We start from the raw sequence: 106,298 nt of genomic DNA on the forward strand, positions 1-106,298 counted from the left end.
CAAGAACTGACACATCACTGCCCGCTGTCAGCAGCCCCTTCGTCTGCTGACAGCGGGACACAGACCCCCGCAAGATCAATGCGGCGCTGCACTAGCACGCAACCTCACACGGCGACGGCCCGTCCTCTCCCCCGGGCGAGGACGGGCCGTCGCCGTCTGCCAGCCTGCTGCGCCGTGAAGGGCCTGTTCAACGGCCCGGGGCGCGCTGTGGCACGGAGGTGACCGTTCCGCCACGCCGGCGGCACGTGGGAACCAACGGCCGGCCGGCTTCGTCACCTGCTCAGACGAGCACAGAGCGGGAGGTGTGTGATGGGCGGCTGGCAGCCGCTGCCGGACGATCTGCCGGCGGAGGTGCGGCACTTCGTGGAGCAGTTGCGGCTCCTGAAGGACCGGACGGGGCTCAGCCTCGTCGCGCTCGGCGCCAAGACCGCGTACAGCAAGTCCTCCTGGCACCGCTACCTCAACGCCACCCAGCCGCCGCCGCGGCAGGCCGTGGCCGCGCTGTGCCGGATCGCCGGGCTCGCCGACACCGACGCCGAGCGCTTCGGGGTCCGCTGGGAACTGGCGGTCCAGGCGTGGCCGCGCCCGGCGAAACCGGCCGAGGGGGAGGCGGCGGCCGGGTATGAGGACGATCCCACGCTGCCCTGGTGGGACACGCCCGAGGACCACGGGAGGGAGCGCGTGCCCGGTGCGCGGCTGCTGCTGTCCGCCGTGCTGCTGCTGGTCCTCATGCTGCTGGTCGCGGTCGGCGGGGCGCTCGCTCTGGGGTGAGTTGCCCCTGGGTGGGGCGGATGTGTCCGGGACGGGTGGGGTTGTCCGTGTGCGGCTAAGGTGTCGATGTATTGACAAGTTTGCGGATTTGACACGGGGTTGTTCGACGGGAGGGCTAGCGTGGGCGCGTCCGACCGTGGATGCACCCGTGCGCCCCCGGTCGGGGAACTGAGAGCCCGGGCGGGCGGGGAAGACGCGAGGAAGACCAGCACCGGACCGGGGGGAAGTGGGGGGGTAGCAATGCCACGTTGGAGGGCCTTGCCGGATGAACTGGATCCGCAGGTCAGGGAGTTCGCGAGCCAGTTGCGGCGGCTCGTGGACCGCAGTGGCCTCAGTGTCGCGTCGGTGGCCGACCGCACGGGCTACAGCAAGACGTCCTGGGAGCGGTATCTGAACGGCCGGCTGCTCGCGCCGAAGGGCGCGATCGTCGCGCTGGCCGAGGTCACGGGCACCAACCCGATCCATCTGACGACGATGTGGGAGCTCGCCGAGCGTGCCTGGAGCCGTTCGGAGATGCGCCACGACATGACCATGGAGGCCATCCGCATCTCCCAGGCGCGCGCCGCCCTCGGGGAGTTCGGTGACTTCGGGACGCCTCCAGCGAACGCCAAGGGCGCCGCCAGGACGGCCAGGAAGAGCGGCAGCGCGACGGTGACGCCGGGGATCGCGGGACCGGCGGGGGTGGCGCCGACGGTGCCGCCGCAGCCGACGCCGTCGGATCCTCGGGAGTCGGCGGGCACGGTGCGTGACAGCGGTGCCGCCGGCGCCTCGGAGGCCTCCGCGGCCGCGTCCGCGGAGGGCTCGTCCGCGGTCAACTCCTGGCGGCTGGCCGGATACCAGGGGCCCCCGCAGAACGGCGGACGGTCGCCCGTGCTCGGCGCGGCCCCGCAGGGACCCGCGTCCGACGGCCCCGACCGGGCGCCGGGGCCGCGCGACGAGCCGCCGCGGGCCGACCGGCCCGGCGAGGGTTCCTCCTCGGGCGTCGGCCGGCGGCGGCTGACGATGTTCCTCGCGGGGCTGGTCGGCGTCCTGGTGGTCATGGCGGCGGTGTTCTTCCTGACCGACCACGGCGGCGGCAAGAAGGCGAGCGCCAAGGCCTCGCCGTCGCCCTCGGTCAGCTCCGCCGTCCTCCCGGCCGGCGTGAAGTGCGCCGGCGCCTCCTGCACCGGCAAGGACGCGGAGGTCATGGGCTGCACCAAGGACGCCGCCGAGGTGACGACCGCCAAGACCGCCACCGTCGGCACGGTCACCCTGGAGGTGCGCTACAGCAAGACCTGCGGCGCCGCCTGGGGCCGGGTCACCGCCGGCGCACCGGGCGACTCCGTCCAGGTCGTCGCGGGCAGGGCCAAGGAGAGCGACAGCATCACCCAGGCCGGCGACACCATCGCGTACACGCCGATGGTCGCCGTGAAGGACGCGACCGGGGCGAAGGCCTGCGCCACGCTGGCCTCCGGGGTGAAGGGGTGCACGCGGTAGGAGCGGCGGAAAGAGAGGGGACGGCCGCCCGTCCGGGAGAGGAGGGACGGGGCGGCCGCCGGTGGGGGGTACCGACTGTGCCGGACTCCCGTGGGGGTACGGTTCGCGTGCCCTGGATGCGGGTGGCTATTCCTGCCGGCCGCGTTTTTTCCGCGCGGATTCACTCTGTGGGCCGGGCCACACGGACCCGCGCGTCCGGGATCCCGGATGCGCGATAGCCTGACGGATGGATCTCTTGACACCAAGAGATCGATCATTTGTACGTCCCGTCCGTACCCCAGGGCAAGGACGCCCACCGCCAGCTGTCCTACGGAGAACGCCATGACCCGCACTCCCGTGAACGTCACCGTCACCGGCGCGGCCGGCCAGATCGGTTACGCCCTCCTCTTCCGCATCGCCTCAGGCCAGCTGCTCGGCGCGGACGTGCCGGTCAAGCTCCGCCTCCTCGAGATCACGCCCGCCCTGAAGGCAGCCGAGGGCACGGCCATGGAGCTGGACGACTGCGCGTTCCCGCTCCTGCAGGGCATCGACATCAGCGACGACCCGAACGTCGCCTTCGACGGCACCAACGTAGCCCTCCTCGTCGGCGCCCGCCCCCGCACCAAGGGCATGGAGCGCGGCGACCTGCTGGAGGCCAACGGCGGCATCTTCAAGCCGCAGGGCAAGGCCATCAACGACCACGCCGCGGACGACATCAAGGTCCTCGTCGTCGGCAACCCGGCCAACACCAACGCCCTGATCGCCCAGGCCGCCGCCCCGGACGTACCGGCCGAGCGCTTCACCGCGATGACCCGCCTGGACCACAACCGCGCGCTGACCCAGCTCGCGAAGAAGACGGGCTCCACGGTCGCCGACATCAAGCGTCTGACGATCTGGGGCAACCACTCCGCCACCCAGTACCCCGACATCTTCCACGCCACGGTCGCCGGCAAGAACGCCGCCGAGGTCGTGAACGACGAGAAGTGGCTGGCCGAGGACTTCATCCCGACCGTCGCCAAGCGCGGCGCCGCGATCATCGAGGCCCGTGGCGCCTCCTCCGCCGCGTCCGCCGCCAACGCCGCCATCGATCACGTGTACACCTGGGTCAACGGCACCGCCGACGGCGACTGGGTCTCCATGGGCATCCCGTCGGACGGCTCCTACGGCGTCCCGGAGGGCCTGATCTCCTCCTTCCCGGTCACCACCAAGGACGGCCAGTACGAGATCGTCCAGGGCCTGGACATCAACGAGTTCTCCCGCGCCCGCATCGACGCCTCCGTCAAGGAGCTCGAGGAGGAGCGCGAGGCGGTCCGCGGCCTCGGCCTCATCTGACGGCCGTTCGTTCCACGGTTTCGTCACGAGCCCGCACGGGCCCTGTTCCGGTTTCGGCCGGAACGGGGCCCGCGACCGTTTTCGCCGCTACCGTCGTAGGCGGCACCCACCAGGGGTGATTCGGGGGGGGGCGCGATGAGCGGATGGGACGAGTACGGCGCCGGGGCGGGCTCCGGACCAAAACGGGAACCGAGCGAGGACAGAGGCCGGGCCGCCTGGTCCGCGGGCGACACGTCGGCCGTGCCGCCCTGGGCGTCGGCCGAGACCCAGACCGGCGGCACCCTCCCGCCGCCCTGGGTACCGCCACCGCCGGGCGCGGTGTACCCGGGGCCTCCCGCGCCGCCGGGTCCCGCCTACACCGGCGCTCCCACACCGCCGTACACCCTGCCTCCCGCCTCCCCCTCGGCGCCCCGGCGCCGTGCCGGGAGGGTGCTCGGTGTGATCGCCCTCGTCGTGCTGGTCGGCGCGGGGACCGGGGCCGGGACCTGGTACCTCCTGCGGGAGCACCGCACCGGCACCGTGGCCGCTCCCGTTACCGCCACCTCCGCCGGCGCGCCGCCCTCGGCGCACCAGAGTTCCGAGCCGCAGGGCACCGCGTCGACCGCCGCGTCCGCGAGCCCGTCGGCCTCGCTCCTGACCTCGCCCGCCGCCGGCTACCGGCGCGTCCAGGACCCGCTCGGCTACGCCCTCGACGTACCGCAGGGCTGGACGCGCCGCCAGACGCCGGGCAAGCTCGCGCCGGTCGTCCACTACGACGGCACCGACGGGCGCCAGCTGCAGATCTTCAAGGTCACGGAGTCCACCCCCTACAAGTCCCTGACCCTCGCCGAGACCGACCCCGGCTACGGCTTCGACAAGCAGCCCGGCTACCGGGTCCTCCAGCGGGACCACGGCGACACCTGGGCGGAGCTGACGTACCGCTACACCGACGCGGACAAGGGCCCCCGGCAGGTCATCGACCACCGCTTCGAGGCCGCCGACGGCACGCTGTACGCGATCCGTTCCAGTGGACCGGCGGCCACGGACCCCGAACAGGTGCGGGAACCGCTGAAAGCGGCGGTGCGGCACTTCTGCCCGACGGGCGCACAGTGCACATAAGGGGAACTCCTCTGCATTCCGCTTTCCCCCCACCACCGGCCCCTCTATGCTGATGGCTTGTCAACTGAACGTCTGACAACGGTCTTTCCACGCATCGGGGGAGTAGCGTGAGTACCGCATACGTGCCTCAGCAACCGCAGCCCGTGGCGTCCGCCGCGGCGCCGCCGGCACCGTCCGTCCCACCGCACGCCAGCGAGGCGACCCGGCTGCTGTGCGCCGGCGCCTATCTGGATTCCGGTTACCGCGACCGGGTCATCGAGGAACTCCACCTCAACGAGCAGCGCATCGTCGCGCCCTCGCTCGGCTTCGACGCCGCGCGGGTCCTGGCCCACGCCCTGCGCGCCCGCCGCTTCGAACTGCTGTGGGCCGGCGGGATCCTCGGCCTGTGGGTGGTCGGGAGCATCCTGAGCGCGGGCCTGCTGGCCTTCTTCCTCTGGCCCAGCGTGCTGCTCGCCCTCGCGCCCTGGATCCGGGGACGCGGCGAGCAGGCGAAGACGTACCGCAGGGTCGCCGCGTTCTTCGTCCGCTGGTGGGGCCGCGTCAGCTTCGCTTTGCTGCTGGCCCTCCTCGTCGCCCTCGCGTTCGGCGTCGGCTCGGGGGGCAGCTCCTCCAGCGGCCCGTACGACCCCTACTACGGCTCGTCCTCCTCGTCGCCGAGCCTGACGGACGTGCTCACGCTGAGCGGCTCGGGAGCCCTGATCGCCCCCTGGCGGGCCTGGCTCGCGCTCGGTGTGCTCGCCGGCGTCGCCTGGTGCTCGCACGCCCAGCGCACCCAGTTCAGCCGTGCGCTGACCGCCGAGCTGTCCCCGCAGCGCTTCCCGGACGTCCTGCACGACCCCGCCGAGGACGCCGACAACGCGCGGTTCAAGCGGCTGAGGCGGCGCATCCGGCTCGAGCAGCACGCGCCGCTGATCATGTACCACGAGGCACGCCCGTTCTGCGGGGCGGGCGACGCGTACGACCCCTGGGTCCTCGCCGTCGAACTCCGCCCGGACGAGGGGGCGCAGCAGCAGCCGCTCAGCAACCGCGCGGTCCTGGAGCGGATCCGCCCGCTGCTCGAACAGCTGCGCGTCCCGGCCGAGTACGCGGGACCCGGGGTCCGGGACCGGCTGCGCTGGCTGGAGATCGACGAGTGCGTGTTCCTGCCGGCCGAGGGACTGCCCACCCGCGACCAGGCGCCGTACACCCCGCAGGCCTTCGAGGAGCACCGGGCCCGGGCGGTGGAGGAGGGCGCCGAGAAGCGGCGGCACTTCCTGCGCATCCGGGTCGGCGGCTGGGAGGAGGAGCTGGTCGTCACGGTGTTCGTGCGCATCCACACGCAGGGCCGGATGCTCATGCTGGAGATCGCCCCGCACGTGCTGACGCCGGTGCGCGAGGAGTTCAAGGACGCCGACCGTACGGCGCACCGGTTCCGCAACAACAACCTGCTCGGCAAGACGGCGAGCGCCCTCGTCATGGTGCCGGGTTCCGTGGGCCGCGCGCTCGGCCAGCTCGGCCGGGGCCTGGTGTACGCGTGGCGGCTGCTGACCGGCGGCTACGCGGGCGCGCTGCCGGACGGACCGGCGCTGTCCGTACGGGAGGTGGGGGCGAGCGCGACCGGGTCCACGTTCCAGGAGATGGACGTGGTGCGCTACCTCAAGAGCGTGCAGGACCGGGTGGCGAACGGGGTGCGGGCCGCGCTCGCCGAATCCGGTTACGAGACCGGCGAGTTCGTCCAGAAGGTCGTGAACATCAGCAACGGCGACGTCAACATCGGCCGGATCGAGGGGTCCACCTTCGCGGTGGGCAGTGGCTCGTCCGCCTCCTCCTCCAGCGTCTCGGGCGGCTCGGTGCCGCAGAAGGGAGCCGGCAGCCATGCCAAGTGAGCAGCCGAGCGTCAACATCGGGGACATCTCCGGGAACAACACGTTCTCCATCGGCAGCGGTTCACACGCCGAGAGCCACCACGTGCACCACGCCACGGGGGCGCAGCCCGACGAGGCGACGGAACAACTCCTCGCGGCGGTACGGGAGTTGCGCGCCGACCTGGGACGGGTGCGCGGCACCGGGCAGACGGCCGAGCTCGACGAGGCGCTGGCCGACACGGAGACGGAGATCACGACGACGGGACAGGCCGGCCCCACCCGCCGCGAACGCCTGCGCGAGCTGCTGTCCGACTCCCAGGCCCTGGTCACCTTCCTCGCCTCCGCCGGCACCCTGGCCGGCCTGCTGGGGATGTGAGCGGGACACGATGAGCGGGGGCGGACAGTACTGGAACGAGGACACCCAGCGCTGGGAGGACGGCACGGGCAGCCATCCGACGGTCGAACCACCGCCGGTTCCCCCTGCGCCGTCGACTCCACCCGGTGGCTGGCCCGGTGCCGGGGCGGGGAGCGTCTGGCACGGTCCTGATGCCGGGGGGACGGTCGTGGACGGGGGCGGCGGCCTCGCGCCCGAGTGGGCCACCGGGGCCTCCTGGCCGCCCGTGGAGCAACCGGCCCCGCCGCCTGCCACCGGCGGTGGGCTGAACCGGCGGTTCGTGTGGTCCGTGGTCGTCGGGGCCGCCGTGGTCGGGGTCGCCGTGAGCCTCGTGGTGACCCTGGTCGTCGGGAAGGGAGGCGGGGGACACAAGAAGCCCGTCGCCGCCCGGTCCTCCGCCACGGTGAGCGTGTCGCCCACCGGGTCGGGCTCGCCGTTCGCCCAGGACACCGGGACGCCCTCCGACTCCGCCTCCGCCTCGGCGTCCGCGTCGCCGCCAGCCGGATACGAGCTGCGCGACGATCCGGAGGGGTTCCGGATCGCCGTACCGCAGGGGTGGACGCGGTCCTCCTCGCCCTCGCAGTACGGGATCGCCGTGGTCAACTACCGCAGCGCGGACAGCCGGCACCGGCTGCAGGTGTACCAGGTGCGGGAGGCGACCCCGCAGGCCTCCTTCGACCTGTACCTGTCCGACCAGACCCCCAAGCCGGCCGGTTTCCAGAAGCTCGGCCTGCAGACCCTCAACGACGGGCAGTTCACCGGCGCCCGGCTGGAGTACCTGGCCACCACGATCAAGGGCGAGCCCGACGTCGGCACCTGGCACGTCTACGACGAGCGCTTCGTCGCCCAGGACAGCAACATCTACGCCATCGCCTCCTACGGCCCCGACTCCGACGGCCGTGACGACGAACTCGTCAAGCTGGCCACCGCGTTGCAGTGGTTCTGCCCGCCGAACACGACCTGCGGGACCAGCCCGAGCAGCAGCAACTGACTCAGGTGCTCTGCAGCCGCTGTTGCAGCTTGCCGACGTCGACCGACTGGTCCGGCGACGGCGTGGCGGACGGCACCGGCTTGTCGTAGTCGGAGAAGGTCAGCGTCGTGTCGGTGCCGCGCCCCTGCTGCGTGGCCTCGACCAGGCGGTACGGCGTGCTCGAAGAGACGTACAGGACCGCCCGCTTGCCGTTCTCGGTGCCCGTCAGGGGGATCACCTTCGTGCCGTCGACGGTCGTCTCGGCGCCCTTGGTGAGGGACTTGCCGGCCGAGGACGGCCCGGTGTCGACCTGCTTCTGGAAGGCGTTCAGGTCGCAGGTGCCGGACAGGCCCTTGAGCATGGAGTCGTTCGTGGTGCCATGGATGTAGCGGTCCTTGAAGAGCTGGGCGACGGCGCCACCCTGCGGGCCGGGCACCTGCGCCTTCCAGAACGCGGTGTCGGGCTTCATCCACACCTGCACGCCCTGCTTGATCAGTTCGACGCTGCCGCCGTTCCCGCCCATCCGCAGGGTGCCGGCACAGTTCCCCTTCCGGTCCAGGGTCAGATCCATGAAGGTCGGCGAGTTCTTGTTCGCGGCCGTCCCCGCGCTGTGGTCCGTCAGTTTCAGATGGACGGACGTGGCGGCGAGGAGGTTCTTCTTCGCCTCCTGGGCCAGCTGCTGGGCGGAGGGGCCGCCGCTGCTGTCGACCGCCACGGCGAGGGCGGACGGGGTGAGGGCGAGCACGACACTCGCCGCCGTACACGCCAGTGCTCTGCCGGACATGGCGTCACCTCCGTGGTGCGCGTCACCCCCAGCCTACGGTTCGCCCTATTTGCCCGCATGTTCAGTGACGCTGCGCACTTTCCGCCGTGGATTGCGCATGCAATGTGAGCCGGAGGGCATGTGCTCACGGTCCCGGTGGGTGACAACGCTGTGACTCACGGAGGCTGAACAGGAACGGAAGGCAGTACCCAGACATGGCGGACAGGGCAGAAGGCCTGGAGCTCGACGCGCAGGCGACCATCCACGTGGCGGGAGAATGGCGAGAAGCCGTCTCCGGAGCCACGCGCGAGATCCTCGACCCCGCGGACGGCCGGCCCTTCGCCCTGGTCGCGGACGGTGACGAAAAGGACACCGACCTGGCCGTCGCGGCCGCCCGGCACGCCTTCGACCACGGCGACTGGCCGCGCACCCCCGTCGCCGAGCGCGCCGCACTGCTGCGTCGCGTCGCCGATCTTCTCGTACGCGACCGCGAACGGCTGGGCCGGCTCGAGAGTCAGGACGCCGGCAAGACCGTCGAGGAGGGCCGGGTCGACATCGACTGCGTCGCCGACGCCTTCCGCTACTTCGCCGACCTGGTGGCCGGCGAGGCGCCGGGCCGGGTCGTCGACGCGGGCTCGCCCGACATCCACAGTGTCGTCGTCCACGAACCGGTCGGCGTCTGCGCGCTGATCACCCCCTGGAACTACCCCCTTCTCCAGGCCAGTTGGAAGATCGCCCCGGCTCTCGCGGCCGGCAACACCTTCGTCGTCAAGCCGAGCGAGATCACCCCGCTCACCACGGTCGCCCTCATCGACCTGCTCACCGAGGCCGGACTGCCCACCGGGGTCGCCGGAGTCGTCACCGGACCCGGACACTCCGTCGGCGCCCGCCTCGCCGAGCACCCCGACGTCGACCTGGTCTCCTTCACCGGCGGCCTGGTCAGCGGCACCAAGGTCGCGCAGGCCGCCGCGCCGAGCGTCAAGAAGGTCGCGCTGGAACTCGGCGGCAAGAACCCCAACGTCGTCTTCGCCGACGCCTGCGCCACCGAGGAGGGCTTCGACACAGCCGTCGACCAGGCCCTCAACGCGGCCTTCATCCACAGCGGCCAGGTCTGCTCGGCAGGCGCCCGCCTCATCGTCGAGGAGTCGCTGCGCGAGCGCTTCGTCGCCGAACTCGCCCGCCGGGCGAGCCGTATACGCCTCGGCCGGGGCACCGAGGACGGTGTCGAGTGCGGGCCCCTCGTCTCCGAGCAGCAGCGCGCCAAGGTCGAGGCGTACGTGGCCTCGGCGCTGGAGGAGGGCGCGGTGCTGCGCTGCGGCGGCAAGCGGCCCGACCCCGCGCCCGAGCGCCCCGCGACCGGCTACTTCTACGAGCCGACGGTCCTCGACCAGTGCCACCGCGAGATGAAGGTCGTCCGCGAGGAGGTCTTCGGGCCGGTACTGACCGTGGAGACCTTCCGCGCCGAGGACGAGGCGGTCGCCCTGGCCAACGACACCGAGTACGGCCTCGCCGGCGCCGTCTGGACCTCCGACGCCGGCCGCGCCCGACGGGTCGCCGCCCGGCTGCGGCACGGCACCGTCTGGATCAACGACTTCCACCCCTACCTCCCGCAGGCGGAGTGGGGCGGCTTCGGCAAGAGCGGCGTCGGCCGCGAGCTGGGGCCGGCCGGACTCGCCGAGTACCGGGAGACCAAGCACGTGTACCAGAACCTGGCGCCCAAGCCGGTGCGCTGGTTCGCTGGCTGACCCTCAACTCCTCCACCCCGCCCCCGACTTCCGTACGCCTCATCGACCTCCGTACGCCCCCACCCGTACGAAGCCACCCGACTCCCGTACGTTCCCCGCGCTTTGGAGCACTCCCCCCATGCCCGAGAACCCCCACACCTACGACTACGTCGTCATCGGCGGCGGCACGGCAGGCTCCGTCATAGCCTCCCGCCTCACCGAGAACCCCGACGTCACGGTCGCCGTCATCGAGGGCGGCCCCAGCGACGTCGGCAGAGAGGACGTCCTGACGCTGCGCCGTTGGATGGGCCTGCTCGGCGGTGAACTCGACTACGACTACCCCACCACCGAGCAGCCACGCGGCAACTCCCACATCCGGCACAGCCGGGCCCGCGTCCTCGGCGGCTGTTCCTCCCACAACACGCTGATCGCCTTCAAGCCGCTGCCCTCCGACTGGGACGAGTGGGAGGCGGCCGGCGCCAAGGGCTGGGGCGCGGTGCCGATGGAGGCCTACTTCGCCCGCCTGAAGAACAACATCGTCCCGGTCGACGAGAAGGACCGGAACGCCATCGCCCGCGACTTCGTCGACGCCGCCCAGAAGGCGCTCGACGTCCCCCGCGTCGAGGGCTTCAACAAGAAGCCGTTCGACGACGGCGTCGGCTTCTTCGACCTCGCCTACCACCCCGAGACCAACAAGCGCTCCAGCGCGTCGGTGGCCTACCTCCACCCGGTGATGGACGAGCGTCCCAACCTGACGATCCTGCTGGAGACCTGGGCGTACCGGCTGGAGCTGAACGGCACCCGCGCGGAAGGCGTGCACGTCCGCACGAAGGACGGCGAGGAGATCCCCGTACGCGCCCGGCGCGAGGTCGTCCTGTGCGCGGGCGCCGTCGACTCGCCCCGTCTGCTGCTGCACTCCGGCATCGGCCCGCGCGCCGACCTCGAAGCCCTCGGCATCCCGGTCGTCCACGACCTGCCCGGCGTCGGCGAGAACCTCCTCGACCACCCCGAGTCGGTGATCGTCTGGGAGACCGACGGCCCCATCCCGGAGAACTCCGCGATGGACAGCGACGCCGGCCTGTTCGTCCGCCGCGACCCCGACCACGCGGGCCCTGACCTGATGTTCCACTTCTACCAGGTCCCCTTCACGGACAACCCGGAACGTCTCGGTTACGAACGCCCCTCGCACGGGGTGTCGATGACCCCCAACATCCCCAAGCCGAGGAGCCGCGGCCGCCTCTACCTGACGAGCGCGGACCCGTCGGTCAAGCCCGCCCTCGACTTCCGGTACTTCACCGACGAGGACGACTACGACGGCCGCACCCTCGTCGACGGCATCCGCATCGCCCGCGAGATCGCACGGACCGAACCACTGGCCGGCTGGCTCAAGCGGGAGGTGTGCCCGGGGCCGGAGATCACCGGCGACGCGGAGCTGAGCGAGTACGCGCGCAAGGTCGCGCACACCGTCTACCACCCCGCCGGCACCTGCAAGATGGGCGCGACGGACGACGAACTCGCCGTCGTCGACCCCGAGTTGAGAATCCGCGGCCTGGAGGGCATCCGGATCGCCGACGCCTCGGTCTTCCCCACCATGACCGCCGTGAACCCGATGATCGGGGTCCTCATGGTCGGTGAGAAGGCCGTCGACCTGATCGGAGGTGGTGCGTGATGAGCACGGCCATCGAGAAGCCCGTCTTCTCCGTCGACGGTCTGTGGAAGGTGTTCGGCCCGAAGGCGGACAGCGTCCCCGCCGACGCCGAACTGTCCGCTCTCGCGCCCTCCGAACTCCGCTCCCGCACCGGCTGTACGGCCGCCGTCCGGGACGTCTCCTTCGACGTCCGCAAAGGCGAGGTCTTCGTGGTGATGGGCCTGTCGGGCTCCGGCAAGTCCACCCTCGTCCGCTGCCTGACCCGCCTCATCGAGCCGACGGCCGGCACGATCGCCATCGACGGCGAGGACGTCCGCGCCATGGACAAGGCCCGCCTGCGCGAACTGCGCCGGCACCGCGCCGCGATGGTCTTCCAGCACTTCGGCCTGCTCCCGCACCGAACGGTCCTCGACAACGTCGCCTACGGTCTGGAGATCCAGGGCGTCGGCAAGGCGGAGCGCCGGGCACGCGCCCAGCAGGTCGTCACCAAGGTCGGCCTGGAGGGCATGGAACAGCGCCGCCCCGGCCAGCTCTCCGGCGGCCAGCGCCAACGCGTCGGTCTGGCACGGGCGTTGGCGGCCGACCCGGAGGTCCTGCTCTTCGACGAGCCCTTCAGCGCCCTCGACCCCCTCATCCGGCGGGACATGCAGGAGGAGGTGATCCGCCTGCACCGCGAGGAGGGCCGCACGATGGTCTTCATCACGCACGACCTGAGCGAGGCCCTGAAGCTCGGTGACCGCATCGCGCTGATGCGCGACGGCCAGGTGGTGCAGCTGGGCACCCCGGAGGAGATCGTGGGCAGCCCGGCCGACGACTACGTCCGCGAGTTCGTCCGGGACGTCTCCCGCGAGCAGGTCATGACCGTCCGTACGGCGATGCGGCCCGGCGGCTGCGCGGGCCCGGAGCACCCGGGCGCGCTCGCGCCGGACGAGCTCGTCGCCGACGCGATCAAGGTCGTCGCCGAGAGCGGCGAACCCGCGTGTGTCGTGGAGAACGGCCGCTGCCTGGGTGTCGTCGACCACGAGCGGCTCCTCGGTGTCGTCGCCGGGACCCAGCCGCGGAAGGAGGCCGCCTGATGGCGACCATCACCGCCCCCGTCCCGCTGTCGGCCGGCTTCCTCAAACACCGGGCCGTCCAGAAGCTCCTGCTGCTGGCCCTGGCCGCCGCGATCCTCGTGCCCCTCGCCAACGCCCGGTGGGCGAGCGGTAGTTGGCCGGCCGCCCTGACCGTCGACCTCTCCAAGCCGCTCACCGGTGCCAGCAACTGGATCATCGACAACCGCGACAGCCACCCGCTGTTCCTCTACGGCTTCGGCTACGTCAGCAACGCGGTCGTCGTCTCCGTACGCGCCGTCTACCTGGTCCTGCTCGCCGCCGGATGGGCCGGGGTGACGGCGATCGGCGCCCTCGTCGCCTGGCGCGTCGCCGGGCTCAGGCTGGCCATCGGCACGGCGACAGCGTTTCTCGCCTGCGGACTGCTCGGCATGTGGCTGCCCACCATGCAGACGCTCGCGCTCATGGTGGTCGCCGTGCTGGCGTCGGTGATCGTCGGTGCGCTGCTGGGGCTCGCGGCCGGTCTCTCCGACCGCTTGGACCACGCCCTGCGCCCCGTCCTGGACACCATGCAGGTGCTGCCGGCCTTCGCCTACCTCCTCCCCGTCGTCCTGGTCTTCGGCATCGGCGTCCCCGCCGCCGTCCTGGCCACCGTCGTCTACGCCGCCCCGCCGATGGCCCGCCTCACCTCCCTCGGTCTGCGCGGCGCCGACAAGGAGGTCCTCGAAGCCGTCGACTCGCTCGGCGCCACCGCCCGCCAGCGCCTGCTGACCGCACGCATCCCGCTGGCCCGCAAGGAACTCCTCCTCGGCCTCAACCAGACGATCATGATGGCGCTGTCGATGGCGGTCATCGCGTCCGTCATCGGCGCCGCCGGCCTCGGCGACCGCGTCTACCAGGCCCTGGCCTCCGTCGACGTGGGCGCCGCCCTCGCGGCCGGCATCCCCATCGTGCTGCTCGCCGTCGTCCTGGACCGCGTCACCTGCGCGGCCGGCGAGAACACGGACGAGGAGCCCGCGAGCGGGCGCCTGTGGCTGTACGCGGCCGTCGCCGCCGTCGTCGTGGCGCTCGCCGGACGTCTCGCCGGCCGCCTCGACTGGCCCGGCACCTGGACCGTGAACATCGCCGACCCGGTCAACCGCGCCGTCGACTGGATGACCGCGCACCTCTACTCCGGAGTCCCCGTCGTCGGCGGCACCGCCGACTGGGCGGGGCACTTCACCACCTGGGTCCTGGACCCGATCCGCGGCGGCCTGCAGTGGCTGCCCTGGTGGTCGGTGCTGCTCCTGGTGGCTGCCCTGGCCTGGCTGATCGGCACCTGGCGCACCGCGCTCACCGCGGTCCTCGCCATGGCCGCGATCGGCGTGCTCGGCGTGTGGAAGCCGTCCCTCGACACGCTCTCCCAGGTCCTGGCGGCCGTCGCCGTCACCCTCGTCCTCGGCTTCGCGACCGGTGTCGCGGCGGCCCGCAGCGACCGCTTCGAGCGGCTGCTGCGTCCCGTCCTGGACGTCTTCCAGACGATGCCGCAGTTCGTGTACCTGATCCCGGTGGTGGCCCTGTTCGGCGTCGGCCGCGCACCCGCCGTCGCCGCGGCCGTGGTCTACGCGCTGCCCGCCGTCGTCCGCATCACCACGCAGGGGCTGCGCCAGGTCGACCCGGCCGCCCTGGAGTCGGCCCGCTCGCTCGGCGCGACCCCGGCCCAGCAGCTGCGGCAGGTCCAACTCCCGCTCGCGCGCCCCGCGTTGCTGCTGGCCGTCAACCAGGGCGTGGTCCTCGTCCTCGCCGTCGTCATCATCGGCGGCCTGGTCGGCGGGGGCGCGCTCGGCTACGACGTCGTGTTCGGGCTGGCGCAGGGCGATCTGGCGACGGGGCTGGTGGCGGGGGCGGCGATCGTGTGCCTGGGGCTGATGCTCGACCGGGTGACGCAGCCGACGCAGCGCCGCGCGAAGGGTGGTAGGTGACATGGTACTGAGCAGACGCACAGCGCTGATCGTTTCTTCAGCCGCCTCCCTGGCCCTCCTCACCGGCTGCGGCGCCGCCGACATGACCAAGCAGGCGTCCCCCTTCGCCAACGCCGGCGGCACCAAGAGCGTGACGCTCTCCGTGCAGTCCTGGGTCGGCGCGCAGGCCAACGTCGCCGTCGCCCAGTACCTGCTGGAGCACAAGCTCGGCTACCGCGTCGACACCGTGCAGGTCGACGAGGTCCCCGCCTGGGACGCGCTCAGCCAGGGCCGGGTCGACGCCATCCTGGAGGACTGGGGCCACCCCGACCAGGAGAAGCGGTACGTCGACGACAAGAAGACGATCGCCCGCGCCGGCGGCCTCGGGGTCACCGGCCACATCGGCTGGTTCGTGCCGACGTACCTGGCCAGGCAGCACCCGGACATCACCGACTGGAAGAACCTCAACAAGTACGCGTCCCTCTTCCGCACCGCGGAGAGCGGCGGCAAGGGCCAGCTGATGGACGGCTCACCGTCGTACGTCACCAACGACAAGGCGCTGGTGAGCAACCTGAAGCTGGACTACCAGGTGGTCTTCGCCGGTTCCGAGGCCGCGCAGATCACGCAGATGAAACAGTTCGCCAAGGAGAAGAAGCCCTTCCTGACGTACTGGTACGCGCCGCAGTGGCTGTTCAAGAAGGTCCCCATGACCGAGGTGAAGCTGCCGCCGTACAAGGAGGGCTGCGACACGGACCCGGCGAAGGTCGCCTGCGCCTACCCGCACACCCCGCTGCAGAAGTACCTCAACGCCGACTTCGCGAAGAAGGGCGGCCAGGCGGCCGCCTTCCTGAAGAAGTTCAGGTGGACGACCGAGGACCAGAACGAGGTCTCCCTGATGATCGCCGACCAGAAGCTGTCGCCCGAGCAGGCGGCGAAGAAGTGGGTGGACGGCCACGCGTCCACGTGGCACGCGTGGCTGTCCTGATCACCGGTGTTTCCTCAGCTCCGCGGTCATCCCCTGGAACGCCAGCGCCGCCCAGCGCTGCAGGGTCGGCCCGAACGTGACGCGGGTGGCCCCGAGTTCACCGAGTTCGGTGGGCGAGGGGCCGCCCTCGCCCAGCTTGGCGTACACGTTGATCGGGCCCTGGATCGCGGACCGCAGCAGCGGCAGGACGTCCGGCGGGGCGCCGATCGGATAGACGCAGTCGGCGCCCGCAGCGACGTACAACGCGGCCCGCTCGATGGCCCGTTCGGGATCGCCGTCGCCGTGGGAGAACGTGTCGACGCGGGCGTTGACGAACAGCTGGTCGCCGGCCGCGTACCGCACCTCGGCCAGCCAGTCCGCGTGCCGGCGCGCGTCCTTGAGGACGCCGTCCTGCGAGTCCTCCAGGTTGCACCCCACCGCCCCGGCCTCCAGCAGCCGCTCCACCAACTCCTTCGGTGCCAGCCCGTACCCGTCCTCGACGTCGGCCGACACGGGTACCTCCACGGCCCGGCAGACGCGCGCCACCGCGGCGAACATCTCGTCGGCCGGGGTCGCCCCGTCCTCGTACCCGAGGGAGGCCGCGATGCCCGCGCTGGGCGTGGCGAGCGCCGGGAACCCTGCCTCCTCGAGTGTCCGCGCGCTGACCGCGTCCCACGGGCCCGGCAGCACCAGGGGATCGTCCGGGAGGCGGCCCCGGTGCAGGGCGCGGAAGACCTCGACCTTGCTCATGGTGTGTACCCTCCCGGCGGGATCCGGCGGCTGACCCATCACCCGGTTCCAGTTGTTGATGGCGACGACCAGACCGATGAGATGGGCGAGCCGGCCCTCGTCGAAGTGCTCGGCAGCCCTGTCGTACACCGCGTCCGGTACGAAGCCCCCAGTCAACACCGTGATCGCCTCCGTCAGCGCCAGCGCGGCTCGCTCCCGCTGGTCGAAGACCTCGTCCCCGGCCTCCTCCCAGGTGGCCAGCAGGTCCAGCTGCTGCTCGCCCACCCCGTGCTCGCGGGCGATCGCGAGGTGCATGTCGAGGCAGAACGCGCAGTGGTTGAGCTGCGAGGCCCGGATGACGACCAGTTCGGCGAGGGCGGGGTCGCCGATCCCCTTCTTGGCGGCCGCGCTGAGCGCCGACATGGCCTGTCCGACGGCGCGGTCCAGGACCTGCGTCCGGCTCACCCGTGCTGCCCGGGCGTGTAGTGGCCGGGCGCCATCCGGGTGCTCACGCCGAACCGGTTCCACGCGTTGATCGCCGTGATCGCGGCGATCAGCTGCGCGAGCTCCGCCTCCTCGAAGTGCTTGGCGGCGTGGTCGTACACCTCGTCGGGCACGAAGCCGTCGGTCAGGACGGTGACCGCCTCGGTCAGCTCGATCGCCGCGAGCTCCTTCTCCGTGTAGAAGTGCTTCGACTCCTCCCAGGCGCTCAGCTGGACGATCCGCTCGACGCTCTCACCCGCCGCGAGCGCGTCCTTGGTGTGCATGTCCAGGCAGAACGCGCAGTGGTTGATCTGCGAGGCCCGGATCTTCACCAGCTCGTACAGCCGGGGGTCCAGGCCCTTCCTGGCGGCGGTCTCCAGGCGGAGCATCGCCCTGTAGACCTCGGGCGCGTGCTCCGCCCAGCGCAGGCGGGCGGGTCGCTCGGGGGCGTACTCCGTGGTGTCAGTGCTCGGTTCCGTGGTCATGTCCTCGAGCCTAGAAGCGAGGCAGCCCAGGAGTATGGTCCATTTCCATGGCGAAAACCTGGGCCACTCTGGGAGTCGACCTGCACCTGGAGCCGTCGGGGCCGGGCGTGCGGCGCGGACTGACCGACGCCCTGCGCGAGGCCGTCCGCACCGGCCGCCTCGCCCCCGGCACCCGCCTGCCCTCCTCCCGCAGCCTCGCCGCCGACCTCGGCATCGCCCGCAACACGGTCGCCGAGGCCTACGCCGACCTGGTCGCGGAGGGCTGGCTCACCGCACGCCAGGGTTCCGGCACCCGCGTGGCCGACCGCACGGTCAGCCCGCCGTCCGCGTCCCCGCCCCGGCCCCGCGTCCCGAGCAGCCCCTCCTACGACCTGGTCCCGGGCCTGCCCGACCTCGCCTCGTTCCCGCGCGCCGAGTGGCTGAGGGCCGCCCGCCGCGCCCTCGCCGCCGCCCCTAACCGGGCTCTCGACTACGGCGACCCGCGCGGCCGCACCGAACTGCGCACCGCCCTGGCCGGCTACCTCTCCCGGGCCCGGGGCGTCCGCGCCGACCCCGACCGCATCCTGATCTGCGCCGGCATCTCGCACGGCCTGCGCCTCCTCGCCGCCGTACTGCGGGCCCGCGGCGGCACCACGGTGGCCGTGGAGTCGTACGGCCTCTTCGTCCACTGGGACCTGCTGGCCGACGCCGGTCTGCGCACCGTGCCGCTGCCGTTCGACGAACGCGGCACGGACCCGGGGGAGTTGCGGGACCAGGACGCCGTCCTGCTCACCCCCGCCCACCAGTTCCCGATGGGCGGCACCCTGCACCGCGACCGCCGGGCCGCGGTCGTCGACTGGGCCCGCCGCACCGGCGGCGTGGTGATCGAGGACGACTACGACGGCGAGTTCCGCTACGACCGCCAGCCCGTCGGCGCGCTCCAGGGCCTCGACCCCGACCACGTGGTGTACATGGGCACCGCCAGCAAGTCCCTCGCCCCCGGCCTCCGGCTGGCCTGGCTGGTGCTGCCGCCCGGGCTGCTGCGGGAGGCGGCGCGCGCGAAGGGCGGGGTGGACACCTGCGGGGCGCTGGACCAGTTGACCCTCGCCGAGTTCATCACCTCCGGTGCCTACGACCGCCATGTGCGCGCCGTCCGGCTGCGCTACCGGCGCCGCCGCGACGCGCTGGTGGCCCAGGTCGCACGCAGCGCCCCGCAGGTCCGCGCCACGGGCATCGCGGCCGGCCTGCACGTCGTGCTGCGGCTGCCGCCGGGCACCGAGCAGGCGGTCCTGCGGGCCGCGGCCTGGCAGGGCCTCGCGGTGCACGGGCTGCAGCGCTTCCAGCACCCGGACGCGACCGTCGAACGGCGCGACGCGCTGGTCGTCGGGTACGGGACACCGCCGGACCACGCCTGGTCGGGCGCGCTGGACGCCCTGTGCGCGGCACTGCCCGAATAACGCCGTCGTCATTGACGTGTTTCCCGTTCATGAATACGGAGGCGCGGACACGCCGCCGCCGTTTTCGCGGCCCGGGAGGCCTAGGTGGAACCGGAACTACTGGAACTGATCCGGATCCGCGCCTCGCAGATCAACGGTTGCGCGTTCTGCCTCGACATGCACACCAACGACGCGCGCGCCGACGGCGGGACCGAGCAGCGGATCTACGCCCTGAACGCCTGGCGGGAGACCCCCTTCTTCACGGCACACGAGCGCGCGGCCCTGGCGTTGACCGAGGCCGTGACCCTGGTCCACGACGGCCGGGTGCCGGACGCCGTCTACGCGGAGGCCGCGGAGGTCTTCGACGAGAACCAGATCGCGGCCCTCATCTGGGCGGCCACGGTCACAACGCCTGCAACCGCATCGGCGCAGAAATAGCAGCGAGAATATCCGCACAAGAACAACACCGAATACGGGCATCGGCGATGGGCGTCGATGCCCGTATCCCTGTGGCTCTTATGCGGCTGAATTTTCCGGCAGCGGCTCCATGATGTCGTCCAGCCACTTCCGCCATTCAGGGGCGTGGGTCGCGGGGGCCGCGTGGATCGGGCCGCCGGTCCAGCCCGTCACCGGGCGGATTCCGTGCAGCGCGTTGACGAGCCACACCTCGCGGCCGTCCAGTTCCGCCACGGTCCGGCTGCGGTGGGCGACGCGGACGCCTTCGCGCCGGGCCCGTTCCTGGAGCAGGGCGACGGTGACGCCGGGCAGCACGGGCAGTTGGGGCGGGGGCAGGCACAGGGTGTCGTCCTCCCACCACAGCACGCTCGCGGTGGCCGCCTCCAGCACCACACCGGACGGTGCGACCAGCACCGTCTCGTCGGCGCCCGCCCCGGCGGCGCGTCGGCGCACCCGGGCCAGGGTGTCCAGGTCCGGTCCCTTGCGGCGGGGCACGATCCGCGGATCGGACTGGCCCGTGGCCCAGACCCGTACACCGCTCCCCAGGGCCGGCGCGTGCCGCAGGAGCAGCCGCAACTCCCTTCCGCCGGGGGCGAGTTCGACCCGCGGAAACCACTCGCCCGTACGCGGCAGCGCGTCGGTCACGTCCCGCCAGAACTCCAGCAGCCGTCTGAGCGGTGGCCCGCCGACCTCTCCGCAGGCCCGCAGGAACCGCTCCCGGTGCCGGTCGAAGCCGCGCACCCTGCCGTCCCGCACCAGCCAGGAGTCGGCGACGAGCAACCGTCCGCCGGGCTCGCCGGCCGGCGTCAGCCCACCCGCCGGCGTCCACGCCAACAGTCCCTCGGCGATGACCGGTTGGGTCACAGTCACCCCTTCCTCAGTACTTCCCGCCGGCGATCGCCGGCGCTTCGTTCCGCGGCCCGTACGGCGCGTGTTCCAGCCATGCCCCGCACCACGGCAGCACCGGCGCGAGGGCCGCCGCCGCGCGCTGCCTGGCGCGCACGATCCGGCGCCGGGGCCGCAGATGGTCCAGGGCCCGCTGGGCGGCGGCGCTGTTGAACAGCCCGGCGGCCCGCCGCACCTCGGCGAAGGCGGCGACCGCGTCCGCCGTACCCGCGGCGACCGCCTCCGCTGCCGCCGCCGCGTCCGCGATACCGCTGTTCATCCCGCGCGCCCCGAACGGCGGGAAGAGGTGCGCCGCCTCCCCGACGAGCAGCACCCGCCGGTGCGCGTCGGTGAAGGAGGCCGCCACCATCCGCAGGAAGCGGTACGTCGCAACCCACAGGATCCGCTCGGCGTACCCCGCGCCCACGACCGCCGGCAGCCACCGCCGTACCGCCTCCCGGGTCCCGAAGTCCTCCTGGGCGTCGTCGTCCCGGCACTGCAGGTCCACCTGGAAGCCCCCGGCGAACGGCACCCGCATCACACTGCGCCCGCCGACGCCCGGATGCTCGTAGTGGAAGACCCGCGCGGCCTCAGCGGCCTCGGCGTCCGCCACGTCGACGACCACATGGAAACCCTGGCCCCGCTCGCCCTCCATCGGGATGCCCAGCCCGCGCCGTACCGCCGAGCGGGCCCCGTCGGCGGCGACGACGTACCCGCAGTCCCACTCCCGCCCGTCCGCGCAGGTCAGCCGCGCGTCGGCGGGCGTCGTGGCGACGCCGATCACCCGCGCCCCCCACACGAACCGCACACCGGCCCGCTCGCACGCCGCACGCAGGAAGCGCTCGGTGTCCACCTGGCGCAGGCTGGTGAAGGGCGGCGGACCGGACGGGGGCGGAAAGGTGCGGGAGTACACCTCGCGCCCCCGGTACAGGGTCCGCTTCGTCTCCCAGGTGCGGCCGTACGCCGTGATCTCCCCGGCCAGTCCCGGCAGCATTCCGTCGAGCAGCGCGAGCGTCTCCCGGTGCACGAACAGGGCCCGGCTGCCCGGCCGTTCACGGTCCTCGGCGTCCGCCTCCAGCAGCACGACCGGCAGCCCGCGCGCCCGCAGTCCGAGCGCCGCCGACAGCCCCACCGGTCCGGCACCGACCACCACGACCGGATTCACGCGCGTGCGCCCTCGGTCAGCATCCGGCTGATCTCCCCGAAGGCGCGCAGCCGGCCGACGCCGGTGCCGTCGGTGACGGCCACGACGGCGACCTCCTGCACCGCCGGGTGGGTGCGCAGCACCGCTTCCACCTCCGGCGGGGAGACGGTGATCCCGCCGACCATCTCCATGTCGTCGGCGCGGCCCAGGTGCCGGTAGGCGCCGTCCGGTTCGCGTACGGCCCGGTCGTGCGTGGCGAGCCAGCCGCCCACCAGGGTGCGGGCCGTCTCCTCGGGCCGGTTGAGGTAGCCGGGGGTGACCGTCGGTCCGCGCACCCACAGTTCGCCCTCGGTGCCGTCCGGGACCGGCCGGCCCGCGCGGTCGCGCAGCTCCACCTCGAAGCCGGGCACGGGCCGCCCGGCGGTGCCCGGGTGGTTGTGCTCGAAGCCGTTGCCGCAGAAGGCGTGACCGGCCTCGGTGGAGCCGATCTGCTCAAGCACCGGCGCCCCGAGCAGCTCGGTGACCTGCCTGCCGAGTTCCTCCGGCAGCCCCTCGCCGGCCGACACCGCGGCCCGTACGGACGCGAAGCAGGCCCCGTGCCCGCTGCCGCGGTCGGACACCAGCGCGGCGAAGGCGGAGGGCCCCGAGTACAGCACTGTCACCCGGTGCCGGGCGACCAGTTCGTCGACGGCGGCCGGAGTCGGACGCCGGTCCACCAGCACCGCGGAGGAGCCGGAGAAGAGGGGGAAGACGAAGGCGTTGCCGAAGCCGTAGGCGAAGTACAGCTTCGACACCGACAGGGTGACGTCGTCCCGGGTGATCCGCAGCAAGCGCCGCCCCACGAGGTCGTGATACGTCTTCGGGTCGCCGTGCGTGTGCACCACGCCCTTGGGACGGCCCGTGGTGCCGGAGGTGTACTGCACGTACAGCGGCGCGTGCGCGTCGACCGGGTGGGCGGGGGCCGGGCCGGCGGTGGCGGCGAGCGCGAGGAGCTGGTCGGCGTCGAGCCGTGCCCGGCCGGTGAAGCGGTCCTCCAGACCCGGTCCCGTCACACACAGCACGGCCTCGGTGTCCGCGGTCATGAACGCGTGGTCGGCGGCGGGGAGTTCGGGGTTGACCAGGACGGCGACGGCGCCGAGGCGGGCGGTGGCGAGGAACGCCGTCACCCACGCGATCCCGTCGGGCAGCGCCAGCACCACCCGGTCCCCGGGCCGCACCCCGTGCCCGGCGAGCACCGTCGCCGCCTTCGCCGCCAGCGCGTGCACCTGGCCATGGGTCCAGGAGCGGTGCCCCTGGTGGAAGGCCGGCCGGTCGGTCCAGTCGCGCCAGTCGGCGAGCCCGGCGAGCGGTGCGGCAAGGTTGCCGGGTGCGTCGAAGTCGGCGGGCGTCAGCGTGCTCTGCGGAGTCGTCATCGCACCGGCTCCTCGCTCGCCGTGCGCTCCTGGCGGGCGTCGGCACGGGCCGTGGTGTGCTGCCGCTGCTCACGGATCCGGTCCGCGGTGTGCAGGTGCAGGGCCCGCATCGGGGCCGCGGTCTTCAGCAGCATCTCGTCGTACTCGGCGACCGGATCGGAGTCCAGCACGATCGCGCCCCCGGCGCCCAGTCGCATCATTCCGTCGGCGAGCACGGCCGTCCGGATGACGATGCTGAGATCGGCGCCCCCGCTGCACCCCAGATAGCCGAGGGCACCGGAGTACACGCCCCGGGCCTCCGTCTCCAGGGAGTCGGTGATCTCCAGCGTGCGCAGCTTGGGCGCGCCGGTCATCGAGCCGCCGGGGAAGCAGGCCCGCACGCAGTCCACCGCGTCCGTGCCCTCCCGCAGTCGTCCCTCGACGGTGGACACCAGCTGGTGCACGGTCGCGTACGTCTCCGTGGCCATCAGCCGCGTCACCCGTACCGAGCCGGTCCGGCACACCCGGCCGAGGTCGTTGCGGAGCAGGTCGACGATCATCAGGTTCTCGGCGCGGGTCTTGGCGTCAGCCGCCGGCGCGTCCCGCAGCCGGGCGTCGTCCTCCGGCCCCTCGCCCCGGGGCGCGGTGCCCTTGACGGGCCGGGCCTCGGCGACACCGTCCCGGGTGATCCGCAGGAACCGCTCCGGGGAGGAACCGGCCACGTCGACGTCCCCGAACCGCAGGAACGCCGCGTACGGCGCCGGGTTCACCCGCCGCAGCACCCGGTAGAAGTCGAACGCGTCCGGCGGAGCGGGTAACCGCGCCGCGTTCGTCAGGCATATCTCGTAGCTGGTGCCCTTGCGCAGCTCCCGCAGGCAGGCCTCGACGTCCGCGAGGTAGGTCGCCCGGTCCCGCACCAGCCAGGGCTCGGCGGCCCCGAGATCGGGCTCGGTGGGCGCGGGCAGCGGTGCCGGGCCGGGGTCGGCGGCGACGCAGCTCAGCTGCGCCAGCGCGCTCCCCAGCCAGTCCTCCGCCTCCCGGGCGGCTTGCGGGGTGTCCTCGGCCAGACAGACCGCGTAGGTGAACCGCTTGAGATGGTCCACGGCGACGATCCGGTCCGCGAACAGCCAGCAGGCGTCCGGCACGTCGGAGGCGTGCCGGTTCGGCGACCCGCAGTCGGCCTTCGTCTCGTAGCCGAAGTAGCCGACATAGCCGCCGGTGAAGTCGAACGGCAGCCCCGTCCCGTCCACCCGGCGGCTGGTCAACTGCCGCCTGAGGTAGTCGAAGACGCTCGCGGTGACCTTGCGCGTCGGCCGCCCGGCCCGCTCGATCTCACAGCGGCCGCTGCCGACGTCGTACCGGACGAACTCCGCCAGCGGCCCGCTGTCGTCCCCGAAGAACGAGAACCGCGACAGACCCTCCTCGACCAGGGAACTGTCCAGCCAGAAGGCCCGCGGCGACGCGCCGTACAGCCGCGTGAACGCCGCCTCCGCGTCGACCGCGCCGGAGATGCGCCGGGTGTGCAGCCGGTAGGCCGGCGTGGCGCGGCGCGGGCGGGGGATGGCGGTCATGGGCCGGGGGATCGCCGCCGCGTCCGGCGTGACGGCGGTGTTCTTCGTCCGCGGCTTGCGGGCCCGCTGCGCCGTGAGATTACGGAAGTTGACGAGCATGCGGTAGCCGTACTCGGTCAGCACGGACTCCGGGTGGAACTGCACCCCCCACAGGGGCCGGCTGCGGTGCCTGAGCCCCATCAGCACGCCGTCCTCGGCCCAGGCGGTGGCCTCCAGCGTCTCCGGGAGCGGCTCGTGAACCGCCAGCGAGTGGTAGCGCACGGCGGTGAACCCCTGCGGCAGCCCGCGGAACAGCTCCCGTCCGTCGTGCCGGACCTGGGACAGATGCCCGTGCCGGGGCTGCGGGGCGGGCGCCACGCGGCCCTGCTCCCCGAGCGCGACGCCCTGGTGGCCCAGACAGACGCCCAGCACGGGGATCGTGGACTCGGCGAGCACGGTGGCACTGAGCCCGAAGTCCCGGGGCTCGGCCGGGTGCCAGGGCCCCGGTGACACCACCACATTGTCGAATTCCGCGAGGTACCCCACAAGATCGGGAATTCTGTTCGCGACGTCGTTCACGGCCACGACCGGTTCCTCGCCGTTGACCTCGGCGATCAGCTGGAACAGGTTGTAGGTGTACGAGTCGTAATTGTCGATGAGCAGGGTCTTCACCCGCCCACCTCCCTTTTTCCGTGCCGGACCTACGCGGTCCGTCTTTTGTTCCGTCCGCGCAACGCCTGGAGCGCCGGATACAGCCATCTCTTGGAGAAACGCTGGAGCCGTTGCATGAGAATCCAGGTGACGAGGGCCGTCACACACAGGCACAACAGCAGTGTGCGGACGAGCGGATCGAGTCCGCCGAGATAGGGAATGACGAGCAAATTGAACAGGGGAACAGTGGAAAAACGGCACTCATGTTGATGAACCAGAGTTTCCCTTTCGGTGGCGCGGCAGGTGCCTTCGGCGCGGCGGTCTGAGAGTCGAACCACACCTCGCTGGCGAAGCGATAGACCACATGCCACTCCGCCTCTCGGTCGACAAGAACGCCACCCCCAGGAAGCCCGACTGCTGGGCGCCGACGGCCGGCAGCGCCCACCCCCACGAGTGGAAGTCGGCCTCACGGCCCGGCACCACGTGATAGGCCACGGTGACGGGATTGCTGCTCACGCCACATGGTACGCAGGATCTCCACACGGCGTTCAATTTTCAATGACGGTTTTTCGAGTGTCCGGAACGTGACTCTTTATCAGTCTTTCGGGCGCCTTGGGTGTGGTGGGGAACCGTACTTGGAGTAACTTCTCCGGAATTCCGTGAAGCGCTTGCCCATTCCGTGATCGAGTCCGCGGAAAGGAAGTCACCACGCACCCGATTTACCAGCGAATGAAAAGCTGCGAGGACCTCACCACTTTCATGGCGCACCATGTCTTCGCGGTGTGGGACCTCATGTCCCTGCAGATGGTCGCCGAAGCACTGGCGTGAGCGGCGGCCCTTGGCCCGTCACGCCCCCGTGGGCTTCTTCAGTGTGTCGTTCGACGGTGACGTGTCCGCTGCCGCCTCCGGGGCCTCTCCGAACCGTGCCAGGGCCAGTGCGCCCGCCACTGCGACGAGGAATCCCAGGACCGCGAGCCAGGCGAGCCCGTCGCGGGTGCGGTCGCCGAGCCAGACCACCCCCACCAGCGCAGGACCGATCGTCTCGCCGATCACCATCCCGGCCGTGGCCGTGGTCACCGAGCCGCGCTGCAACGCCGAGGTGAGCAGCAGGAACGCGGCGCCCCCGCCGAGCACCAGGGCGTACGTCGCCGGATTGCCCAGGAGCCTCACCGGTGCGAGCGAATCGATCAGCCGTACCGCCACCTCGACGACCCCGAACCCGAACCCGGCCCCCAGCCCGAGCGCCAGCGCCCGCCCTCGCCCGGACCACCGCCCGCCCAACAGCCCGAGGGCCAGCACGGCGAGCGCGATCGCGAGCATCGTCCACTTCAGGGCCGTGGGGCCCTGGCGGTTGCCCTCCGCTCCGGACGCGAGCCCCAGCATCGCGAGCCCGGCGCACACCACGCCGACCGCGGCCCACTCCACCCGGCTCAGCCGTACCTGCAGCAGCCGCGCCGCGACCACCCCCGTCACCGCCAGGCTGGACGCCAGGGCCGCCGCGACCGCGTAGATGGGGATCGAGCGCAGTGCCACGATCTGCAGCAGGAATCCCAACCCGTCCAGCGCGAGGCCGGCCAGATACCGCCACTGCCGCAGCGCCCGCAGCAGCAGTGCGGCCTCCCCACCGCCGCCGGTGGTGGCCGCCCGCGCGGCGACCGCCTGCAACACCGTCCCCGTACCGAAACAGACCGCCGCGCCGAGCGCGCACACCATGCCAAAGATCACAAAGGGACTGTAGGGGAGGGGGCTGACAACGGACCGCCCGGGTCCCCACTCTCACCGCTGTACGCCCGCTTCCTGCCCCACGCGGTCCGCTGATCGTCGCTCGCATGGTGGACGCGGGATCTCGGGTCCGCGGCGCGCCCGGTAGGCTGACCGGCGGGCCGTGACTGGCGCGCTGGGATGGGACCGACCATCGGGGAGCGGCCCGCAGTGAGCGATGGAGTGCCGTGCGCCTGGGCCGAACCGTGAACGCTGAACGCAACGTCCGGAGGTCCTCATGCCCGAGCAGCAGCCCCTCTCCACCGAGTCCACCGCCTTCCGCGCCGCCCTCGACGTGATCCGCGCCGTGGAGCCGCGGGTGGCCGACGCCATCGGCCAGGAGGTCGCCGACCAGCGCGAGATGCTCAAGCTGATCGCCTCCGAGAACTACGCCTCGCCGGCCACGCTCCTCGCGATGGGCAACTGGTTCAGCGACAAGTACGCCGAGGGCACCGTCGGCCGCCGCTTCTACGCCGGCTGTCGCAACGTCGACACCGTCGAGTCCCTCGCCGCCGAGCACGCCAGGGAACTCTTCGGCGCCCGCCACGCCTACGTCCAGCCACACTCCGGCATCGACGCCAACCTCGTCGCCTTCTGGTCCGTCCTCGCCCAGCGCGTCGAGGCGCCCGCCCTGGAGAAGGCCGGCGTGCGCCAGGTCAACGACCTCACCGAGGCGGACTGGGCCGAACTGCGCAGCGCCTTCGGCAACCAGCGGATGCTCGGCATGTCCCTGGACGCCGGCGGCCACCTCACCCACGGCTTCCGCCCGAACATCTCCGGCAAGATGTTCGACCAGCGTTCCTACGGCACCGACCCGGCGACCGGCCTGATCGACTACGAGGCGCTGCGGGTGTCCGCCCGCGAGTTCAAGCCGCTCATCATCGTCGCCGGCTACTCCGCCTACCCCCGGCTGGTGAACTTCCGGATCATGCGGGAGATCGCCGACGAGGTCGGGGCGACCCTCATGGTCGACATGGCGCACTTCGCCGGCCTGGTCGCGGGCAAGGTGCTGACCGGCGACTTCGACCCGGTCCCGCACGCCCAGATCGTCACCACCACCACCCACAAGTCGCTGCGCGGTCCGCGCGGCGGCATGGTCCTGTGCGACGACTCCCTCAAGGACCAGGTCGACCGCGGCTGCCCGATGGTCCTCGGCGGCCCGCTCCCGCACGTCATGGCCGCCAAGGCCGTCGCCCTCGCCGAGGCACGGCAGCCCGCCTTCCAGGACTACGCCCAGCGCATCGTCGACAACTCCCGGGCGCTGGCGGAAGGCCTGATGCGGCGCGGCGCCACCCTCGTCACCGGGGGCACCGACAACCACCTCAACCTGATCGACGTCGCCTCCTCCTACGGCCTCACCGGCCGCCAGGCCGAGGCCGCGCTCCTCGAGTCCGGCATCGTCACCAACCGCAACGCCATCCCCGCCGACCCGAACGGTGCCTGGTACACCTCCGGTATCCGCATCGGTACGCCGGCGCTGACCACGCGCGGTCTGGGCACCGCCGAGATGGACGAGGTCGCGGGCCTCATCGATCGGGTCCTGACCACCACGGAGTCCGGCACGACCAAGTCGGGCGCCCCCTCCAAGGCCCAGCACGTGCTCGACCCGAAGATCGCGGACGAGATCTCCCGCCGCGCCACCGACCTCGTGGCCGGCTTCCCGCTGTACCCGGAGATCGACCTGGGCTGACCGCTGCCCACTCTTGAGTCGTCAAGGATCCACGGCTCCCGAAGATCGGCTCTCAGAGGTCGATGAGCTCCTGTCGTGGCCCCTCCCGCGGCGGTCCGGCTCCGTGCCGGCCCGCCGCGCGGCGTATCAGCAGCGTCCCGCCTGCCCCGATCGCGCACCCCAGGGCCATCCCCGGCACCGCCCACCAGACGCCGTCCCGGCCGCCTCTCCCCTGATCGGCGCCGGCCATCCCGTCACCCCGTCCGCTCAGCACCTTCGCCTGCTCAAGCTGCGTGAACACGGAGCGTGGCGCCCGGTGCCAGCGGATGTCGTCGTCCAGCACGGCCGGTGCGGGATCGCTGCGTATCCAGGGGGTGCCGTCCGGTCCGACGAGCAGTTGGTCCTGTCGCTCCACGGCCACGTCCGCCCCTGGCGCCCGGTCGGTCTGCGGCCAGCCCCCCACCCCCGAGAGCCCCCAGACCACCGTGAAGACCACCGGCGGATACCGCCCCTCGGCCCAGGCCTCCGGTACACGCTCGCTCCTCTGGTAGGTCGGCTGCAGCAATGCCGAGAGGCGGGCGAAGGACGGCTGACCGGACCGCAGCACCGTCGTCCGTCCTGTGCCACCCGCGACGATCATCGCCACGTCCGGAGCCTGCACGGCTGCCGCCGGCTCCGCCTCCACCACGGTGAGCGACACCGCTACCGCCAACGCCCCTGCCAGAACCGCCAGTTCACGAGCCCCGCCGGTCCACCCGCGCATCCGTCCTCCCACCGTCGGATCCTCCGCGGCCCGACCCGAGCCGCCCGTCACTTCTGGTACACCGCCCGAGCCACTCCCACCCTTCGCGAACTACGTGGCGGAGGGCCCGTGCGGCCCGGACAGCCCGGCCTGCCCCGACGCACCGGACACCTGTGACGACCGCCCCTCGATCGACTTCCCCGACGGTCGCACCTCGCGGGTGAAGCGGTTGCCCTCCGCCGTGGGCCCGCACCAGCTCCGCGTACGCCTCCGGCTCTCCGGCGCGCACCCGCGCGATCATCGCGGCCTCATCGACGATGCGGCCCCACCCTCCCGCGTTCTCACACCCTTGTCACACCGCCAAGGACGGATCGGTTCCCACCTGTTTCCCGCCGGTTCCGGATCGGCTCGACAGACCTGAGAGAATGGTGGACATGGCCTCTGATCGACCCCGCGTGCTCTCCGGAATCCAGCCCACCGCAGGCTCGTTCCACCTCGGCAACTACCTCGGCGCCGTCCGTCAGTGGGTGGCGCTGCAGGAGACCCACGACGCGTTCTACACGGTCGTCGACCTGCACGCGATCACGATCCCGCAGGACCCCGCCGACCTGCGGGCCAACACCCGGCTCGCCGCCGCCCAGCTCCTCGCGGCCGGCCTCGACCCCGATCGCTGCACGCTCTTCGTCCAGAGCCACGTCCCCGAGCACGCCCAGCTGGCCTGGGTCATGAACTGCCTCACCGGCTTCGGCGAGGCGAGCCGCATGACCCAGTTCAAGGACAAGTCCGCCAAGCAGGGCGCCGACCGCGCCTCCGTCGGCCTGTTCACCTACCCCATCCTGCAGGTCGCCGACATCCTGCTGTACCAGGCGCACGAGGTGCCGGTCGGCGAGGACCAGCGTCAGCACGTCGAGCTGACCCGTGACCTCGCCACGCGGTTCAACGGCCGCTTCGGCGAGACCTTCACGGTCCCGAAGCCGTACATCCTCAAGGAGACGGCGAAGATCTACGACCTGCAGGACCCGACGGTCAAGATGAGCAAGTCGGCGTCCACGCCGAAGGGCCTCATCAACCTCCTCGACGACCCCAAGGCCACCGCCAAGAAGGTCAAGAGCGCGGTCACCGACACCGACACCGTCATCCGCTACGACGCCGAGAAGAAGCCGGGCGTCAGCAACCTGCTCACCATCTACTCCACCCTCACCGGCCAGCCGATCGCCGAGCTGGAGCAGGCGTACGAGGGCAAGATGTACGGCGCGCTCAAGACGGACCTCGCCGAGGTCATGGTCGAGTTCGTGACGCCCTTCAAGGAGCGCACCCAGCAGTACCTGGACGATCCGGAGACCCTGGACGCGATCCTCGCCAAGGGCGCCGAGAAGGCGCGCGCCGTCGCCGCGGAGACCCTTGCGCAGACGTACGACAAGGTGGGCTTCCTGCCCGCCAAGCACTGACGGGCACCGCCGCACCGACAGACCACCGGGCAGAGCGCCGCACATCACTACCCTTGCGCCTGCCCACAACTCAGCCGTGGCCGTACAGTCGATAGCCGGACGGCTGAGAACAAATCCGTCACGACGACAGGAGACGACGTGGGGACCGTAACGATCGGCGTGTCGATCGCGGTCCCGGAGCCACACGGCAGCCAGCTCCAGCAGCTGCGCGCGGGCTTCGGCGACGCCGCTGCTCACGGCATCCCCACGCACGTCACCCTGCTGCCGCCGACCGAGATCGACGGCGACGCGCTGCCGGCCGTCGAGGCGCATCTGACCCAGGTCGCCGCGGCCGGCCGGCCGTTCCCGATGCGGCTGTCCGGCACCGGGACCTTCCGGCCCCTGTCGCCGGTCGTGTACGTGCGCGTGGCCGAGGGCGCCGAGGCGTGCACCTGGCTGCAGAAGCAGGTCCGCGACGCCTCCGGCCCCGTCCCGCGCGAACTGCAGTTCCCCTACCACCCGCACGTCACCGTCGCGCACGGCATCGACGAGGCGGCCATGGACCGCGCCTTCGAGGAACTCGCCGACTACGACGCCGACTGGCCCTGCACCGGCTTCGCCCTCTACGAGCAGGGCGCGGACGGCATATGGCGCAAGATCCGCGAGTTCGCCTTCGGCGGATCCGTGGTGCCCCCGCAGGCGGGACACATGGAGCGGGGCACCATCAGCAGCCGCTAGGGCCCCAGGTCGCCCAGGCGTCACACCGGCAGTCGGCGGAACACCGCGCGCGGGACGTGCCGCAGTGCCGCCATCACCACCCGCAGGGTGCCGGGCACCCAGACCGTCTCCGAGCGGCGGCGCAGGCCCAGTTCCACGGCCGTCGCGACCGCCTGAGGGGTCGTCGCCCCGGGGCGTACGACCATCACGTGCACGCCCGTGCCGTGCAGTGCGTCGCCCAGGCCCTGGGCGAAGGCGTCCAGGCCGGCCTTGCTGGAGCCGTAGATGAAGTCGCGGCGGCGCGCCCGTTCCCCGGCGACGGAGGACAGCACGACCAGCGAGCCGTGGCCCTGCGCCTGCAACGCGCGGGCGGTGACCAGACCCGCCGACACCGCGCCCGTGTAGTTGGTCTGCGCGATTCGCACCGCGGCCGCCGGGTCGCGCTCGTCGCGCGCCTGGTCACCGTGGAGGCCGAAGGCGAGCAGCACCATGTCGACGTCGCTCTCGGCGAACACCTTGCCCAGGGCCGCCTCGTGGGAGTCGGTGTCCAGCGCGTCGAAGGCGACGGTGTGCACGTCCGCGCCGAGCCCCCGCAGGTCCTCCGCGGCCCGCTCCAGGGCGGGCGAGGGGCGTCCCGCGAGCCACACCGTGCGCGTGCGGCGGGCGATCAGCCGGCGGGCGGTGGCGAGGGCGATCTCGGACGTACCGCCGAGGACGAGCAGGGACTGGGGCAGGCCGGGGGTGTCCTTCACGACAGCAGCTCCTAGGTGAGGCATGCCGGTGACCGTATCGCGCTTATATGGGCGATTCGTTACTAAACGTCAGCCCGCATCCCTGGAACGGGTGACACGCCACGAACCCGCCCTTTCGGGGTACTCGCACATGGGGCTTGTCACCTGGGGGAGAGTCGGATCATGGACTGGCTGAAAAGGCTTCCCGTCGTCGGGCCGCTCGTGGTGCGGCTGATGGCCACGCACGCGTGGCGGTCGTTCGAGCGCCTGGACCGGGTGAAGTGGGCCAGGCTGGCCGCGGCGATGACGTTCACCAGCTTCGTCGCGCTGTTCCCGCTGCTCACCGTGGCCGCCTCGATCGCCGCCGCGCTGCTCAGCAAGCAGCAGCAGGCCGATCTGCAGCACAAGATCGCCCAGCAGGTCCCCGGCATCTCCAACCAGCTCGACATCAACACCCTGGTGCAGAACGCGGGCACCGTGGGCCTCATCGCCGGCGCCGCGCTGGTCTTCACCGGCGTGGGCTGGGCGGGCTCGACGCGCGAGTGCCTGCGCGCGGTGTGGGAGCTGCCCGACGAGGAGGAGAACCCCCTCCTGCGCAAGGCCAAGGACCTCGGCATCCTCGTCGGCCTCGGCGGCGCCGTCCTCGTCACGATCGCCGTCTCCACCGTCGCCTCCGCGATGGTCGGCTGGATCACCCAGCGGGTCGGCATCGAGAAGGGCGGCTGGGGCGGGCTCCTGCTGTACGTCGCCGCGTTCGCCGTCGCCGTCCTGGCCGACTTCCTGCTGCTCCTGTACGTCCTCACCCTGCTGCCCGGGGTCGAGCCGCCGCGCCGCCGTCTGGTCGTCGCGGCGCTGACCGGCGCGGTCGGCTTCGAGCTGTTGAAGACGCTGCTCAGCGGCTATATGCAGGGGGTCGCCGCGAAGAGCATGTACGGCGCCTTCGGGGTCCCCGTCGCCCTGCTGCTGTGGATCAACTTCACCTCGAAGCTCGTCCTGTTCTGCGCCGCCTGGACGGCGACGCAGAGCAAGCAGCAGGAACTGCGCGAGGAGGAGCGCGAGGAACGGGCGGGCGTGGTGCGCAAGGTCAGGGACGAGGACGACGACGTACCAGGTCGGGCAGCGGCCAGCGGCGGTTGACCAGGAACGCGCCGCCCGCGAGCAGCACCAGCACCCCACCGGTGATCGCGAACGCGACCCCCATGCCACCCGAGCGGCGCGCGGCCGAGGCCTTCGCCACGGGCGTGCCCGAGGGGGCGCCCGCGCCGCCGGCCTGTCCCTCCGAGGTGCCCGCCCCTTGCTGTGCGCTGGCCTGGGCGCTCCTGGGCGGCACCAGCTCGCCCACCGAGCGGGCCTTTCCGGCCGCCTGGAAGCCCCAGTCGAAGAGCTTGGCGGTCTCCTTGTAGACCTCGTTGTGCTCGTTCTTCTCCGGGTGCATCACCGTCACCAGCAGCACCCGGCCGTTGCGCTCGGCGACTCCGGTGAAGGTCGCGCCCGCGTTCGTCGTGTTGCCGTTCTTGACGCCCGCGATGCCCTGGTAGACGGAGACGTCGAAGTCGCCGGCCAGCAGACGGTTGGTGTTCTGGATCTCGAAGGACTTGCGGACCGTCTTGCCCTTCTCCTTCTTCGTCTCGCCGGGGAACTGGGTGCGCACCGTCGAGCAGTACTCGCGGAAGTCCTTCTTCTGCAGACCGGAGCGCGCGAACAGCGTCAGGTCGTACGCCGAGGAGACCTGCTCCGGGGCGTCGTAGCCGTCGGGCGTCACCACATGCGTGTCGAGGGCCTGGAGCTCCTCGGCGTGCTGGTTCATCTCCTTGACGGTGTTGTCCACGCCGCCGTTCATCGCCGACAGCACGTGCACGGCGTCGTTGCCGGAGCGCAGGAAGACGCCGAGCCACAGGTCGTGGACGGTGTACGTCTCGCCCTCCTTTATGCCGACCATGCTGGAGCCGGCGCCCATCCCGGCCAGGTCGGCGGGCACCACCTTGTGCGTCTGGCTGCTCGGGAACTTCGGCAGCACGGTGTCCGCGAACAGCATCTTCATGGTGCTCGCCGGAGGCAGCCGCCAGTGCGCGTTGTGCGCGGCGAGCACCTCACCGGACTCGGCGTCGGCGACGATCCAGGAGCGCGCGGTGATGCCCTTCGGCAGCACCGGGGCGCCGCTGCCCAGGTCGACCTGCGTCCCCGGCTGCCCGAGGCGGGCGCCGCCCACGCGCGACATGTTCGCCGGGGGACTGGCCGACGGGCTGGGGGACGGACTCGGGGCCGCGAGGGCGACGGGCGCGGTCAGCGCGAGCGACGACAGGGCGGCGGAGGTGACCAGCAGGGATCGCCTGGCGGTCTTCTTGGGTGCGGGCACGGACGAGAACGTACAGGGCACGGGACGCGAAGTCCCACCTCCCACCCCACCCCGGGCACGGGACCACCGGGGCGCCGGAGATACTGGACCCATGAAGCTCAGCCGCCCGGTCTCCTGGTTCCTGCTCGTCTTCGGAGTGTGGAGCTGGGTCATCTGGGTCACTTTCGTCAAGAACCTTGTCAAGGACAGCAGCGGGCTCGCGTTCGACAACGGGCACCCGACGGCGTACTTCTGGGTGCACCTGACGCTCGCCGTCGTCTCCTTCGTATTGGGGACGGTCATCGGCGGCATCGGGTTGCGTGGACTGCGCGCTTTGCGCCGCACTTCATAACCGGAAGAAAGCCACCAAACCGACACCAGCGTTCCGCGACACGACCCGCACGCCTGCCGGGCACGAGGAACCGTTTGCCGCAGACCTTGTGGACGCGCTGTGAAACATGGCTGAAACCCCTTGCGGTAACTTCTTTCTCAACTCGACAAATCCCTCTTCCCCCGGTTGAAACCTCTGTGATTAGGTGAGCCGCGCCACCAGGGGAGTGGCATGTGTGGGGTGGGGCCCGCTGAGGCCCGGAGAGAGGCAAACCGATGCGTTCGGTGCGCATGCGGATTCTCGCGACGCTGCTCGTACTGGCGGGTGTGGGAGTCGGCGGCTGGCAGCTGATGCCGTCGCAACAGAGCACGGACAAGACCATCAGGGTCGGAAGCACGGACGCCGTCACGGCGCTCGACCCGGCCGGAGCCTACGACGCGGGGTCCTGGGCGCTGTTCAGCAACGTCTTCCAGTCGCTGCTGACCTTCGAGCCGGGCGGCACGGTGCCGGTCCCGGACGCGGCCCAGAGCTGCGACTTCGTGGGCGGCCAACTGACCACGTACCGCTGCACGTTGCGCGCGGGCCTCACGTTCCCGAGCGGTCGCGGCATGACCGCCGACGACGTCAAGTACTCCTTCGACCGGGTCAAGGCGATCAAGTCCGACGTCGGTCCGGCCTCCCTGCTGAGCACGCTGCGTTCGGTGGACGCGAACGGCCTGACGGTCACCTTCCACCTGTCCTCGCCGGACGCCACCTTCCCGTTCAAGGTGGCCACCGGGGCCGGCTCGATCGTCGACAGCCAGAAGTACCCGAGGAACGGCCTGCGCACGGACAGCGGCGCCGACGGCACCGGACCGTACGAGCTGACCTCGTACACCAAGGGCAAGAAGGCGGTCCTCACCCCCAACGGCCACTACAAGGGGGCCCTGAAGAACACCGGCCGGCCCGTCGACCTCGTCTACTACACCAACGCGGACGCCCTGGAGAAGGCCTGGCAGGGGAAGGACGTCGACGTCGCCACCCGCCAGCTGCCCCCCAAGGTGCTGTCCGGGCTGTCGCCGAGCGACCCGAAGCAGCGGGTCTCCGAGTCCGACAGCTCCGAGACCCGCAACCTCTACCTCAACATCCGCGCGAGCTCGCCCCTGCACAACGTCCTGGTCCGCCGCGCCATGGCCTGGCTGATCAACCGCGAGCGACTGGCCGCGACCGTGTACCAGGGCACCGTCGACCCGCTGTACTCGCTGATCCCGACCGGCATCACCGGCCACACCACGTCCTTCTTCGACGCCTACCCCAAGCCGGACGCCAAGGCGGCGCAGGCCCTGCTCAGCTCGGCCGGCGTGAAGGTGCCCGTACGTTTCACCTACGGCTACGCCCTCAACCGCGGCTCCTCCCAGCAGGAGGCCGAGGCGATCAAGCAGCAGCTCGAGGGGAGCGGCCTGTTCAAGGTCACCCTCAAGGGCTACGAGTGGACCTCCTTCCAGCAGCACTGGGCGACCGGCAAGCTCGACGCGTACGCCGTCGGCTGGGTGGCCGACTACCCCGACCCGGACACCTTCGGCGCCCCGCTCGTCGGCAGCCAGGGCACCATGAACACCGGCTACAGCAGCCGGGCCGTCGACCAGTTGATCCAGAGCAGCCAGCAGTACGCCGACCGCGGCGACGCCACCTCCGACTTCAGCGCGCTGCAGCAGGACGTCGCCCGGGACGTGCCGGTGATCCCGCTGTGGCAGGGCAAGGAGTACGTGCTCAGCAGCGAGGACGTCGGCGGCAGCCAGTACGTGGACGACGGAACGGGCGTGTTCCGGCTGTGGAGCCTCAACTGGATCTGACGCGATCTCGCGCTGGTGACATTCGCCCCCGGGAAGCAGGGCATCCTACCGACGCAGGACGATGTGGCGGAGGTGTGCGCGGGGTGAGGAGCAACCGTGTTGAGACGCAACTCCTTCCGGCTGCCCCGGCACCCGGCCTCCGTCGGCCTGGCCCGGCGCCGGGTGCGGGACCATCTCGCCGACTGGGGACACGGACCGGACGATCCGGCGCTGGCCGACGCGATGCTGCTGGTGTCCGAGCTGGCCACCAACGTCGTACGCCACGGGCCGCTGCTGGAGCGTGAGTTCGAGGTCGCGGTGACCGCGCTCGCCGACGGGTCCTGCCTCATCGAGGTGTCCGACGAGGGCCAACTCGAGCCCCGGCTACGGGTCGTGGGGCAGGGCGCGGAGACCGGCCGCGGACTGCACCTGGTCGAACACGTCGCGGCGGCCTGGGGCGTGTGGAGCGGAGGACGGCACGGCAAGACGGTGTGGGCGCTGGTCCTGGCCAGCACCTGACGACGGTACGGCGCCGGCACCTGCGGCCGCTCAGGACGCCCCGGCCGGCGCCCGGGCCGGCAGCGTGACCGTCACCGCGAGCCCCTCGCCCGGCGCCGTACACACCGCCACCTCCCCGCCGTGCGCCCGTACGACACCCTGCACGATCGCCAGCCCCAGCCCGCTGCCCGCGCCCCCGCCGGCCCGGAAGAACCGGTCGAAGACCCGCGCCGCGTCCTCCTCACCGAGCCCCGGCCCCTCGTCCGCGACACACAGCCGTACGACCCCGTCCGCCCGCTCCACCCCGAGCCGCACCGGCACCTCGGCCGGCGTGTGGGTGCGGACGTTGCCCAGCAGGTTGCCCAGCACCTGTCTCAGGCCCGACTCGTCCGCGCGCACCAGCAGCGAGCCCTGAGCCACCACCTCGATGGGCCGGTCCGGCTGCTGCACCCGCAGGTCCTCGGCCGCGTCCCGCACCAGACGGCTCACGTCGACGTTGCGCAGGCGCAGCTCGGGCTGCTGGTCCAGGCGGGCCAGCATGAGCAGCTCGTCGACCAGGCGCCCCATGCGGTCGGTCTCCGCCAGCACCCGCTCCCAGGCCCGCTTGCGCTCGTCCGGATCGCTCAGCATGCCCTTGTCGTACAGCTGGAGATAGCCGCGTATCGCGGACAGCGGGGTGCGCAGCTCGTGCGAGGCGTCGGCGACGAACCGGCGCAGCTGGGCCGAGCTGTGCTCGCGCGTGCGGTGCGCCGACTCGACCTGGTGCAGCATGGAGTTGAGGGCGAGGCGCAGCTGCTCGACCTCCTGCGTCGGATGTTCGCTGGAGGGCACGCGCCGGGTCAGGTCGCCCTCGGCGATCGCCGACGACGTCTCCACCATGTCCTCCAGCGGCCGCATCCGGCGCCGGACGCTGAACATCGTCAGACAGCACAGCAGCGCCAGCAGCAGTGTCCCGACCGCCAGGTCGAGCTTGAGGGCCTTGCCGATGCCCCGGTGCAGGGCCTCCGTCGAGGTGGCGAGCAGTACGTAGGTGCCGTCGGCGAGACGGGTGGCCGTGGCCCGGTAGGTGGCGCCGTTCACGGTGATCTGGTGCGGTGCGGAGTCCTTCACCAGGGCCCGCGGATCGGGTACGGCGGCGGCCAGGGCGCGCTGGGCGGTGGTGGGGTGGACGCCGAAGACGCTCAGGGGCCGGGAGCGGGCGTCGACCGCGGTGTAGATGGAGTCCGGTCGCGGCTGCTCGTCGGTGCCGACGAGCCGGTCCCGGGCGAAGGCGAGGGCGCCCAGCGAGTCCACCTGCCGCATGGTGAGCTGCGAACTGCCCAGCGAGTCGCGCATCTTGGTCAGCCCGGTGTCGATCTGGCCGATCAGATAGTGCCGCATGCCCACCAGGCTGACCGCGGTCGCCGCGACGATCCCGATCGCCAGCAGCGCGACGTTGGCCAGCGTCAGCTTGCCGCGCAGCGAGTGGATGCCGTGATGGTGGCGCAGGGGCCTTTTGACCTTCATGCCAGCCCGTATCCGACGCCACGCCGGGTGGTGATCACCGGCGGTCCCAACGCGTCCAGTTTGCGCCGCAGATAGCTGATGTAGGTCTCCACCACGGTCGACTCGGCGGGGGCGTGCTCGTACTGCCAGACGTGGCGCAGCAGTTGCTCCTTGGGCACGATCCGGCCGCCGTTGCGCACCAGGAAGCGCAGCAGCGCGTACTCGGTGGGGGTGAGCTCGACCGTGCGGCCCGCGCGGTGGACGCTGTAGGTCGCCTCGTCCAGTTCCAGGTCGCCGTAGCGCAGCGGCGGGCGCTGCGGCAGGACGTCCGCCGGGCGGGTGCGGCGCAGGACCGCCGTGACCCGGGCGATGACCTCGTCGATGTTGAACGGCTTGGTGATGTAGTCGTCGCCGAAGCCCAGCGCGCCGACGATCTCGGCGGGCGAGTCCCGCGCGGTGAGGAAGACGAGCGCCAGGTCGGGCCGCTCGGCGCGCAGTTCGCGGCCCAGCACACGGCCGTCCCCGTCCGGGAGCATCACGTCGAGCAGCGCCGCGTCCGGCCGGGTGCGCTGGACGAGCGCACGGGCCTCGCGGACGGTGCCCGCGGTCATCACCTCGAAGCGGTGGTAACGCAGGGCGATGGCGAGAACGTCCGCGATGCTCGGCTCGTCCTCCACCACCAGCACGGTGCCTTCAGCCGTCGTCATGCCCCCAGTATCGGGCGGGCCACCGACAGTCGGGCCGGATCCTGTCCTTGGAGTTCCTTGAGAGTCATGGCGCGTTCGCACCACGCGCGCGTGGTGGCGCCAATCCTGTTCCCAGGACCTGGGGGGACCAACCGACGACCGACTAAGGAGCGTTGATCGTGGCGGCATTGGCACGCTGGTGCTACCGGCACCGGCTGGTGGTCCTGTTGCTGTGGGTGGGGGCACTGTTCGGCCTGGGCTTCTCGGCCTCGGCGGCGGGGACGAACTACGCGAACGTCTTCTCCCTCCCCGACACGGACTCCAAGAGCGCGTACGACCTCATGCAGAAGGCCTTCCCGGCCACCTCGGGCGACACGGACACCGTCGTGTGGAAGGTCGACGGCGGCTCGGTGCGGGACCAGGCGGTCCAGGACCGGATCCGGCCCGCCCTCGACAGGATCGCCGCCATGGACGGCGTGGGCGCGGTCACCAGCCCCTACGCCGGCCCGCGCGGGGCGGCCCAGATCAGCCGCGACGGCACCGTCGCGTACGCCCAGCTGACCTTCACCAAGCGGGCCAACGAGGTGCCCAAGAACCTCGTCCAGAACGTCGTCGACACCGCGCAGGGCGCACGCGGGGCGGGAGTGCACGTCGAGTTGGGCGGCCAGGCCATCCAGCGCATCCAGTCGCCGCCGCAGGGTCTGTCGGAGATGGTCGGCATCGTCGCCGCGGCCGTGGTGCTCTTCCTGGCCTTCGGCTCGTTCTTCGCGATGATGCTGCCGATCGCCATCGCGGTCTTCGGCGTCGGCATGGGCCTGTTCTCCACCCAGTTGCTGAGCCACGCCACCGACATCCCCGACATCGCCCCGCTGCTCGCCTCCCTGATCGGCCTCGGCGTGGGCATCGACTACGCCCTGTTCATCGTCACCCGGCACCGACGCGGCATCCTGCGGGGCATGGCGCCCGAGGAGTCGGCGGTCACCGCCCTCAACACCTCCGGCCGGGCGGTGCTGTTCGCGGGCGGCACGGTCTGCATCGCGCTCGCCGGCATGCTCGTGACCCGGCTGCGCTTCCTGGACGGCGTGGTCGTCGGCACGTCCCTGACGGTGGTGCTCAGCGTGCTGGCCGCCACGACCCTCCTGCCGGCCCTGCTCGGCTTCCTGGGCCCGCGGGTACTCAGCCGGCGCCAGCGCCGCAGGCTCGCCGCCGAGGGACCCGAGCCGGAGCGGGCGAGCGGTCTCGCCGCGCGCTGGTCGGCGAACGTGCAGCGGCGTCCCCGGCGGATCGCCGCACTCGCCCTGGTCGTCATGGCCGTCCTCGCCGTCCCGGTGCTGTCGCTGCGTCTCGGCGCCACCGACCAGGGCAACGACGACGCGTCCACGACCACCCGCAAGGCGTACGACCTGCTCGCCGAGGGCTTCGGCCCCGGCTTCAACGGCCCCCTCCAGGTGGTCACCCAGAGCGGCGACACCGCCACCCTGGTCAAGGGCATCGAGTCGACGCCCGGTGTCGCCCGCGTGGCCGCCCTCCCGCCCGCGAAGGGCGTGACGGTCATCCAGGTCGTACCGACGACGTCGCCGCAGTCGAAGCAGACCGACGACCTCATCGACACCCTGCGCGACAAGGTGATCCCGCGCGCGGGCGCCACGGCACACGTGGGCGGGGTGACGGCGGTGTCCAAGGACTTCGCCTCGGTGACCGGCAACCGCCTGCCCCTCTTCATCGCGACGATCATCGGCCTCGGTTTCCTGCTGCTCCTGGTGGCCTTCCGCTCCCTGGTCGTCCCGCTGACGGCGGCCCTGATGAACCTGATCGCCGCGGCGGCCTCCTTCGGCGTGCTGGTCGCGATCTTCCAGTGGGGCTGGGGCCTGAGCCTGCTCGGCCTCGGCAAGGAGGGCCCGATCAACGCGTTCCTGCCGGTCATCATGCTGTCGCTGCTCTTCGGGCTCTCGATGGACTACCAGGTGTTCCTGGTGAGCCGCATGCACGAGGAGTGGGTCCACACCCGCGACAACGCGCGCGCCGTGCGGGTCGGCCTGGCGGAGACCAGCCGGGTGATCAACTCGGCCGCGCTCATCATGGTCTGCGTCTTCATGGCGTTCGTCCTGAGCGGCGACTCGGGCGCGGCGATGGCGGGCGTGGGCCTGGCCGCCGCCGTGGCGCTGGACGCGTTCATCCTGCGGACGGCACTGGTGCCGGCGGCGATGCATCTGCTCGGGAAGTCCAACTGGTGGCTCCCGGGCTGGCTGGAGAAGCGGCTGCCGCATCTCGCGGTCGAGCCGAAGGAGGAGGCGCCGGAGTCACCGGCGACCGGGGAGGGCCCCGCCTCGGTGATCCACGGCTTCATCCGCACGGCCGACGGCGACCCCGTGGAGGGCGCCTCGGTGACGCTGCTGTCGAAGGGCGGTCGTCAACTGGACCGGGTGACGTCCCTGGCGGACGGCTCGTACATCGTGTCGGTACCGGCGCCGGGCGCCTATCTGCTGGCGACGACGGCTCCGTCGTACGGGTCACGGGCGGCGCACGTCGTGGTGACGGAGGGGCCGCTGCTGTACGACGTGGAGCTGGCGGAGGGGCAGGTGGACGCGGTCAACTAGTTCAGGCCAGTCCGGCTTTGAGGAGGCGCTCGACGTCCAGCACGACCTTGCCACCCACGGACTCGGGGAGCGTGACCAGCTCCCCGGGAATGTGGATCCCGTGTTTGACGTAGCCGCGGGCCGTCGGCTCGGCCAGCACGTGGAGGCGCTGGTGCTTGCGGTCGACGATCACGTAGACAGGGATCCGGGCCTCGGCGTAGTAGTTGACCTTGGTCTGCAGGTCTGTTTTCCAGTTGCTGGAGGTGACCTCCATGACCAGGCGGAAGCACGTCGGGTCGTAACAGCTGTTCTCGACCAAGTGATCACGGTAGTCGTCGTCGATCACCGACAGATCTGGGATCGCGTAGTCCTCCGCACCGCTGGGCAGTCAGAGACCGATGCCCGGGAGCGCACGCACGAGACCCAGGCCCAGGAACGGGGTTGCGAACAGCATCAGTGCTTCGGAGTGAGGGCCGTCCGGCGGTGGGCTGACGAGGATCTGGTCTCCGATGATCTCGACGCGGAGGCCCGGAACGCTCTCCATGATGTGGTTCGCCTCGGCGATCTGCGACCATTCCTCGTGCGGCCGCTCGACAGCTGCTGCGGACATCAGGTGCCTCCCATGGGCTGGTGTCCCGAGCATCATCGTAGGCCCGCGGGACGGCAGGTGTCCCGTTCGATCCGCTTCACCCGAAAGTGGATCACCTCGCGTGCCCCTTGCCCCCCGGCTCCGGCAGCACCTTCGTCATCCCCGGCAGGAAGTCCGTGAACAGCTCGTGCACCTCCCGCACCAGCGGCCGGAGCACCCGGAAGCGGGCCAGCGACACGCCACGAGCCGTCAACCGGGCCCCCCTCTCGGCAAGCCGGTAGCTGCGCTCCCGCCCCTGAGTGCGGTCGAAGATCCAGTACAGGACCAGGCCCATCTGGGCGAGCCACATCAACTCGGGCAGGACGTCCCGGAGTTCGTCCGGCACCTTGGTCCCCGTCGCGCCCGCCAGCACCTCGCGGTGGACGGAGATCGCCTCCCCGCGCGCGTGCTCCGACTCCTCGGAGAAGGGGCTGAGCGGACTGTCCGGGTCGGCGGCGTTCTTGAAGAACTGGATCGCGAACTCGTGGTACGGCGCCGCGATGTCCAGCCACGCCTTCAGCACGCCCGCGAGCCGCGCCTCCAGTTCGGTCTCCCGGCCCAGCACCTCCCGGACCGCCACCTGGTGCTCGGCGGCGATGCGGTCGTAGAAGCCCTGGATCAGGTGTTCCTTGCCGGCGAAGTAGTAGTACGCGTTGCCGACCGAGACCCCGGCCTCCTGGGCGATGGCCCGCATGGTCGTCCGGTCGTAGCCCCGCTCCTGGAACAGCCGCATCGCGGTCTCGAGGATCAGCGCACGGGTCTGCTCGGACTTGCTGGGCGCGCCCTCGTCGTGCGGCGGGCTGTCGTTCTTCGCTGACACGCACGAGAGCCTACGGGGTGACCCGCCGGACCCCTCAGGCCTTGAGGCCCGCTCAGGGGCGGCGGCCCAGTTCCGGGCGCTTGGTGTAGTCCGTGAAGCCGATGACGTTGCCCCACGGGTCGGCGATCTCCACGGTCCAGCCGGTGGCCACCGGGAAGGGGGCGTCGAGGGGGACGATGCCCGCCGCGGAGAGGGCGTCGGCCGCCTTCCGGGCGTCGGCCACCTCGATCCACACGCGGGGCGCGGGCCACGGCGGCGGCCGGTGCCCCAGCTCGTCCTCCTGCCGCAGCAGGATCCCGGGCGTCTCCGCCCCGACCTTCAGCAGCGCGATCCCGGCCTCGTCGAGGCGGAAGCCCACGGCGAACCCGGCGCGCTCGTAGAAGTCGACCGCCGCGCCGAGGTCGCCGACGGGCAGCAGGACGTTGTCGAATCCGAGCAGTTCGTACGACTGGTCATCTGACATACCGTCAGAATAGGTGGGAAGGCGGCCGGGACCCGTGATTGGCCGGCCGTGGGCTTCACATGCTGCTGAGCGAGCGGGCGTAGTTGATCTGGCCCATGACCGCCGGGAAGGTGTGCGGACCGAGGGCCGGGATCATCGTCGAGTGGTGCCGGCCCGCGCTGGTCACCGTGACCTGGATGAAGCCGGTGGTCCGCTTCTCCTTCATCAGGAGGAAGAACAACCCGAGGAGGCAGAAGATGAAGAAGATGATCGCGAGCACGATCGCGACCGTCGGGATCTTCTCCTCGGTGTGCGACATGTCGGTGGCGTTCCACACCGCGCCGCGCAGCGGGAGGGTGCCGGCGGGCGTGATGATCTGGTCGCCCATCACCGTGATGTCCCCGATGGCCAGCAGCGGGGCCCCGCCCACGGGGCCAGGAGCGCCCGGCGGGGGGAAGCCGTAGGCCGGCGTGGCGGGCTGCTGCGGGTAGCCGTACGCCGGCTGCTCCGGGCCGGGGTAGCCGTACCCGGGCGGCGGTGTCGTGGGCGGCATGGCGGGCGGCGGTCCGGCCGGCTGGGCGGGCGGCTGCTGCGGGCCCCACTCGCCCGCTCCGCTCTGGTACGGATTCGGCTCGCTCATGCTCTCGTCCCCCGTTTCCCGGCCCGCTCCGATCGGACTGCCGGATCAGCGCCTCATATTGCCAGCCGGGCCTCTCCCGCCGCCACCTGGTCACACACACCGCGGGGCCCTGTTTCCGAAGTGGCGGAAACAGGGCCCCGGATGACGGCGGAAGGTCAGAAACGGCGCGTGATGAGCGCCCGCTTGACTTCCTGGATCGCCTTGGTGACCTCGATGCCACGGGGGCAGGCGTCCGTGCAGTTGAAGGTGGTGCGGCAGCGCCAGACGCCGTCGCGGTCGTTGAGGATCTCCAGGCGCTGCTCGCCCGCCTCGTCACGCGAGTCGAAGATGAAGCGGTGCGCGTTGACGATGGCGGCCGGACCGAAGTACTGGCCGTCGTTCCAGAAGACCGGGCACGACGACGTGCACGCGGCGCACAGGATGCACTTCGTGGTGTCGTCGAAGCGCTCGCGGTCCTGAGCCGACTGCAGCCGCTCGCGCGTGGGCTCGTTCGTGTCCTTCGTGATGAGGAAGGGCATGACGTCCCGGTACGCCTGGAAGAACGGCTCCATGTCGACCACGAGGTCCTTGAGCACCGTCAGGCCCTTGATGGCCTCGACCGTGATCGGCTTCTCGGGGTTGATGTCCTTGATCAGCGTCTTGCAGGCGAGACGGTTCTTGCCGTTGATCCGCATCGCGTCCGAGCCGCAGATGCCGTGGGCGCACGAGCGACGGAAGGTCAGCGTGCCGTCGAGGTCCCACTTGATCTTGTGGAGGGCGTCGAGGACGCGCTCCTTCGGGTCGATCTCCAGCTGGAAGTCTTCCCAGGTCGCCTCGGCCGAGACCTCCGGGTTGAACCGGCGGACGCGCAGCGTGACGGTGATGTACGGGGAGTCGGCGAAGCCGGGCTCGGGGGCCGCGTCCGCCTTCTCCAGGGTCGGAGTTGCCATCAGTACTTACGCTCCATCGGCTGGTAGCGGGTCTGGACGACCGGCTTGTAGTCCAGGCGCACGGTCTCGGTGCCGTCGTCGCCCACCTCGCGGTACGCCATGGTGTGGCGCATGAAGTTGACGTCGTCGCGGTTCGGGTAGTCCTCGCGGTAGTGACCGCCGCGGGACTCCTTGCGGGCCAGCGCGGAGACCGCCATGACCTCGGCCAGCTCCAGCAGGTTACCCAGCTCGACGGCCTCCAGCAGGTCCGTGTTGAACCGCTTGCCCTTGTCCTGGATCGCGACGTTCTTGTAGCGCTCGCGCAGCTCGGCGATCTTCTCGACGGCCGTCTTGATCGTCTGCTCGGTGCGGAACACCATGACGTTGGCGTCCATGGTCTCCTGCAGCTCGCGGCGCAGCACGGACACGCGCTCGGTGCCCGTCGACGACCGCAGCCGCTCGATCTGCGAGACGACGAACTCGGCGGGGTTCTCCGGCAGCTCGACGAAGTCGGCCTTCTGGCTGTACTCCGCCGCCGCGATGCCGGCCCTGCGGCCGAACACGTTGATGTCCAGGAGGGAGTTCGTGCCCAGACGGTTGGCGCCGTGCACCGACACGCAGGCGACCTCACCGGCGGCGTACAGACCCGGGACCACGGTCGTGTTGTCGGAGAGCACCTCGCCCTCGACGTTCGTCGGGATGCCGCCCATCGCGTAGTGCGCGGTGGGCTGGATCGGGATCGGGTCCGTGTACGGCTCGATGCCCAGGTAGGTGCGGGCGAACTCGGTGATGTCGGGCAGCTTGGCGTCCAGCTGCTCCGGCGGGAGGTGCGTGAGGTCCAGGTAGACGTGGTCGCCCTCGGGACCGCAGCCGCGGCCCTCACGGATCTCCGTGTAGATGGAGCGGGAGACGACGTCACGGGACGCGAGGTCCTTCATGACCGGCGCGTACTTCTCCATGAAGCGCTCGCCGTCCTTGTTGCGCAGGATGCCGCCCTCACCGCGGGCGCCCTCCGTCAGCAGGATGCCCATGCGCCAGATGCCGGTCGGGTGGAACTGGAAGAACTCCATGTCCTCCAGCGGCAGCCCGCGCCGGTAGACGGCGGCCTGGCCGTCACCGGTCAGGGTGTGCGCGTTGGACGTCACCTTGAAGAACTTGCCGCAGCCACCGGACGCGTAGATCACGGCCTTCGCCTGGAAGATGTGGATCTCACCCGTCGCCAGCTCGTACGCCACCACACCGGCCGACCGCTTCACACCGTCGACCTCGGTGATCAACTGGTCCAGGACGTAGAACTCGTTGAAGAACTCCACGCCCTCCTTCACACAGTTCTGGTAGAGCGTCTGGAGGATCATGTGGCCGGTGCGGTCGGCCGCGTAGCAGGAGCGGCGGACCGGGGCCTCGCCGTGGTTGCGGGAGTGACCGCCGAAGCGCCTCTGGTCGATCGTGCCGTTCGGGGTGCGGTTGAACGGCAGGCCCATCTTCTCCAGGTCGAGGACCGAGTCGATGGCCTCCTTCGCCAGGATCTCGGCGGCGTCCTGGTCGACCAGGTAGTCACCGCCCTTGACCGTGTCGAAGGTGTGCCACTCCCAGTTGTCCTCTTCCACGTTGGCCAGCGCGGCGGCCATGCCGCCCTGCGCGGCGCCCGTGTGGGAGCGGGTGGGGTAGAGCTTGGTCAGCACGGCGGTGCGGCTGCGCTTCGTCGACTCGATGGCGGCGCGCATACCGGCGCCACCGGCGCCGACGATGACGGTGTCGTACTTGTGGATCTTCATGATTCTCGCAGCCCCGTGCCTAGCGGATGTTCGGGTCGAAGGTGAAGATCACCAGCGTGCCCAGCAGGATGGTGAACACCGTGGCGGTGTAGAGCAGGCCCTTGAGCCACAGCCGGGTGTTCGCGCGCTCCGCGTAGTCGTTGATGACCGTGCGCAGGCCGTTGGCGCCGTGCAGCATCGCGAGCCACAGCATGAGCAGGTCCCAGACCTGCCAGAACGGGCTCGCCCAGCGGCCGGCCACGAAGGCGAAGCCGATCTTCGACACGCCGCCGTCCAGCACGAGCTGGATCAGCAGGTGGCCGAGGACCAGGACGACCAGCACGATGCCGGACAGGCGCATGAACAGCCAGCCGTACATCTCGAAGTTGCCCCGGGTGGACTTCGGGGACTTCTTGGTGCGCTTGCGCGGGGCCTCGATGAGGGGTGCCGGGTTGTCGACGTTGTAGAGGGACCCGCCCTCGACGGGGCCGACGCCGGAAGCGGTGGATTCGGTGGTGGCCATCGGTGTCAGCTCCCGAACAGTTCACGAGCGGCGTGGCCGAGGACGGGGTAGATCGCCCCGAGCATCAGCACGACCCACAGGCCCACGACGGACCAGAGCATCTGCTTCTGGTAGCGCGGGCCCTTCGACCAGAAGTCGACGGCGATGACGCGCAGGCCGTTCAGTGCGTGGAAGAGGATCGCGGCGACGAGGCCGTACTCCAGCACGGCGACGACCGGCGTCTTGTAGGTGGCTACGACCTTGTCGTAGTCCTCGGGGGAGACACGGACGAGAGCGGTGTCCAGCACGTGAACGAACAGGAAGAAGAAGATGAGGACGCCGGTGACTCGGTGAGCCACCCAGGACCACATTCCTTCCCGGCCGCGGTACAGCGTTCCAGCCGGCACGGAAGTCCCTCCGGGAGCGGGGATTGGGGCCGCGCCGGCTTTGCCTGTCGGTCGGGCCCGGCCGGGTACGGTCCACCGGCCCCCAGCATGGTAGCCAGCCGCTGGCTTGATGCTTACGGGGGGCCTACCGGTGTGATCAATGTGGCACGCGTTTGGGTGAGCGTTTGCGGCTTATGGGTGGGGGGTCCTGTTATCGGCCGGGTGCCGGTTCGTTGTGGCTGGTCGCGCTCGCGCGGCGGTAGCCGCACATCGTCACAGCCCCGCGCCCCTCAGTAGGTCCACGAGCCGTTCCTTTGCGAGGCGGCGGAGTTCCTCTGCGGCCACCAGGCGTTCCTCTTCCGGATCGTTTGTCAAACGTGACCGGATGGCTGCCAAGACGTGGTCCAGGACCTCGACCGGGGGGACTCCGTCGACGCAGATCACGAAGGCGTGGCCGAATTTTGTCTCGTATGCGGCTTGTGCGGCTCTCATGGCGGTATGGGCTGCGGTGTACGTACCGTCGGGTAGCGTGGGGAGAGCCTCGGCGGCCAGGGCCTCCGTGAGGTCCGCGGGGCCGAGGTCGTAGGCCGCCTCGTCGGAGGCCGCCAGGAGCGCGGCGAGGTCCGGGTAGGGGCGGTGGTCCGCCACCCGGTGGGCCCAGCGGAGGCAGCGGAGGCAGTCCAGGAGGAGCTTGCGGGCCTCGTCGGCGGGCGCGGTGTTGAAGGCGTCCAGGACGGTGGGCGGCTTGGGTATGGCCGTGCGGCCGGGAAGGTGTGTGGGCGTCACGTGGGTTTCGGCAGGGGAAGCTGTGAGAGGTGTGACGTCACGTTATCGATAGTGGGCGTGACGTGTCCGACGGATGCCCGACTTTCACCCTCAGGGGAGAGTTTCGGAACGCGTGGTGGACCCGTTCGCCCGCCCGAGGATCGTAGGTTGGCGGAGTGAGTCAGCACAGGCGGCGTCGGCGGCCGGCGCGGAACGTGAAGCCAGGGGTCGTGATCGCGGCGGCGGTCGCCGTGACGGTCGGGGCCGGAGTGGGCCTCGGGCTGTGGGCCTCCGGGGGCGACGGCGGCGCCGCCGGCTCCGCGCAGGCGCAGGCGTCCGGCGGCTCGGGCGACTCGTCCACGGCACCGGGCGCCCCCGCGCCGAGTCCCACCCGCTCGTACCCCCTCTCGCAGGCCCCGCGGACGATCCCCGCCGTGCGGTCGCACACCGCGGCGCACGGGCCCGGCTGGCGTCCGGCGCGCGGCGAGCGGGTGGTCGTGGGCGATCCGCGGCTGGCCGACGACGGGAAGCTGATCGCCTCGGAGCTGGGGCTGACGTACGCCGGCCAGAAGAACGACGTGCGGGCCGGGGACCTGCGGCTGACGTTGGGGGGCGGCGCGGGCGCGAACCCGGAGTCGTACACCATGACCGTGAGCGGTGGACGGGTGAGCATCAGCGGGCCCGCCGACTCCGGGGTGTTCTACGGCACGCGCACGCTGAAGCAGGAGGTGCACGGCGGGGGCACGGCGCCCGAAGGGGTCGTACGGGACGAGCCGGCCAAGCCCGTGCGCGGATTCATGCTGGACATCGCGCGCAAGAACTTCACGGCGCGGTGGATCGAGGACCGGGTGAAGGAGCTCGGGGACCTCAAGTTCAACGAGCTGGGGCTGCACTTCTCGGACGACCAGGGGTTCCGGATCGAGTCGAGCACCCATCCCGAGATCGTCTCGGCACAGCACCTGACGAAGGCCGAGGTGCGGCAGATCGTCGCGCTCGCCGCCAGCCGGCACATCACCGTCGTGCCCGAGATCGACTCGCCGGGGCACCTGGGAGCCGTCATCGCAGCCCACCCCGATCTCCAGCTGCGCAACGCGCAGGGAAGCGCCACGCGCGGTGCCGTCGACATCTCCAAGCCCGCCGCCGGGAAGCTCGTCGACGATCTGCTCAACGAGTACGCCGGTCTCTTCCCCGGCGGCCAGTGGAACCTCGGTGGTGACGAGTACCAGGCGCTCACCGTGTCCGACCCGCAGACGTCCTTCCCACAACTGGCCGCCGCCGCGCGGCAGAAGTACGGCTCCGGCGCCACGGTCGCCGACCTGACCACCGGCTGGCTGAACGACCGCGCCAACACCGTCCGCGCCCACAACCGGACGATGCGCGTCTGGAACGACGGCTTCTTCCGGGGCACGTCCGTGCAGCCCGCCAAGGACCTCCAGGTCGGGTACTGGACCGGCAAGGAGTTCGGGGCGCGGCAGCCGGTGGACTATCTGAGCGCGGGCCGGAAGCTGATCAACTACAACGACGAGTACCTGTACTACGTGCTCGGGGAGCCCAACAACTTCGTCTATCCGACCGGGCAGCGCATCTACGAGCAGTGGACCCCGCTCGTCGTGCGCGGCACCACGGCGGTCCCGGCGCGCTACGACGGGCAGATCCTCGGCGGCAGCTTCGCCGTGTGGTGCGACCTCTCGAACTCCCAGACGCAGGACCAGGTCGCGGCCGGCATCCGGATGCCGCTGAGGGCCACGGTCCAGAAGCTGTGGGATCCGGGGCGGCCGGCATTGTCGTGGGCGCAGTTCAAGGCCCTGGCCGACCGGTTGGGGTGACGCTCGTTGGCCGAAAACCTGGCCCTGTGACACTCCCGGGGCGTCGCACGCAGTAAGGGGAAGTGTGGGCTCCGTTAAGGTCGGCGCCCGTGGAGGCGTGCAGAGGGAGGCGTGGATGAGCCTGGTGGAGCTGATCGCTCAGGCCGACGAACGCGGACTGGCCGCCAGTGGGTTGGCTTGTTTGGATCGGTGCCTGCCGTTGCTCGGCGGTGACGACGAGGCGCTGCGGCCCCTGTGGGGGAGCCTCTCGGACGCCGGGGACGCCCGCGAGTGGGGCGAGCTGCTGGAGCAGGTACGGGGCAAACTGACCGGGGCGGACGAGTGTGACGCCTCCGCCGAGGACGAGGCGGCGCTGCTGGCGCGGCGGATGCTGAGTGCCGCGCCGGTGGAGCGGTCGGGCGCGGCGCTGCGGGTGTGGGCCGACGGGTGTTCGGTGGCCGCGCTGCGGATACACCGGCTGCTCGACCCGCTCGCCGACCGGGACTCCTCGGTCGACTCCCGGCGCGAGGGGCTGACGGAGGGGATGTCGCCGTTGGTGGCGGCGGAGCTGCGGCGGCAGGTGACCGTTCTGGAACTGCTGGCCGGGCACGGTCCGGCCGGGCTGCGGCGCGCGCTGGACGTGTCGGTCGAGGGGCGGCGCGTGCTGCGGGCCGTCGTCTCGCGCAGGGCGCGGACGCGGCAAAGGTAGGGCCGGCCCGGGCGCCTCAGTGCAGCAGGCACTTGACGACCGCGTCGCCGTACTCCGTCGTACGGGCGTAGAAGGCGGTGAGATCCTTGTGGGTCGCCGCGAAGAGGGCCCGTAGTTCCGGTTCCACTTCGGGGCCGCCGTAGTCGCTCAGCAGTCGGGCTCTCGCCTGCTGCCACAGCGTCTCGAAGTCCGCCGACGCCAGGAAGGCGTGGACCCGGGCCACCTGCGCCGCCGTGAGCAGCAGGAACGGGGGTACGGCGGTGCCGCCGAGGACCACGTCGGCCGACGGGCCGTAGAGGGCCTGCTGGTCCCGGTAGGTGGCGTCCAGGACCTCCTCGCGGTGCCGGTCCATGCGGACGCGCACGGTGTCCCAGTCGTCCTCGAACAGCCGTTGCAACCAGTTCGCGCTGTTGCGCAGGGCCGGGGGCGGCACCGCGCGGAGATGGAAGTACACGCTCATCAGTGAGAGGAGCGCACGGAACGGGCGAAGCGTCACTCTCGGGCAAACGTCCCAGCTGAGGGCTTCCTGTGAGCGTGCCGGGGTGGAGCTGGGGCGGTCCTGCGCCGGTCCCGGGGAAGCCCGGGATTTCGCGTGACACAGGACACGCCGGCCCCGCTCCTGTGTATGTGACTACCTTCCAGGAGACCAGGCCGAGCGCGGCGGCGAAGCCCGTGCGGTGGGCGGCGGACGCGGTGGCGGTGATGCGGGAGGGCGCGCGGCTGCGCCTCGACTACTCGGCGCAGAGCCTGTGGCGCGTCGACCGGGTGATCGACGAGATGCGCCGGGACGAGGTGCCGTACGCCGCCGTGGAGAAGGCGCTGCGCGGGTTCGGGGCCTACGCGGGCGAGGTGATCGTCCGTCAGGCCGGAGGCGAGTGGTGGGCCAGTGGGGGCGAGCACTGGCTGCGCACCCCGGACGGCCGGCTGTGGGACCCGGTGGACGAGGCCCGGCGCTGCTTCCTCGGGGACGGGTCGCTGCGGTTGCTGTGCCGGGAGGCCATGGCTGCGGCGGCAAAATCGACGCAATAAGAGACGCGAGCGTTCCCAAATGGTGGGACGCGGAGCACGATGGGGGTATGGCTGACAACCGTCGTTGGTGGGCCCTCGTCGTCATCGCGCTCGCCCAGTTGATGGTCGTCCTCGACATGACCATCGTCAACATCGCCCTGCCTTCCGCGCAGACCGCCCTGCACATGTCGGACGGGAACCGGCAGTGGGTCATCACCGCCTACACGCTGGCCTTCGGCGGGCTGCTGCTGCTCGGCGGCCGGGTCTCCGACCTGGTCGGCCGGAAGACCACGTTCGTCATCGGGCTGCTCGGCTTCGCCGCCGCCTCCGCGCTCGGCGGTGCCGCGGCCAACTCCGCGATGCTGTTCGGGGCACGCGCCCTGCAGGGCGTCTTCGCCGCGCTGCTCGCCCCCTCCGCGCTGTCGCTGCTGGCCACGACCTTCACCGACCCGAAGGACCGGGGCAAGGCGTTCGGCATCTTCGGCGCGATCATCGGGGCCGGTGCCGCCGTCGGCCTGCTCGCGGGCGGGTTCCTGACGCAGTACCTGAACTGGCGCTGGTGCCTCTACGTCAACGTCCCCATCGCCCTGGTCGCCTTCTTCGGCGCCCTCGCCCTGCTCGCGCCCGGGGAGCGCCACCCCGACGCCCGCCTGGACGTGCCGGGCGCGCTGCTCGGCTCGGCCGGGATGCTCTCGCTGGTGTACGGCTTCTCCGAGGCGGAGTCGCGGAGTTGGGGCGACGGCCTGGTGCTGACGCTGCTCGGCGCCGGGGTCGTCCTGCTCGCTCTGTTCGGGCTGTGGCAGACGCGGGCGCGGGTGCCGTTGCTGCCGATGTCGGTGGTGAAGGACCGCCAGCGGGTCGGGGCGTTCCTGACCGTGCTGCTGACCACCATCGGCATGTTCGGCGTCTTCCTCTTCCTCACCTACTACATGCAAGGCGTCCTCGGGTACTCGCCGGTCAAGACGGGCGTCGCCTACCTCCCCATCACCGTCGGCATGATCACCGGCTCCACCCAGGTCGCCGCCCGGCTGCTGAACCGGGTGCCGCCGCGGGCCCTGCTGGTGCCCGGGCTGCTGCTCGCGGCGGGCGCGCTGGCGATCATCGCGCAGGTGGGCGTGGAGCCCGCGTACGCCTCGCACATCCTGCCCGCCATGCTGATGCTCGGCCTCGGCATGGGCACGGCGATGATGACGTCCGTGTCGCTGGCCACCGGGGGCGTTGCGCCGCGCGACTCCGGCGCGGCCTCCGCCACCTTCAACACCGCGCAGCAGGTGGGCGGTTCGATCGGTACGGCCCTGCTGAACACCATCGCCGCGACCGTGACCGCCCGCTATCTGACCGCGCACGCGGCACCCGGCGTGAACCGGCGGCTGCTCGCGGCGCGGGCCACCGTGCACGGCTTCAACATCGCCACCTGGTGGGCGATGGGGGCGCTGCTGCTGGCCGCCCTGATCGCCGGCGTGGTCGTGAACGCGGACCGGGCGCCCACCCCGCAGGCCGCGCGGGAGAGGACGCCCGAACCGGTGGACTCGGCCACCTGACGTACGTGATCACTTGATGTAGACGAGGCCGTCCGTCGTGACCGTCGGACGGCCGCTCGTCCCCACCACCACGATCTTCACCGTGTGCTTGGCGCTGCCGGACCAGGTCCTGGTCCAGATCGCCTGGCGGTACTGGGTCGTCGAGGACCTCAGGTCGACCGTTCCCACCTGCACGCCGTCGACGTACACGTACGCCTGGCCCGACGTGGACGCCCGCGACACCACCCAGGCGGCCGAGCGGCCCGTGAAGGTCCAGGTCAGGCTCGCGCCCTGGGAGCCGCTGGAGTACGACGTGCCACCGAGGTAGCCGCTGGACGAACGGGCCGTCCAACTGCCGGACTTCACGGCCGAGGTCTCCTGCAGGATCAACGGCGTGTAGGACGCCGACGCGGTGCGGGTGTTGCCCGCGTAGTCGTACGCCGTCATCGACCAGGTGCTCGCGCTGCCCGAGTTGGCCGTGCGGCTGGAACTGGTCGTGGTCGGGCCGAACGTGGCCGTCGTCGGGGACAGCAGGCTCACCGACTTCAGGGCCGCGTTGTCGGTCGCCTTCCAGGCGAGGGTGACCGGGACGGCGGTGGTGTTGACGGTGCCGGTGCGCAGGGAGATCTTCGGCGCGGTCGAGAAGGCGGGCGCCGTGGTGTCGGCGACGACCGTCAGCGCGGCGCTCGTCGCGGTCTTCCCGGACTGGTGCACGGCCCGTACGGCGACGCTGTGGGTGCCCGCGGCGAGCGCGGCGCCGACCGAGGCGGCCGTACCGGAGGCGGTGGCCGCGACCTTGCCGTCCACCAGCAGCTCGAACCGCGAGATCAGCGAACCCGGCGTGGTCGTCGACCACTTCGCCGTGATCGCGCCCTTGGTGTAGTACGTCGAGCCGGACAGCGCCGCGCCGGAGAGCGAGGTGAGCCTCAGGCCCTGTACCGGCCCGGACGCCCAGGCCCGGACGGTCGGCAGCTGGGCGTACAGGGAGTCGCCCGGGCACTGGGTGTTGTAGCCGTCGCGGTGACCGGAGATCCGGTTGAAGGCGTACGAGCTGCCCGCGGTGAAGCTGGTGCCGAAGGCGTTGGTCTGCGTGGCGCCCGCCTTGAGCTGCACGGTCGTCGCCGGGTCGGCGTCGTACTGGCCGAGCTTCCAGGCGGCGATCCGGGCGACCGACTCCAGCGCGGCGTTCGATGCGCCGGTGGCGGTGTACTCGCCGAGCACCGCGATGCCCGCCGCCTCACGGTTCCAGCCGTAGGTGTGTGCGCCGAGCACCGGGAGGTCGACGCCGCCCTTGCGGCCCTCGAAGATCGTGCCGCACTTGTCGACCAGGAAGTTGTAGCCGATGTCGTTCCAGCCGTTGGTCTGCGTGTGGTACGCGTAGATGCCGCGCACGATCGCCGCGGAGTCGGCGCACGAGTAGTCGTTCGTGCCGTCCGTGTGGTGCACGAACACGGCCTTCACGTCGGCGTTGTACTCCGAGGGATCGGGGCTCAGCGACTCGTCGGCGCCCCAGCCGGCGCGGGAGACGATCGGCGGCTCGGGGACGGTGGACGGCGGCGCGGGCGGGACGCTGACGGACGCGCTCGCCGACGGGGACGAACTCGCGGACGGGGAGGCCGAGTCGCTCGCCGGTGCCGACGCGGAGGTGCTGTCGGTGGGGGAGGCGGTGTCGGACGGCGGGACGGAGTCCGTGGGCGGGGCGGCGGAGTCGCCGGGGGCCGCACCGTCCGTCGGGGACGTGCTGTCGGTCGGGGAGGCGCTGTCCGTCGGGCTCGCCTCGGCCACGTACGCGGCCGGTTCGGTGGCCTTCGTCTCGGCGGCCGTCGCCACGCCGGGGTCGACGAGGTCGACCTGGAGGCCCTTGGGCAGTCCCGCGCTGGTGGATCCGCTCCTGCGGACCACCTGGACCTGGACGCCGTCCGAGGGGCCGACCCACAGCGGCTCGGACGCGCCGCGGGCACGGGCCCCGGCCTCGGGGTCCTCCAGCGGGTCGACGTTCGTCTCGAGGTCGCGCCAGGCGGACCACGCGCCGGTCCGCAGGCTGCGGGTACGCACCTGGGCCGTGCCGTGCAGCCGCTTGGCCGGACCCGTCCAGGAGACACCCAGCAGCGAGAACTGTCTGGTCGCGGTGCGCGGCAGCTCCCGCTCGCCGCTCGCCGTGCCCTTCAGCGCCAGGTCGTAGACCTTCACCGGCCGCTTGGCCCGGCGCCCGGGACCGTGGTCGGCGGACGGGCCGGCGGCGGCGTAGGTCGCCACACCTCCACCGCCCAGCACCACCGCACCGAGCGTCAGCCAGGCCCGGCGCCTGAAACCCACTGGTCTGTATGCACGCGTCCCGCGTGGACTCACTTGTCCCACCCCTAGAAAAAGCCAAGGCAGCCACACCTGTCACACAGGCGGCACCTACACACAGCGTCCAGCCATGGCCAAACGTCACAGGAGTGGCTGTACGCGCCCAGTGACACTTCCGTGACGGGCGGCGCTGAGGACCGTGGAGGCGTGCGCACGGACGGAGGTGGCGCACGGGGCGGGCCCGGCAGGGCCACCTTCGCACGTACGAACGAGGACAGTCGTTGGGCCAGGGACGGGAACCCCGCCGCGCGCAGGCATCCGACGGGGAGCTGGGCGCGGCCGTCGCGCGGGCCCAGGAGGGCGACGAGGCCGCGTTCGCGGTGGCCTACCGGATCGTGCAGCCCGGGCTGCTCGGCTATCTGCGCGGGATCGTCGGCGACGACGCCGAGGACGTGGCGTCCGACGCCTGGCTGGAGATAGCCCGCGACCTCGGGCGGTTCCGGGGTGACGGCGCCGGCTTCCGCGGCTGGACGGCGACCATAGCCCGGCACCGCGCACTGGACCATCTGCGCCGCCAGAAGGTACGGCCCCGGTCGGCGGCGCTCGAACAGGACGTCCTGGACCTGCCCGGGGCGTACAGCACCCACGACCAGGCCCTGGAGGCGCTGTCCACCGAGCACGCCCTGGAGCTGGTGCGCAGCCTGCCCCGCGACCAGGCCGAGGCCGTGCTGCTGCGCGTGGTCGTCGGCCTCGACGGCCCCGCCGCGGCCCGTGTCCTCGGCAAACGCCCCGGAGCGGTCCGCACGGCCGCCCACCGGGGCCTCAAGCGCCTGGCGGCCCTGCTGGCCGGCCCCGGTGTGACGAATGAGGAGCCCCGGACGCTGGGGGAGTCGACATGAACGCCGACGACCGAACGGACGTCTACCACGGCGTGGACGTCGGCGCGGACGCGGTCGGCGGTGGCAACGGCATGGGCGACGGCGGAAGGCCGTCGGACACGGATGGATGCGGACATGGGTGAACGACAGGGCGAGGGCGGTGGCCCCGGTCGTCGGCGCGTGCACCATGGCGGCACCGTGTCCGGGCCGGGACCCCGGCCGGACGGCCCGGACCTGCACGTTTTGCTGGCCGATGCCCTGCGGCCCGGCGCCGTCGACAGCGAGGGCGAGCGGCGGGCCGTGGCCGCCTTCCGTGACGCCCGGGACGCCGGAACGTACCGGGCGCGGACCCGGCGCCGTGACGACTGGCGCCCGCGCGCGCACGCCCGTGTGCGCCGCTCCCTGAAGGCCACGCTCACCCTGTCCCTGGCCGGCCTCACCCTGGGGGGCGTCGCCTTCGCGGCGATCGGCACCGTCGGCTCCTCCCACCACGCCGACAGCCCCCGGACCCGGCCCTCGGCGTCCGTCACCCGGACCCCCTCCACCCGGCCCTCCGTCACCGCCTCCGCGGCCAAGGACCGCCCCGCCACGGCCAAGGACACCGAGGCCCACTGCAGGGCGTACGAGAAGGTCAAGGGCAACGGCAAGGCACTGGAGTCGACGGCCTGGCAGCGACTGATCTCGGCCGCGGGCGGCGAGACGAAGGTCGCGGCTTACTGCGCCGGTCAACTGGGCGGGCAGACCACACCGACCACCGGCACACCCAACGGCAAGGACAAGGAAACCGGCGGTCCCGCCAAGTCCGGCAAGGCCAAGAACGCCGGCAAGGGCCACGGGAAGAACGGCTAGGGTCGGCCTCCCCCGACGGCGCCTTGCTCACGCATTCCACGCCCGTCGCAGGTCACAGCCCGCCAACCGAAGCAACGGCCGGGGCCGCCACCCCCCACAGGAGAGGCCCCGGCCGTCGCGCGGTCGGGCCGCGCGGCGGCCCGTACTTCCTACAGCGCCGTGGGTGCGGTTTCTGTCACACCCCGGGAGCGGCCGGTCTCGTAACGGAGTGGTTGAGAATTGTAAGGACATGGACGAGCAGCGGTTTCAGGTCGTAACGTGCCTTTCGCGCCGGGCGCGGCTGTCCCATCCTCGCCGTGACCACCGGCCGACCTTCGACTGAGGAATTACGGGTGCTGGGGGACGACGCGGAGCTGACCGCCGCGGTGCTTGCGGCACAGGACGGCGACGAGACCGCGTTCCGTGCTGTGTACCGGACCGTGCACCCACGGCTGCTCGGATACGTCCGCACCCTGGTCGGCGACCCGGACGCCGAGGACGTCGCCTCCGAGGCCTGGCTGCAGATCGCCCGCGACCTGGACCGGTTCAGCGGCGACGCGGACCGCTTCCGCGGCTGGGCCGCCCGCATCGCCCGCAACCGCGCCCTCGACCACATACGGATGCGCGGCCGCCGCCCCGCGATCGGCGGTGACGAGACGGAGCTGACCGGCAAGCCCGCCGAGTCCGACACGGCGGGCGAGGCCATGGAGGCCCTGGCCACCGACCACACCCTCTCCCTGATCGCCCGGCTGCCGCAGGACCAGGCCGAGGCCGTCGTGCTGCGCGTGGTCGTGGGCCTCGACGCCAAGACCGCGGCCGAGACGCTCGGCAAGCGCCCGGGTGCCGTACGGACCGCCGCGCACCGTGGCCTCAAGCGCCTGGCCGAACTTCTCGGCGAGGATCCGGAATCGAACGGCGGCCTCGACGCGCTGCCCCTCCAGCGAGAACCGCACGGCCGTGCGGTGACGTCCGCGAGTGTGACGCATATGCGCGCGCGGACGCAGAAGGACATGTGATGGCCGACGAGCAGTACAGGTGGCTGGACCGCGAAACAGCGGAGCTCTTGCTGCGCGGTGAGTCACTGGAAGCCGTCGACGCCGCCGCCCGCGACCAGGCCGAACGGCTCGCGAAGACCCTGGAATCGCTCACCCCGGAGCAACCGGCCGACGCCGAACTCCCCGGTGAGGCCACCGCCTTGGCCGCCTTCCGTGCGGCCCGCGCGGGCGCGGACCGTCACCTTGATGGTCGGACCTCCGATCTCGACGGGGACGACCGCCCGGTGCGGGGGCATGACGCCGGGGTCGTCGCCCTCGGGGTTCTCGACGGCGGCGCCCGACGGACCCGCTGGGGTCGGCCCGCGCGGTACGGGCTGGTCTCCGCGCTCGCCGCCTGCATGGTCGGCGGAGTGGCGTTCGCGGCGACAAGCGGAATCCTGCCGACGCCGTTCGGCGGGCACGGACCCGGCCCGGCCGCCTCGGTCTCGGCCGCGTCCCCCGGCCGCCCACTGACCTCGCCCACCCCGAACGGCGTGCTCGGCGCACCCACGCCCGACGACTCCACCGGCGGTTCCCCCGCGGCGGGCACGCCGAGCGGCACGCCCAGCGACACCCCGTCCGCCACACCCGGCGCCGAGGCGGGTGCCTGGTGGCTGCGGCAGGCCCCCTCGGCCTGCCGCGACGTCCTCGGCGGAAAGGACCTGGACGCCCACCGCCGACAGGCCCTGGAGAACGCGGCCGGCGGTGCCACGCCCGACCGCGTCCGCAGGTACTGCGCGAACGTCCTCGGCAACAGGGGCACCGCCCGCGACGGCCAGGACAACGGCCACGGCAGGGGCCACGAGGGCGACGGCGGGGGCAACGGCGGGAACGGCCAGGGCAACGGTGCGAACGGTCAGGGCGACCAGGGTGGCCGGGGCGGTGGTGAGGGCGACGGCAACCACATAGGCCCCGGCGGCGCCCAGACCTCCTTCGCCCCCCAACTGCCGGGCCGGCTGCTGACCACCCGCAACCCGGCCCCGAGCTCGGCCCCGACTCCGAGCCCGACGTACAGCACCCTCTGACCTGCGCCGATGCCCGCCACTGATTTTTCTTGGCCCCGCCCGTAACGTTTTCGGCCGTCCCGGCGCAGTACTGAGTGAGCCGACTGGTCATCGGCCGTCGCACAGAGCCGGGGTTCCCCCCGTACCCACGGCTCGTGCACATCGGCGCGGGCGGGACACGTTCCCCCGGTCCCGCCCGCGCCCCACACGTCACCAGTACACGACGACCTTGTCGCCGTCCCGCACCTGCGCGTACAGGCTCGCGATCGCCGTCTCGTCCCGGACGTTGACACACCCGTGCGAGCCGCCCTCGTAGCCGCGCGCCGCGAAGTCGTACGAGTAGTGCACCGCCTGCCCACCGCTGAAGAACATCGCGTACGGCATCGGGGAGTCGTACAGCGTCGACCAGTGGTTCCGGGACTTCCAGTACACGTGGAACACCCCGTCCCGGGTGGGCGTGCCGACGGCGCCGAAGCGGACGGACATCTCCGAGACCGTCCGCCCGTCGACCATCCAGCGCAGGGTGCGGGTCGTCTTGTCGATGCACAGCACCCGCCCCGTCATGCAGCGCGGATCCGGCGCGCCGGCGGGCTGCCCGCCCATCAGGTACAGCTCCCACTTCCCCGGCTCGTGGGTCATCCTCTTCAGCCGCTGCCAGGTCACGCCGTCGGTCTCGCCGGTCCTCGGCAGCCCGCGCTTGCCCTGGAATCCCCTGACCGCGTTCTCGGTCAGGTCGTCGTACGTCCCCGTCGGACCGTCGAAGAGCCAGTCGACCTGCCGCAGCCGGGCCTGGAGTTCACGGACGCCGGGCCCCGAGTCGCCTCGGGACCACAGGACGGGGGAGCCGCCCGCGGACGGGACCGCGCCCTGCTTGTCGTCCGACCCGGGCGTGGCTGACGCGCTGCCGGGCCGTTCGCCATGCACGGACCCGCCGCCCGGCCCCTGCACGGTGCAGCCGCACACGGCGACCAGCGCGGCGAGTACCGCGCCGACGGCGGCCGTCCGGCCCTTGCCCGTAGTACGCACCGCGACCCCCGCCGTCTCCCCGATGAGCACGTCCGTCACCTGACATGCTGCCCGCGGGTGACGGCTCGCGAACGGCGGTGCATGGTTGTGACGGAGGCCGCAAAACCCCTGTGAGCAAGGTCCCAGGCCGGTCCCCTGCACGGGGCCGCGCGGGCACCGCTACAGTCCGCAGGAGGGTTGGTCTGTACTGGCCAGTAGCTCAGCGGGAGGCATCACACCATGGCGCGCGAGTCGGAGTCCGGACTGCCCATCGAGCCGGTCTACGGGCCTGAGAGCCTGGCGGGCTGGGACCCGGCCGAGAAGCTGGGCGAGCCGGGCAGGTTCCCGTTCACGCGGGGCGTGTACCCCTCCATGTACACGGGCCGCCCGTGGACCATGCGCCAGTACGCCGGCTTCGGTACGGCGACCGAGTCCAACGCCCGCTACAAGCAGCTGATCGCCAACGGCACGATGGGTCTGTCGGTCGCCTTCGACCTGCCCACCCAGATGGGCCACGACTCGGACGCGCCGATCGCGCACGGCGAGGTCGGCAAGGTGGGCGTCGCCATCGACTCGATCGACGACATGCGGGTCCTGTTCGGCGGCATCCCGCTGGACAAGGTCTCCACGTCGATGACGATCAACGCCCCGGCCTCCCTGCTGCTGCTCCTGTACCAACTGGTCGCCGAGGAACAGGGCGTCAGCGCCGACCAGTTGACCGGCACGATCCAGAACGACGTGCTCAAGGAGTACATCGCGCGCGGGACGTACATCTTCCCGCCCAAGCCCTCCCTCCGTCTGATCGCCGACATCTTCAAGTACTGCAAGGCCGAGATCCCGAAGTGGAACACCATCTCGATCTCCGGCTACCACATGGCGGAGGCGGGCGCCTCTCCCGCGCAGGAGATCGCGTTCACGCTGGCCGACGGCATCGAGTACGTCCGCACGGCGGTCGCGGCCGGCATGGACGTAGACGACTTCGCACCCCGCCTGTCCTTCTTCTTCGTGGCCCGTACGACGGTCCTCGAGGAGGTCGCCAAGTTCCGTGCCGCGCGCCGGATCTGGGCGCGGGTGATGCGTGAGGAGTTCGGCGCGAAGAACCCCAAGTCGCTGATGCTGCGCTTCCACACCCAGACGGCGGGCGTGCAGCTGACCGCCCAGCAGCCCGAGGTGAACCTGGTCCGGGTCGCCGTTCAGGGCCTGGCCGCGGTGCTCGGCGGTACGCAGTCCCTGCACACCAACTCCTTCGACGAGGCCATCGCCCTGCCGACGGACAAGTCCGCGCGGCTGGCCCTGCGCACCCAGCAGGTCCTCGCCTACGAGACGGACGTGACCGCGACGGTCGACCCGTTCGCGGGCTCGTACGTCATCGAGAAGATGACCGACGACGTGGAGGCCGCCGCCGTCGAACTCATGGCCAAGGTCGAGGAGTTGGGCGGCGCGGTGGCCGCGATCGAGCATGGCTTCCAGAAGTCCGAGATCGAGCGCAGCGCCTATCGCATCGCCCAGGAGACCGACTCCGGCGAGCGGGTCGTCGTCGGCGTCAACCGCTTCCAGCTGGACGAGGAGGAGCCCTACGAGCCCCTCCGGGTGGACCCGGCGATCGAGGCCCAGCAGGCGGAGCGGCTCGCCAAGCTGCGCGCCGAGCGCGACCAGCAGGCGGTGGACGCGGCACTGGTGGCTTTGAAGAAGGCGGCCGAGGGCGAGGACAACGTCCTGTACCCGATGAAGGACGCGCTGCGGGCCCGCGCCACCGTGGGCGAGGTGTGCAACGCGTTGCGGGAGATCTGGGGGACGTACGTGCCCTCCGACGCGTTCTGACCTGAGCCGCAGGCGGCGCCGGATCCTCTTGCCCGGCGCCGCTCCCGCCAGACCCGCCCGGCACCGCCCGCCCGGGGTCAGCCCTTGACGGCCTTCTTCAGCGCCCGCGCCCGCCGTACCACCCGGCGGGCGGTGGCGTTGTGGGGGAGGAAGGCGAGGCGGTCGGGGATGCCTCCCGGCAGGCCCAGCGCGGTGAGGCGGCGGCGCCTGAAGTAGCGCTTGGTGCGTCGGCCGAAGTGCTGGGAGAGGTAGCGTTCCGCCTCCGGGCGCAGCGACGGGTAGATCTGCGGCTGCATGGCGAAGCCGACCGCCTTGACCAGGCCGTCCAGCGTCCGAGCGGGGATCGTGGCCTCGCCCTTGCCGCCCTCCAGGTCCGGGATCAGCGCGTCGGCCAGCACCGCCGGGACCCGGTTGCTGTTCTGGTACGGCGTCAGCCGCTCCAGCAGCGGCTCGGTGCCGATGCGGGCGACCGGCAGACCGTAGAACGCCGACGCCGTGAACAGCGCCGTGGAGAAGCAGCCGACGACCAGAGCGGGCGGCGACTTCTCGAACAGCACCTCGGCGAGGACCGGCAGGTCGAGAACGGCGAGGTCGACGCCCAGCGCTGCGGCCTCGTTCTCCAGGGCGCGGCTGTAGCGGGCCGGCGCGGAGGGGTGCGGCTTGAACACGATCGACCGGTGCCCGCGCTCGACCGCCCCGCGCATCATCCGCACATGCAGGTTCTCCTCCTCCTCGGGGGAGAGGATGTCCAGCGCGGAGAGGTACTGGCCGAGCAGCAGCGCCGCGTTGTCCGGCAGCGGCGGCACCTCCGGTACGGCGGCGGTGAGTTCGGCCATGACCTTGCGGAAGGTCTCGGTCGGCAGGAGCTGCGCGGGCACGTCGAACTCGGTCAGCAGCAGGGGTGTGAGGCCAGGCACCAGGTCCAGGTGAAGCAGCCGCCGCACCCGGGTGCCGACCAGCGGGTCGAGCTTGTTGCGGGTGGGGCCGTAGCTCATCAGGCCGTCGGCGTAGACATGGATCGGGGCGTCCGTGAACAGCTGGGCCACGCTCAGCGCCGGGGCGACCTGGAGGGACTCCAGGACCAGCTCCAGCCGGTCCTCGCCCAGCTCCCACAGCATCCGCAGATAACGCTCGAACAGCGGGACGTCGTCGAGGCGCGGCGTCCAGGCACCGGGGTGGAAGGGGTGGATCGCCTCGTTCCAGGAAAGTATGCCGTCGAAGTGGTCGCGCAACGGCTCGAAGCCCGGCATCTCGTCGACCGGCGAGGACACCTCCGGCGTCGTGGAGTTGTTGAACACCAGCAGCAGCCGCCGGTCCCCCTCCACCTCCGGGAAGCAGTCCGATTCGAGCGCGGCGGCCAGGGTCGCGGCGCCGTACAGCGTGGAGACGCAGAAGATCCGCGTGGTACGGGGCATCAGGCGGCCGCCTTCTGGGTGGTGGCCCGGCGGCGCAGCCGCCGCAGCCTGGTGGAGCGGTGGAAGTCCATGGTCTCCAGGACGTCACCGAGCATGTCCTGCGGCAGCCGCTTGATCGCCGCCGCGCTCATCGCCCGCAGTTGCCGGTGCACGGACGGCTCCCACTTCTCCTCGTCGGACAGGTGGTGCGCGATGATCGCGCAGTACGTGCGCACCGCCTTCGGCAGCAGCTGGTCGGCGTCCGGGTCCTGCGCCGTCTCCTCGACCACCTGGTCGAAGGCGCGGATGAAGTCCAACTGGCGGGCGTCGCCGATCTGGGTCAGCGAGGAGGCGACCCCGCGCCGGTAGAACACGCCGAGCAGACTCACCACGGCGAACGACTCCGCCTCGCGGTGCAGCTTCCAGATCCACGGCCGGTCCTCGGCCGTGCGCAGCCCGTCGGTGAAGTGCAGCAGGCCCTTGTCGAGCAGCCGGCGGTGATAGCAGCCGGCCCACGCGAACGCGTAGTCGACGGAGGTGGAGCGGTCGGCGGGCAGGATCGCCGCACGCGGCTCGAACACCTCCCAGCGCCGCCCGATCGGCACCCGCTGCACCGTACGCGCGCGGGCGGTCGCCTGCACGTGGTCGGTCCGCACGAAGTCGCAGCCCAGCCCCTCGATGGCCGCCACCAGATCGGCGAGGTAGCCGGGGGCCAGCCAGTCGTCGCCGTCCAGGAAGGTGAGGTACTCGCCGCGCGCCGCGTCCAGGCCGGTGTTGCGCGCGGTGGCGAGTCCGCCGTTCTTCTCATGGCGGATATGACGCACCTGCGCGACATCGGAAAGGTCCTCGGCAGCGCGTTCGAGAATCGCCGGAGTTTCGTCCTTCGAATGGTCGTCGACCAGCACGAACTCGAAATCCTCACGGGCGTTCAACCGAAGGCTTCTGAGGGTGTCCGGGGCATATTGCTGCACGTTGTAGAACGGCACGATGACGGAGAGCTTTGGCACGTCCGCGAGCCTAGGAGGCGGCCCAGCTGGGTAACTTTCCAGTGCTCGTACAGGGGGTGAACTCCATGTGTCGGAACGGTGCACCCGCTCTACGCACGGCGAATTGACGGCCCAGTTCCGCTCTCGGCGCGGTGCTGTTAACTTTTTGGACAGATGCGGTTGGGCCATACCTAGGAATTGCTTCCTAGCGTCCTCCACGTGCCACCAAGTTCACCGAAGCCCACGCGAATCGCCGTGCTCGCGGACTCCGACACCCGATGGAAATGGGGTGCGTTGACCGCGGCCCGGATCGCCCCGGGCCCTTCCATGGAAACCGCACCGCACGACGACGCGCAAGCGGGTCTCGAGCTGAGCGGATTCCTGCTGCGTGGCCGCGCCACCCCGACCGCCCGCCAACTGGCCGAGGTGGGCGTGCGCGCCGACTCCCTCACCGAGGTCACCGCCGTCGAGTTCCTGCGCGCCATGGGCGAGCGGGACTACGACGTGGTCGTGCTCGCGCTCGTCGGCGGCGGGGTGCAGGCGATGCTGCACGGACTGGCGCGGGTGTGGGAGGGCCGTGGTTCGCGTCCCGTCGTCGTCACCGGCTACGTCGGCGTCGTCTACGAGAAGCTCGCGGACGGCCTGCTCCTGCGGCACGGCGCGGACCTCGTCCTCGCCAACTCCCGCCAGGACGCGGAGCGTTTCCGCGCGGTGTACGAGGGAGTGGGCGCCGACGCCTCGTCGGTGACGGAGGTGGCGCTGCCGTTCCTCGGCGGGGCGGCCTACGCGGGTGAACACGACCCGTACACGGTGGTGTTCGCGGTCCAGCCGTCCGTCCCGGACAATCGCCGGGACCGCGTCTACCTGCTCGACCGGCTGATCCGGCACGCCCGGCTGCACCCCGAGCGTGAGGTGCTGCTGAAGCTGCGCTCCCGGCCCGGTGAACACACCACGCACATCGAGGAGTTGCCCTACCAGAAGCTGGTCCAGCGGCTCGGTCCGCCGGCCAACTTCCGCCTGGTGTACGGGAACATGGGCGAGGTCCTCGACCGCACCGACCTGCTGGTCACCATCAGTTCGACGGCCGCGCTGGAGTCCCTGCACCGGCGCGTCCCTACGGTGATCCTCACCGACCTCGGCGTCCGCGAGACGCTGGGCAACCACCACTTCGTCGGCTCCGGGTGCCTCGCCTCCTGGGACCAGTTGGACGCGGGGTACCTGCCGGTGGCGGACGAGGGGTGGGTGGCTCGGCAGGGGGTGGCGGCGGACGGGTCGTATGCCGGTGCCTTTGACGCGGCGCGCGAACGGATCGCCGAACTCCTTGCCAAGCGGGAGGGGTTGGCGCCCCTGGCGCCGTACTACACACAGGTGACTGCTCCCGGCTACCTGCCCGGCATCCTGGCCCGCCACCACCTTGGCCCCGACGGCAGTCCGCTCCCCGGTGCTCCGGCCGCCGACAAGGAACCGGGGGCCGTTCGGCAGATCGTGCGGCGGGCCGCCCGCGGGGCGTATCGGCACGGGGTGCAGCGGGTGGCGCCTGTTATTCGGCGGATGGGGGAGTTGTGAGCGCCATCCGGGGTGCCGAGTCGGGTCGTCCGGCGGGTGCGGCGTCGTGGGGGTCGTTCGCGCCCCGCGGCGGAGCCGCTGATCGATACAGCCCCGCGCCCCTACAGGGCGGCTCCGCCGCCCTCCAGACCTCAGCGAACCCCGCACAAGGAGTGCAACTCATGTCCGACTTGCCGGCCCGTCCCGGGGCCTCTGTCCGCCGCGTGCTTGCCGTCATTCCCGCGCGCGGTGGGTCCAAGGGCGTGCCCGCGAAGAATCTCGCGCCCGTCGGGGGCGTGCCCCTCGTCTCGCGGGCCGTGCGGGAGTGTCTGGCCTCGCGGCTGGTGACCGATGTCGTGGTCTCCACCGATGACCAGGCCATCGCGGCCGCCGCGCGCGAGGCCGGTGCCGAGGTCGTGTTGCGGCCGGCTGCCATCGCGGGTGACACCGCCACCTCCGAGGCCGCCGTGCTGCACGCCATGGACGCGCACGAGGCGTTGCACGGGGCGGCCGTCGACGTGGTGCTGCTCGTGCAGTGCACCAGCCCGTTCGTCGTCCGTCAGGACATCGACGGGGTGGCCGGCGCGGTCGTCGAGAACGGTGCCGACACCGCCGTGACCGTCGCCGCCTTCCACGGGTTCGTCTGGCGCGAGGCGGAGGCCGAGGACGGGGTCGGTGGCGGCTACGGCGTCAACCACGACAAGGCGTACCGGCCGCGCCGTCAGGACCGCCCCCAGGACCTCCTGGAGACCGGCGCCGCCTACGCGATGGACGCCCCCGGCTTCCGCAAGCACCAGCACCGCTTCTTCGGCCGTACGGAGCTCGTCCGTACCGACCCCGCGCGCGTGCTGGAGATCGACGACCCGCACGACCTCGCGCGGGCCCGCGCGCTGGCCCCGCTGTTCGACGCGGACCGGCCCGGCGCCCTGCCGACCGCCGACGACGTCGACGCGGTCGTACTGGACTTCGACGGCACCCAGACGGACGACCGGGTGCTGGTCGACGCCGATGGAAAGGAGTTCGTCTCCGTGCACCGCGGGGACGGGCTCGGCATCGCGGCCCTGCGCAACAGCGGGCTCAAGATGCTGACCCTCTCCACGGAGCAGAACCCGGTCGTCGCCGCACGGGCCCGGAAGCTCAAGATCCCGGTCCTGCACGGCATCGACCGGAAGGACCTCGCGCTCAAGCAGTGGTGCGAGGAGCAGGGCATCGCGCCCGAGCGCGTGCTCTACGTCGGCAACGACGTCAACGACCTCCCGTGCTTCGCCCTCGTGGGCTGGCCCGTGGCGGTCGCGAGCGCCCACGACGTGGTACGCGGCGCCGCCCGTGCGGTCACCACCGTCCCCGGTGGCGACGGCGCGATCCGAGAGATCGCCAGCTGGATCCTCGGCCCCTCTCTCGACTCCCTCAACAGGTAAGGACAGTTCACCGTCATGAGCAGCATCAACTCCCGTCTGCGCAAGTTCGGCCCCCAGCGCCTCGCCGGGCCCGGCCAGCCCGTCTACATCTGCGGCGAGATCGGCATCAACCACAACGGCGAGCTGGAGAACGCCTTCAAGCTCATCGACGTGGCCGCCGAGGCCGGCTGTGACGCCGTGAAGTTCCAGAAGCGCACCCCGGAGATCTGCACCCCGCGCGACCAGTGGGACATCGAGCGCGACACCCCCTGGGGCCGGATGACGTACATCGACTACCGCCACCGCGTGGAGTTCGGCGAGGACGAGTACCGCCAGATCGACGCCTACTGCAAGGAGAAGGGCATCGCCTGGTTCGCCTCCCCGTGGGACACCGAGGCCGTCGCCTTCCTGGAGAAGTTCGACGTCCCCGCCCACAAGGTGGCCTCCGCCTCCCTCACGGACGACGAGCTGCTGCGCGCCCTGCGCGCGACGAACCGCACGGTCATCCTGTCCTCCGGCATGTCGACGCCGAAGCAGATCCGCCACGCGGTCGAGGTGCTCGGCAGCGACAACATCCTGCTCTGCCACGCCACTTCGACCTACCCGGCGAAGGCCGAGGAGCTCAACCTGCGCGTGATCAACACCCTGCAGGAGGAGTACCCGAACGTCCCGATCGGCTACTCCGGCCACGAGACGGGCCTGCAGACCACCCTCGCCGCGGTCGCGCTCGGGGCGACCTTCGTCGAGCGTCACATCACCCTCGACCGCGCCATGTGGGGCTCCGACCAGGCCGCCTCCGTCGAGCCGCAGGGCCTCACGCGCCTGGTCCGCGACATCCGCACCATCGAGGCCTCCCTCGGCGACGGCGTCAAGAAGGTCTACGACTCCGAGCTCGGCCCGATGAAGAAGCTGCGCCGGGTCGCGGGCGTCGTCGCCGAGGCCGAGATCGCCGCCGCCGCGGGCGAGCCGATCGCGGTCTGAGACCGAGCGCCCCCACCAGGACGCACCGGGCCCGACCGCGTCGGGCCCGGGGCCTCCTGAGCGCGCCTCTTGCTGACGAGCGCCTCATCAGCGCCCTACGACGGGACGGTCGTACGTCGATGTGCCCCCGCGCCGGGAACGCCGGCCCCCCCACCCTCGCTTTCGTCGAGAGTCCGGTACAGCTCCTGAACGTGCTGGAGTGGGCGCACGCCCATGCCCCCGGCGAGGGGCTCACCCTCGTCGTGCTCGCCCCGACCGACCCCATGACCCGCGGCCAGCTGCGCCGGATGGCGGAACTGGCCCGCGAGGAGGGGCACGAGGTCCGCTGGGAGGAGGCCCGGGGCGGCCCCGCTGCTCCCTTCCAGACCATCGGCGGCCTCACCTCGAGGCTCCGCCGGGCGCGACGGATCCTGCTGGGCGACCCCTTCTCCCGCTATGTGCAGCTGCTGCTGACCATCACCACGGCGCGTGACCTGGTCGTCGTCGACGACGGCACGGCGACCATGGAGTTCGTCGCCCAGCTGGCCCGCGGCGAACGCCTGGTGCGCTGGCACCGGAAGGGCGGCCGGCCGGGGGCCCGGGACCTGGTCTTCGCGCCGGTGTCCGCCAGGGCCCGCCGCCGGCTCACCCCGGGCGCCAAGCGCCGGGTGACGATCTTCTCGTCCATGCCGATGGAGGAGACACCGCCCGGCGTCACCGTCCACGCCAACGACTTCTCCTGGACCCGCTTCCGCTTCGGGCCGCCCCGCATCACCAAGGGCGCCGACATGGTGGGCACCTCGCTGGTGGAGACCGGCGTCGTGGACGGCGAGCACTACCTGGAGGCGGTCCGTACCCTCGCCAAGACCCACGGCGCCACCCGCTACTTCGCCCACCGGCGTGAGAACACCGCGAAACTGCACCGCCTTGCCGTGGAGACGGGCCTGGAGATCGTCCGGCCCGACCTGCCGCTGGAGCTGATAGCCCGGCGTGGCCCGGTGGGCCGCACGATCCTCAGCTTCCCCTCCACGGTCGTGCACACCCTGCCGCTGGCCCTGGCCGGCACCCCGGTCCGGGTCGCCGTCTGCGACATCGACCCCAGCTGGCTGACGGAGAAGGCCTCACCGCGAGCCCAGGGCTTCCTGTCGGGGGTGACGGGAACGGCCCGGGACGTGACGCGCCTGCAGGCGGTCAGCGCCGTCAGCTGACCTTCTTCGCCAGCACGTACGCCCGCGGCCGCTTCTCGTCGTCCGCCGGTTCGCGCAGCACACGCGCCTGCACCCGCAGCCCCGCCTTGACCAACTGCTCGGCCACCGCCTCCGGGGTCCGCCAGTAGTAGTCGAGCGAGATCTCCCGCCCGAAGCGTTCGGCGAGATGCAGATGACCCTCCTCGTCGCCGCTCTGGAAGCCGAGGAGGACATGGCCGCCGGGGGCCAGCACGCGGTGGAACTCGGCGAAGGCGGTGGGGAGATGGTCGTCCGGCACATGGATGATCGAGTACAGGGCGAGGATCCCGCCCAGCGTCCCGTCCGGCAGGTCGAGCGCGGTCATCGACCCGACGTGGAACCGCAGCCCCGGATACGCCTGACGCGCCAGCGCCACCATCCCCGGCGAGACGTCCACTCCGAACACCGGCACCCCGAGCCCGTCCAGCCGGGCCGTGACGTGCCCGGGCCCGCTGCCGACGTCGGCCACCGGCGCCGCACCCGCGGCACGGACCAGCTCCGCGAAGGCGGTGACCAGGGCCAGGTCGAGGGGTCTGTCCCCGAGCCAGTCGGAGAACTGCTCGGTGTAGGGGCGGGCGATCGCGTCGTACGACGTCCTGGTGGCATGCAGGAAAGCCGGGTCACCCGGTATGACGGAGCTCACGGCCCCGCACCCTACTAGCCATCGGCGTCCGAAAGGTGAACAGAACCGTCTTGAGTGTGCGAGGCGTGGTATCCGTAGAGAAAGAAGAGGTCTACCCATCTCAACTCACACCCATGCGTCGAGCGGCCAGGTTTTCTCCCCCCGAGGGGTTGAATTTTGTTGATCGAAGGCCGGTCGGCCAACCCGGCGTCATAGCCTCTAGAGGGTGAAGCAACCGATGTCACTGGAGTCCGAAGCCGTCGTTTCCGGGGAAGCCGAGCTGCCCGGCACGCTGCCCGAGTCGCTGCGCGCCGAGCTCGTCGCCTTCCGGCGCGACCTGCACATGCACCCGGAGCTCGGCAACCAGGAGTTCCGTACCACCGCTGCGATCAAGGCGCGCCTGGAGAAGGCCGGTCTGAAGCCGCGCGTCCTCGCCGTGGGCACGGGGCTCATCTGTGACATCGGGGAGTGGGACGGCGGCCGCCCCATGCTCGCCCTGCGGGCGGACATCGACGGTCTGCCGATCCCGGACATGAAGACGGAGTGCTCCTACCGCTCCACCGTCCCCGACCGGGCGCACGCCTGCGGTCACGACGTGCACACGGCCGTCGTGCTCGGCGCCGGCCTCGTGCTGGCGCAGCTGCACCGCGAGGGCCGGCTGCCGCGGCCCGTGCGGCTGCTGTTCCAGCCCGCCGAGGAGGTCCTGCCCGGGGGCGCCGCCGACGCGATCGAGGGCGGCGCGCTGGACGGGGTGGGCCGGATCATCGCCGTGCACTGCGACCCGCGGGTCGACGCCGGCCGGATCGGCCTGAGCGACGGTGCCATCACCTCCGCCTGCGACCGTCTCGAGGTCTCGCTCGACGGCCCCGGCGGCCACACCGCCCGCCCGCACCTGACCACGGACCTGGTCACCGCCGCCGCCCGTGTCGTCACCGACGTGCCCGCGCTGGTGGGCCGCCGCGTGGACACCCGGGCCGGCCTCGCCATCACCTGGGGCCGCATCGAGTCCGGCCACGCCCCGAACGTGATCCCGCAGCACGCCGAGCTCTCTGGCACCGTCCGCTGCCTCGACCTCGGTGCCTGGCGGGAGGCGCCGGACCTGGTCGTCGCCGCCATCGACGAGGTCGCCAATCTGCACGGGGCCAAGTCGGAGATCAACTACGTGCGCGGCGTCCCGCCCGTCGTCAACGACCCGGACGTCACGGAGCTGCTGCGCGGCGCCATGACCGCCCGCCGCGGCGCGCTGTCCGTCGAGGGCACCGAGCAGAGCCTGGGCGGCGAGGACTTCTCCTGGTACCTGGAGCAGGTGCCGGGCGCCATGGCCCGCCTGGGCGTGCGCACCCCCGGCGAGCGCACGGTGCGCGACCTGCACCAGGGCGACTTCGACGCCGACGAGTCGGCGATCACCGTCGGTGTGGAGCTCTTCACGGCGGCGGCCCTGCTGGACGCGGGGGAGTAGCACCGGCTGGACCGGCGGCCCCCTCAGGGGCCGCTGCGCCGCCTGGCGCAACATGGTTGTAAGCCAATCGTGCACTCTTCGAGATCAGCGTGTGTGACGCGCGAAGACCCTGAGTTCAGACGCCGTTTGCCTCGAATCGATAACGGCTTCGGAAGAGGTCTTTTTCTGACATCTACGCGCGTTACGATGCCGCGAAGCCGACGCCGCAGGGGCGTCCGGGCCCGAGCACTGGCATGGTGCTCACATGAAGCGCCGACAAGGCGCTCAGGTCAGGTGAAGGAGCCTTCCCGTGCGCCGGGTAGCCAAGCTTTCCGCTGCGTGTATCGCGACCGCAGCTCTCGCACTGACTGCCACAGCCTGTGGCAGCACCTCGTCCGACAACAGCAGCAGCTCGTCCTCCGCCTCCGCCTCGGGCGGCGGTGGCGGCAAGGGCGTCAAGATCGGCCTCGCCTACGACGTCGGCGGCCGCGGTGACCGCTCCTTCAACGACTCCGCCGCGCGCGGCGCCGACAAGGCCGTGAAGGACTTCGGCGGTTCCATCAAGGAGCTGACCGCGAAGACCTCCGACACCGAGGCCGACCGCGAGCAGCGCCTGACCGACCTGGCCAGCGCCGGCTACAACCCCATCGTCGCCGTCGGCTTCTCCTACGCCACTTCGGTCGACAAGGTCGCCAAGCAGTTCCCGAAGGTCAACTTCGGCCTCATCGACTCGGTCGCGACCTCCCCGAACGTCGACAGCATCACCTTCACCGAGGAGCAGGGTTCCTACCTGGCCGGTGTCGCCGCGGCGCTGAAGACCAAGAAGAACCACGTCGGCTTCATCGGCGGTGTCGACACCCCGCTGATCAAGAAGTTCGAGGCGGGTTACGTCCAGGGCGTCCACGACACCAACGCCAAGGTCAAGGTCGACGTGCAGTACCTGACCCACGGCTCGGACCTGTCCGGCTTCTCCAGCCCCGACAAGGGCAAGGCGGCCGCACAGGGCATGCTCGACAACGGCGCCGACGTGATCTACTCCGCGGCGGGCTCCTCCGGCAACGGCTCGATCGAGGCGGTCCACGGCGTCAAGGGCGCCTGGGCCATCGGCGTGGACTCGGACCAGTACAACATCCCGGGCCTGGCCACGTACAAGAGCTCGATCCTGACCTCGATGGTCAAGAACGTGGACGTCGGTGTGTACGACTTCATCAAGTCCGCGCACGACGGCAAGCCGCTGACCGGCAACCAGGTCTACTCCCTCGCCAAGGGCGGTGTCTCGCTGGCCACCAGCGGTGGCTTCATCGACGACATCAAGGCCCAGCTGGACGCCGCGAAGAAGAAGATCGTCGACGGCACCGTCAAGGTCAAGACCGCCCCGTGACCTGACGGTTCCCGCCGAACCTGGGCTCGGGGAAGGGCCGTTCGTCAAGCCCCTCCCCGAGCCATAACAATGTGTCAACTCTACGCGTGTAGCATGGAGTTGCCGCGCTAGCGTCGCCGACGCCTGCCCTCCCCCTCAGCCCCCTTTGTCCCCGAGGAGAGTGCGCCATCAACGCGTCCAGCCCTCCCGCTGCCGTCGAACTGCGCGGCATCACCAAGCGATTCCCCGGCGTCGTCGCCAACAAGGACATCGACATCACCGTCCGCACGGGCACCGTCCATGCCCTGTGCGGTGAGAACGGCGCCGGCAAGTCCACCCTGATGAAGATCCTCTACGGCATGCAGCAGCCGGACGAGGGCACCATCACCGTGAACGGCGAGACGGTCGTCCTGCACAACCCCGCCGACGCCATCGCCCGCGGCATCGGCATGGTGCACCAGCACTTCATGCTCGCCGACAACCTCACCGTCCTGGAGAACGTCGTCCTGGGCGCGGAGAAGCTGTACGGCATCGGTGCCAAGGCCCGCGCGAAGATCAGGGAACTCTCCGACGCGTACGGGCTGAACGTGCGCCCGGACGTCCTGCTGGAGGAGCTCGGCGTCGCCGACCGCCAGCGCGTGGAGATCCTCAAGGTCCTCTACCGCGGTGCCAAGACCCTCATCCTCGACGAGCCCACCGCCGTCCTCGTGCCGCAGGAGGTCGACGCCCTCTTCGACAACCTGCGCGAACTCAAGGCCGAGGGCCTCACCGTCATCTTCATCTCCCACAAGCTGGGCGAGGTGCTCTCCGTCGCCGACGAGATCACCGTCATCCGCCGCGGCACCACCGTCGGCACCGTCAAACCGGCCGGCACCACCCCCAAGCAGCTCGCCGAGCTGATGGTCGGCAGCGAACTGCCCACCCCGGAGACCGAGGAGTCCACGGTCACCGACGTGCCGCTGCTCAAGGTGGACGGCCTGCGCCTGGCCCAGACCGACCTCGACGGCGTCGAGCGGATCATCCTCGACGACATCTCCCTCACCATCCACAAGGGCGAGGTCCTCGGCATCGCCGGCGTCGAGGGCAACGGCCAGTCCGAACTGGTCGAGGCCATCATGGGCATCCGCGCCCTGGACGCGGGCGTCATCGCCCTCGACGGCACCGACATCTCCCGCGTCCCCACCCGCCGCCGCCGCGAGGCCGGCGTCGGCTACATCCCCGAGGACCGCCACCGGCACGGCCTGCTCCTCGAGGCACCGCTGTGGGAGAACCGCATCCTCGGCCACGTCACCGAGAAGCCCAACTCCCGCGGCCAGCTCCTCGACATCAAGGCCGCCCGCAGCGACACCGAGCGCATCATCGAGGCGTACGACGTCCGCACCCCCGGCATCGACGTCACCGCCGCCTCCCTCTCCGGCGGCAACCAGCAGAAGCTGATCGTCGGCCGCGAGATGAGCCACGCGCCCAAGCTGCTCATCGCCGCCCACCCCACCCGAGGCGTGGACGTCGGCGCGCAGGCCGCGATCTGGGACCACATCCGCGAGGCCCGCCGCGAGGGCCTGGCCGTGCTGCTGATCTCCGCCGACCTGGACGAGCTCATCGGCCTGTCCGACACCCTGCGGGTGATGTACCGCGGCCGACTGGTCGCCGACGCCGACCCCGCCACCATCACCCCCGAGGAGCTGGGCTCCGCCATGACGGGTGCGGCCACCGGCCACCTGGAGCACACAGAGGACGACGCCCGATGAACAAGCTGACCCAACGCATCGACAAGGAGCGGCTGCTCCTCGCCATCGCGGCCCCGCTGCTCGCGATCGTCGCCGCGCTCGTCGTCACCACCCTGGTGATCCTCGCCACCGGCAAGAACCCCGGGTCGGCCTTCAGCGACATGGTGACCTACGGCTCCGCCAGCGACAGCCAGGTCTACATCCTGAACAAGGCGACGACGTACTACCTCGCCGGAGTCGCGGTGGCCATCGGCTTCCGCATGAACCTGTTCAACATCGGCGTCGACGGCCAGTACCGGATCGCCGCGTTCTTCGCGGCCGTCCTCGGCGGCGCGCTGACCACGCCCGGCTGGATCTCCATCCCGCTGATCATCCTGTGCGCCATGGGCACCGGCGCCGTGTGGGCGGGCATCGCGGGTGTCCTGAAGGTGACCCGCGGCGTCAGCGAGGTCATCTCGACGATCATGCTCAACGCGATCGCCACCGCGATCATCGCCTACCTGCTCCAGCCCGGGAAGCTCGCCGAGCTCCAGAACGGCGGCACGGTCGTCTCCACCAAGCCGCTGCCCTCGTCCTCGTACTTCTTCCAGATCGACACCGGCCCCTCGGGCGAGCTGTGGGGCTTCATCTTCATCGCCGTGGCAGTCGGCATCGCCTACTGGTTCGTCCTCGGCCGTACTCGGTTCGGCTTCGACCTGCGCACCGTCGGCCAGTCCGAGAGCGCCGCCGCCGCGAGCGGTGTGTCCGTCAAGAAGATGGTCGCCACCAGCATGCTCATCTCCGGCGCCATCGCCGGCCTGATCGGCATGCCGACCCTGCTCAACGACAGCCACCAGTTCAGCAACGACTTCCCGACCGGCATCGGCTTCACCGGCATCGCCATCGCCCTGCTCGGCCGCAACAACCCCGTCGGCATCGCGCTCGGCGCCCTGCTGTGGGGCTTCCTGGAACGCACCACCAACCACCTGGAGTTCCAGGGCTACGACAAGGAGATCCTCGGCGTCATCCAGGGCGTGATCGTCCTGTGCGTCGTGATCGCCTACGAGGTCGTACGACGCTACGGCCTCAAGCGCCAGCAGCAGCGGGTCGGCGCCGAACTCGCCGCCCAGGCCGCCGCCCCGACCGAGAAGCAGGAGGTGGCGTGATGACTGCCACGACGACCGAAACGCCGCCGCCCGCGGCCCCCAAGGCCGACACCGAGCGCACCCGCTCGGGCCGTCCGCTCGGCCAGATCCTCATGATCGTCGCCGGCGCGCTGCTGCTCGTGGCCGCGGTCCGCGTCATCACCGGCGCCAACCAGCTCACCTCCGACGGACAGGTCAGCGCCGCGCTGAGCCTCGCCGTGCCGATCGGCCTCGCCGGCCTCGCCGGCCTGTGGTCCGAGCGCTCCGGCGTCGTCAACATCGGCCTCGAGGGCATGATGATCCTCGGCACCTTCGGCGCCGGCTGGATCGGCTGGCAGTCCAGCCCCTGGCTCGGCCTGCTGTGCGGCGTCGGCTTCGGCGTCCTCGGCGGCCTGCTCCACGCCGTCGCCACCGTCACCTTCGGTGTGGACCACATCGTCTCCGGTGTCGCGATCAACCTGCTCGCGCTCGGCACCACCCAGTACCTCGCCAAGCTGTTCTTCACCAACGGCAAGGCCGCGAACGCCGGCGGCAACCCGAAGCAGTCCCCGCCGGTCAGCTCCCTGCCCAACTTCGACATCCCGGGACTGTCCGACGGTCTGAGGTCCCTGGAGAACCACCACTGGTTCCTGATCTCCGACATCGCCGGCATCCTCGGCGGTCTGGTCACCAACCTGTCCGTGATCACGATCCTGGCCTTCGTGCTGTTCATCGGCAGCTGGTGGTTGCTGTGGCGCACCCCGTTCGGACTGCGCCTGCGCTCCTGCGGCGAGAACCCGGTCGCCGCGGAGTCCCTCGGCGTCAACGTCTACAAGTACAAGTACGCCGCCGTCGCCGTCTCCGGCGGCCTGGCCGGCCTGGGCGGCGCCTTCCTCGCGCTGGTCACCTCGCACATCTACCTCGAGGGCCAGACCGGCGGACGCGGCTACATCGGCCTCGCGGCCATGATCTTCGGCAACTGGCGGCCCGGCGGCCTCGCCATGGGCGCAGGCCTGTTCGGCTACTCCGACGCGCTGCAGCTGCGCAACGGCGGCCAGACCGTGCACGCCCTGCTGCTCCTGCTGGTCGTGCTGCTCGCGGCGATGGCCGGCTGGAAGATGTACAAGAAGGCGCACTGGCAGGGCGGCATCAGCCTCATGGTGGCCGCGCTCGTGCTGCTCTGGTACCTGTTCACCAACGCGGTCCCCAGCGACTTCGTGGGCGCCACCCCGTACGTCGTCACCCTCCTCGTCCTGTCGCTGTCCGCGCAGCGCCTGAGGATGCCCAAGGCCGACGGCATGCGCTACCGCAAGGGCCAGGGCAAGTGACCCGCCCGGCCGCCGTCGACTGGGAGGCGCTGCGCGAGCTGGCCCGCGAGGCCATGACGCACGCGTACGCCCCCTACTCCGGCTACCCGGTCGGCGTCGCCGCCCAGGTCGACGACGGCCGCACGGTCTCCGGCTGCAACGTCGAGAACGCCAGCTACGGCCTCGGCCTGTGCGCCGAGTGCGGTCTTGTCTCGGAGCTGCAGCGCACCGGCGGCGGCCGGCTGACGCACTTCACCTGCGTCGACGGGCGGGGCGAGATCCTCGTCCCGTGCGGCCGCTGCCGCCAGCTGCTGTACGAGTTCGGGGGCCCCGACCTGCTCCTGGAGACCCCGGCGGGCATCCTCCCGCTCTCCGCGATGCTGCCCCAGGCCTTCGGCCCGGACCACCTCACCAAGTGACTCTTGTACGGCCCCTTCGACGTGAACCCTTCGGGCGGAGGGGCCGCACACTTCCATGAACCCCGGGAAGGACCGCACGCCATGACTGTCCTGTTGGCGGACGCCATCTCCGTCATCCGCACCAAGCGGGACCGCGGCGAACTCAGCGACGAGCAGATCGACTGGGTCATCGACGCGTACACCCGCGGGGAGGTGGCCGACGAGCAGATGTCCGCGCTCGCCATGGCGATCCTCCTCAACGGCATGAACCGCCGAGAGATCGCCCGCTGGACGGCCGCGATGATCAACTCCGGCGAGCGGATGGACTTCTCGTCCCTGTCCCGCCCCACGGCCGACAAGCACTCCACGGGCGGCGTCGGCGACAAGATCACCCTCCCGCTGGCCCCCCTGGTCGCCGCCTGCGGCGCGGCCGTCCCCCAGCTCTCGGGCCGGGGCCTCGGCCACACCGGCGGCACCCTGGACAAGCTGGAGTCCATCCCCGGCTGGCGCGCCCTGCTCTCCAACGAGGAGATGCTGTCGGTGCTCGACGGCACCGGCGCGGTGATCTGCGCCGCGGGCGACGGCCTCGCGCCCGCCGACAAGAAGCTCTACGCCCTCCGGGACGTCACCGGCACGGTCGAGGCGATCCCGCTGATCGCCTCCTCCATCATGTCCAAGAAGATCGCCGAGGGCACCGGCTCCCTGGTCCTGGACGTGAAGGTGGGCACGGGCGCCTTCATGAAGACGATCGAGGACGCGAGGGAGCTTGCGTCCACGATGGTGGGCCTCGGCACCGACCACGGCGTGAAGACGGTCGCCCTCCTCACGGACATGTCCACCCCCCTCGGCCTGACGGCGGGCAACGCCCTCGAAGTCCGCGAGTCGGTCGAGGTCCTGGCCGGCGGCGGCCCCGCGGACGTCGTGGAACTGACCCTCGCCCTGGCCCGCGAGATGCTCGACGCGGCCGGCGTCAAGGACGCCGACCCGGCGAAGGCCCTGGCCGACGGCTCGGCGATGGACGTCTGGCGCCGCATGATCGCGGCGCAGGGCGGCGACCCGGACGCGCCGCTGCCGGTGGCCCGCGAGCAGCACGTCGTCACGGCCCCGTCCTCGGGCGTCCTGACCCGCCTCGACGCCTACGACATCGGCGTCGCCGCCTGGCGCCTCGGCGCGGGCCGCGCCCGCAAGGAGGACCCGGTCCAGGCGGGCGCGGGCGTGGAACTGCACGCCAAGCCCGGCGACCCGGTCACCGAGGGCCAGCCCCTCCTGACCCTCCACACCGACACACCCGAACGCTTCGAGTACGCCCTCCAGGCGGTGCAGGGCTCGTACGACATCGGGGCGCCGGGCACGGAGTTCACGGCGCCGCCGGTGGTGCTGGAACGCATTGCCTGACCAGGCCCGCGGCCGGAGGCCGCTGATGGGTACGGCCCCTTTCGGGTGAACGGGATCGGTGGACCCCCGCCGGTCCCGTTCGGCATGCTGGGATCGGTGACGCAGCCGAAGGAGACCGCCATGAGCGCACTCACCGTGGGCCACGACCCCGAGCAGAGCTGGGACGACCTCGTCCGGTTCTGGGAGGAGATGGACTGGCCCGAGGGCAGCAAGGTGGAGATCACGAGGGGATCGTCACCGTGTCACCTGCTCCCGCACCCCGTCGCAACGTGATCGCGGCCCGCATCCAGCGCCGTCTGTACTCTGTGATCCCCGAGGACTGGGAGATCTTCCAGACACAGGCCATCGCTGTCCCCTCGCGGCTGGGCATGTTCATCCCGGACATCCTGGTCGCCCCGGTCCAGGAGTGCACCGAGGCGGACACCTATCTGCCGGGCGCCGTGGCCGAACTCGTCGTGGAGGTCACCTCCAGGAAGAACGCCCGCCACGACCGTGTGAGCAAGCCGGCCGCCTACGCCTCCGCGGGCATCCCGCTCTACCTCCTGGTCGACCGCTGGGCTCCCGAGGGCCCCGCCGCGACGCTCTACGGAGAGCCGCACGGAGATGTCCACCGCCCGCTCGCCGTCGCCAAGTTCGGCGAACTGCTCACTCTCCCCGCGCCCTTCGACCTCGTCATCGACACCAGCGAGTTCCCCGAGACCTGAGTCACCCCAACAACGCGGCGACAACGACCAGCACCGGCACCGACAACACCGTCGACAGCAGGATCGAGTCCCGCGCCAAGCCCTCCGCCACCCGGTACCGGCTCGCGTACGTGTACAGGTTCTGTGCCGCCGGGAGGGCCGACGTCACCACCACGTCCAGGAGTTGGTGGCCCCGGAGTCCGAAGACGGCTGTCGCCAACGTCCAGGCCGCCGCCGGCTGCCCCACGGCCTTCAGGGCGACGGACAGCAGCACCGGCCCCCGTTCCGCACCCCGGCCCGGCATCGTGCTGCCGCACAGGGAGATGCCGAAGGCCAGCAGGACCGCGGGGACCGACATGTTGCCGATCAGGGTGAGCGGGTCCATCACCGGGGCCGGGACCCTCACGCCGAGTGCAGACACCGCGACGCCCGCCAGTGAGCCCACCGCGATCGGATTGCGCAGCGGCGTCAGCAGCCGCAGCCACAGCGGGCCCTTCTCGCCCTTGCCGGACAGGTCGAGGATCGTCAGGGCGACGGGCGTGACCCCGATGAGCTGGAAGAGCAGCACCGGAGCCACCAGCGAGGCGTCGCCGAGCACGTACACCGCGATCGGGATGCCGAGGTTGCCCGAGTTGACGTAACTGGAGCACAGGGCGCCGATGGTGGTGCGGCCCACGCCCCAGTTCCGTACGGTACCCACCGCGACGAAGACACCCGCCGCCGCGGCCGTGCTCATCGCCGTCACCAGCAGTCGGCTGGAGAAGACCACCGACAGGTCGGCCCGGGCGAGCGTGGTGAAGAGCAGGGCCGGTGAGGCCACGTGGAAGGCGAGCTTGGTCAGGACCTCACGGCCGTGTTCGCCGAGGTGGCCCTGCCGGCCGATGACGTAACCCACCCCGATGACGACCGCGATGACCGCGAAGCCCGTCAACACGCCCTGCACGGCGCCCCCTCGGCAGGGAGGAGGCCGTCGGGTGTCCCGGGCGGTGCTGATCTGTGGGGCATACACCAAACCCTCCGGGCGAGGAGGGCGGTGGGTCAATGTGATCCCGGTCCGCGGACACGCCTCGTACGCGGTGCGACGCGATGAGTTCCGCCCGCCCGTCCGGTCTACCGCTCGTGGACGCCATGACACCCGCCGTACTCGTGCTGCCCGGACCCGTCACCCGTGACGAGGTGGCGGGCCTGTGCGAGGACGTGCGGCGCCTGCTGGAGGCCGGTGAAGCGGGGGTGGTCGTGGTCGACGTCGCCGGCATCGGGCCGCCGGGCCTGGCCGCCGTGGACCTGCTGGCGCGGCTGCAGCTGGCCGCCCGGCGGGCCGGCGGCCGGATCCGGCTGCGGGACCCGGCGCCCTCCCTACGCGCCCTCCTTGACCTGGTCGGGCTCCGCTTCGAGGTGGAGGGGCAGGTCGAACAACGGGAACCACCGCTTGGTGTCCAGGAAGAAGTGGAACCCGGTGAGCCTGCCGTCTGATATCTCCAGCACCTGCACCGCCCAGGGCGCGTAGCCGCCCTGCTCCGGGTCCGGCTTGTACTGGGCGAAGCCGGGCAGGCCGTTGACCTGGACCGGCACCAGCCGGGAGCCCTCGCAGGCGGAGCCGAGCGTGGTCATGAAGCCGGTGATGTCGTCGTGGCCGGTCAGCCACAGGTCGAACGGCGGCATCGTCATGACGGCGTCCTCGTGCAGCAGGGCCGTCAGGGCGGTCATGTCGTAGCCCTCGAAGGCGGCGACGTAGCGCTCGAGGAGTTTCTGCTGCTGCTCGTCCAGCGGGTCGGAGACGGCCGCCGAGGCCGCCTTGTCGCCCTGCTCGCGCTCGGCGAGGGTGGCCCGGGCCCGCTGCAGCGCGCTGTTGACCGACGCGACCGAGGTGTCGAGCAGCTCGGCGACCTCGCTCGCCTTCCAGGCCAGCACCTCGCGCAGGATCAGCACCGCGCGCTGCTTGGCGGGCAGCTGCTGCAGCGCGGCCATGAACGCCAGCCGCACCGACTCCTTGGCGACCGCCGCCTCCGCCGGGTCGTCGGTCGTGGGCAGCACGCGGTTGTCCGGCATCGGCTCGAGCCAGGTGTTGTCCGGGCGGGGGGAGAGGGCGGCCTGGGCGAGCGGGGTCGACTCGCTGAGGTCCATCGGGCGGGCGCGCTTGTTGCCGGCGGTCAGCATGTCCAGGCAGACGTTGGTCGCGATGCGGTAGAGCCAGGAACGCAGGCTGGAGCGGCCCTCGAACCTCTCGTAGCTGCGCCAGGCTCGGACCATCGTGTCCTGCACCGCGTCCTCGGCCTCGAAGGAGGAGCCGAGCATGCGGTAGCAGTACCCGGTCAGCTCGACGCGGTGCTTCTCGAGCCTGATGTCCAGGTCCGCCGGCGTGGTCGCCGTCGTACTGTCACTCATCGTCCACCCACCCCTGTGGCCGTTCTGTGTCGCGCCTTTGCGCCCAGCACGTCCGAAGCTAGCGCAGGGCACTGACAATGGCGTGCCGAGCGGAGGAACGTGCAGGCCAGGGGGGTATCGCCCCGAGGGGCTGACGTTCGCCGGCGGGGGCTTGATCTTTTCAGCCGGTCCGGCGTCCTCAGTGCACCGGTACCGGACTGCGCCGCGCTGCGACCCGGGCCGCCCGCGTCCCGAGCACCGTGATCGTCACGACGCCCAGGATCGCCAGCAGTCCCACGCCGACCGTCCCGGCCCAGCCGCTCGCGTGGAAGGCCACCGCTCCCACCGTGCTGCCCGCGCTGGAGCCGATGTAGTACGCCGACTGGTACAGCGCCGACGCCTGCGCGCGGCCGGTGGTCGCCGTCTTGCTCACCGCCGACGACGCGACCGCGTGCCCGGCGAAGAAGCCCGCGGTGATCAGGACCAGGCCCAGCAGGACCAGCGGCAGCGAGGGTGTCAGGGAGACGAGCAGGCCCGTGGCCGTCGTACCGCCCGCCAGGTACAGGGCGCCGCGGCGGCCGACGCGGCCCACCAGACGGCCGGCGGTGGACGCGGAGACCGTGCCCACCAGGTACACCAGGAAGATCGAACCGATGAAGCCCTGGGGAAGGGAGAAGGGTGCCTCGGTCAGGCGGTAGCCGATCACCGTGTAGACGCCGCCGAACACCGTCATGAACAGCGCCCCGATCGCGTACAGGCGGCGCAGCAGCGGGTCGGAGAGGTGGTCGCGGACCGTGCGGGCCAGTACCCGCGGCCGCAGCGACCCGGCGACGAAGTGCCGCGGCGCGGGCAGCAGCAGCCGGAAGGCCACCGCGCAGAGCACGGCGATGACGCCGATGACGCCCACCGCGGCCCGCCAGCCCCACGCCTGGGCGACCCACCCGGTGATGACCCGGCCGCTCATGCCGCCGACGCTGTTGCCCGCCACGAACAGCCCGATCGCCGTGACCAGCGCCTTCGGCCGGACCTCCTCGGCGAGGTACGCCGTCGCGGACGCCGGGAGCCCGGCCAGCGCGGCGCCCTGCAGGCCCCGGAGCACCACCAGGACGCCCAGCGAGGGGGCGAACGGCACCAGCAGTCCCACGGTCACCGCCACCGCGAGCGAGGCGGTCATCACCGTACGGCGCCCGAACCGCTCCGACAGGGCGCTCATCGGCAGCACGAACAGCGCGAGACCGCCGGTCGCCGCCGCCACCGTCCAGCTCGCCTCGCTCGCCGCCACCCCGAACTCGCCGGAGATGAGCGGCAGCAGGGCCTGCGTGGAGTACAGCAGCGCGAAGGTCGCGACCCCCGCGAGGAACAGTGCGAAGCTCATCCGGCGGTAGCCGGGCCCACCGGGGGCCATACGGGAGTCGACGGAAGGGACGGACGGGCGGGCGCCCACGGCGGTGGACGCCCCGGTACTGGCGGGAGACATGCCTCGAAGCTACGTACGGCCCCGTTCATCCGTCCAATGCACGGAATCCCCATAATCGTTCCCATGGTGCATCAACCCAGCTCACGGCCCCGACTGTCACCGTCCGGTGACACAGAAGACACGACCGACATGTCGATGCTGCTCGCCCCGCGCCTCGCCTACTTCGCCGGCGTCGCCCGTACCGAGCACGTCACCCGCGCCGCGCAGGAGCTCCAGGTCCCCCAGTCGACCCTCTCCCGCGCCATGGTCCGCCTCGAACAGGACCTCGGCGTCGACCTGTTCGCCCGCCACGGCCGGACCGTCTCCCTCACCCCGGCCGGCCGCACCTTCCTCGCCTCCGTCGAGCGCGCCCTCGGCGAGATCGAACGCGCCGCCGACGAGGTCCGCGCGGACGCCGACCCCGCCACCGGCAAGGTCGCCTTCGGCTTCCTCCACACCATGGGCGCCGAGACGGTCCCCGGCCTCCTGCACGCCTTCCGCGCCGACCACCCCCGCGTCCGCTTCAGCCTCGTCCAGAACTACGGCGAGGCCATGCTGGAGAAGCTGCGGGCGGGCGAGCTGGACCTGTGCCTGACGTCCCCCGTGCCGGACGCCCCCGACCTCGTCGCCCGCCGTCTGGACGAGCAGAAGCTCCGCCTCGTCGTCCCCGCCGACCACCGCCTGGCCGCCCGTAGACGCGTCCGCCTCGCGGAAGCGGCCGACGAGACCTTCGTGACCCTGGAGCCGGGGTACGGTCTGCGCCGGATCACCGACGACCTGTGCGCGCAGGCCGGCTTCCGCCCGAGGATCGCCTTCGAGGGCGAGGAGGCGGAGACGCTGCGCGGCCTGGTGGCGGCCGGCCTGGGCGTCGCCCTGCTGCCGCCGCCGGCCTTTCCCCGTCCCGGAGTCGTGGAACTGACGGTCACCTCGCCGAGGGCGGCACGGGAGATCGGGGTCGCCTGGCTCGACGGCCACCCGGACACACCCCCGGTGGCGGCCTTCAAGAAGTTCCTCCTGTCGAGAAGGGGAACCCTGTTGCCCTGAAGGCCCGGGCCAGGGTAGTAGGGCGTGTCTGACAATTCCCGCCTGCTCCGCGGCGTCTGGCACGCACGCTCGCCGCGTTGCCGAATCGCCCACGTGGCTCCTCCCCCACGCTCGAACAGACTCGCGCGGGGGGACCCCCATCGAGGGCGCTCCGGCGCCTTGCGATCGCACGCTCCCCCACGCTCGAACAACCTCGCGCGGGGGCACCCCCATGACGCCGCGGAGCCCGCCCTGCGGGCGGACGACAGGAATTGTCAGACACGCCCTACCGCCGCAACGACTTGCCGAAGCCCACCGCGAGCGGCATCCGCAGCCCCAGCGGCGGCGGAGCGGCGAGCGCGTCCTGCACGGGGCGGGAGACCGCTCGCCCGAACAGCGCCCCCATCACGAAGTCCTCGGCGAGCGCGTGCACTTCCGCCCGGTACTGGTGCAACCCGTGTCCGTCGGAGTGCACTTCGAACCGGCACACCTCCCGGTTCGCCTTCTTCGCCCGGGCCGCCAGCCGGAAGGACAGCTCGGGGTCGCAGACCTCGTCCTTCGTGCCGTGCACGATCAGCACCTGCCGCCCCACGAGCTGCTTCACCGGTTCGGGCGAAGCGGCCATGTCGTCCTCGGGCAGCCAAGGCGCGACCGCAACCACGGAGTTGACCGCTTCGTGGCCGCCCGCCCGCAGCGCCGCCCGCCCGCCCATGTCGACCCCGACGAGGCAGACGGAGACGTCGCCGTAGCGGCGCACGACCTCGTCGGCGGCCCACGACGCGTCCTGGGCGAGGTGCGCCGCGCTGCCGTTCCAGCCGCGGTAGCGGTAGTGGACGACATGCGTCGCCAGCCCTTCCTCACGGCCCGCGCGGGCCAGTCGGCGGCCGAGCGCCCGTACGGACGCGGTCGCGAGCATGGGGGAGGGTCTGCGGTCGGACTCCTCGTGGCCTCCGGGGAGCAGCAGTGCCACTCCGCTCACCGCTGTCGGCTCCGGGCCGAGCGCCCTCCCCAGCCGGGCCCGTCGAACCGGCGTCGCTTGCTGTGCCATGACAGAACAGTGTCAGAAGGACGGGTGTACGCCACCCGTCCTCGCGGTCACCGTTACGTATCGACGATGTTGTACACCGAGCCGTCTACGCGCGTAGGAGGTACAGTGCGGACATGACGAGCCAGACCATCTCGAACACCCCGACGCCGGACCAGATCCGCCGGGCGCCGAAGGTTCTGCTTCACGACCACCTCGACGGCGGTCTGCGCCCGGGGACGATCGTCGAACTCGCCCGGGAAACCGGCTACTCACGGCTGCCCGAGACCGATCCCGGCCGACTCGGCACCTGGTTCCGCGAGGCCGCCGACTCCGGGTCCCTGGAGCGGTACCTGGAGACCTTCTCCCACACCGTCGGCGTGATGCAGACCCGCGACGCCCTGGTCCGGGTCGCGCGCGAGTGCGCCGAGGACCTCGCCGAGGACGGGGTCGTCTACGCCGAGGTGCGGTACGCGCCCGAACAGCACCTCGAAGGCGGACTGAGCCTCGAGGAGGTCGTCGAGGCCGTCAACGAGGGCTTCCGGGAAGGGGAGCGGCTGGCCCTGGCGAACGGCCACCGCATCCGCGTCGGCGCCCTGCTGACCGCCATGCGGCACGCCGCCCGCTCCCTGGAGATCGCCGAACTCGCCAACCGCTACCGGGACCTGGGCGTCGTCGGCTTCGACATCGCGGGCGCGGAGGCCGGTTACCCGCCCACCCGCCACCTCGACGCCTTCGAGTACCTCAAGCGGGAGAACAACCACTTCACCATCCACGCCGGCGAGGCCTTCGGGCTGCCGTCCATCTGGCAGGCCCTCCAGTGGTGCGGCGCCGACCGGCTCGGGCACGGGGTGCGCATCATCGACGACATCCAGGTGCAGGCCGACGGCACGGTCAAGCTCGGGCGGCTCGCGTCGTACGTACGGGACAAACGCGTCCCGCTCGAGCTGTGCCCCAGCTCCAACCTGCAGACCGGCGCGGCGACCTCCTACGCCGAGCACCCGATCGGGCTGCTGCGACGGCTGCACTTCCGGGCGACCGTGAACACCGACAACCGGCTGATGTCCGGCACCAGCATGAGCCGGGAATTCGAGCACCTTGTCGACGCGTTCGGTTATTCGCTCGACGACATGCAGTGGTTCTCCGTCAATGCGATGAAATCAGCATTCATTCCTTTCGATGAACGACTGGCGATGATCAATGACGTCGTGAAGCCCGGGTATGCCGAGCTGAAGTCCGCATGGCTGTTCCAGCAGACGGCTTCCACCAGCGGTTCTCTGGACTCGGAGGGCTGATCGGGAGGACGGCGGGGTGCATCGGGTGCGGACGGGCATTCACAAGCCGTCCGCATTTCGATGTTTGCGGCGGGCGGGTTCCCGTGTTTACGGTCGTGGACCGCTCACATCACCGTCATCCCATTTCGAGGACGCATTTCATGAAGCAGTCTGCTGCCAAGACCCTCGGTGTCGCCGCCCTCGGTGCCGCCTTCGCCGCCGTCGGTGCCGGCGCCGCGAACGCCGCCCCCGCGGTCCCGGACGCCTCCGGGGCGCTGGACACCGTCACCAAGACGCTCCCGGCGGAGAACCTCGCCAAGGCGCTGCCTGGTGCCGGTGAGGCGATGACCCAGGCGCAGCCCACGCTCGCGTCGGGTCTGGCCGCCGTGCAGCCGGCCGCGCAGCGGGTGCTCGCGGACGGCCCGACCGCGCCGGTCGCCGGACTGCTGGGCGGCCTCCCCGTGGGGCGGACCGGCCTGCCCACGCACGGCCTGCCGGTGCACGGCCTCCCGCTCGGCTGAACCGCCCGCACGAACGCGCCGGTGGGGCGTACTCCCTGGACACGGGGGTGCGCCCCACCGGCGTGCCCGCCGGGGCTACCAGGCGGTGCGGGCCGCCTTCTCCTCCGAGGGCAGCAGGATCCACAGCGCTATGTAGAGCAGGAACTGCGGGCCCGGCAGCAGGCAGGACAGCAGGAAGATCACCCGCATCGTGGTCGCGGAGGTGCCGAAGCGCCGGGCCAGGCCGGCGCACACTCCGCCGAGCATGCGGCCGTTGGTGGGGCGGACGAGGGCGGACATGTGCGTCTCCTTCGTGGACGTCGTCGCGAGGTCGCCCGGACGGCTCCCTCAGCTGCCTCCAACGCTACGGACACGAAGCGCGCAAAGCGTCACACTAAGGGGCCATCCCGACCCTGGGAAACGTCGGGGTCCGACCCTGAGCCGCCTCCTCCTGGCGCAGGGCCGCGCGTTCGCGCCGCTCGGACCTGCGGCGGAGCCGGACGCGGGACGCCGGGACGACGGCGAGGTGGGCGAACGCCACGCCCAGGGTGTTGAGGAGCAGCGAGTCGACGTCCGGGACCCGCCCCGGGACGCCCGTCTGCACGATCAGGATCCCGAGCGACACCAGGGCGCCCGAGGCCACCGTACGGACCAGGGAGCCGAGGGGGGAGGCGGTGAGCCTGCCGTGCGCCATCGGCAGCAGGACCCCGAGCGGGGCCAGCAGGGCGACGCCTTCCGCGATCCGGTGCGCCGCCTCCGGCCACCCCAGCGCCAGGTCGGCCCGGATGCCCGCCAAGGGGCGCAGGTTGGGCGGCTGCACCCAGGGCACGTCCAGCGGACGCAGCGTGAGCCAGGCGACGAGCGCGAGGTGTGCGACGAGGAGGACACCCCCTGTCACACGGATGCGGATCGCGGCGCTGCCGCCGATGGAGCCTTCACGCTGCACGCACCCCAAGACGCGGCCTCCGGCACGAACGGTTCCGCCTTCCCCGACGTACCTGGGGGAGGCCTGCGCCACACCCGCGCGCCACGCCCGGTTCACCCGCGAGGCGGGCGCCGCCCGTCAGCCGCCGGTGACGGCGCTCGACGGCGGCGCCTCGCTGCCCGGCCGGGAGCGGACGTCGCCCGTGCACGTGTAGCGGCGCGCCGGCTCCCTGCCCGGGCCGCCGAGGATGACCGAACCGTCGCCCTCGGCGGCGGCCGAGTCGGAGAAGGTGCACACGAGCTGCGCCAGCGCGTACGAGGTGAGGGCGCCGGGCGCGGTGCTCAGCCGCAGCGCGTCGTCGGGGTCGCCGGCCCGCGGCCCGCCGACCGTCATGCCGCCCCGTACGTCGGTGGTGTACCCGGCCTCCTTCTCGGCCGGGGACGGCGTCGCAGCGAGCTGGTCCAGCAGCCCCTGCGCCACCAGCCGCCGCCGCCGCGCGTCCGCCGTACCGTCCGGGACGCGCACCGTGCGGTCGACGGACACCAGCGAGGAGCCGCACAGCAGGAACACCTGGACCGGCAGCCCGCGCGGGACCTGCGTGGAGACGTCCGGCTGGGCCGGCGAGCACAGCACCCGCGAGGGGGCCACGCCGAAGTCGGTGGGCACCTGGGTGGACCGTATGCCGCACCCGGTGAGTACCACGCCCAGCAGGGACAGCGCCGTCAGACGGCGTACGTTCCTCACGCCTCCCCCTTCTTCGGGTCGCCGCCGGCCGCTTCCTCCGTCAGCGCCGAGGCGTCGCGCGGCAGCCGCAGGGTGAACACCGCGCCGCCGCCGGGCGAGTTGGCGGCGGTGATCCCGCCGCCGTGGATGTGGGCGTTCTCCAGGGCGATGGACAGGCCGAGCCCGCTGCCCTCGGAGCGCGGGCGGGAGGCGCTCGCCTTGTAGAAGCGGTCGAACACGTGCGGCAGCACGTCCTCGGGGATGCCGGGCCCGTGGTCCCGTACGGCGATGACGACCTCGTCCGCCGGGGCCCGCACCGAGACCCGCACCGGGGAGCCGCCGTGCTTGAGGGCGTTGCCGATGAGGTTGGCGAGGATGACGTCCAGGCGGCGCGGGTCGAGCCGGGCGTGGATGCCGCGCTCCGCGTCCAGTTCGACGGCGTCCAGCCACGCCCGGGCGTCGATGCACGCGGTGATCTGGTCGGCCACGTCGACGTCGTCCAGCACCAGCCGGGCCGTCCCCGCGTCGAAGCGGGTGACTTCCATCAGGTTCTCGACCAGGTCGTTGAGCCGCCGCGTCTCGCTGACGACCAGCCGCACGGCGGGCTCGATCATCGGGTCCACCGACCCGGACCCGGCCTCCAGCTCCTCCTCCAGGATCTCCGTCACGGCGGTGATGGCGGTGAGCGGAGTTCGCAGTTCGTGGCTCATGTCCGCGACGAAGCGCCGGGACGCCTCGTCCCGCGCGGCCATGTCGTCGACCCGTTTCTCCAGCGCCTCGGCCGCGTAGTTGAACGTGCGTGACAGATCGGCGAGTTCGTCGGTCCCTGACACCCTGAGCCGGGTGTCCAGCCTGCCCTCGCCGAGCCTGCGCGCGGCGACCCCGAGCCGCTGCACCGGCTTGAGCACGGTCGAGGCGGCGGCCTGCGCGAGCAGCGCGGAGCCGACCAGCGCGAGCCCGGTGGCGATACCGAGCGACCAGGCGAGCGAGTTGAGGTCCTTGGCCTCCGGCTCCAGCGACTTGAGCATGTAGCCGGTCGCCCCGCCGCCGATCACCTTGGTGCCGGCCACCAGATAGGGCGTGCCGTGGTCGACGACCCGCTGCCAGTACAGGTGGTACGCGTACTTGTTGCCGGAGCCGACCTGCTGCCGCTTGTCCACGGCCGAGCGCAGCGACGCGGGCACGTCCCGCAGCGAGAAGCCGTCCAGGGCGCCCGAACTGCCGTACACGGTCCGGCCGTTCTCGTCCTGGGCGACGAGCAGCACGCTGAAGCGCTGGCTGCTGGTCGCCATCTGGCCCGCGGTGTGCTGCAGTTCGTCCTGGGTGGGGTGCGGGGGCAGACTGCCCGCGCGGGTCTGCATGGCCTGGCGGAAGTCACCGAGCACGGCGTCCTGGGTGCGGGTGAGGACGGCCTCGCGGTTGAGCCAGTACGCGATCCCGGACGCGGACACCGCGGCGGTCAGCGCGACCAGCCCGAACACGACGACCAGCCGGAGCCGCAGACTCGTGAAACGCAGCCGGGTCAGATGCCCCTTGCGGGCCGCGGCCCAGCCGCGCACCCCCCCTTGCGCTGGGGTCACTGAGGAGTGTCCAGCCGGTAGCCCACACCCCGCACGGTACGGATCAGGGTCGGCGAGGACGGGACGTCCTCGACCTTCGCACGCAGCCGCTGCACGCAGGCGTCCACCAGCCGGGAGTCGCCCAGGTAGTCGTGCTCCCAGACCAGCCGCAGCAGTTGCTGCCGGGACAGCGCCTGCCCGGGCCGCCGGCTCAGCTCGAGCAGAAGCCTCAGCTCGGTGGGCGTCAGCTGCAGGTCCTCGCCGTTCTTCGTGACGGTCATCGCGGCCCGGTCGATGACCAGGCTGCCGAAGGTCGCCGCGTCGTTCGCCTCACGCTCACCGCGCCGCAGCACGGCCCGGATCCGGGCGTCGAGGACCCGGCCCTGCACGGGCTTGACGACGTAGTCGTCGGCACCGGACTCCAGGCCCACGACCACGTCGATGTCGTCGCTGCGCGCGGTCAGCAGGATGATCGGCAACTGGTCCGTGCGCCGGATGCGGCGGCACACCTCGAACCCGTCGATGCCCGGCAGCATCACGTCCAGCACGATCAGGTCCGGCCGCTGCTCCTTCAGCAGCTTCAGCCCGTCCTCGCCGGTGGCAGCGGTGGCCACACGGTGTCCCTGGCGCGTCAGTGAGAGCTCCAGGGCCGTGCGGATGGCGTCGTCGTCCTCGATCAGCAACAGGGAAGGCACGGGGGTCATTCTGGCCCATGCCGGGGTCGGTTTCGACACCTGTACGGGTACGTGCCCGTACCGCTGTTCTCTGTGACCGGACTGTGAGCGCGCTGCGACCGACCCCTGTGACAGGTCTGTGACAGTCGGCGGACACGGCCATGAAGCTGCGCGGGCAAGCTTCTCGGCACAGGCAAGGAAGCACCGCGAAGATCCACCGCCTGAGCAAGCCGAACACCGGAAGTCCACGACGGGGGGCGCGAGATGAACACGCTGCACAGCACCAGCAATAGCGCAGTGATCACGCGCCTGCACGACGTGAACGGGGGCCGGGGTTCCAAGGAGTCCGGCGCCGTGAGCGGGCGGGGGTGCGCTCGCGGCGCCGGGCGTCAGCACACCGTGTACATGACGGTGGTTGACGGTTCCACGGGGGAACCGCACGGGGGAAGCGCGTACAGGGAGGACACGGGGGAGCGTCGTTCGCTGTCGGAGGCGGAGTTCACCGCCTACGTCCAGGAGCGCCGCGCCTCCCTGTACGCCACCGCCTACCACCTGACCGGTGACCGCTTCGAGGCCGAGGACCTGCTGCAGAGCGCGCTGTTCTCGACGTACCGGGCGTGGGACCGGATCACCGACAAGGCCGCGGTCGGGGGCTACCTCCGCCGCACCATGACGAACCTGCACATCAGCGCGTGGCGCCGCCGCAAGCTGAACGAGTACCCGACCGAGGAACTGCCGGAGACGCCCGGCGACACGGACGCGATGCGCGGCACCGAACTGCGCGCGGTCCTGTGGCAGGCGCTCGCCCGGCTCCCCGAACTCCAGCGCACGATGCTGGTCCTGCGCTACTACGAGGGCCGCACCGACCCGGAGATCGCGGAGATCCTCGACATCAGTGTCGGCACGGTGAAGTCCAGCATCTGGCGGTCGCTCCGCCGGCTGCGCGAGGACGAGGTCCTCAGCTTCGGCCGTGACGAGGAGGACGCCTTCGGGGAGCTCGTCGCCTGAGGGTCGGGGGGGGAAGCAAGGAACGGGGGAAGTACGGGGGAGCGGTAACCGGGGGGACCCACGGGGGACACGGGGGAAGCACCACCACGGGGGGAACGGGGGAGAGCGGGACTGGAGGGCCGGGGGGTCCGTCCAGTCCCGCTTTCGTGTGCGCCAGGTGTGGCTCAGGGCGTCGGGGTCGCCGCCGGGCGACGGCCCACCGCGGCGGCGGCCAGGCGGCCGAGGGCCTCGTCCTTGTCGCAGGGGTGGGCGCCGAGGGACGTCTGGCGGGCGATGATCGCGCGTTCCTGGCGCATCAGGCGCCAGCCGCGGCGCAGCAGGAACGGGACCGACTTGCGGCCCTCCCTGAGGTCGCGCAGGAAGCGCCGGCGGAAGGTGCGCACGGGGCCGCGGTTCAGGCACAGCGCGTCGGCCAGGAGGCCCGACTCCCGGCAGCGGTCGACGATCTCGGCCGCGAAGATGCCCTCCGCGATGAAGAGGGGGGTGCGGCCGATGTCGACGGTCTCGGTGCCGGTGCGGGCGGAGCGGGAGATGTCGTAGACGGGGATCTGTGTACGACCCGTGCGGCACAGCTCCGTTATCGCGGCGACCGCGACGTCCGTGTCCCAGGAGTCCGGATGGTCCCAGTCGATGTCGGAGCTTCCCGCCACCAGTGGCAGCGTCGGGTCGTTCCCCTCCTTGTAGAAGTCGTCGAGGCGCAGCACGGGAAGGCCGGAGCGGGCGGCGACCAGGGACTTGCCCGAGCCCGAGGGGCCGCAGAGCAGCACGACGCGGGCGGAGGAGGGGAGATGGATGCTCACGGGACACCAGTTTGACGTATTCCGTACGCCGCAACGACCCCGCGGGTCGGCTTTGGAGCGCGCGTCACACCTCAACTACCCTACGTATCGACCTGATTACCCTGTGCATGAGAACGCAGCAGAAGGTGGCAGCAGCAATGGCACGAGACACGTCCTCCCCGAACCCGACCGCCCGGCGCGCCCTCGTCGCCCTCGCCACGGCAGGGGTGGCGCTCGGCGCGGGTGCCGCGACGGCCTCCGCGGACAGCGCGCCCGTCCTGGACGTGATGCGCACCCGGCCCACCGGCCTGGGCACGATCGACCCGCAGTCCGGCCTGAAGGCCCTCACCGGCACGGTCGGTCACGTCACCGGCCCCGTCGCCGGCCTCAAGCCCAACCCCCTCGCGGGCACCGGCGTCGACCCTCTCGACAACGGCGTCGCCACCCGAGTCGCCGACTTCCGGCCCCTCGCCTCCCGGTCCCTGACGCACCCGATCGCCGAGGCCCGGTCGATCGGCAGCATCCCCGTGCTGGGCCAGGCCACAACGCTCCTGAACCACTGACCCGCGGACGAGCGGAGTGCCGCGCCTTCCTGGACGGGGGCGCGGCTCCCTTGTTCCCGCGCGGCGTTGCGGCCGGGGCGGGTTCTGACGATGGCCGGTCGAGCCGGCGCGTGGCGCTCACCGCAGACCCGGGATCCTGCGGACCTCGTCGTGCGGGATGCCCGGAGCGAGCGTGCCCTCTGCCTTGCGCCTCTGGTGGTCGGCGATGGCCAGGGCGCCTTCGAGGTCCTCGATGACCCGGGGCGAGACGAGCAGGGCCGCCACGTGCCCGTGGTCGGTGAGGGCGATGGTTTCGCGGTGGTGGGCGGCGCGGCGGACCAGGTCGCCGAGTTGGGAGCGGGCGTCGGTGATGGAGATCTGAACCATGTGCTCATCGTGGCGCTCGGGGAGACGCCGTGCCGGGAAGAGCCGCGCCTCCCCCGGACGGAGGGGAGGCGCGGCTCGGTCGGGGAGGGGTCAGTACGACGAGCCTGACGCGCCCAGGGAGCCCGTGGGGTGCCAGACCGTCTTCGTTTCCAGGAAGGCCGTCAGGCGGTCGATGCCGGGGGTGGTGGTCCAGTTGTCCACAGGCTGTGGACGCAGGACGCGCTTCAGGTTGTCCGCCGCCGCGATCTCCAGTTCCTTCGCCAGGGCCTCGTCCGCGCCCGCGAGGTCGATCGCGTTGACGTCCTGGTGGGCGGCGAGGGGCGTCGCGATCTCCGCCGTACGGCCCGAGAGGATGTTGACCACGCCGCCGGGGACGTCCGAGGTGGCCAGGACCTCGGCGAGGGAGAGGGCGGGGAGGGGGGACCTCTCGGAGGCCACCACGATCGCCGTGTTGCCGGTGGCGACCACCGGGGCGAGCACGGAGACCAGACCGAGGAAGGACGACTCCTGCGGGGCCAGGACCGCCACCACGCCCGTCGGTTCGGGGGAGGAGAGGTTGAAGTACGGGCCCGCGACCGGGTTTCCGCCGCCGACCACCTGGGCGATCTTGTCCGTCCAGCCCGCGTACCAGACCCAGCGGTCGATCGCCGCCTCGACCTGCTCGGCCGCCCTGGACTTCGACAGGCCCTCCGCGTCGGCCACCTCGTGGACGAACTGTGCCTTGCGGCCCTCCAGCATCTCCGCGACGCGGTAGAGGACCTGGCCGCGGTTGTAGGCCGTCGCGCCGGACCAGCCGCCGAAGGCCTTCCGCGCGGCGACGACCGCGTCGCGGGCGTCCTTGCGGGAGGAGAGGGGGGCGTTCGCCAGCCACTTGCCCTTTGCGTCGGTCACCTCGTACACCCGGCCGCTCTCGGAACGCGGGAACTTCCCGCCGACGTACAGCTTGTAGGTCTTGAAGACAGACAGGCGATCAGACATCGAGGTATGCCTCCAGGCCGTGGCGGCCGCCCTCGCGGCCGAAGCCCGACTCCTTGTAGCCGCCGAAGGGCGAGGTCGGGTCGAACTTGTTGAACGTGTTGGACCAGACGACGCCGGCCCGGAGCTTGTTCGCCACCGCGAGGATGCGGGAGCCCTTCTCCGTCCAGATGCCCGCGGACAGCCCGTACGGCGTGTTGTTCGCCTTGGCCACCGCCTCGTCCGGCGTGCGGAAGGTCAGCACCGACAGCACCGGGCCGAAGATCTCGTCGCGGGCGATCCGGTGCGCCTGGGTGACGTTCGTGAAGAGCGTCGGGGCGAACCAGTAGCCGGAGGACGGGATCTCGCAGGCCGGGGACCAGCGTTCGGCGCCCTCCGCCTCGCCCTGCTCGACGAGGGTGGTGATGCGCGAGAGCTGTTCCTCGGAGTTGATCGCGCCGATGTCCGTGTTCTTGTCCAGCGGGTCGCCGAGCCGGAGGGTGGACAGGCGGCGCTTGAGGGAGTCGAGCAGTTCGTCCTGGATCGACTCCTGGACCAGGAGGCGGGAGCCCGCGCAGCAGACCTGGCCCTGGTTGAAGAAGATGCCGTTGACGATGCCCTCGACGGCCTGGTCGATCGGGGCGTCGTCGAAGACGATGTTGGCGCCCTTGCCGCCCAGTTCGAGGGTGAGCTTCTTGCGGGAGCCGGCGACGGTGCGTGCGATCTCCTTGCCGACGGCCGTGGAACCCGTGAACGCCACCTTGTTCACGTCCGGGTGCGCGACGAGCGCGGCGCCCGTGTCGCCGTATCCGGGGAGGATGTTGACGACGCCCCTGGGGAGGCCGGCCTGGCGGCAGATGTCCGCGAAGAAGAGAGCGGAGAGGGGGGTCGTCTCGGCGGGCTTCAGGACCACCGTGTTGCCGGTGGCGAGCGCCGGGGCGATCTTCCAGGCCAGCATCAGGAGGGGGAAGTTCCAGGGGATGACCTGGCCGGCCACGCCGAGCGGCTTCGGGTTCGCGCCGTAGCCCGCGTGGTCGACTTTGTCGGCCCAGCCCGCGTAGTAGAAGAAGTGCGCGGCGACCAGGGGGAGGTCCGCGTCGCGGGTCTCCCGGATCGGCTTGCCGTTGTCCAGGGTTTCCAGGACGGCCAGCTCGCGGCTGCGCTCCTGGATGATCCGGGCGATGCGGAACAGGTACTTTGCGCGCTCGGTGCCGGGGAGTGCCGACCACTTCTCGAAGGCCTTGCGGGCGGCCACGACGGCACGGTCGACGTCCGCCTCGCCCGCCTGGGCGACCTCGGAGAGGACCTCCTCGGTGGCGGGGCTGACGGTCTTGAAGACCTTGCCGTCGGCCGCCTCCGTGAACTCGCCGTCGATGAACAGGCCGTAGGAGGGGGCGATGTCGACGATCGCGCGGGACTCGGGTGCCGGGGCGTACTCGAATGCGGATGCGGATGCGGATGCCATGGTGATCAGTCCACCGTCACGTAGTCGGGGCCGGAGTAGCGGCCGGTGGCCAGCTTCTGACGCTGCATCAGCAGGTCGTTCAGGAGCGAGGAGGCGCCGAAGCGGAACCAGTGGTTGTCCAGCCAGTCCTCGCCGGCGGTCTCGTTGACCAGAACCAGGAACTTGATCGCGTCTTTGGACGTCCTGATGCCGCCGGCCGGCTTCACGCCGACCTGGACGCCGGTCTGCGCACGGAAGTCGCGCACCGCCTCCAGCATGAGGAGCGTGTTGGCGGGGGTGGCGTTCACCGCGACCTTGCCGGTGGACGTCTTGATGAAGTCGGCGCCCGCCAGCATGCCGAGCCAGCTCGCGCGCCGGATGTTGTCGTACGTCGACAGCTCGCCGGTCTCGAAGATGACCTTGAGCCGGGCGTCCGTCCCGCACGCCTCCCGTACGGCGACGATCTCGTCGTACACCTTCATGAAGTGCCCCGCGAGGAACGCCCCGCGGTCGATGACCATGTCGATCTCGTCGGCGCCCGCGGCGACCGCCTCGCGCACGTCCGCCAGCTTCACGGTGAGCGGCGCGCGGCCCGCCGGGAACGCGGTGGCCACGGATGCGACCTTCACGGAGGAGCCGGCGACGGCCGCCTTCGCGGTGGCCACCATGTCGGGATAGACGCAGACGGCCGCGGTCGACGGGGTCGCCGGGTCGGTCGGGTCGGGGTGGACCGCCTTGGCGCCGAGCGCCCGGACCTTGCCGGGGGTGTCCGCGCCTTCCAGCGTCGTCAGGTCGACCATCGAGATGGCGAGGTCGATGGCGTACGCCTTCGCGGTCGTCTTGATGGAACGGGTGCCGAGCGAGGCGGCACGCGCCTCCAGACCGACCGCGTCGACGCCGGGCAGCCCGTGGAGGAAGCGGCGCAGCGTGCCGTCGGACGCGGTGACGTCGGCGAGTGCGTGAGCTGCGTTGGGTGCAGTGGTGGGCATGGTCACCAGACGAGCATATCTACGCGCGTAGCGGCTGTACACCCCGGAAGGATGGTCATGTCCGGCGCGGGGCTCTCCGAGGGAGAGGGGGAGGGGCGGAGGGAGGGTGGGGGCCTGCTGAGGCAGAATCGGCGGCATGACGACCCCCGACCGGATCTACCGTTCCCCCGCCGGCATCGCCGGAGGCGTTCTCCTGCTCGGCATCACCGGCTGGCTGGGCATCGACGCGATCGTCGCCGGACACGGCCGTACGCCGTGGCTGGCCCTCGCCACCGTGATCCTCGTCGTGCCGCTGGTCGTCGCCTTCACGATCCGCCCCGCCGTCTACGCCAACGAGGAGCGGCTGCGCGTCCGCAACCCCTTCCGCGTGATCGTGGTCCCCTGGGGCGAGGTCGTCTCCCTGAGGTCGAGCTACTCGAACGAGGTCGTCGTCAAGTCCGGCAGGAAGTACCAGCTGTGGGCCGTTCCTGTCTCCCTGCGGGCCCGTAAGAGGGCGGCCCGGCGGGAAGCGCGCGTCGCTGCGGACCAGGCCGCCGAGGCGAGCGGGCGGCCGCGGCGGGGTGGCGTGGGGGGCCTCGGGGGGTTCGGTGGCTTCGGTGGTATCGGTGGGGCTGGCGGTTTCGGGGGTGCGGGGCTGCGTGGCGATGCGGCGGAGGGGCCCGTGCGCGCCGAGGGGGACAAGGTCATGGACGACCTGCGTGAGCTGCTGGAGGCCCGCGGAGAGGCGGAGGGGGCTCAGGGCGAGGTGTCTGTGCGGTGGGCCTACGAGGTTGCCGGGCCGGTGGTGGCCGGGGCGGTGTTGTTGGCGATCCTGGTGGCGATGGGCTGACCTGGGCCGGCGTGGGCCGGCGTGGGCTGACTTTGTGGGGCTTTCGGGGCTCGTCGGCGCTGTGTTTCCACGGTGCCGACGAGCCTCGGTTCTGTCAGATGCCCGCTGCTTCGGACAGGTCCTGCTTGAGCGCCGTCAGGAGTTCGGACGCCTTGGTGCGGGCCGGGTCGAGGTCGGCGTGGTTTTCCACCGGGATCACCACCTCCAGGTAGCACTTCAGCTTCGGCTCCGTGCCGCTCGGGCGGACGACGACGCGGGCGCCGGTGAGGGTGTAGCGCAGGCCGTCCGTCGGGGGGAGCGTGGCGGTTCCCCGGGTGAGGTCCTCCGCCTTGGTGACGGTCAGGCCCGCGAGGCGCGTCGGCGGGTGCTCGCGCAGGCGGCTCATCGCGGTGGCGATGACCGAGAGATCCTGGACGCGGACGCTGAGCTGGTCCGTCGCGTGCAGGCCGTGTTCCACGGCGAGGTCGTCGAGGAGGTCGAGGAGGGTACGGCCCTCCTCCTTGAGCTGGGACGCCAGTTCAGTGACCAGGAGCGCCGCGGTGATGCCGTCCTTGTCCCGTACGCCGTCCGGGTCCACGCAGTAGCCGAGGGCCTCCTCGTAGCCGTAGCGCAGGCCCTCGACGCGAGCGATCCACTTGAAGCCGGTCAGGGTCTCCTCGTAGGGGAGCTTCGCCTTCTCGGCGATGCGGCCCAGGAGGGAGGAGGAGACGATCGACTCGGCGAAGGTGCCGCGCGCTCCGCGGCGGACCAGGTGGGCGGCGAGGAGGGCGCCGACCTCGTCGCCGCGGAGCATGCGCCAGTCGGTGTCGGTTCTCACGGCCACCGCGCAGCGGTCCGCGTCGGGGTCGTTGGCGATGACCAGGTCGGGGGTCGTCTCGCGGGCCTTCGCGAAGGCGAGGTCCATCGCGCCGGGCTCTTCCGGGTTGGGGAAGGCGACGGTCGGGAAGTCGGGGTCGGGGTCGGCCTGCTCGGCGACCAGGGTCGGCTCCGGGAAGCCGGCTCGGGCGAACGCCGCGAGGAGGGTGTCCTTGCCGACGCCGTGCATCGCCGTGTAGACCGTGTGGGCGGTGCGGGGGGAGCCGGGGGCGAGGACCGCGTCCGTGCGGGTGAGGTAGGCGTTCAGGACGCTGTCGTCGAGGGTCTGCCAGCCGGTGTCCGGGCGGGGGACGCTGTGGAGGGACGTGATCGCCTGGATCTCGGCGGCGATCTCCGCGTCGGCGGGGGGCACGATCTGGGAGCCGTCGCCGAGGTAGACCTTGTAGCCGTTGTCGCGGGGCGGGTTGTGGCTGGCGGTGACCTCGACGCCGGCCGCCGCGCCGAGGTGCCTTATGGCGAAGGCCAGGACGGGGGTGGGGAGGGGGCGGGGGAGTACGGCCGCCCTGAGGCCGGCGCCGGTCATGACGGCGGCGGTGTCGCGGGCGAAGTCCGCGGACTTGTGGCGGGCGTCGTAGCCGATGACGACCAGGCCGTCGGGGTGGCCGTGCTTCTTGAGGTAGGCGGCGAGGCCGGCGGCGGCGCGGATGACGACCGCGCGGTTCATGCGGTTGGGGCCGGCGCCGAGTTCGCCGCGGAGGCCGGCGGTGCCGAACTGGAGGGTGCCGTCGAAGCGGTCGGCGAGGTCGGTCAGGTCGCCGGCCTCCAGGAGCTTGGCCAGTTCGTCCCGGGTGTCCGGGTCGGGGTCCTCGGCGAGCCAGGTCTTGGCCTGTGCGATGAGGTCGTCGTGCACGGTCGGTCTCCGGTCTCGTGCGGGTGGGGTGCGGGTGCGGATGCCTGCGGCGCCTGTGCGGGTTCGGTGGGGGTGCGCGTAGCGCCTACGGTTCGATTGTGGGTCGGGGCCGGGGGGGGGGGGGGGGGGGGGCCGGGGGGGGGGGGGGGGGGGGTGGGGGGGGGGGCGGGTCGCCCCTCGGGTCCGTTGGGGGGGCGGGGCGGGGGGGGGGGGTGTCCGTCCTCGGTCGGGTGGTGAGGTTCGTTTGGGACGGGGCCGGTGCCGGACGCCCGACACTGCGGGCGGACACCCCCCGCCCCGTCCCCTTCGCGCCGCGGGCGACAGCGGCTCCTCGCCTGGTGGGCGACTGCGACGCCCTCAGGGGCGCGCCTTCGCGTCGTGGGCGGCTGCGGCACCCTCGGGGGCGTGCCCTTGGCGCCGTGGGCGACTGCGACGCCTTCCGGGGCGCGGGGAACTGCGCGACCAGCCACGACGGGCCCGCAGACGCCCTGCGACATCATGTGGCACCCCCTCGGCGGCCAGTTACAGGCGGCCCAGGACCTGGGCCAGCAGCGAACCCATGCGGGTTGCCGAGTCGCGGCCCGCCTGGAGGACCTCCTCGTGGTTCAGCGGCTCGCCGGTCATGCCCGCGGCGAGGTTGGTGACCAGGGAGATGCCCAGGACCTCCGCGCCCGCCTCGCGCGCCGCGATCGCCTCGAGGACCGTCGACATGCCCACCAGGTCCGCCCCGATCACGCGGGCCATGCGGATCTCGGCCGGCGTCTCGTAGTGCGGGCCGGGGAACTGGGCGTAGACGCCCTCCTCGAGGGTGGGGTCGATCTCCTTGCACAGGGCACGCAGGCGGGGGGAGTAGAGGTCGGTGAGGTCGACGAAGTTCGCGCCGACGATGGGGGAGGTGGCGGTGAGGTTGATGTGGTCGTTGATCAGGACCGGCTGGCCCGGGCGCATGCCTTCGCGGAGGCCTCCGCAGCCGTTGGTGAGGACGATCGTCTTGCTGCCGGCGGCGACCGCGGTGCGGACGCCGTGGGCCACGGCGGCCACCCCACGGCCTTCGTAGTAGTGCGTGCGGCCCAGGAAGACCAGGGCGCGCTTGGCGCCGATGGAGTACGAGCGGATCTTGCCGCCGTGGCCCTCGACCGCCGGCGGCGGGAAACCGGGCAGCTCGGTGACCTGGAGTTCGACATCGGGTGCGCCGAGGGCGTCCACCGCGGGCGCCCAGCCGGAGCCCATCACGAGGGCGACGTCGTGGGTCTCGGCGCCGGTCAGTTCGCGCAGGCGTGCGGCGGCTGCGTCGGCGGCGGCGTGCGGGTCGCCCTGGATGTCGGCCGGAAGAAGAGATGCGTTCACGCGGTCGAGGGTAGCCGGTTCCTGCCTACGCGCGTAGATGACAGGGCGAACGGGTTGACGATCGTTGTCTTGTCGTTTCCGACGAAGGCGTCATCAGGGTTCGGTGACGAGGATGTCCTCGTCGGTGAAGACGTGGGTGGTGAGGATCAGAAGTTGGTCGCTGGTGACCCTGTATTCGATGAGTGTGGTGCGGGTCAGGTGGATCGTTCGGTCCTCGCGGGGGAGCCAAAAGGGCGGGACGCGTCGGGGAACGGGTCCCGGGCGAGTAGGGCGATGCCCTTGTCGAAGGCGGTGCGCTGGTGGTCGGTCAGGCTGTCGCGGGCCGTGGCGGCCTCCACCGTGTACTGGACGTGGCGCATCGGTGCGACGGGCATGTGCTCTCCGGAGGGCGCGGCGGTTCGCTCAATCTGGAGGCTCGGTCGGGTCAGCAGGGACGCTTGCGGAGTTCCATCACGTAATCGTGTGGGGCTCCCGCCGATTCCGCCGCGTCGGCGATCTCGCCGAGGTAGCGCGCCGACGGGAGGCCGCCCTCGTAGCCGTTGAGGACGTACAGCCAGGCCGAGTCCTCGCCCTCCAGCGTGTGGACGCGTACGCGCAGGCGGCGGTAGATGCCGAGGCCCACGCCCTCCCAGCGGTCCATCGAGTCCTCGTCGGGAGGCGCGATCTCGTACAGGGCCACGAAGACCTGGGAGAAGGGGTCCTCGACGATCGTCGCCAGGGCGCCCTCCCAGCCCATGTGCTCGCCCCCGAACGTCAGCCGCCAGCCGTTCAGCCAGCCCGTGGCGCGCATCGGCGAGTGCGGGGCGCGGCGGGTCATCAGCCGCGCGTCGAGGTTGCCGGCGTACGCGGCGTAGAGCGACATGGGGAGAGGGTACGGCAGCGGAACAGCGGTCTCCGCCGTATCAGGGGCCCCTTGCCAACCCATTGCCCCGGCCCCGGGCAGTGGCACCTTGAACCGTGCGGGACAATGGGGTACGTGACTCGGATCGTGATCATCGGTGGCGGACCCGGCGGATACGAGGCGGCCCTGGTGGCCGCCCAGCTCGGCGCGGAGGTGACCGTCGTCGACTGCGACGGCCTGGGCGGGGCGTCGGTGCTGACCGACTGCGTCCCGTCGAAGACTCTCATCGCCACCGCCGAGGTGATGACCACCTTCGATTCCTCGTATGAGGAGCTGGGGATCATCGTCGCCGACGACACTCCGCCGCTGGAGCAGGCGGCCAGGGTGGTCGGGGTGGATCTGGGGAAGGTCAACCGGCGGGTGAAGCGGCTGGCGCTCGCCCAGTCGCACGACATCACGGCGTCGGTGACGCGGGCGGGTGCCCGGGTCATGCGAGGGCGTGGGCGGCTCGAGGGCATGCAGGCGCTGGACGGGTCGCGGAAGGTCGTGGTCGCGGCCGCCGACGGGAGCGAGGAGACGCTCACCGCCGACGCGGTGCTGATCGCGACCGGCGGGCATCCCCGCGAGGTGCCCGACGCCCAGCCGGACGGCGAGCGCATCCTCAACTGGACCCAGGTCTACGACCTCACCGAGCTGCCCGAGGAGCTCATCGTGGTGGGGTCCGGTGTCACCGGTGCCGAGTTCGCCGGCGCCTACCAGGCGCTCGGGTCCAAGGTGACCCTGGTGTCCTCGCGGGACCGGGTGCTGCCGGGTGAGGACCCGGACGCCGCCGCGGTGCTGGAGGACGTGTTCCGGCGGCGTGGCATGAACGTCATGGCGCGGTCCAGGGCCGCCGCCGCCAAGCGGGTCGGTGACCGGGTGGAGGTGACGCTGTCGGACGGGCGGGTGATCAGCGGGTCGCACTGTCTGATGGCCGTCGGCGCCATTCCCAACAGCGCGGGGCTCGGGCTCGAGGAGGCCGGGGTCAGGCTGCGGGAGTCGGGGCACATCTGGACCGACAAGGTGTCGCGGACCACGGCTCCCGGTGTGTACGCCGCCGGTGACGTGACCGGTGTCTTCGCCCTCGCGTCTGTGGCTGCCATGCAGGGGCGCATCGCGATGTACCACTTCCTGGGTGACGCGGTCGCTCCGCTGAATCTGAAGACCGTCTCGTCGAACGTGTTCACCGATCCCGAGATCGCCACCGTGGGGTACTCCCAGGCCGACGTGGACGCCGGGAAGATCGACGCGCGGGTGGTGAAGCTGCCGCTGCTGCGCAATCCGCGCGCCAAGATGCAGGGCATCCGGGACGGCTTCGTGAAGCTGTTCTGCCGGCCGGGCACGGGCATCGTCGTCGGCGGTGTGGTCGTGGCGCCGCGCGCCTCGGAACTGATCCATCCGATCTCGATCGCCGTCGACAACAATCTGACGGTCGAACAGATCGCGAACGCCTTCACCGTGTACCCCTCCCTTTCGGGGTCGATCGCGGAGGTCGCCCGACAGCTCCACACGCGGAAGACCGGCGGGGAAGTCTGACGGAGGAAGGCGATGCGCCGCTGGTCACGGGGAGTTGTCGCGCATGCGTACGGCATAGGCGGGGTGGGTAGGCCCTATACCACTTTCCGTGCTTGCGTGCGAACAACTTCTGCTATTCGGCGCAAACAGCTGAAACCAGACGGTCGTTGGCATTACTGTCAGTTTCGTGTTCGCTGCAGAACGTCGTCAATTGATCCTCGAAATGGTGCGAGCGAACGGGGCCGTGTCGCTCCGTGAACTCGCCCGCGTCGTCCAGACCTCTGAAGTGACCGTACGGCGGGACGTGCGCGCACTGGAGGCAGAAGGACTCCTCGACCGCCGGCACGGCGGTGCGGTACTGCCGGGCGGGTTCACGCGGGAGTCCGGCTTTCCGCAGAAATCCCATCTCGCGACCGCCGAGAAGACGGCCATCGCCGACCTCGCCGCGGGCTTCGTCGAAGAGGGCGAGGCCATCGTGGTGGGGGCCGGTACGACCACGCAGGAGCTGGCGCGTCGGCTCGCCCGGGTGCCCGGGCTGACCGTCGTCACCAACTCCCTGCTGGTGGCCCAGGCGTTGGCCCATGCCAACCGGGTGGAAGTCGTGATGACCGGCGGAACGTTGCGTGGTTCCAACTACGCGCTCGTCGGCAGTGGGGCCGAGCAGTCCTTGCAGGGGTTGCGGGTGTCCCGGGCCTTCCTGTCCGGGAGCGGGCTCACGGCCGAGCGCGGGCTGTCCACGTCCAACATGCTGTCGGCCTCGGTCGACCGCGCGCTGGTGCAGGCGGCCGCGGAGGTCGTCGTGCTCGCCGATCACACCAAGCTCGGGACGGACACGATGTTCCAGACCGTGCCGACCGATGTGATCACCCGGCTGGTGACGGACGAGCCGCCCGCGCATGATGACCGTGCGGCGACGGAGTTGCAGGCCCTGGCCGATCAGGGCGTGCAGATCGCCGTCGCCGGCGCGTCGGGCTCCGCGGGTTCCGGGAACGCAGGGGGCGATGCCATCCCCCCGCGTCAGGCGCGGGCCCTGCCAGGGCAGCGGCGGCAGGTTCCCGGCGCCCAGGCCTCCGGCCTGAGGGCGGCGACGGTGTTGGGGGACGCCGGGGTTGAGCGGGGGCGCGTCGCGGATATGCGGCGGAGGTAGGCGCCTTTTCGCCGTGGGGGTGCGTGGTGTTAGGCGGCTGCGGGTGCGTCGTGGCTGGTCGCGCCCACGCGGCGGTAGCCGCATATCGGATACAGCCCCGCGCCCCTTAGGGGGCGCTTAACCTCAGGCGTCTTTCAAGCCTCTCAAGGTCAAATTGAGCAATCGGTCGGCGAGTTGCGGGTCTTCTCCTGACTCCTCCGCCGCCAGGGCGATCGCGTGGGTCAGTTGGAGCAGGTCGCCGATCTCCACGTCGGGGCGGACCTTGCCTGCCTCCTGGGCGCGGGTCAGGAGCGCACCGCCCGCCTGGCGGATCGGCTCGTTGCAGCGGGACAGGGCCGAGCTGGTGTCCGAGGAGACGGACATCAGGGCTCGTGACAGGCCCCGGTACTCACCCGCGTGCGTGACCATCTCGCGCAGCCACGTCACCAGGGCCGTGCAGGGCTCGGGAGCGGTGAGGAGTTCCCTCGCCCGGGCCAGCAGGTCGTTCAGTGCGTCCTCGAAGACCGCACTCAGCAAGGCGTGGCGGTTGGGGAAGTGGCGGTAGAGGGTGCCGATGCCCACGCCGGCGCGGCGGGCCACGTCCTCCAGGGACGCGTCCGTGCCGTGGGCCGCGAAGGCCGCGCGGGCCTCCGTGAGGAGGCGGTCGTGGTTGCGGCGGGCGTCGGCTCGCATCACGCGCGGGATCGCGGCTTCCCGGGTCTTCTGGGGTTCCGCCGAGGTCGTGCTCGCCATGCCTCTCAACTGCTCCCTCCCGTGGTCCCGTGTGGGTCCAGGATGCCATTGAGGGCGCGCGGGGTGAGACGGCGAAGCGCCCGGTGGGCTGGGTCGTCCAGTCCGCCGGGCGCCTCGTACGTGCGCTGTGCTGCTCAGTCCTTGATCTCGCAGATCGCCGCGCCCGAGCTGACGGACGCCCCGATGTCGGCGGACAGGCCCTTGATGGTGCCGGATTTGTGGGCGTTGAGGGGTTGTTCCATCTTCATGGCCTCGAGGACGACGATGAGGTCGCCTTCCTTGACTTCCTGGCCT

General features: G+C 71.4%; 99 protein-coding genes, 6 pseudogenes and 1 riboswitch. Of the genes and pseudogenes, 54 read left to right on the forward strand and 51 right to left on the reverse strand.

The window, feature by feature from the left end:
- Nucleotides 1-309: 309 nt before the first annotated feature.
- The 7 genes from ACIRVK_RS30030 (at nucleotide 310) to ACIRVK_RS30060 (ending at nucleotide 7,885) form a co-directional block, all read left to right on the forward strand.
- On the forward strand, nucleotides 310-771 hold the full coding sequence (locus ACIRVK_RS30030; RefSeq protein WP_404252503.1) for a helix-turn-helix domain-containing protein: 462 nt from the start codon (nucleotides 310-312) through the stop codon (nucleotides 769-771).
- 258 nt (nucleotides 772-1,029) lie between these two features.
- A complete protein-coding gene (locus ACIRVK_RS30035) occupies nucleotides 1,030-2,247 on the forward strand; it encodes a DUF2690 domain-containing protein (RefSeq protein WP_404252505.1) in 1,218 nt (405 codons plus the stop codon).
- Between the two features lie 321 nt (nucleotides 2,248-2,568).
- The gene (locus ACIRVK_RS30040) at nucleotides 2,569-3,558 is read left to right on the forward strand and encodes a malate dehydrogenase (RefSeq protein ID WP_404252507.1); all 990 of its coding nucleotides are present in this window, start codon (nucleotides 2,569-2,571) and stop codon (nucleotides 3,556-3,558) included.
- Between the two features lie 135 nt (nucleotides 3,559-3,693).
- Nucleotides 3,694-4,656, forward strand: coding sequence for a hypothetical protein (locus ACIRVK_RS30045; protein ID WP_404252509.1), 963 nt, complete (start codon nucleotides 3,694-3,696; stop codon nucleotides 4,654-4,656).
- Nucleotides 4,657-4,763: 107 nt separating this feature from the next.
- Nucleotides 4,764-6,521, forward strand: coding sequence for a hypothetical protein (locus tag ACIRVK_RS30050; RefSeq protein WP_404252511.1), 1,758 nt, complete (start codon nucleotides 4,764-4,766; stop codon nucleotides 6,519-6,521).
- Nucleotides 6,511-6,876 carry a hypothetical protein gene (locus ACIRVK_RS30055; RefSeq protein WP_404252513.1) on the forward strand — a complete coding sequence of 122 codons (366 nt, stop codon included), beginning with the start codon at nucleotides 6,511-6,513 and terminating at the stop codon, nucleotides 6,874-6,876. Before ACIRVK_RS30050 ends, ACIRVK_RS30055 begins: the two co-directional genes overlap by 11 nt.
- A gap of 10 nt (nucleotides 6,877-6,886) precedes the next feature.
- Entirely contained in the window at nucleotides 6,887-7,885 is a 999-nt protein-coding gene (locus ACIRVK_RS30060; RefSeq protein WP_404252515.1) for a hypothetical protein, read from the forward strand.
- Between the two features lies 1 nt (nucleotide 7,886).
- Here the strand turns inward: ACIRVK_RS30060 and ACIRVK_RS30065 are convergent, their stop codons facing one another.
- Nucleotides 7,887-8,648, reverse strand: a complete 762-nt coding sequence (locus ACIRVK_RS30065; protein WP_404252517.1) for a hypothetical protein — start codon at nucleotides 8,646-8,648, stop codon at nucleotides 7,887-7,889.
- Between the two features lie 194 nt (nucleotides 8,649-8,842).
- Between ACIRVK_RS30065 and ACIRVK_RS30070 the strand changes: the two genes are divergently transcribed.
- The 5 genes from ACIRVK_RS30070 to ACIRVK_RS30090 all read left to right on the forward strand — a co-directional run bounded on the left by ACIRVK_RS30070 (nucleotide 8,843) and on the right by ACIRVK_RS30090 (nucleotide 15,976).
- A complete protein-coding gene (locus tag ACIRVK_RS30070; RefSeq protein ID WP_404252519.1) occupies nucleotides 8,843-10,372 on the forward strand; it encodes an aldehyde dehydrogenase family protein in 1,530 nt (509 codons plus the stop codon).
- A 118-nt stretch (nucleotides 10,373-10,490) separates the two neighbouring features.
- Complete coding sequence (locus ACIRVK_RS30075; protein WP_404252521.1) at nucleotides 10,491-12,020, forward strand: GMC family oxidoreductase; 1,530 nt, start codon at nucleotides 10,491-10,493, stop codon at nucleotides 12,018-12,020.
- Nucleotides 12,020-13,075, forward strand: coding sequence for a glycine betaine/L-proline ABC transporter ATP-binding protein (locus ACIRVK_RS30080; RefSeq protein WP_404252523.1), 1,056 nt, complete (start codon nucleotides 12,020-12,022; stop codon nucleotides 13,073-13,075). The genes ACIRVK_RS30075 and ACIRVK_RS30080 overlap by 1 nt, the downstream gene beginning before the upstream one ends.
- Nucleotides 13,075-15,012, forward strand: a complete 1,938-nt coding sequence (locus ACIRVK_RS30085) for an ABC transporter permease (RefSeq protein ID WP_404252525.1) — start codon at nucleotides 13,075-13,077, stop codon at nucleotides 15,010-15,012. The genes ACIRVK_RS30080 and ACIRVK_RS30085 overlap by 1 nt, the downstream gene beginning before the upstream one ends.
- 1 nt (nucleotide 15,013) lies before the next feature.
- Nucleotides 15,014-15,976: an ABC transporter substrate-binding protein gene (locus tag ACIRVK_RS30090; RefSeq protein WP_404252527.1), complete on the forward strand. Its 963-nt coding sequence runs from the start codon at nucleotides 15,014-15,016 to the stop codon at nucleotides 15,974-15,976.
- On the opposite strand, the gene ACIRVK_RS30095 is transcribed toward ACIRVK_RS30090, so the two are convergent.
- The 3 genes and pseudogenes from ACIRVK_RS30095 to ACIRVK_RS30105 all read right to left on the reverse strand — a co-directional run bounded on the left by ACIRVK_RS30095 (nucleotide 15,977) and on the right by ACIRVK_RS30105 (nucleotide 17,652).
- Nucleotides 15,977-16,705 carry an isocitrate lyase/phosphoenolpyruvate mutase family protein gene (locus ACIRVK_RS30095; protein WP_404252529.1) on the reverse strand — a complete coding sequence of 243 codons (729 nt, stop codon included), beginning with the start codon at nucleotides 16,703-16,705 and terminating at the stop codon, nucleotides 15,977-15,979. It lies immediately after the preceding gene.
- Nucleotides 16,702-17,107: pseudogene (locus tag ACIRVK_RS30100) on the reverse strand (carboxymuconolactone decarboxylase family protein). Before ACIRVK_RS30100 ends, ACIRVK_RS30095 begins: the two are co-directional and overlap by 4 nt.
- A 38-nt stretch (nucleotides 17,108-17,145) precedes the next feature.
- A complete protein-coding gene (locus ACIRVK_RS30105) occupies nucleotides 17,146-17,652 on the reverse strand; it encodes a carboxymuconolactone decarboxylase family protein (protein ID WP_404252531.1) in 507 nt (168 codons plus the stop codon).
- A gap of 47 nt (nucleotides 17,653-17,699) precedes the next feature.
- Here ACIRVK_RS30105 and ACIRVK_RS30110 point away from each other — a divergent pair, with 47 nt between their 5' ends.
- Nucleotides 17,700-19,088: a PLP-dependent aminotransferase family protein gene (locus ACIRVK_RS30110; RefSeq protein WP_404252533.1), complete on the forward strand. Its 1,389-nt coding sequence runs from the start codon at nucleotides 17,700-17,702 to the stop codon at nucleotides 19,086-19,088.
- Nucleotides 19,089-19,172: 84 nt separating this feature from the next.
- Nucleotides 19,173-19,516, forward strand: a pseudogene (locus ACIRVK_RS30115) (carboxymuconolactone decarboxylase family protein); the annotation flags it as partial.
- A 67-nt stretch (nucleotides 19,517-19,583) separates the two neighbouring features.
- Here ACIRVK_RS30115 and ACIRVK_RS30120 read toward each other — a convergent pair.
- The 5 genes and pseudogenes from ACIRVK_RS30120 to ACIRVK_RS30140 all read right to left on the reverse strand — a co-directional run bounded on the left by ACIRVK_RS30120 (nucleotide 19,584) and on the right by ACIRVK_RS30140 (nucleotide 25,696).
- Entirely contained in the window at nucleotides 19,584-20,387 is an 804-nt protein-coding gene (locus tag ACIRVK_RS30120) for an aminotransferase class IV (RefSeq protein WP_404252535.1), read from the reverse strand.
- A gap of 13 nt (nucleotides 20,388-20,400) precedes the next feature.
- Nucleotides 20,401-21,573: an FAD-dependent oxidoreductase gene (locus ACIRVK_RS30125; RefSeq protein WP_404252537.1), complete on the reverse strand. Its 1,173-nt coding sequence runs from the start codon at nucleotides 21,571-21,573 to the stop codon at nucleotides 20,401-20,403.
- Complete coding sequence (locus ACIRVK_RS30130) at nucleotides 21,570-22,964, reverse strand: AMP-binding protein (protein WP_404252539.1); 1,395 nt, start codon at nucleotides 22,962-22,964, stop codon at nucleotides 21,570-21,572. Before ACIRVK_RS30130 ends, ACIRVK_RS30125 begins: the two co-directional genes overlap by 4 nt.
- Nucleotides 22,961-25,165, reverse strand: coding sequence for a chorismate-binding protein (locus ACIRVK_RS30135; protein WP_404252541.1), 2,205 nt, complete (start codon nucleotides 25,163-25,165; stop codon nucleotides 22,961-22,963). Before ACIRVK_RS30135 ends, ACIRVK_RS30130 begins: the two co-directional genes overlap by 4 nt.
- A gap of 29 nt (nucleotides 25,166-25,194) precedes the next feature.
- Nucleotides 25,195-25,696: pseudogene (locus tag ACIRVK_RS30140) on the reverse strand (hypothetical protein).
- A 165-nt stretch (nucleotides 25,697-25,861) separates the two neighbouring features.
- Between ACIRVK_RS30140 and ACIRVK_RS30145 the strand changes: the two are divergent.
- Entirely contained in the window at nucleotides 25,862-25,972 is a 111-nt protein-coding gene (locus ACIRVK_RS30145; protein ID WP_404252687.1) for a DUF3050 domain-containing protein, read from the forward strand.
- 18 nt (nucleotides 25,973-25,990) lie between these two features.
- Here ACIRVK_RS30145 and ACIRVK_RS30150 read toward each other — a convergent pair whose 3' ends face one another.
- On the reverse strand, nucleotides 25,991-26,857 hold the full coding sequence (locus ACIRVK_RS30150) for a DMT family transporter (protein WP_404252689.1): 867 nt from the start codon (nucleotides 26,855-26,857) through the stop codon (nucleotides 25,991-25,993).
- Between the two features lie 162 nt (nucleotides 26,858-27,019).
- Nucleotides 27,020-27,112, forward strand: a riboswitch (ZMP/ZTP riboswitch).
- 31 nt (nucleotides 27,113-27,143) lie between these two features.
- Here ACIRVK_RS30150 and ACIRVK_RS30155 point away from each other — a divergent pair.
- Nucleotides 27,144-28,595, forward strand: a complete 1,452-nt coding sequence (locus tag ACIRVK_RS30155; protein ID WP_404252543.1) for a glycine hydroxymethyltransferase — start codon at nucleotides 27,144-27,146, stop codon at nucleotides 28,593-28,595.
- A gap of 52 nt (nucleotides 28,596-28,647) precedes the next feature.
- Here ACIRVK_RS30155 and ACIRVK_RS30160 read toward each other — a convergent pair whose 3' ends face one another.
- Together ACIRVK_RS30160 and ACIRVK_RS30165 are read right to left on the reverse strand one after the other, a co-directional pair.
- Nucleotides 28,648-29,337 carry a hypothetical protein gene (locus ACIRVK_RS30160; protein WP_404252545.1) on the reverse strand — a complete coding sequence of 230 codons (690 nt, stop codon included), beginning with the start codon at nucleotides 29,335-29,337 and terminating at the stop codon, nucleotides 28,648-28,650.
- A gap of 214 nt (nucleotides 29,338-29,551) precedes the next feature.
- Nucleotides 29,552-29,661: pseudogene (locus tag ACIRVK_RS30165) on the reverse strand (siderophore-interacting protein); the annotation flags it as partial.
- 89 nt (nucleotides 29,662-29,750) lie between these two features.
- On the opposite strand from ACIRVK_RS30165, the gene trpS reads away from it, so the two are divergent.
- Together trpS and ACIRVK_RS30175 are read left to right on the forward strand one after the other, a co-directional pair.
- Nucleotides 29,751-30,764 (forward strand): tryptophan--tRNA ligase, encoded by a 1,014-nt coding sequence (gene trpS, locus ACIRVK_RS30170; RefSeq protein ID WP_404252547.1) that lies wholly within the window; start codon nucleotides 29,751-29,753, stop codon nucleotides 30,762-30,764.
- A gap of 138 nt (nucleotides 30,765-30,902) precedes the next feature.
- Nucleotides 30,903-31,481: a 2'-5' RNA ligase family protein gene (locus ACIRVK_RS30175; protein WP_404252549.1), complete on the forward strand. Its 579-nt coding sequence runs from the start codon at nucleotides 30,903-30,905 to the stop codon at nucleotides 31,479-31,481.
- Between the two features lie 20 nt (nucleotides 31,482-31,501).
- Here ACIRVK_RS30175 and ACIRVK_RS30180 read toward each other — a convergent pair whose 3' ends face one another.
- A complete protein-coding gene (locus ACIRVK_RS30180; protein WP_404252551.1) occupies nucleotides 31,502-32,212 on the reverse strand; it encodes an SDR family NAD(P)-dependent oxidoreductase in 711 nt (236 codons plus the stop codon).
- A gap of 162 nt (nucleotides 32,213-32,374) precedes the next feature.
- On the opposite strand from ACIRVK_RS30180, the gene ACIRVK_RS30185 reads away from it, so the two are divergent.
- On the forward strand, nucleotides 32,375-33,328 hold the full coding sequence (locus ACIRVK_RS30185) for a YihY/virulence factor BrkB family protein (protein WP_404252553.1): 954 nt from the start codon (nucleotides 32,375-32,377) through the stop codon (nucleotides 33,326-33,328).
- Here ACIRVK_RS30185 and ACIRVK_RS30190 read toward each other — a convergent pair.
- Nucleotides 33,276-34,547, reverse strand: a complete 1,272-nt coding sequence (locus tag ACIRVK_RS30190; protein WP_404252555.1) for a D-alanyl-D-alanine carboxypeptidase family protein — start codon at nucleotides 34,545-34,547, stop codon at nucleotides 33,276-33,278. The genes ACIRVK_RS30185 and ACIRVK_RS30190 overlap by 53 nt on opposite strands.
- Nucleotides 34,548-34,638: 91 nt before the next feature.
- On the opposite strand from ACIRVK_RS30190, the gene ACIRVK_RS30195 reads away from it, so the two are divergent.
- From ACIRVK_RS30195 to ACIRVK_RS30205, 3 genes are all read left to right on the forward strand, one after another.
- On the forward strand, nucleotides 34,639-34,878 hold the full coding sequence (locus ACIRVK_RS30195) for an SCO4848 family membrane protein (RefSeq protein ID WP_404252557.1): 240 nt from the start codon (nucleotides 34,639-34,641) through the stop codon (nucleotides 34,876-34,878).
- Nucleotides 34,879-35,132: 254 nt separating this feature from the next.
- A complete protein-coding gene (locus ACIRVK_RS30200) occupies nucleotides 35,133-36,689 on the forward strand; it encodes an ABC transporter substrate-binding protein (RefSeq protein WP_404252559.1) in 1,557 nt (518 codons plus the stop codon).
- Between the two features lie 96 nt (nucleotides 36,690-36,785).
- Nucleotides 36,786-37,187: an ATP-binding protein gene (locus ACIRVK_RS30205; RefSeq protein WP_404252561.1), complete on the forward strand. Its 402-nt coding sequence runs from the start codon at nucleotides 36,786-36,788 to the stop codon at nucleotides 37,185-37,187.
- A 30-nt stretch (nucleotides 37,188-37,217) separates the two neighbouring features.
- Here the strand turns inward: ACIRVK_RS30205 and ACIRVK_RS30210 are convergent, their stop codons facing one another.
- On the reverse strand, nucleotides 37,218-38,672 hold the full coding sequence (locus tag ACIRVK_RS30210) for a sensor histidine kinase (RefSeq protein WP_404252563.1): 1,455 nt from the start codon (nucleotides 38,670-38,672) through the stop codon (nucleotides 37,218-37,220).
- Nucleotides 38,669-39,358, reverse strand: a complete 690-nt coding sequence (locus tag ACIRVK_RS30215; RefSeq protein ID WP_404252565.1) for a response regulator transcription factor — start codon at nucleotides 39,356-39,358, stop codon at nucleotides 38,669-38,671. The genes ACIRVK_RS30210 and ACIRVK_RS30215 overlap by 4 nt, the downstream gene beginning before the upstream one ends.
- 167 nt (nucleotides 39,359-39,525) lie before the next feature.
- Here ACIRVK_RS30215 and ACIRVK_RS30220 point away from each other — a divergent pair, with 167 nt between their 5' ends.
- Nucleotides 39,526-41,934 (forward strand): MMPL family transporter, encoded by a 2,409-nt coding sequence (locus tag ACIRVK_RS30220; RefSeq protein WP_404252691.1) that lies wholly within the window; start codon nucleotides 39,526-39,528, stop codon nucleotides 41,932-41,934.
- 1 nt (nucleotide 41,935) lies between these two features.
- Here the strand turns inward: ACIRVK_RS30220 and ACIRVK_RS30225 are convergent.
- The 9 genes and pseudogenes from ACIRVK_RS30225 to ACIRVK_RS30265 all read right to left on the reverse strand — a co-directional run bounded on the left by ACIRVK_RS30225 (nucleotide 41,936) and on the right by ACIRVK_RS30265 (nucleotide 48,779).
- Nucleotides 41,936-42,523, reverse strand: a pseudogene (locus ACIRVK_RS30225) (Uma2 family endonuclease).
- A 91-nt stretch (nucleotides 42,524-42,614) separates the two neighbouring features.
- The gene (locus ACIRVK_RS30230) at nucleotides 42,615-43,361 is read right to left on the reverse strand and encodes a TetR family transcriptional regulator (protein ID WP_404252567.1); all 747 of its coding nucleotides are present in this window, start codon (nucleotides 43,359-43,361) and stop codon (nucleotides 42,615-42,617) included.
- Nucleotides 43,362-43,413: 52 nt separating this feature from the next.
- Nucleotides 43,414-43,824: a VOC family protein gene (locus tag ACIRVK_RS30235; RefSeq protein ID WP_404252569.1), complete on the reverse strand. Its 411-nt coding sequence runs from the start codon at nucleotides 43,822-43,824 to the stop codon at nucleotides 43,414-43,416.
- Nucleotides 43,825-43,879: 55 nt separating this feature from the next.
- On the reverse strand, nucleotides 43,880-44,443 hold the full coding sequence (locus tag ACIRVK_RS30240; protein WP_404252571.1) for a hypothetical protein: 564 nt from the start codon (nucleotides 44,441-44,443) through the stop codon (nucleotides 43,880-43,882).
- A 155-nt stretch (nucleotides 44,444-44,598) separates the two neighbouring features.
- A complete protein-coding gene (locus ACIRVK_RS30245) occupies nucleotides 44,599-45,372 on the reverse strand; it encodes a succinate dehydrogenase iron-sulfur subunit (RefSeq protein WP_404252573.1) in 774 nt (257 codons plus the stop codon).
- On the reverse strand, nucleotides 45,372-47,126 hold the full coding sequence (gene sdhA, locus ACIRVK_RS30250; RefSeq protein ID WP_404252575.1) for a succinate dehydrogenase flavoprotein subunit: 1,755 nt from the start codon (nucleotides 47,124-47,126) through the stop codon (nucleotides 45,372-45,374). Before sdhA ends, ACIRVK_RS30245 begins: the two co-directional genes overlap by 1 nt.
- A gap of 19 nt (nucleotides 47,127-47,145) precedes the next feature.
- Entirely contained in the window at nucleotides 47,146-47,628 is a 483-nt protein-coding gene (locus ACIRVK_RS30255; protein WP_404252577.1) for a succinate dehydrogenase hydrophobic membrane anchor subunit, read from the reverse strand.
- Between the two features lie 5 nt (nucleotides 47,629-47,633).
- The gene (gene sdhC, locus ACIRVK_RS30260; protein ID WP_404252579.1) at nucleotides 47,634-48,014 is read right to left on the reverse strand and encodes a succinate dehydrogenase, cytochrome b556 subunit; all 381 of its coding nucleotides are present in this window, start codon (nucleotides 48,012-48,014) and stop codon (nucleotides 47,634-47,636) included.
- Between the two features lie 252 nt (nucleotides 48,015-48,266).
- Nucleotides 48,267-48,779, reverse strand: a complete 513-nt coding sequence (locus tag ACIRVK_RS30265; protein WP_404252581.1) for a 2-oxo-4-hydroxy-4-carboxy-5-ureidoimidazoline decarboxylase — start codon at nucleotides 48,777-48,779, stop codon at nucleotides 48,267-48,269.
- A gap of 155 nt (nucleotides 48,780-48,934) precedes the next feature.
- Here ACIRVK_RS30265 and ACIRVK_RS30270 point away from each other — a divergent pair, with 155 nt between their 5' ends.
- Nucleotides 48,935-50,584 (forward strand): glycoside hydrolase family 20 protein, encoded by a 1,650-nt coding sequence (locus ACIRVK_RS30270; RefSeq protein WP_404252583.1) that lies wholly within the window; start codon nucleotides 48,935-48,937, stop codon nucleotides 50,582-50,584.
- Between the two features lie 115 nt (nucleotides 50,585-50,699).
- Entirely contained in the window at nucleotides 50,700-51,272 is a 573-nt protein-coding gene (locus tag ACIRVK_RS30275; RefSeq protein ID WP_404252585.1) for a hypothetical protein, read from the forward strand.
- A gap of 16 nt (nucleotides 51,273-51,288) precedes the next feature.
- Here the strand turns inward: ACIRVK_RS30275 and ACIRVK_RS30280 are convergent, their stop codons facing one another.
- Entirely contained in the window at nucleotides 51,289-51,732 is a 444-nt protein-coding gene (locus ACIRVK_RS30280) for a DUF1877 family protein (protein WP_404252587.1), read from the reverse strand.
- A 167-nt stretch (nucleotides 51,733-51,899) separates the two neighbouring features.
- Between ACIRVK_RS30280 and ACIRVK_RS30285 the strand changes: the two genes are divergently transcribed.
- Together ACIRVK_RS30285 and ACIRVK_RS30290 are read left to right on the forward strand one after the other, a co-directional pair.
- Nucleotides 51,900-52,301, forward strand: a complete 402-nt coding sequence (locus ACIRVK_RS30285; protein WP_404252589.1) for a hypothetical protein — start codon at nucleotides 51,900-51,902, stop codon at nucleotides 52,299-52,301.
- Nucleotides 52,302-52,348: 47 nt separating this feature from the next.
- The gene (locus ACIRVK_RS30290; protein ID WP_404252591.1) at nucleotides 52,349-53,821 is read left to right on the forward strand and encodes a DHA2 family efflux MFS transporter permease subunit; all 1,473 of its coding nucleotides are present in this window, start codon (nucleotides 52,349-52,351) and stop codon (nucleotides 53,819-53,821) included.
- A gap of 9 nt (nucleotides 53,822-53,830) precedes the next feature.
- Here the strand turns inward: ACIRVK_RS30290 and ACIRVK_RS30295 are convergent, their stop codons facing one another.
- The gene (locus ACIRVK_RS30295; RefSeq protein ID WP_404252593.1) at nucleotides 53,831-56,116 is read right to left on the reverse strand and encodes an N-acetylmuramoyl-L-alanine amidase; all 2,286 of its coding nucleotides are present in this window, start codon (nucleotides 56,114-56,116) and stop codon (nucleotides 53,831-53,833) included.
- 257 nt (nucleotides 56,117-56,373) lie between these two features.
- Here ACIRVK_RS30295 and ACIRVK_RS30300 point away from each other — a divergent pair, with 257 nt between their 5' ends.
- From ACIRVK_RS30300 to ACIRVK_RS30320, 5 genes are all read left to right on the forward strand, one after another.
- The gene (locus ACIRVK_RS30300; protein ID WP_404252595.1) at nucleotides 56,374-56,991 is read left to right on the forward strand and encodes an RNA polymerase sigma factor; all 618 of its coding nucleotides are present in this window, start codon (nucleotides 56,374-56,376) and stop codon (nucleotides 56,989-56,991) included.
- A complete protein-coding gene (locus tag ACIRVK_RS30305) occupies nucleotides 56,988-57,113 on the forward strand; it encodes a hypothetical protein (RefSeq protein WP_404252597.1) in 126 nt (41 codons plus the stop codon). Before ACIRVK_RS30300 ends, ACIRVK_RS30305 begins: the two co-directional genes overlap by 4 nt.
- Entirely contained in the window at nucleotides 57,106-57,819 is a 714-nt protein-coding gene (locus tag ACIRVK_RS30310; protein WP_404252599.1) for a hypothetical protein, read from the forward strand. The genes ACIRVK_RS30305 and ACIRVK_RS30310 overlap by 8 nt, the downstream gene beginning before the upstream one ends.
- Nucleotides 57,820-58,151: 332 nt before the next feature.
- Entirely contained in the window at nucleotides 58,152-58,814 is a 663-nt protein-coding gene (locus tag ACIRVK_RS30315; protein ID WP_404252601.1) for an RNA polymerase sigma factor, read from the forward strand.
- Nucleotides 58,814-59,857 (forward strand): hypothetical protein, encoded by a 1,044-nt coding sequence (locus tag ACIRVK_RS30320; RefSeq protein ID WP_404252603.1) that lies wholly within the window; start codon nucleotides 58,814-58,816, stop codon nucleotides 59,855-59,857. The genes ACIRVK_RS30315 and ACIRVK_RS30320 overlap by 1 nt, the downstream gene beginning before the upstream one ends.
- Before the next feature lie 189 nt (nucleotides 59,858-60,046).
- On the opposite strand, the gene ACIRVK_RS30325 is transcribed toward ACIRVK_RS30320, so the two are convergent.
- On the reverse strand, nucleotides 60,047-60,892 hold the full coding sequence (locus ACIRVK_RS30325; protein ID WP_404252693.1) for a L,D-transpeptidase family protein: 846 nt from the start codon (nucleotides 60,890-60,892) through the stop codon (nucleotides 60,047-60,049).
- Nucleotides 60,893-61,081: 189 nt separating this feature from the next.
- Between ACIRVK_RS30325 and ACIRVK_RS30330 the strand changes: the two genes are divergently transcribed.
- Nucleotides 61,082-62,662 (forward strand): methylmalonyl-CoA mutase, encoded by a 1,581-nt coding sequence (locus ACIRVK_RS30330; protein ID WP_404252605.1) that lies wholly within the window; start codon nucleotides 61,082-61,084, stop codon nucleotides 62,660-62,662.
- Between the two features lie 77 nt (nucleotides 62,663-62,739).
- Here ACIRVK_RS30330 and ACIRVK_RS30335 read toward each other — a convergent pair whose 3' ends face one another.
- On the reverse strand, nucleotides 62,740-64,077 hold the full coding sequence (locus tag ACIRVK_RS30335) for an alpha-2,8-polysialyltransferase family protein (RefSeq protein ID WP_404252607.1): 1,338 nt from the start codon (nucleotides 64,075-64,077) through the stop codon (nucleotides 62,740-62,742).
- Nucleotides 64,077-65,063 (reverse strand): glycosyltransferase family 2 protein, encoded by a 987-nt coding sequence (locus ACIRVK_RS30340; protein ID WP_404252609.1) that lies wholly within the window; start codon nucleotides 65,061-65,063, stop codon nucleotides 64,077-64,079. Before ACIRVK_RS30340 ends, ACIRVK_RS30335 begins: the two co-directional genes overlap by 1 nt.
- Before the next feature lie 198 nt (nucleotides 65,064-65,261).
- On the opposite strand from ACIRVK_RS30340, the gene ACIRVK_RS30345 reads away from it, so the two are divergent.
- The 4 genes from ACIRVK_RS30345 (at nucleotide 65,262) to ACIRVK_RS30360 (ending at nucleotide 70,152) form a co-directional block, all read left to right on the forward strand.
- The gene (locus ACIRVK_RS30345; RefSeq protein WP_404252611.1) at nucleotides 65,262-66,608 is read left to right on the forward strand and encodes a DUF6716 putative glycosyltransferase; all 1,347 of its coding nucleotides are present in this window, start codon (nucleotides 65,262-65,264) and stop codon (nucleotides 66,606-66,608) included.
- A 161-nt stretch (nucleotides 66,609-66,769) separates the two neighbouring features.
- On the forward strand, nucleotides 66,770-68,005 hold the full coding sequence (locus ACIRVK_RS30350; protein ID WP_404252613.1) for a cytidylyltransferase domain-containing protein: 1,236 nt from the start codon (nucleotides 66,770-66,772) through the stop codon (nucleotides 68,003-68,005).
- 15 nt (nucleotides 68,006-68,020) lie between these two features.
- On the forward strand, nucleotides 68,021-68,965 hold the full coding sequence (locus ACIRVK_RS30355; RefSeq protein ID WP_404252615.1) for an N-acetylneuraminate synthase family protein: 945 nt from the start codon (nucleotides 68,021-68,023) through the stop codon (nucleotides 68,963-68,965).
- Between the two features lie 119 nt (nucleotides 68,966-69,084).
- A complete protein-coding gene (locus ACIRVK_RS30360; protein ID WP_404252617.1) occupies nucleotides 69,085-70,152 on the forward strand; it encodes a hypothetical protein in 1,068 nt (355 codons plus the stop codon).
- Here ACIRVK_RS30360 and ACIRVK_RS30365 read toward each other — a convergent pair.
- A complete protein-coding gene (locus tag ACIRVK_RS30365) occupies nucleotides 70,145-70,813 on the reverse strand; it encodes a class I SAM-dependent DNA methyltransferase (RefSeq protein WP_404252619.1) in 669 nt (222 codons plus the stop codon). The genes ACIRVK_RS30360 and ACIRVK_RS30365 overlap by 8 nt on opposite strands.
- Before the next feature lie 217 nt (nucleotides 70,814-71,030).
- Between ACIRVK_RS30365 and ACIRVK_RS30370 the strand changes: the two genes are divergently transcribed.
- The 8 genes and pseudogenes from ACIRVK_RS30370 to ACIRVK_RS30405 all read left to right on the forward strand — a co-directional run bounded on the left by ACIRVK_RS30370 (nucleotide 71,031) and on the right by ACIRVK_RS30405 (nucleotide 80,224).
- Nucleotides 71,031-72,251, forward strand: a complete 1,221-nt coding sequence (locus ACIRVK_RS30370) for a M20 family metallopeptidase (protein WP_404252621.1) — start codon at nucleotides 71,031-71,033, stop codon at nucleotides 72,249-72,251.
- 289 nt (nucleotides 72,252-72,540) lie between these two features.
- Nucleotides 72,541-73,611, forward strand: a complete 1,071-nt coding sequence (locus ACIRVK_RS30375; protein WP_404252623.1) for a BMP family protein — start codon at nucleotides 72,541-72,543, stop codon at nucleotides 73,609-73,611.
- Nucleotides 73,612-73,811: 200 nt separating this feature from the next.
- Entirely contained in the window at nucleotides 73,812-75,338 is a 1,527-nt protein-coding gene (locus tag ACIRVK_RS30380) for an ABC transporter ATP-binding protein (RefSeq protein ID WP_404252695.1), read from the forward strand.
- Nucleotides 75,335-76,462 carry an ABC transporter permease gene (locus tag ACIRVK_RS30385; protein ID WP_404252625.1) on the forward strand — a complete coding sequence of 376 codons (1,128 nt, stop codon included), beginning with the start codon at nucleotides 75,335-75,337 and terminating at the stop codon, nucleotides 76,460-76,462. The genes ACIRVK_RS30380 and ACIRVK_RS30385 overlap by 4 nt, the downstream gene beginning before the upstream one ends.
- The gene (locus ACIRVK_RS30390; RefSeq protein WP_404252627.1) at nucleotides 76,462-77,748 is read left to right on the forward strand and encodes an ABC transporter permease; all 1,287 of its coding nucleotides are present in this window, start codon (nucleotides 76,462-76,464) and stop codon (nucleotides 77,746-77,748) included. Before ACIRVK_RS30385 ends, ACIRVK_RS30390 begins: the two co-directional genes overlap by 1 nt.
- Nucleotides 77,745-78,146, forward strand: coding sequence for a cytidine deaminase (locus ACIRVK_RS30395; RefSeq protein WP_404252629.1), 402 nt, complete (start codon nucleotides 77,745-77,747; stop codon nucleotides 78,144-78,146). The genes ACIRVK_RS30390 and ACIRVK_RS30395 overlap by 4 nt, the downstream gene beginning before the upstream one ends.
- Before the next feature lie 81 nt (nucleotides 78,147-78,227).
- On the forward strand, nucleotides 78,228-79,520 hold the full coding sequence (locus tag ACIRVK_RS30400) for a thymidine phosphorylase (protein ID WP_404252631.1): 1,293 nt from the start codon (nucleotides 78,228-78,230) through the stop codon (nucleotides 79,518-79,520).
- Nucleotides 79,521-79,640: 120 nt separating this feature from the next.
- Nucleotides 79,641-80,224 (forward strand): annotated as a pseudogene (locus ACIRVK_RS30405) (Uma2 family endonuclease).
- A gap of 1 nt (nucleotide 80,225) precedes the next feature.
- Here the strand turns inward: ACIRVK_RS30405 and ACIRVK_RS30410 are convergent.
- Nucleotides 80,226-81,146 (reverse strand): AEC family transporter, encoded by a 921-nt coding sequence (locus ACIRVK_RS30410; RefSeq protein ID WP_404252633.1) that lies wholly within the window; start codon nucleotides 81,144-81,146, stop codon nucleotides 80,226-80,228.
- 143 nt (nucleotides 81,147-81,289) lie between these two features.
- Between ACIRVK_RS30410 and ACIRVK_RS30415 the strand changes: the two genes are divergently transcribed.
- Nucleotides 81,290-81,676: an STAS domain-containing protein gene (locus ACIRVK_RS30415; RefSeq protein WP_404252635.1), complete on the forward strand. Its 387-nt coding sequence runs from the start codon at nucleotides 81,290-81,292 to the stop codon at nucleotides 81,674-81,676.
- Here the strand turns inward: ACIRVK_RS30415 and ACIRVK_RS30420 are convergent.
- Both ACIRVK_RS30420 and ACIRVK_RS30425 read right to left on the reverse strand, forming a co-directional pair.
- Entirely contained in the window at nucleotides 81,560-82,588 is a 1,029-nt protein-coding gene (locus ACIRVK_RS30420) for a sigma-70 family RNA polymerase sigma factor (protein WP_404252637.1), read from the reverse strand. The genes ACIRVK_RS30415 and ACIRVK_RS30420 overlap by 117 nt on opposite strands.
- 178 nt (nucleotides 82,589-82,766) lie before the next feature.
- The gene (locus ACIRVK_RS30425; protein ID WP_404252639.1) at nucleotides 82,767-84,044 is read right to left on the reverse strand and encodes an MFS transporter; all 1,278 of its coding nucleotides are present in this window, start codon (nucleotides 84,042-84,044) and stop codon (nucleotides 82,767-82,769) included.
- A 63-nt stretch (nucleotides 84,045-84,107) separates the two neighbouring features.
- On the opposite strand from ACIRVK_RS30425, the gene ACIRVK_RS30430 reads away from it, so the two are divergent.
- Nucleotides 84,108-85,067, forward strand: coding sequence for a LysR family transcriptional regulator (locus tag ACIRVK_RS30430; RefSeq protein WP_404252641.1), 960 nt, complete (start codon nucleotides 84,108-84,110; stop codon nucleotides 85,065-85,067).
- A gap of 265 nt (nucleotides 85,068-85,332) precedes the next feature.
- Here the strand turns inward: ACIRVK_RS30430 and ACIRVK_RS30435 are convergent, their stop codons facing one another.
- The gene (locus ACIRVK_RS30435; protein ID WP_404252643.1) at nucleotides 85,333-86,094 is read right to left on the reverse strand and encodes an alpha/beta hydrolase; all 762 of its coding nucleotides are present in this window, start codon (nucleotides 86,092-86,094) and stop codon (nucleotides 85,333-85,335) included.
- Nucleotides 86,095-86,207: 113 nt separating this feature from the next.
- On the opposite strand from ACIRVK_RS30435, the gene ACIRVK_RS30440 reads away from it, so the two are divergent.
- Together ACIRVK_RS30440 and ACIRVK_RS30445 are read left to right on the forward strand one after the other, a co-directional pair.
- The gene (locus tag ACIRVK_RS30440) at nucleotides 86,208-87,365 is read left to right on the forward strand and encodes an adenosine deaminase (RefSeq protein ID WP_404252645.1); all 1,158 of its coding nucleotides are present in this window, start codon (nucleotides 86,208-86,210) and stop codon (nucleotides 87,363-87,365) included.
- 140 nt (nucleotides 87,366-87,505) lie between these two features.
- Nucleotides 87,506-87,865 carry an ATP-binding protein gene (locus ACIRVK_RS30445; RefSeq protein WP_404252647.1) on the forward strand — a complete coding sequence of 120 codons (360 nt, stop codon included), beginning with the start codon at nucleotides 87,506-87,508 and terminating at the stop codon, nucleotides 87,863-87,865.
- A 75-nt stretch (nucleotides 87,866-87,940) separates the two neighbouring features.
- Here the strand turns inward: ACIRVK_RS30445 and ACIRVK_RS30450 are convergent, their stop codons facing one another.
- The 5 genes from ACIRVK_RS30450 to afsQ1 form a co-directional block, all read right to left on the reverse strand.
- A complete protein-coding gene (locus ACIRVK_RS30450) occupies nucleotides 87,941-88,144 on the reverse strand; it encodes a PspC domain-containing protein (RefSeq protein ID WP_404252649.1) in 204 nt (67 codons plus the stop codon).
- A gap of 94 nt (nucleotides 88,145-88,238) precedes the next feature.
- Nucleotides 88,239-88,790 carry a VanZ family protein gene (locus ACIRVK_RS30455; RefSeq protein ID WP_404252651.1) on the reverse strand — a complete coding sequence of 184 codons (552 nt, stop codon included), beginning with the start codon at nucleotides 88,788-88,790 and terminating at the stop codon, nucleotides 88,239-88,241.
- Nucleotides 88,791-88,907: 117 nt separating this feature from the next.
- Nucleotides 88,908-89,513: a hypothetical protein gene (locus tag ACIRVK_RS30460; RefSeq protein ID WP_404252653.1), complete on the reverse strand. Its 606-nt coding sequence runs from the start codon at nucleotides 89,511-89,513 to the stop codon at nucleotides 88,908-88,910.
- Nucleotides 89,510-91,072: an ATP-binding protein gene (locus tag ACIRVK_RS30465; protein ID WP_404252655.1), complete on the reverse strand. Its 1,563-nt coding sequence runs from the start codon at nucleotides 91,070-91,072 to the stop codon at nucleotides 89,510-89,512. Before ACIRVK_RS30465 ends, ACIRVK_RS30460 begins: the two co-directional genes overlap by 4 nt.
- Nucleotides 91,069-91,746 carry a two-component system response regulator AfsQ1 gene (afsQ1, locus tag ACIRVK_RS30470; RefSeq protein ID WP_404252657.1) on the reverse strand — a complete coding sequence of 226 codons (678 nt, stop codon included), beginning with the start codon at nucleotides 91,744-91,746 and terminating at the stop codon, nucleotides 91,069-91,071. Before afsQ1 ends, ACIRVK_RS30465 begins: the two co-directional genes overlap by 4 nt.
- 243 nt (nucleotides 91,747-91,989) lie before the next feature.
- Here afsQ1 and ACIRVK_RS30475 point away from each other — a divergent pair, with 243 nt between their 5' ends.
- Nucleotides 91,990-92,733, forward strand: a complete 744-nt coding sequence (locus ACIRVK_RS30475; protein WP_404252659.1) for a SigE family RNA polymerase sigma factor — start codon at nucleotides 91,990-91,992, stop codon at nucleotides 92,731-92,733.
- 164 nt (nucleotides 92,734-92,897) lie between these two features.
- Here ACIRVK_RS30475 and ACIRVK_RS30480 read toward each other — a convergent pair whose 3' ends face one another.
- A complete protein-coding gene (locus ACIRVK_RS30480; protein WP_404252661.1) occupies nucleotides 92,898-93,533 on the reverse strand; it encodes a uridine kinase in 636 nt (211 codons plus the stop codon).
- 137 nt (nucleotides 93,534-93,670) lie between these two features.
- Between ACIRVK_RS30480 and ACIRVK_RS30485 the strand changes: the two genes are divergently transcribed.
- Nucleotides 93,671-94,075: a hypothetical protein gene (locus tag ACIRVK_RS30485; RefSeq protein ID WP_404252663.1), complete on the forward strand. Its 405-nt coding sequence runs from the start codon at nucleotides 93,671-93,673 to the stop codon at nucleotides 94,073-94,075.
- A 117-nt stretch (nucleotides 94,076-94,192) separates the two neighbouring features.
- Here ACIRVK_RS30485 and ACIRVK_RS30490 read toward each other — a convergent pair whose 3' ends face one another.
- From ACIRVK_RS30490 to deoC, 4 genes are all read right to left on the reverse strand, one after another.
- The gene (locus tag ACIRVK_RS30490; protein WP_404252665.1) at nucleotides 94,193-94,441 is read right to left on the reverse strand and encodes a type II toxin-antitoxin system Phd/YefM family antitoxin; all 249 of its coding nucleotides are present in this window, start codon (nucleotides 94,439-94,441) and stop codon (nucleotides 94,193-94,195) included.
- Between the two features lie 90 nt (nucleotides 94,442-94,531).
- The gene (locus tag ACIRVK_RS30495) at nucleotides 94,532-95,419 is read right to left on the reverse strand and encodes an aldehyde dehydrogenase family protein (protein WP_404252667.1); all 888 of its coding nucleotides are present in this window, start codon (nucleotides 95,417-95,419) and stop codon (nucleotides 94,532-94,534) included.
- Nucleotides 95,412-96,860, reverse strand: coding sequence for an aldehyde dehydrogenase family protein (locus ACIRVK_RS30500; RefSeq protein ID WP_404252669.1), 1,449 nt, complete (start codon nucleotides 96,858-96,860; stop codon nucleotides 95,412-95,414). Before ACIRVK_RS30500 ends, ACIRVK_RS30495 begins: the two co-directional genes overlap by 8 nt.
- A gap of 5 nt (nucleotides 96,861-96,865) precedes the next feature.
- On the reverse strand, nucleotides 96,866-97,828 hold the full coding sequence (gene deoC / locus ACIRVK_RS30505; protein ID WP_404252697.1) for a deoxyribose-phosphate aldolase: 963 nt from the start codon (nucleotides 97,826-97,828) through the stop codon (nucleotides 96,866-96,868).
- A 136-nt stretch (nucleotides 97,829-97,964) separates the two neighbouring features.
- Here deoC and ACIRVK_RS30510 point away from each other — a divergent pair, with 136 nt between their 5' ends.
- Nucleotides 97,965-98,657, forward strand: coding sequence for a PH domain-containing protein (locus ACIRVK_RS30510; RefSeq protein WP_404252671.1), 693 nt, complete (start codon nucleotides 97,965-97,967; stop codon nucleotides 98,655-98,657).
- A 94-nt stretch (nucleotides 98,658-98,751) separates the two neighbouring features.
- Here ACIRVK_RS30510 and ACIRVK_RS30515 read toward each other — a convergent pair whose 3' ends face one another.
- The 4 genes from ACIRVK_RS30515 to ACIRVK_RS30530 all read right to left on the reverse strand — a co-directional run bounded on the left by ACIRVK_RS30515 (nucleotide 98,752) and on the right by ACIRVK_RS30530 (nucleotide 102,592).
- Nucleotides 98,752-100,383, reverse strand: a complete 1,632-nt coding sequence (locus ACIRVK_RS30515) for a phospho-sugar mutase (RefSeq protein ID WP_404252673.1) — start codon at nucleotides 100,381-100,383, stop codon at nucleotides 98,752-98,754.
- 522 nt (nucleotides 100,384-100,905) lie between these two features.
- Complete coding sequence (locus tag ACIRVK_RS30520) at nucleotides 100,906-101,730, reverse strand: purine-nucleoside phosphorylase (protein WP_404252675.1); 825 nt, start codon at nucleotides 101,728-101,730, stop codon at nucleotides 100,906-100,908.
- A 194-nt stretch (nucleotides 101,731-101,924) separates the two neighbouring features.
- On the reverse strand, nucleotides 101,925-102,104 hold the full coding sequence (locus tag ACIRVK_RS30525) for a hypothetical protein (protein ID WP_404252677.1): 180 nt from the start codon (nucleotides 102,102-102,104) through the stop codon (nucleotides 101,925-101,927).
- Between the two features lie 50 nt (nucleotides 102,105-102,154).
- Nucleotides 102,155-102,592, reverse strand: a complete 438-nt coding sequence (locus tag ACIRVK_RS30530; protein ID WP_404252679.1) for a gamma-glutamylcyclotransferase — start codon at nucleotides 102,590-102,592, stop codon at nucleotides 102,155-102,157.
- A gap of 105 nt (nucleotides 102,593-102,697) precedes the next feature.
- Between ACIRVK_RS30530 and ACIRVK_RS30535 the strand changes: the two genes are divergently transcribed.
- Nucleotides 102,698-104,146, forward strand: coding sequence for an NAD(P)H-quinone dehydrogenase (locus tag ACIRVK_RS30535; protein ID WP_404252681.1), 1,449 nt, complete (start codon nucleotides 102,698-102,700; stop codon nucleotides 104,144-104,146).
- A gap of 166 nt (nucleotides 104,147-104,312) precedes the next feature.
- On the forward strand, nucleotides 104,313-105,272 hold the full coding sequence (locus ACIRVK_RS30540) for a DeoR/GlpR family DNA-binding transcription regulator (protein ID WP_404252683.1): 960 nt from the start codon (nucleotides 104,313-104,315) through the stop codon (nucleotides 105,270-105,272).
- A 123-nt stretch (nucleotides 105,273-105,395) separates the two neighbouring features.
- Here the strand turns inward: ACIRVK_RS30540 and ACIRVK_RS30545 are convergent, their stop codons facing one another.
- Complete coding sequence (locus ACIRVK_RS30545; protein ID WP_404252685.1) at nucleotides 105,396-106,004, reverse strand: TetR/AcrR family transcriptional regulator; 609 nt, start codon at nucleotides 106,002-106,004, stop codon at nucleotides 105,396-105,398.
- Between the two features lie 134 nt (nucleotides 106,005-106,138).
- Nucleotides 106,139-106,298 (reverse strand): acetyl-CoA carboxylase biotin carboxyl carrier protein subunit (locus tag ACIRVK_RS30550; RefSeq protein ID WP_404252699.1); only part of this gene is annotated, 160 nt, incomplete at its 5' end.

The sequence above is a fragment of the Streptomyces sp. NPDC101152 genome (assembly GCF_044768275.1).
Classification (GTDB): Bacteria; Actinomycetota; Actinomycetes; order Streptomycetales; family Streptomycetaceae; genus Streptomyces.

What these genes read in the sequence shown, in the direction of transcription:
- ACIRVK_RS30390 (WP_404252627.1), top strand. Translation starts at nt 76,462, where the DNA reads ATGACTGCCACGACGACCGAAACGCCGCCGCCCGCGGCCCCCAAGGCC.
- ACIRVK_RS30490 (WP_404252665.1), bottom strand. Translation starts at nt 94,441, where the DNA reads ATGGTTCAGATCTCCATCACCGACGCCCGCTCCCAACTCGGCGACCTG.
- ACIRVK_RS30350 (WP_404252613.1), top strand. Translation starts at nt 66,770, where the DNA reads ATGTCCGACTTGCCGGCCCGTCCCGGGGCCTCTGTCCGCCGCGTGCTT.
- ACIRVK_RS30445 (WP_404252647.1), top strand. Translation starts at nt 87,506, where the DNA reads ATGAAGCAGTCTGCTGCCAAGACCCTCGGTGTCGCCGCCCTCGGTGCC.
- ACIRVK_RS30385 (WP_404252625.1), top strand. Translation starts at nt 75,335, where the DNA reads ATGAACAAGCTGACCCAACGCATCGACAAGGAGCGGCTGCTCCTCGCC.
- ACIRVK_RS30475 (WP_404252659.1), top strand. Translation starts at nt 91,990, where the DNA reads ATGAACACGCTGCACAGCACCAGCAATAGCGCAGTGATCACGCGCCTG.
- ACIRVK_RS30090 (WP_404252527.1), top strand. Translation starts at nt 15,014, where the DNA reads ATGGTACTGAGCAGACGCACAGCGCTGATCGTTTCTTCAGCCGCCTCC.
- ACIRVK_RS30510 (WP_404252671.1), top strand. Translation starts at nt 97,965, where the DNA reads ATGACGACCCCCGACCGGATCTACCGTTCCCCCGCCGGCATCGCCGGA.
- ACIRVK_RS30195 (WP_404252557.1), top strand. Translation starts at nt 34,639, where the DNA reads ATGAAGCTCAGCCGCCCGGTCTCCTGGTTCCTGCTCGTCTTCGGAGTG.
- ACIRVK_RS30420 (WP_404252637.1), bottom strand. Translation starts at nt 82,588, where the DNA reads ATGAGTGACAGTACGACGGCGACCACGCCGGCGGACCTGGACATCAGG.
- ACIRVK_RS30305 (WP_404252597.1), top strand. Translation starts at nt 56,988, where the DNA reads ATGAACGCCGACGACCGAACGGACGTCTACCACGGCGTGGACGTCGGC.
- ACIRVK_RS30440 (WP_404252645.1), top strand. Translation starts at nt 86,208, where the DNA reads ATGACGAGCCAGACCATCTCGAACACCCCGACGCCGGACCAGATCCGC.
- ACIRVK_RS30435 (WP_404252643.1), bottom strand. Translation starts at nt 86,094, where the DNA reads ATGGCACAGCAAGCGACGCCGGTTCGACGGGCCCGGCTGGGGAGGGCG.
- ACIRVK_RS30500 (WP_404252669.1), bottom strand. Translation starts at nt 96,860, where the DNA reads ATGGCATCCGCATCCGCATCCGCATTCGAGTACGCCCCGGCACCCGAG.
- ACIRVK_RS30200 (WP_404252559.1), top strand. Translation starts at nt 35,133, where the DNA reads ATGCGTTCGGTGCGCATGCGGATTCTCGCGACGCTGCTCGTACTGGCG.
- ACIRVK_RS30045 (WP_404252509.1), top strand. Translation starts at nt 3,694, where the DNA reads ATGAGCGGATGGGACGAGTACGGCGCCGGGGCGGGCTCCGGACCAAAA.
- ACIRVK_RS30040 (WP_404252507.1), top strand. Translation starts at nt 2,569, where the DNA reads ATGACCCGCACTCCCGTGAACGTCACCGTCACCGGCGCGGCCGGCCAG.
- ACIRVK_RS30160 (WP_404252545.1), bottom strand. Translation starts at nt 29,337, where the DNA reads ATGCGCGGGTGGACCGGCGGGGCTCGTGAACTGGCGGTTCTGGCAGGG.
- ACIRVK_RS30320 (WP_404252603.1), top strand. Translation starts at nt 58,814, where the DNA reads ATGGCCGACGAGCAGTACAGGTGGCTGGACCGCGAAACAGCGGAGCTC.
- ACIRVK_RS30310 (WP_404252599.1), top strand. Translation starts at nt 57,106, where the DNA reads ATGGGTGAACGACAGGGCGAGGGCGGTGGCCCCGGTCGTCGGCGCGTG.
- ACIRVK_RS30185 (WP_404252553.1), top strand. Translation starts at nt 32,375, where the DNA reads ATGGACTGGCTGAAAAGGCTTCCCGTCGTCGGGCCGCTCGTGGTGCGG.
- deoC (WP_404252697.1), bottom strand. Translation starts at nt 97,828, where the DNA reads ATGCCCACCACTGCACCCAACGCAGCTCACGCACTCGCCGACGTCACC.
- ACIRVK_RS30030 (WP_404252503.1), top strand. Translation starts at nt 310, where the DNA reads ATGGGCGGCTGGCAGCCGCTGCCGGACGATCTGCCGGCGGAGGTGCGG.
- ACIRVK_RS30150 (WP_404252689.1), bottom strand. Translation starts at nt 26,857, where the DNA reads ATGGTGTGCGCGCTCGGCGCGGCGGTCTGTTTCGGTACGGGGACGGTG.
- ACIRVK_RS30235 (WP_404252569.1), bottom strand. Translation starts at nt 43,824, where the DNA reads ATGTCAGATGACCAGTCGTACGAACTGCTCGGATTCGACAACGTCCTG.
- ACIRVK_RS30430 (WP_404252641.1), top strand. Translation starts at nt 84,108, where the DNA reads ATGGTGCATCAACCCAGCTCACGGCCCCGACTGTCACCGTCCGGTGAC.
- ACIRVK_RS30280 (WP_404252587.1), bottom strand. Translation starts at nt 51,732, where the DNA reads ATGAGCGTGTACTTCCATCTCCGCGCGGTGCCGCCCCCGGCCCTGCGC.
- ACIRVK_RS30495 (WP_404252667.1), bottom strand. Translation starts at nt 95,419, where the DNA reads ATGTCTGATCGCCTGTCTGTCTTCAAGACCTACAAGCTGTACGTCGGC.
- ACIRVK_RS30095 (WP_404252529.1), bottom strand. Translation starts at nt 16,705, where the DNA reads ATGAGCAAGGTCGAGGTCTTCCGCGCCCTGCACCGGGGCCGCCTCCCG.
- ACIRVK_RS30370 (WP_404252621.1), top strand. Translation starts at nt 71,031, where the DNA reads ATGTCACTGGAGTCCGAAGCCGTCGTTTCCGGGGAAGCCGAGCTGCCC.
- ACIRVK_RS30525 (WP_404252677.1), bottom strand. Translation starts at nt 102,104, where the DNA reads ATGCCCGTCGCACCGATGCGCCACGTCCAGTACACGGTGGAGGCCGCC.
- ACIRVK_RS30215 (WP_404252565.1), bottom strand. Translation starts at nt 39,358, where the DNA reads ATGACGACGGCTGAAGGCACCGTGCTGGTGGTGGAGGACGAGCCGAGC.
- ACIRVK_RS30110 (WP_404252533.1), top strand. Translation starts at nt 17,700, where the DNA reads ATGGCGAAAACCTGGGCCACTCTGGGAGTCGACCTGCACCTGGAGCCG.
- ACIRVK_RS30255 (WP_404252577.1), bottom strand. Translation starts at nt 47,628, where the DNA reads ATGGCCACCACCGAATCCACCGCTTCCGGCGTCGGCCCCGTCGAGGGC.
- ACIRVK_RS30075 (WP_404252521.1), top strand. Translation starts at nt 10,491, where the DNA reads ATGCCCGAGAACCCCCACACCTACGACTACGTCGTCATCGGCGGCGGC.
- ACIRVK_RS30210 (WP_404252563.1), bottom strand. Translation starts at nt 38,672, where the DNA reads ATGAAGGTCAAAAGGCCCCTGCGCCACCATCACGGCATCCACTCGCTG.
- ACIRVK_RS30055 (WP_404252513.1), top strand. Translation starts at nt 6,511, where the DNA reads ATGCCAAGTGAGCAGCCGAGCGTCAACATCGGGGACATCTCCGGGAAC.
- ACIRVK_RS30400 (WP_404252631.1), top strand. Translation starts at nt 78,228, where the DNA reads ATGACTGTCCTGTTGGCGGACGCCATCTCCGTCATCCGCACCAAGCGG.
- ACIRVK_RS30360 (WP_404252617.1), top strand. Translation starts at nt 69,085, where the DNA reads ATGTGCCCCCGCGCCGGGAACGCCGGCCCCCCCACCCTCGCTTTCGTC.
- ACIRVK_RS30245 (WP_404252573.1), bottom strand. Translation starts at nt 45,372, where the DNA reads ATGGCAACTCCGACCCTGGAGAAGGCGGACGCGGCCCCCGAGCCCGGC.
- ACIRVK_RS30275 (WP_404252585.1), top strand. Translation starts at nt 50,700, where the DNA reads ATGAGCCTGGTGGAGCTGATCGCTCAGGCCGACGAACGCGGACTGGCC.
- ACIRVK_RS30335 (WP_404252607.1), bottom strand. Translation starts at nt 64,077, where the DNA reads ATGCCCCGTACCACGCGGATCTTCTGCGTCTCCACGCTGTACGGCGCC.
- ACIRVK_RS30355 (WP_404252615.1), top strand. Translation starts at nt 68,021, where the DNA reads ATGAGCAGCATCAACTCCCGTCTGCGCAAGTTCGGCCCCCAGCGCCTC.
- ACIRVK_RS30290 (WP_404252591.1), top strand. Translation starts at nt 52,349, where the DNA reads ATGGCTGACAACCGTCGTTGGTGGGCCCTCGTCGTCATCGCGCTCGCC.
- ACIRVK_RS30535 (WP_404252681.1), top strand. Translation starts at nt 102,698, where the DNA reads ATGGGGTACGTGACTCGGATCGTGATCATCGGTGGCGGACCCGGCGGA.
- ACIRVK_RS30530 (WP_404252679.1), bottom strand. Translation starts at nt 102,592, where the DNA reads ATGTCGCTCTACGCCGCGTACGCCGGCAACCTCGACGCGCGGCTGATG.
- ACIRVK_RS30155 (WP_404252543.1), top strand. Translation starts at nt 27,144, where the DNA reads ATGCCCGAGCAGCAGCCCCTCTCCACCGAGTCCACCGCCTTCCGCGCC.
- ACIRVK_RS30065 (WP_404252517.1), bottom strand. Translation starts at nt 8,648, where the DNA reads ATGTCCGGCAGAGCACTGGCGTGTACGGCGGCGAGTGTCGTGCTCGCC.
- ACIRVK_RS30240 (WP_404252571.1), bottom strand. Translation starts at nt 44,443, where the DNA reads ATGAGCGAGCCGAATCCGTACCAGAGCGGAGCGGGCGAGTGGGGCCCG.
- ACIRVK_RS30450 (WP_404252649.1), bottom strand. Translation starts at nt 88,144, where the DNA reads ATGTCCGCCCTCGTCCGCCCCACCAACGGCCGCATGCTCGGCGGAGTG.
- ACIRVK_RS30485 (WP_404252663.1), top strand. Translation starts at nt 93,671, where the DNA reads ATGGCACGAGACACGTCCTCCCCGAACCCGACCGCCCGGCGCGCCCTC.
- ACIRVK_RS30415 (WP_404252635.1), top strand. Translation starts at nt 81,290, where the DNA reads ATGAGTTCCGCCCGCCCGTCCGGTCTACCGCTCGTGGACGCCATGACA.
- ACIRVK_RS30085 (WP_404252525.1), top strand. Translation starts at nt 13,075, where the DNA reads ATGGCGACCATCACCGCCCCCGTCCCGCTGTCGGCCGGCTTCCTCAAA.
- trpS (WP_404252547.1), top strand. Translation starts at nt 29,751, where the DNA reads ATGGCCTCTGATCGACCCCGCGTGCTCTCCGGAATCCAGCCCACCGCA.
- ACIRVK_RS30330 (WP_404252605.1), top strand. Translation starts at nt 61,082, where the DNA reads ATGGCGCGCGAGTCGGAGTCCGGACTGCCCATCGAGCCGGTCTACGGG.
- ACIRVK_RS30105 (WP_404252531.1), bottom strand. Translation starts at nt 17,652, where the DNA reads ATGACCACGGAACCGAGCACTGACACCACGGAGTACGCCCCCGAGCGA.
- ACIRVK_RS30070 (WP_404252519.1), top strand. Translation starts at nt 8,843, where the DNA reads ATGGCGGACAGGGCAGAAGGCCTGGAGCTCGACGCGCAGGCGACCATC.
- ACIRVK_RS30080 (WP_404252523.1), top strand. Translation starts at nt 12,020, where the DNA reads ATGAGCACGGCCATCGAGAAGCCCGTCTTCTCCGTCGACGGTCTGTGG.
- ACIRVK_RS30545 (WP_404252685.1), bottom strand. Translation starts at nt 106,004, where the DNA reads ATGGCGAGCACGACCTCGGCGGAACCCCAGAAGACCCGGGAAGCCGCG.
- sdhA (WP_404252575.1), bottom strand. Translation starts at nt 47,126, where the DNA reads ATGAAGATCCACAAGTACGACACCGTCATCGTCGGCGCCGGTGGCGCC.
- ACIRVK_RS30130 (WP_404252539.1), bottom strand. Translation starts at nt 22,964, where the DNA reads ATGACGACTCCGCAGAGCACGCTGACGCCCGCCGACTTCGACGCACCC.
- ACIRVK_RS30425 (WP_404252639.1), bottom strand. Translation starts at nt 84,044, where the DNA reads ATGTCTCCCGCCAGTACCGGGGCGTCCACCGCCGTGGGCGCCCGCCCG.
- ACIRVK_RS30060 (WP_404252515.1), top strand. Translation starts at nt 6,887, where the DNA reads ATGAGCGGGGGCGGACAGTACTGGAACGAGGACACCCAGCGCTGGGAG.